The 114659-nt window shown below is 58.8% G+C and carries 108 protein-coding genes and 1 pseudogene (1 of these 109 running past the window's edge); 67 read left to right on the top strand and 42 right to left on the bottom strand.

What is annotated here, in order from left to right; genetic code table 11:
• From L53_RS13075 to L53_RS13090, 4 genes are all read left to right on the top strand, one after another.
• A partial coding sequence (locus L53_RS13075; protein ID WP_034816361.1) for a Na+/H+ antiporter NhaC family protein occupies positions 1-561 on the top strand: 561 nt, incomplete at its 5' end.
• A 324-nt stretch (positions 562-885) separates the two neighbouring features.
• Positions 886-1677 carry a hypothetical protein gene (locus L53_RS13080; protein ID WP_034816363.1) on the top strand — a complete coding sequence of 264 codons (792 nt, stop codon included), beginning with the start codon at positions 886-888 and terminating at the stop codon, positions 1675-1677.
• A 612-nt stretch (positions 1678-2289) separates the two neighbouring features.
• On the top strand, positions 2290-3462 hold the full coding sequence (locus L53_RS13085) for a DUF262 domain-containing protein (protein WP_198019817.1): 1173 nt from the start codon (positions 2290-2292) through the stop codon (positions 3460-3462).
• On the top strand, positions 3459-3974 hold the full coding sequence (locus tag L53_RS13090; RefSeq protein ID WP_034816366.1) for a HEPN domain-containing protein: 516 nt from the start codon (positions 3459-3461) through the stop codon (positions 3972-3974). Before L53_RS13085 ends, L53_RS13090 begins: the two co-directional genes overlap by 4 nt.
• Positions 3975-4012: 38 nt before the next feature.
• On the opposite strand, the gene uvrB is transcribed toward L53_RS13090, so the two are convergent.
• Positions 4013-6208 carry an excinuclease ABC subunit UvrB gene (uvrB, locus tag L53_RS13095; RefSeq protein WP_034816369.1) on the bottom strand — a complete coding sequence of 732 codons (2196 nt, stop codon included), beginning with the start codon at positions 6206-6208 and terminating at the stop codon, positions 4013-4015.
• Positions 6209-6382: 174 nt separating this feature from the next.
• On the opposite strand from uvrB, the gene L53_RS13100 reads away from it, so the two are divergent.
• The 4 genes from L53_RS13100 (at position 6383) to L53_RS13120 (ending at position 11499) form a co-directional block, all read left to right on the top strand.
• Positions 6383-8284 (top strand): hypothetical protein, encoded by a 1902-nt coding sequence (locus L53_RS13100; RefSeq protein WP_156947920.1) that lies wholly within the window; start codon positions 6383-6385, stop codon positions 8282-8284.
• Between the two features lie 27 nt (positions 8285-8311).
• Positions 8312-8749 (top strand): ester cyclase, encoded by a 438-nt coding sequence (locus tag L53_RS13105; RefSeq protein ID WP_034816373.1) that lies wholly within the window; start codon positions 8312-8314, stop codon positions 8747-8749.
• Positions 8750-8836: 87 nt separating this feature from the next.
• Complete coding sequence (locus L53_RS13110) at positions 8837-9193, top strand: PilZ domain-containing protein (protein WP_034816375.1); 357 nt, start codon at positions 8837-8839, stop codon at positions 9191-9193.
• Positions 9194-10041: 848 nt separating this feature from the next.
• Positions 10042-11499, top strand: a complete 1458-nt coding sequence (locus tag L53_RS13120) for a sigma-54 dependent transcriptional regulator (protein ID WP_034816379.1) — start codon at positions 10042-10044, stop codon at positions 11497-11499.
• Between the two features lie 67 nt (positions 11500-11566).
• On the opposite strand, the gene L53_RS13125 is transcribed toward L53_RS13120, so the two are convergent.
• Complete coding sequence (locus L53_RS13125; RefSeq protein WP_034816381.1) at positions 11567-12538, bottom strand: bifunctional helix-turn-helix transcriptional regulator/GNAT family N-acetyltransferase; 972 nt, start codon at positions 12536-12538, stop codon at positions 11567-11569.
• Positions 12539-12635: 97 nt separating this feature from the next.
• The gene (locus L53_RS13130; RefSeq protein WP_034816385.1) at positions 12636-13535 is read right to left on the bottom strand and encodes a hydrogen peroxide-inducible genes activator; all 900 of its coding nucleotides are present in this window, start codon (positions 13533-13535) and stop codon (positions 12636-12638) included.
• A 121-nt stretch (positions 13536-13656) separates the two neighbouring features.
• Between L53_RS13130 and L53_RS13135 the strand changes: the two genes are divergently transcribed.
• The 13 genes from L53_RS13135 (at position 13657) to murG (ending at position 26593) form a co-directional block, all read left to right on the top strand.
• A complete protein-coding gene (locus L53_RS13135) occupies positions 13657-14217 on the top strand; it encodes a peroxiredoxin (RefSeq protein WP_034816389.1) in 561 nt (186 codons plus the stop codon).
• A 223-nt stretch (positions 14218-14440) separates the two neighbouring features.
• Entirely contained in the window at positions 14441-14974 is a 534-nt protein-coding gene (locus L53_RS13140) for a carboxymuconolactone decarboxylase family protein (RefSeq protein WP_034816392.1), read from the top strand.
• 420 nt (positions 14975-15394) lie between these two features.
• Positions 15395-15907: a division/cell wall cluster transcriptional repressor MraZ gene (locus L53_RS13145; protein WP_051607955.1), complete on the top strand. Its 513-nt coding sequence runs from the start codon at positions 15395-15397 to the stop codon at positions 15905-15907.
• Positions 15907-16929: a 16S rRNA (cytosine(1402)-N(4))-methyltransferase RsmH gene (gene rsmH / locus L53_RS13150; RefSeq protein ID WP_034816395.1), complete on the top strand. Its 1023-nt coding sequence runs from the start codon at positions 15907-15909 to the stop codon at positions 16927-16929. Before L53_RS13145 ends, rsmH begins: the two co-directional genes overlap by 1 nt.
• Entirely contained in the window at positions 16926-17267 is a 342-nt protein-coding gene (locus L53_RS13155; protein ID WP_034816399.1) for a septum formation initiator family protein, read from the top strand. Before rsmH ends, L53_RS13155 begins: the two co-directional genes overlap by 4 nt.
• Positions 17264-18892, top strand: coding sequence for a penicillin-binding protein 2 (locus tag L53_RS13160; protein ID WP_034816402.1), 1629 nt, complete (start codon positions 17264-17266; stop codon positions 18890-18892). Before L53_RS13155 ends, L53_RS13160 begins: the two co-directional genes overlap by 4 nt.
• Complete coding sequence (locus L53_RS13165) at positions 18889-20328, top strand: UDP-N-acetylmuramoyl-L-alanyl-D-glutamate--2,6-diaminopimelate ligase (RefSeq protein ID WP_051607956.1); 1440 nt, start codon at positions 18889-18891, stop codon at positions 20326-20328. Before L53_RS13160 ends, L53_RS13165 begins: the two co-directional genes overlap by 4 nt.
• Positions 20325-21308: a UDP-N-acetylmuramoyl-tripeptide--D-alanyl-D-alanine ligase gene (gene murF / locus L53_RS13170; RefSeq protein ID WP_233347822.1), complete on the top strand. Its 984-nt coding sequence runs from the start codon at positions 20325-20327 to the stop codon at positions 21306-21308. The genes L53_RS13165 and murF overlap by 4 nt, the downstream gene beginning before the upstream one ends.
• A 32-nt stretch (positions 21309-21340) precedes the next feature.
• Positions 21341-21736 (top strand): hypothetical protein, encoded by a 396-nt coding sequence (locus tag L53_RS17395; RefSeq protein ID WP_233347824.1) that lies wholly within the window; start codon positions 21341-21343, stop codon positions 21734-21736.
• Positions 21736-22929 (top strand): phospho-N-acetylmuramoyl-pentapeptide-transferase, encoded by a 1194-nt coding sequence (mraY, locus tag L53_RS13175; protein WP_034816405.1) that lies wholly within the window; start codon positions 21736-21738, stop codon positions 22927-22929. The genes L53_RS17395 and mraY overlap by 1 nt, the downstream gene beginning before the upstream one ends.
• A gap of 10 nt (positions 22930-22939) precedes the next feature.
• The gene (gene murD / locus L53_RS13180; protein WP_034816407.1) at positions 22940-24355 is read left to right on the top strand and encodes a UDP-N-acetylmuramoyl-L-alanine--D-glutamate ligase; all 1416 of its coding nucleotides are present in this window, start codon (positions 22940-22942) and stop codon (positions 24353-24355) included.
• A 38-nt stretch (positions 24356-24393) separates the two neighbouring features.
• A complete protein-coding gene (locus tag L53_RS13185) occupies positions 24394-25503 on the top strand; it encodes a putative peptidoglycan glycosyltransferase FtsW (protein WP_034816715.1) in 1110 nt (369 codons plus the stop codon).
• Positions 25496-26593, top strand: a complete 1098-nt coding sequence (gene murG, locus L53_RS13190) for an undecaprenyldiphospho-muramoylpentapeptide beta-N-acetylglucosaminyltransferase (RefSeq protein ID WP_034816410.1) — start codon at positions 25496-25498, stop codon at positions 26591-26593. Before L53_RS13185 ends, murG begins: the two co-directional genes overlap by 8 nt.
• Here murG and L53_RS13195 read toward each other — a convergent pair.
• Positions 26590-27078: a DUF3291 domain-containing protein gene (locus tag L53_RS13195; RefSeq protein WP_034816414.1), complete on the bottom strand. Its 489-nt coding sequence runs from the start codon at positions 27076-27078 to the stop codon at positions 26590-26592. The genes murG and L53_RS13195 overlap by 4 nt on opposite strands.
• 189 nt (positions 27079-27267) lie before the next feature.
• Between L53_RS13195 and murC the strand changes: the two genes are divergently transcribed.
• Both murC and L53_RS13205 read left to right on the top strand, forming a co-directional pair.
• The gene (gene murC / locus L53_RS13200; protein ID WP_034816718.1) at positions 27268-28692 is read left to right on the top strand and encodes a UDP-N-acetylmuramate--L-alanine ligase; all 1425 of its coding nucleotides are present in this window, start codon (positions 27268-27270) and stop codon (positions 28690-28692) included.
• Positions 28693-28784: 92 nt separating this feature from the next.
• Positions 28785-30287 carry an MFS transporter gene (locus tag L53_RS13205; RefSeq protein WP_051607957.1) on the top strand — a complete coding sequence of 501 codons (1503 nt, stop codon included), beginning with the start codon at positions 28785-28787 and terminating at the stop codon, positions 30285-30287.
• A 13-nt stretch (positions 30288-30300) separates the two neighbouring features.
• Here L53_RS13205 and L53_RS13210 read toward each other — a convergent pair whose 3' ends face one another.
• The 3 genes from L53_RS13210 to L53_RS13220 form a co-directional block, all read right to left on the bottom strand.
• Entirely contained in the window at positions 30301-30906 is a 606-nt protein-coding gene (locus L53_RS13210) for a TadE/TadG family type IV pilus assembly protein (RefSeq protein WP_233347828.1), read from the bottom strand.
• A 5-nt stretch (positions 30907-30911) separates the two neighbouring features.
• Complete coding sequence (locus L53_RS13215; protein WP_034816417.1) at positions 30912-31469, bottom strand: TadE/TadG family type IV pilus assembly protein; 558 nt, start codon at positions 31467-31469, stop codon at positions 30912-30914.
• A 123-nt stretch (positions 31470-31592) separates the two neighbouring features.
• Entirely contained in the window at positions 31593-32036 is a 444-nt protein-coding gene (locus L53_RS13220) for a pilus assembly protein N-terminal domain-containing protein (RefSeq protein WP_051607959.1), read from the bottom strand.
• 306 nt (positions 32037-32342) lie between these two features.
• Here L53_RS13220 and L53_RS16860 point away from each other — a divergent pair, with 306 nt between their 5' ends.
• The 9 genes from L53_RS16860 (at position 32343) to L53_RS13260 (ending at position 41410) form a co-directional block, all read left to right on the top strand.
• A complete protein-coding gene (locus L53_RS16860; RefSeq protein WP_084333459.1) occupies positions 32343-32504 on the top strand; it encodes a Flp family type IVb pilin in 162 nt (53 codons plus the stop codon).
• 148 nt (positions 32505-32652) lie between these two features.
• Positions 32653-33168, top strand: a complete 516-nt coding sequence (locus L53_RS13225) for a prepilin peptidase (protein ID WP_034816420.1) — start codon at positions 32653-32655, stop codon at positions 33166-33168.
• A gap of 100 nt (positions 33169-33268) precedes the next feature.
• Positions 33269-34111, top strand: coding sequence for a Flp pilus assembly protein CpaB (gene cpaB, locus L53_RS13230; protein ID WP_051607960.1), 843 nt, complete (start codon positions 33269-33271; stop codon positions 34109-34111).
• A 2-nt stretch (positions 34112-34113) separates the two neighbouring features.
• On the top strand, positions 34114-35679 hold the full coding sequence (locus L53_RS13235) for a type II and III secretion system protein family protein (RefSeq protein WP_051607961.1): 1566 nt from the start codon (positions 34114-34116) through the stop codon (positions 35677-35679).
• 10 nt (positions 35680-35689) lie between these two features.
• Positions 35690-36400: a CpaD family pilus assembly lipoprotein gene (locus tag L53_RS16540; protein WP_051607962.1), complete on the top strand. Its 711-nt coding sequence runs from the start codon at positions 35690-35692 to the stop codon at positions 36398-36400.
• A gap of 26 nt (positions 36401-36426) precedes the next feature.
• On the top strand, positions 36427-37815 hold the full coding sequence (locus L53_RS13245; RefSeq protein WP_034816424.1) for an AAA family ATPase: 1389 nt from the start codon (positions 36427-36429) through the stop codon (positions 37813-37815).
• 19 nt (positions 37816-37834) lie between these two features.
• The gene (locus L53_RS13250) at positions 37835-39349 is read left to right on the top strand and encodes a CpaF family protein (RefSeq protein ID WP_034816427.1); all 1515 of its coding nucleotides are present in this window, start codon (positions 37835-37837) and stop codon (positions 39347-39349) included.
• 15 nt (positions 39350-39364) lie between these two features.
• Positions 39365-40381 carry a type II secretion system F family protein gene (locus tag L53_RS13255; protein WP_034816733.1) on the top strand — a complete coding sequence of 339 codons (1017 nt, stop codon included), beginning with the start codon at positions 39365-39367 and terminating at the stop codon, positions 40379-40381.
• A gap of 9 nt (positions 40382-40390) precedes the next feature.
• Positions 40391-41410, top strand: a complete 1020-nt coding sequence (locus L53_RS13260; RefSeq protein WP_034816430.1) for a type II secretion system F family protein — start codon at positions 40391-40393, stop codon at positions 41408-41410.
• A 75-nt stretch (positions 41411-41485) separates the two neighbouring features.
• On the opposite strand, the gene L53_RS13265 is transcribed toward L53_RS13260, so the two are convergent.
• Positions 41486-42457, bottom strand: coding sequence for a tetratricopeptide repeat protein (locus L53_RS13265; RefSeq protein ID WP_034816433.1), 972 nt, complete (start codon positions 42455-42457; stop codon positions 41486-41488).
• A 119-nt stretch (positions 42458-42576) separates the two neighbouring features.
• Here L53_RS13265 and L53_RS13270 point away from each other — a divergent pair, with 119 nt between their 5' ends.
• A complete protein-coding gene (locus tag L53_RS13270) occupies positions 42577-43938 on the top strand; it encodes a M17 family metallopeptidase (protein ID WP_034816436.1) in 1362 nt (453 codons plus the stop codon).
• Positions 43939-43963: 25 nt separating this feature from the next.
• Entirely contained in the window at positions 43964-44878 is a 915-nt protein-coding gene (locus L53_RS13275) for an alpha/beta hydrolase (RefSeq protein ID WP_051607963.1), read from the top strand.
• Positions 44879-44898: 20 nt separating this feature from the next.
• Here L53_RS13275 and L53_RS13280 read toward each other — a convergent pair whose 3' ends face one another.
• On the bottom strand, positions 44899-45576 hold the full coding sequence (locus tag L53_RS13280) for a hypothetical protein (protein ID WP_034816439.1): 678 nt from the start codon (positions 45574-45576) through the stop codon (positions 44899-44901).
• 61 nt (positions 45577-45637) lie between these two features.
• Here L53_RS13280 and L53_RS13285 point away from each other — a divergent pair, with 61 nt between their 5' ends.
• Positions 45638-46495, top strand: coding sequence for an SDR family oxidoreductase (locus L53_RS13285; protein WP_034816441.1), 858 nt, complete (start codon positions 45638-45640; stop codon positions 46493-46495).
• 108 nt (positions 46496-46603) lie between these two features.
• Positions 46604-48331, top strand: a complete 1728-nt coding sequence (locus L53_RS13290) for a lipopolysaccharide assembly protein LapB (protein WP_034816444.1) — start codon at positions 46604-46606, stop codon at positions 48329-48331.
• A gap of 66 nt (positions 48332-48397) precedes the next feature.
• Here the strand turns inward: L53_RS13290 and L53_RS13295 are convergent, their stop codons facing one another.
• The gene (locus tag L53_RS13295; RefSeq protein ID WP_034816447.1) at positions 48398-48976 is read right to left on the bottom strand and encodes a type 1 glutamine amidotransferase domain-containing protein; all 579 of its coding nucleotides are present in this window, start codon (positions 48974-48976) and stop codon (positions 48398-48400) included.
• A 135-nt stretch (positions 48977-49111) separates the two neighbouring features.
• Positions 49112-49870, bottom strand: coding sequence for an alpha/beta hydrolase (locus L53_RS13300; protein ID WP_034816449.1), 759 nt, complete (start codon positions 49868-49870; stop codon positions 49112-49114).
• A gap of 55 nt (positions 49871-49925) precedes the next feature.
• Here L53_RS13300 and L53_RS13305 point away from each other — a divergent pair, with 55 nt between their 5' ends.
• The 3 genes from L53_RS13305 (at position 49926) to infC (ending at position 52775) form a co-directional block, all read left to right on the top strand.
• Positions 49926-51086 (top strand): glycosyltransferase family 4 protein, encoded by a 1161-nt coding sequence (locus L53_RS13305; protein ID WP_034816452.1) that lies wholly within the window; start codon positions 49926-49928, stop codon positions 51084-51086.
• A gap of 17 nt (positions 51087-51103) precedes the next feature.
• On the top strand, positions 51104-52138 hold the full coding sequence (locus L53_RS13310) for a glycosyltransferase family 9 protein (RefSeq protein WP_051607964.1): 1035 nt from the start codon (positions 51104-51106) through the stop codon (positions 52136-52138).
• A 97-nt stretch (positions 52139-52235) separates the two neighbouring features.
• A complete protein-coding gene (gene infC / locus L53_RS13315) occupies positions 52236-52775 on the top strand; it encodes a translation initiation factor IF-3 (protein WP_084333463.1) in 540 nt (179 codons plus the stop codon).
• 302 nt (positions 52776-53077) lie between these two features.
• On the opposite strand, the gene L53_RS13320 is transcribed toward infC, so the two are convergent.
• Positions 53078-54589, bottom strand: a complete 1512-nt coding sequence (locus tag L53_RS13320) for a S10 family peptidase (protein WP_034816458.1) — start codon at positions 54587-54589, stop codon at positions 53078-53080.
• Positions 54590-54998: 409 nt separating this feature from the next.
• Here L53_RS13320 and rpmI point away from each other — a divergent pair, with 409 nt between their 5' ends.
• The 6 genes from rpmI to L53_RS13350 all read left to right on the top strand — a co-directional run bounded on the left by rpmI (position 54999) and on the right by L53_RS13350 (position 60689).
• Positions 54999-55202, top strand: a complete 204-nt coding sequence (rpmI, locus tag L53_RS13325; protein WP_034816462.1) for a 50S ribosomal protein L35 — start codon at positions 54999-55001, stop codon at positions 55200-55202.
• A 38-nt stretch (positions 55203-55240) separates the two neighbouring features.
• A complete protein-coding gene (gene rplT / locus L53_RS13330) occupies positions 55241-55603 on the top strand; it encodes a 50S ribosomal protein L20 (protein WP_034816464.1) in 363 nt (120 codons plus the stop codon).
• Between the two features lie 124 nt (positions 55604-55727).
• A complete protein-coding gene (gene pheS / locus L53_RS13335) occupies positions 55728-56804 on the top strand; it encodes a phenylalanine--tRNA ligase subunit alpha (RefSeq protein ID WP_034816740.1) in 1077 nt (358 codons plus the stop codon).
• Between the two features lie 12 nt (positions 56805-56816).
• Positions 56817-57437 (top strand): hypothetical protein, encoded by a 621-nt coding sequence (locus L53_RS16545; RefSeq protein ID WP_051607965.1) that lies wholly within the window; start codon positions 56817-56819, stop codon positions 57435-57437.
• A gap of 3 nt (positions 57438-57440) precedes the next feature.
• Positions 57441-59834 carry a phenylalanine--tRNA ligase subunit beta gene (pheT, locus tag L53_RS13345; protein ID WP_034816466.1) on the top strand — a complete coding sequence of 798 codons (2394 nt, stop codon included), beginning with the start codon at positions 57441-57443 and terminating at the stop codon, positions 59832-59834.
• 30 nt (positions 59835-59864) lie between these two features.
• A complete protein-coding gene (locus L53_RS13350) occupies positions 59865-60689 on the top strand; it encodes an ion transporter (protein ID WP_034816468.1) in 825 nt (274 codons plus the stop codon).
• Between the two features lie 5 nt (positions 60690-60694).
• Here the strand turns inward: L53_RS13350 and bfr are convergent, their stop codons facing one another.
• The 4 genes from bfr to L53_RS13370 form a co-directional block, all read right to left on the bottom strand.
• Positions 60695-61186, bottom strand: coding sequence for a bacterioferritin (gene bfr, locus L53_RS13355; RefSeq protein WP_034816470.1), 492 nt, complete (start codon positions 61184-61186; stop codon positions 60695-60697).
• Positions 61187-61378: 192 nt separating this feature from the next.
• The gene (locus L53_RS16865) at positions 61379-61588 is read right to left on the bottom strand and encodes a bacterioferritin-associated ferredoxin (RefSeq protein WP_369794176.1); all 210 of its coding nucleotides are present in this window, start codon (positions 61586-61588) and stop codon (positions 61379-61381) included.
• 77 nt (positions 61589-61665) lie between these two features.
• Complete coding sequence (locus tag L53_RS13365; protein WP_034816474.1) at positions 61666-61893, bottom strand: helix-turn-helix transcriptional regulator; 228 nt, start codon at positions 61891-61893, stop codon at positions 61666-61668.
• 3 nt (positions 61894-61896) lie between these two features.
• Positions 61897-62319, bottom strand: a complete 423-nt coding sequence (locus L53_RS13370; RefSeq protein WP_034816476.1) for a hypothetical protein — start codon at positions 62317-62319, stop codon at positions 61897-61899.
• A 162-nt stretch (positions 62320-62481) separates the two neighbouring features.
• Here L53_RS13370 and L53_RS13375 point away from each other — a divergent pair, with 162 nt between their 5' ends.
• Both L53_RS13375 and L53_RS13380 read left to right on the top strand, forming a co-directional pair.
• Positions 62482-64074 carry a lysine--tRNA ligase gene (locus tag L53_RS13375; RefSeq protein WP_156947922.1) on the top strand — a complete coding sequence of 531 codons (1593 nt, stop codon included), beginning with the start codon at positions 62482-62484 and terminating at the stop codon, positions 64072-64074.
• 71 nt (positions 64075-64145) lie between these two features.
• The gene (locus L53_RS13380) at positions 64146-64484 is read left to right on the top strand and encodes a hypothetical protein (protein ID WP_034816482.1); all 339 of its coding nucleotides are present in this window, start codon (positions 64146-64148) and stop codon (positions 64482-64484) included.
• Positions 64485-64488: 4 nt separating this feature from the next.
• On the opposite strand, the gene L53_RS13385 is transcribed toward L53_RS13380, so the two are convergent.
• Positions 64489-67950, bottom strand: coding sequence for an indolepyruvate ferredoxin oxidoreductase family protein (locus tag L53_RS13385; RefSeq protein ID WP_034816485.1), 3462 nt, complete (start codon positions 67948-67950; stop codon positions 64489-64491).
• 125 nt (positions 67951-68075) lie between these two features.
• On the opposite strand from L53_RS13385, the gene L53_RS13390 reads away from it, so the two are divergent.
• The gene (locus tag L53_RS13390; RefSeq protein WP_034816488.1) at positions 68076-68576 is read left to right on the top strand and encodes an Lrp/AsnC family transcriptional regulator; all 501 of its coding nucleotides are present in this window, start codon (positions 68076-68078) and stop codon (positions 68574-68576) included.
• Complete coding sequence (locus L53_RS13395; RefSeq protein ID WP_034816491.1) at positions 68573-69700, top strand: serine hydrolase; 1128 nt, start codon at positions 68573-68575, stop codon at positions 69698-69700. Before L53_RS13390 ends, L53_RS13395 begins: the two co-directional genes overlap by 4 nt.
• 2 nt (positions 69701-69702) lie before the next feature.
• Here L53_RS13395 and L53_RS13400 read toward each other — a convergent pair whose 3' ends face one another.
• Both L53_RS13400 and L53_RS13405 read right to left on the bottom strand, forming a co-directional pair.
• The gene (locus tag L53_RS13400) at positions 69703-70767 is read right to left on the bottom strand and encodes a DUF2332 domain-containing protein (RefSeq protein WP_034816494.1); all 1065 of its coding nucleotides are present in this window, start codon (positions 70765-70767) and stop codon (positions 69703-69705) included.
• A gap of 9 nt (positions 70768-70776) precedes the next feature.
• On the bottom strand, positions 70777-71958 hold the full coding sequence (locus tag L53_RS13405) for a thiolase family protein (RefSeq protein WP_034816497.1): 1182 nt from the start codon (positions 71956-71958) through the stop codon (positions 70777-70779).
• Positions 71959-72184: 226 nt separating this feature from the next.
• Here L53_RS13405 and L53_RS13410 point away from each other — a divergent pair, with 226 nt between their 5' ends.
• Positions 72185-72739, top strand: a complete 555-nt coding sequence (locus L53_RS13410) for a hypothetical protein (RefSeq protein ID WP_034816500.1) — start codon at positions 72185-72187, stop codon at positions 72737-72739.
• A gap of 20 nt (positions 72740-72759) precedes the next feature.
• On the opposite strand, the gene L53_RS13415 is transcribed toward L53_RS13410, so the two are convergent.
• From L53_RS13415 to L53_RS13450, 8 genes are all read right to left on the bottom strand, one after another.
• Positions 72760-73233, bottom strand: coding sequence for a glutathione peroxidase (locus L53_RS13415; protein WP_233347836.1), 474 nt, complete (start codon positions 73231-73233; stop codon positions 72760-72762).
• Between the two features lie 166 nt (positions 73234-73399).
• A complete protein-coding gene (locus tag L53_RS13420) occupies positions 73400-73762 on the bottom strand; it encodes a DUF1801 domain-containing protein (RefSeq protein WP_034816505.1) in 363 nt (120 codons plus the stop codon).
• Positions 73763-73771: 9 nt separating this feature from the next.
• Complete coding sequence (locus L53_RS13425) at positions 73772-74014, bottom strand: dodecin family protein (RefSeq protein ID WP_051607992.1); 243 nt, start codon at positions 74012-74014, stop codon at positions 73772-73774.
• Between the two features lie 86 nt (positions 74015-74100).
• Positions 74101-74436 (bottom strand): PilZ domain-containing protein, encoded by a 336-nt coding sequence (locus L53_RS13430; RefSeq protein WP_034816508.1) that lies wholly within the window; start codon positions 74434-74436, stop codon positions 74101-74103.
• A 151-nt stretch (positions 74437-74587) separates the two neighbouring features.
• A complete protein-coding gene (locus tag L53_RS13435; RefSeq protein ID WP_051607966.1) occupies positions 74588-76810 on the bottom strand; it encodes a M13 family metallopeptidase in 2223 nt (740 codons plus the stop codon).
• Positions 76811-76884: 74 nt separating this feature from the next.
• Positions 76885-80106: an efflux RND transporter permease subunit gene (locus L53_RS13440; RefSeq protein ID WP_034816511.1), complete on the bottom strand. Its 3222-nt coding sequence runs from the start codon at positions 80104-80106 to the stop codon at positions 76885-76887.
• Entirely contained in the window at positions 80103-81374 is a 1272-nt protein-coding gene (locus tag L53_RS13445) for an efflux RND transporter periplasmic adaptor subunit (RefSeq protein WP_034816513.1), read from the bottom strand. Before L53_RS13445 ends, L53_RS13440 begins: the two co-directional genes overlap by 4 nt.
• A 17-nt stretch (positions 81375-81391) precedes the next feature.
• Positions 81392-82846, bottom strand: coding sequence for an efflux transporter outer membrane subunit (locus tag L53_RS13450; RefSeq protein WP_051607967.1), 1455 nt, complete (start codon positions 82844-82846; stop codon positions 81392-81394).
• A gap of 209 nt (positions 82847-83055) precedes the next feature.
• Here L53_RS13450 and L53_RS13455 point away from each other — a divergent pair, with 209 nt between their 5' ends.
• Positions 83056-84441 (top strand): cell wall metabolism sensor histidine kinase WalK, encoded by a 1386-nt coding sequence (locus L53_RS13455; protein ID WP_051607968.1) that lies wholly within the window; start codon positions 83056-83058, stop codon positions 84439-84441.
• On the opposite strand, the gene L53_RS13460 is transcribed toward L53_RS13455, so the two are convergent.
• On the bottom strand, positions 84438-84737 hold the full coding sequence (locus L53_RS13460; RefSeq protein ID WP_034816515.1) for a hypothetical protein: 300 nt from the start codon (positions 84735-84737) through the stop codon (positions 84438-84440). The genes L53_RS13455 and L53_RS13460 overlap by 4 nt on opposite strands.
• 123 nt (positions 84738-84860) lie before the next feature.
• Between L53_RS13460 and murI the strand changes: the two genes are divergently transcribed.
• Complete coding sequence (murI, locus tag L53_RS13465) at positions 84861-85733, top strand: glutamate racemase (RefSeq protein WP_051607969.1); 873 nt, start codon at positions 84861-84863, stop codon at positions 85731-85733.
• A 111-nt stretch (positions 85734-85844) separates the two neighbouring features.
• Here murI and L53_RS13470 read toward each other — a convergent pair whose 3' ends face one another.
• A complete protein-coding gene (locus L53_RS13470; protein ID WP_051607970.1) occupies positions 85845-86846 on the bottom strand; it encodes a decarboxylase in 1002 nt (333 codons plus the stop codon).
• 266 nt (positions 86847-87112) lie between these two features.
• On the opposite strand from L53_RS13470, the gene L53_RS13475 reads away from it, so the two are divergent.
• Positions 87113-88213: a substrate-binding domain-containing protein gene (locus L53_RS13475; RefSeq protein ID WP_034816760.1), complete on the top strand. Its 1101-nt coding sequence runs from the start codon at positions 87113-87115 to the stop codon at positions 88211-88213.
• On the opposite strand, the gene L53_RS13480 is transcribed toward L53_RS13475, so the two are convergent.
• Positions 88214-89320 carry a glycosyltransferase family 1 protein gene (locus L53_RS13480; protein ID WP_034816518.1) on the bottom strand — a complete coding sequence of 369 codons (1107 nt, stop codon included), beginning with the start codon at positions 89318-89320 and terminating at the stop codon, positions 88214-88216.
• A gap of 227 nt (positions 89321-89547) precedes the next feature.
• On the opposite strand from L53_RS13480, the gene putA reads away from it, so the two are divergent.
• Together putA and L53_RS13490 are read left to right on the top strand one after the other, a co-directional pair.
• Complete coding sequence (gene putA / locus L53_RS13485) at positions 89548-92682, top strand: bifunctional proline dehydrogenase/L-glutamate gamma-semialdehyde dehydrogenase PutA (protein ID WP_034816522.1); 3135 nt, start codon at positions 89548-89550, stop codon at positions 92680-92682.
• Between the two features lie 11 nt (positions 92683-92693).
• Positions 92694-93563: a DUF3298 and DUF4163 domain-containing protein gene (locus L53_RS13490; RefSeq protein ID WP_198019818.1), complete on the top strand. Its 870-nt coding sequence runs from the start codon at positions 92694-92696 to the stop codon at positions 93561-93563.
• Positions 93564-93570: 7 nt separating this feature from the next.
• Here L53_RS13490 and L53_RS13495 read toward each other — a convergent pair whose 3' ends face one another.
• From L53_RS13495 to L53_RS13510, 4 genes are all read right to left on the bottom strand, one after another.
• Complete coding sequence (locus L53_RS13495; RefSeq protein ID WP_034816528.1) at positions 93571-95334, bottom strand: hypothetical protein; 1764 nt, start codon at positions 95332-95334, stop codon at positions 93571-93573.
• Between the two features lie 83 nt (positions 95335-95417).
• On the bottom strand, positions 95418-95858 hold the full coding sequence (locus tag L53_RS13500) for a DUF6265 family protein (protein ID WP_156947923.1): 441 nt from the start codon (positions 95856-95858) through the stop codon (positions 95418-95420).
• 26 nt (positions 95859-95884) lie between these two features.
• The gene (locus L53_RS13505) at positions 95885-96322 is read right to left on the bottom strand and encodes a PaaI family thioesterase (protein WP_233347844.1); all 438 of its coding nucleotides are present in this window, start codon (positions 96320-96322) and stop codon (positions 95885-95887) included.
• 2 nt (positions 96323-96324) lie between these two features.
• A complete protein-coding gene (locus L53_RS13510; RefSeq protein ID WP_051607972.1) occupies positions 96325-96804 on the bottom strand; it encodes a PaaI family thioesterase in 480 nt (159 codons plus the stop codon).
• A 90-nt stretch (positions 96805-96894) separates the two neighbouring features.
• Between L53_RS13510 and L53_RS13515 the strand changes: the two genes are divergently transcribed.
• From L53_RS13515 to L53_RS13555, 9 genes are all read left to right on the top strand, one after another.
• Complete coding sequence (locus L53_RS13515) at positions 96895-98226, top strand: NAD(P)/FAD-dependent oxidoreductase (protein ID WP_034816768.1); 1332 nt, start codon at positions 96895-96897, stop codon at positions 98224-98226.
• 32 nt (positions 98227-98258) lie between these two features.
• Positions 98259-98948 (top strand): M23 family metallopeptidase, encoded by a 690-nt coding sequence (locus tag L53_RS16550; protein ID WP_051607973.1) that lies wholly within the window; start codon positions 98259-98261, stop codon positions 98946-98948.
• A gap of 16 nt (positions 98949-98964) precedes the next feature.
• Positions 98965-99564 carry a hypothetical protein gene (locus L53_RS13525; RefSeq protein WP_156947924.1) on the top strand — a complete coding sequence of 200 codons (600 nt, stop codon included), beginning with the start codon at positions 98965-98967 and terminating at the stop codon, positions 99562-99564.
• On the top strand, positions 99561-100250 hold the full coding sequence (locus L53_RS13530) for a DUF6498-containing protein (RefSeq protein ID WP_051607974.1): 690 nt from the start codon (positions 99561-99563) through the stop codon (positions 100248-100250). Before L53_RS13525 ends, L53_RS13530 begins: the two co-directional genes overlap by 4 nt.
• 59 nt (positions 100251-100309) lie before the next feature.
• Entirely contained in the window at positions 100310-100936 is a 627-nt protein-coding gene (locus L53_RS13535) for a TetR/AcrR family transcriptional regulator (protein ID WP_034816532.1), read from the top strand.
• Between the two features lie 74 nt (positions 100937-101010).
• Positions 101011-102045, top strand: a complete 1035-nt coding sequence (locus L53_RS13540) for an alpha/beta hydrolase (protein WP_034816534.1) — start codon at positions 101011-101013, stop codon at positions 102043-102045.
• Entirely contained in the window at positions 102042-103016 is a 975-nt protein-coding gene (locus tag L53_RS13545; protein WP_034816535.1) for an NADPH:quinone oxidoreductase family protein, read from the top strand. The genes L53_RS13540 and L53_RS13545 overlap by 4 nt, the downstream gene beginning before the upstream one ends.
• 27 nt (positions 103017-103043) lie before the next feature.
• On the top strand, positions 103044-104177 hold the full coding sequence (locus tag L53_RS13550; protein WP_034816537.1) for a zinc-binding dehydrogenase: 1134 nt from the start codon (positions 103044-103046) through the stop codon (positions 104175-104177).
• Between the two features lie 70 nt (positions 104178-104247).
• Positions 104248-105021 carry a TlpA disulfide reductase family protein gene (locus L53_RS13555; protein WP_034816540.1) on the top strand — a complete coding sequence of 258 codons (774 nt, stop codon included), beginning with the start codon at positions 104248-104250 and terminating at the stop codon, positions 105019-105021.
• Here the strand turns inward: L53_RS13555 and L53_RS13560 are convergent.
• Together L53_RS13560 and L53_RS13565 are read right to left on the bottom strand one after the other, a co-directional pair.
• Positions 105018-105755, bottom strand: a complete 738-nt coding sequence (locus L53_RS13560) for a type I pantothenate kinase (protein ID WP_051607975.1) — start codon at positions 105753-105755, stop codon at positions 105018-105020. The two genes, L53_RS13555 and L53_RS13560, sit on opposite strands and share 4 nt — an antisense overlap.
• 76 nt (positions 105756-105831) lie before the next feature.
• Positions 105832-106734: an SDR family oxidoreductase gene (locus L53_RS13565; protein ID WP_034816543.1), complete on the bottom strand. Its 903-nt coding sequence runs from the start codon at positions 106732-106734 to the stop codon at positions 105832-105834.
• A 61-nt stretch (positions 106735-106795) separates the two neighbouring features.
• Between L53_RS13565 and L53_RS16555 the strand changes: the two genes are divergently transcribed.
• Positions 106796-107233: a DUF2147 domain-containing protein gene (locus L53_RS16555; RefSeq protein ID WP_051607976.1), complete on the top strand. Its 438-nt coding sequence runs from the start codon at positions 106796-106798 to the stop codon at positions 107231-107233.
• On the opposite strand, the gene L53_RS13575 is transcribed toward L53_RS16555, so the two are convergent.
• The 4 genes from L53_RS13575 to L53_RS13590 all read right to left on the bottom strand — a co-directional run bounded on the left by L53_RS13575 (position 107211) and on the right by L53_RS13590 (position 110433).
• A complete protein-coding gene (locus tag L53_RS13575) occupies positions 107211-107582 on the bottom strand; it encodes a DUF6460 domain-containing protein (RefSeq protein ID WP_051607977.1) in 372 nt (123 codons plus the stop codon). The two genes, L53_RS16555 and L53_RS13575, sit on opposite strands and share 23 nt — an antisense overlap.
• A 17-nt stretch (positions 107583-107599) precedes the next feature.
• Positions 107600-108436: a mechanosensitive ion channel family protein gene (locus L53_RS13580; protein ID WP_051607978.1), complete on the bottom strand. Its 837-nt coding sequence runs from the start codon at positions 108434-108436 to the stop codon at positions 107600-107602.
• Positions 108437-108465: 29 nt separating this feature from the next.
• Positions 108466-109608 (bottom strand): mechanosensitive ion channel family protein, encoded by a 1143-nt coding sequence (locus L53_RS16560; RefSeq protein ID WP_051607979.1) that lies wholly within the window; start codon positions 109606-109608, stop codon positions 108466-108468.
• Positions 109609-109674: 66 nt separating this feature from the next.
• The gene (locus L53_RS13590) at positions 109675-110433 is read right to left on the bottom strand and encodes a hypothetical protein (RefSeq protein ID WP_156947926.1); all 759 of its coding nucleotides are present in this window, start codon (positions 110431-110433) and stop codon (positions 109675-109677) included.
• 278 nt (positions 110434-110711) lie between these two features.
• On the opposite strand from L53_RS13590, the pseudogene L53_RS16870 reads away from it, so the two are divergent.
• Positions 110712-111017, top strand: a pseudogene (locus L53_RS16870) (HU family DNA-binding protein); the annotation flags it as partial.
• Positions 111018-111074: 57 nt separating this feature from the next.
• Here the strand turns inward: L53_RS16870 and L53_RS13600 are convergent.
• On the bottom strand, positions 111075-112688 hold the full coding sequence (locus L53_RS13600; RefSeq protein ID WP_034816548.1) for a cisplatin damage response ATP-dependent DNA ligase: 1614 nt from the start codon (positions 112686-112688) through the stop codon (positions 111075-111077).
• A 50-nt stretch (positions 112689-112738) separates the two neighbouring features.
• Between L53_RS13600 and L53_RS13605 the strand changes: the two genes are divergently transcribed.
• The gene (locus L53_RS13605) at positions 112739-113353 is read left to right on the top strand and encodes a glutathione S-transferase family protein (protein ID WP_034816550.1); all 615 of its coding nucleotides are present in this window, start codon (positions 112739-112741) and stop codon (positions 113351-113353) included.
• 1198 nt (positions 113354-114551) lie between these two features.
• Here L53_RS13605 and L53_RS13610 read toward each other — a convergent pair.
• Positions 114552-114659: the 3' end of a hypothetical protein gene (locus L53_RS13610; RefSeq protein ID WP_034816553.1), read on the bottom strand. 678 nt of this gene lie beyond the right edge of the window; the window shows 108 of its 786 coding nt (coding positions 679-786); its start codon lies off the right edge, out of view — the gene reads right to left on this strand; it ends in the stop codon at positions 114552-114554.

Consider the following 114659-nt stretch of genomic DNA (forward strand, 5'->3'; position numbering starts at 1 on the left):
AGCCAGTCGATCCTGTGGGCGATCTGCCTGGCCATGCTGGTCGCGGCCGTGCTGCTGGCGATGGGCAAGGCGTTTCCCAAGGGTGGACTACAGGAACGGGGCTTTGCCGGCATCGCCGAAATGGTGCCCGTGGTGACGATCCTGTTCCTGTCGATTGCGCTGGGCGACAGCCTCCGCGTGCTCGGCACGGGCGCGTTCCTGTCAGGCGTCGCGGCGCAGTTTGTCTCGCCCATCATCGTGCCGGCGGTGCTGTTCGTGGTGGCGGGCGTGACCGCTTTCATGACCGGCACGAGCTGGGGCACATATGGCATCATGATCCCCATCGCCATGCCGCTCGCCGCCGCGCTGGGCCTGCCGCCTTCGCTGGTGCTGGCGGCGGTGCTGGGCGGCGGCGTGTTTGGCGACCATTGCTCACCCATTTCCGACACGACGATCATCGCCTCCTTGGCGGCGGGCTGTGACCATATTGACCATGTCCGTACCCAGATGCCCTATGCGCTGGTGACGGGCGGGATTGCGGTAATCCTTTATCTGATAGCGGGCGCCGTAACCGGGGGATAAGGCGCGCCGTTCGGCCCTGAATCTGGCCCATAAAGAGCCCATAAACTGTCCATAACTGGTACCGAACCGGCCCAGAACCGGTCCAGAACTTTGGGCCATGTCCGGGCAATGGGGGAGGGGCGCGCCGCTATCCCCTGCCTTTGGGGGCGAGATCGCCCGGCGCGCCGGGCCTTGCCCCCGGCGCAATCCGATGGGGGCGCGCCCGTGGCAGTCTGCCCGGCATGAGTGATGCGCCGCCGACCCCCGCCAAACGCCAACGCCGCACCACGGCGAGCCTGACCGCCCTGCGCCATCTGGCCCGCGAGGCCGCCGAGGCGGGAGCCGATGCGGGAGATCGCCCGCCGGCTGGACCTGCCCTGGTCAACGCTGACCAAATGGGCGCGCGAAGATGGCTTTCGCCACAAGGACATTGCCGCCCGTCAGGCCGCCGCCGCCAAGGCGCAGGACGAGGCCGACCATATTCGCCAGCAGGCGGAACTGGCTGCGCGGCGCACGATCTTGCGCGATGAGGAAGACGAGGAAGAGGCTGATGAGCCGTTCACGCCGCGCAGCCAGACCGATGAGGAAATCACGCTGGCGCGCGCCCGCGTCGGCGCGCTGCTGGAGGCCGGATATATTCCGGAGGCGGAGCAGGACATGCGCGCGGCCCGCCGCCTGACAAGCCTGCAGAGCTTTGCCGCCCCGGTGCGCGCCGCGACCGAGGCCGCGACCCAGCAGATGCGGCAGGCGCAGATGAATGCCGCGCTCTACCGCGCCGCGCTACAGGTCTGCGCCTGTTGGGAGGAGGGAGACATGCCGCCGGACCATCTGCCCTGGGTCGTCTCGGCCACATTCCAGAAACGGCTGGCCATGGCGCGCGAAGTGGTCCTGGCGGTGGATCCGGACGATGAGGGCAGTGATCAGGAGCTGACGGAACTCCTCCTCCAGCTCGCGGCAATGGGCTGGTTCCGCAATTTCCACCCGCTGCTGCGCCAGGCAATCACCACGCTGACCCTGCAGGGCCATCACGCCCTCGCCGAAAAGGTCGGCGGCTTCCTCAAGGCAGAACAAGCCGCCCTCCCGACCCTCATCCAGTGGTGCCACGCGAACGGGTATGGGTATCACGGGGAGGTGTAGCGATCAGAAATCGCACCGCGATTTCCGCGTAGGCTGCCCAAGCGCAAGCGCCGGGCTTCTGCTTCCCGCACGCGATTACGTCGTCACCCCCGATGGCAAAGCCATCTGGGGGCCCATCTCCCGCAGGCGCCTCATGCGTATATCTTTCCATGATGCTCCCGCCACCCCGTTCAGAGATGGGTCCCCAGACGCTTCGCGTCGGGGATGACGCCAGGAGGGAAGCACGCACCTCTGTCCCCACACACCGTACCCCCGGCGGACGTCGTGGCCTCCGCGGGAACCACGTGGAGCCTGCGCCCGTGCTTCGACTTCGCTCAGCATGAGCGCGTCGCAGGGGCCGCAAGAGGCGGACTCATCCAGAGCGGGGCTGCCCCGATGAAAGCCGGGGTCGAAGGATGAATGAGTGGCAGGCGGGCGGCCCGGCTGGGTCCCGGATAAGCGCGGCGCGCTTTCCGGGATGACAAGAAGAGAAGGTAGGGCGCGTCATGACCCGCCAAGCGGCAAGTAAAAATTGCGAGCGTCTTTACCCCTAGTGAAGGAATATGTTCTGACAACCTCTAGAAAAAGAAAGAGGCAAGTGCTCTTATTGGTTGAATGGATTCGGTGGATATTATGACAGAGAATAGATTAGACGGTCCGATTGATTGGATGGAGCAAGGCGAGGATGACGAGGCTCTCTCCGTTACACAATTCGACATTACATCATCGCCCAATGACTTCAATCTGATGACTCTAATGAGTTTTATGGACACTGGAGCCATAGTGATTCCTCACTATCAGCGAAATTATACTTGGGATAAAAAAAGAGCGTCAAAACTGGTCGAATCTTTGATTATCGGTCTGCCGGTCCCTCAACTCTTTTTCTACGAGGAATCTAGAAACAAATTTGCCGTATTAGATGGCCAACAGCGCCTGATGTCGATCTACTTTTTTTGGAAAGGCAGATTTCCGAAAACTGACAAGCGAGGTGAACTCAGGGAAATATTCTCCGACAACAATTTTTTTCCGCCCGAAGTGTTGGCAGACAATCAATATTTTAGCGAATTTTCTTTGTACCTTCCTGCCTCTACTGAAGAGAGGCAGAGCCCTTTTCATCAGTTAAAGTACGAAACGCTTGATGAGCACAAGTCTACTTTAGAGCTTCGAACAATTCGGTCAGTAATCATCAAGCAGAATGATCCAAACCCAGAGGAAGATGGGCAGTCCGCTGTCTATGAAATTTTTGATCGATTGAATACGGGAGGCATGAACCTCAAACCGCAAGAAATAAGATCGAACATATATTTTTCTGATTTCTACAACTCAATAAATAAGCTGAATAAGAATGCAGAGTGGCGAAAACTAATAGGACGACCAAACATAGACACCAATCTGCGCGACGTTGAGCTCCTGTTGCGTCTATTTGCGATGCTTACATTTTCGGACAAGTATAGTCCATCTATGACAAGATTTTTAAATCGTTTTTCGGCCGTAGCGAAAAAACAATTCACTCAAGTCGAAATTGAGTTGTGTGAAGGCATCTTTGAAAAGTTTCTTGAGTATTGCTCAAAGGACTTTTCTGCCTTTTCTCCGGGTGGAAGATTCTCGATAGGCACAACTGAATCAGTATTTCGTGCCGCTGCGCGAGAAGCATGGGCCGTGAAGAATCCGTCGCTGGTAAAGAATTTTTCTCCGGCAGAAGTACGCGAGATTGCTGAGAAGATTAGAGATTGGTTGAGAGTGGGGAGTTCGAAGTCTGAGAATGTTCAACAGCGGTTGGATTCGGCCAAAGAGATTATCAAGTGACCTTTGTCGATAACGCGAGATACAACCTATCTCTGATTGTGAGCACACTTGGTGGTACAGATATGTCCGCTTTGAGCATGATCAACGAGGTAGGCGCGAAGTATCTCCTCGTGGCTGCGGCAGGCGATCTAGAGCAGCGAACCATAGGAGCGATTGAACATTTGTTCGAGCAGCAGCAAACACCGGAACACTTGAGAAATTTTGTAAAAAAAAAGGCTCTCGAACGACAGTTCCATACTATGTTCGATTGGAAATCTAAATCAGCGACATCGTTTTTTAGCCTCTTTGGGCCAGCGGTGAAAACTAAAATGGCCGCATTCTGCAAAGAAGATCCCCATAAAGAGGACCTCTCCGCGTTTCTGAGTATCGTCGCTGAGCGAAACACAATGGTTCATCAGGGGCTAGCTGAATACTCTCTCCACTATACACTGGATGAAGTATATGAGTTGTACCGCCGATCATTAGGATTCGTGAATCTTATAAAAATTGGATTGGTGAACCCGGACAACTAAGAGAAATACGGTTTGTTTCGAAGCCCGTACTATTAAAATCAAAGCCCCAATTCCTCTTCCCTCAGCCGCTTAACCTCGTCCCGCAACCGCGCAGCTTCTTCGAACTCCAGGTTCGCGGCGGCTTCGCGCATTTGTTTTTCCAGGTCCGCGAGGACGGCTTTGAAATTGTGCCCGGTTTCGCCGGCAAGTGGCAAGGCTTTTGTTTCGGTGACGCCGCGGGTCTTGCCCTTGTCCTTGCCGCGGCCGCGGGCTTTCGGGGCGCTGCCGGGCTTTTCGCCGAGTTCGCCGAGAATGTCGGCCACGGCGCGCTTGATCGTGGTCGGCGTGATGCCGTGTTCGGTATTATAGGCGACCTGTTTCTCGCGGCGGCGGCTGGTCTCTTCCATGGCGCGTTCCATCGAGCCGGTGATCCGGTCGGCATAGAGCACGACGCGGGCGTCGGCGTTGCGCGCGGCGCGGCCGATGGTCTGGACCAGACTCGTCTCTGAACGGAGGAAGCCCTCCTTGTCCGCATCAAGGATGCCAACAAAACCGCATTCGGGAATGTCGAGCCCCTCGCGGAGCAGGTTGATGCCGACCAGCACGTCGAACACGCCGAGGCGCAGGTCACGGATGATCTCGATCCGCTCGATCGTGTCGATGTCGGAATGCATGTAGCGCACGCGCACGCCGTTTTCGTTGAGGAAGTCGGTCAGGTCTTCCGCCATCTTCTTGGTCAGGGTGGTGATCAGGCTGCGATAGCCCTTGGCGGCGACGTCCTTGACCTCGGCCATGACATCATCAACCTGGTTGGCGCCATCTTTCGAGACGGGGCGGACCTCGACCGGCGGGTCGATCAGGCCGGTGGGGCGGATGACCTGTTCGGTGAACACACCGCCGGTGCGGTCCAGTTCCCACTTGCCGGGCGTGGCCGAGACGTGGACGGTTTGCGGGCGCATGGCGTCCCATTCCTCGAATTTGAGGGGGCGGTTGTCCATGCAGGAGGGGAGGCGGAAGCCGTATTCGGCCAGCGTGGTCTTGCGGCTGAAGTCGCCTTTGTACATGGCGCCGATCTGGGGCACGGTCTGGTGGCTTTCATCGGTGAAGACGAGGGCATTGTCGGGCAGGTATTCAAACATGGTCGGCGGCGGGTCGCCGGGCTTGCGGCCGGTGAGGTAGCGGGAATAATTCTCGATGCCGTTGCAGGAGCCGGTGGCGGCGAGCATTTCGAGATCGTACTGGGTGCGCTGCTGGATGCGCTGGGCCTCGAGCAGTTTCCCATTGGCCTCGAAATGGGCAATCGTGGTCTTCAGCTCCGCCTTGATCTTGCCGATGGCCTGGTTGAGCGTCGGGCGGGGCGTCACATAGTGGCTGTTCGCATAGATCTTGATCGCGGGCAGCTTCTGCATGGTGCGGCCGGTGAGCGGGTCGAACTCGGTGATGCTCTCCAACTCGTCGCCGAAGAAGGAGAGCTTCCAGGCGCGGTCTTCGAAGTGGGCCGGGAAGATGTCGACCACGTCGCCCTTCACACGGAACGTGCCGCGGGTGAAGGCCATGTCATTGCGGGTATACTGGTTGGCGACGAGCTGTTCGGCGACGCGGCGCGGGTCGATGCGCTGGCCCTCTTCGAGCTTGAACGTCATCGACGTGTAGGTCTCGACCGAGCCGATGCCGTAGATGCACGAGACTGACGCCACGATGATCACGTCATCGCGCTCGAGGATGGCGCGGGTGGCCGAGTGGCGCATCCGGTCAATGGCCTCATTGATGGAGGATTCCTTCTCGATATAGAGATCGGCGCGCGGCACATAGGCTTCGGGCTGGTAGTAATCGTAATAGGACACGAAATACTCCACCGAATTCTCGGGGAAGAAGGATTTGAACTCGCCATAGAGTTGTGCGGCGAGCGTCTTGTTGGGGGCGAGGATCAGGGCCGGGCGCTGGGTCGCCTCGATGATCTTGGCCATGGTGAAGGTCTTGCCGGTGCCGGTCGCGCCGAGCAGGACCTGGTCGCGCTCGCCCGCGCCGATGCCTTCGACGAGTTCGGGGATCGCGGTGCGCTGGTCGCCCGCAGGCTCATATTCGGAATGGACCTTGAACCGCTTGCCGCCCTCCAGCTTGACCCAGTCGCGGTCAGGCCGGTGGGGCGTCCAGTTGTCGGACGGCAGGGCGCCGGCGGCATCGCGCGCGAAGCCATCAAGCGAGAACACGCTGGGCGCTTCGGAAACGCCCTTGGAAGGAGGAGGAGGAGCCATGCCCCCGATATGGGGCGCGGGCAGGGAGGTGTCTAGGGTGTTCTTGTTGTGTTCGGTGTGGTGGCAGGCCACTCCATAAATCGCCAAACACTCCTATCCACCGAAGGTTGGGAATCTAGGTTGCCTTCAAAGTTAACTAATGGTTAGCATCTCATACTGGGGGGAGATGAGGCGATGAATTACACATTCTCGGAAAATGGAGTGGTTGTTGAGCAACTAACCGATCAGGGAATGCATCTGGAATTCGGCAACAGGGATTTAGAACGCTCTGTTGTTTGTTTATTGGGAATAGTTGGTACTTTAGGAGTAGTCCTGTTCCTGCAGTCGGCAATCACCGATCCAGGCGCTCGGCGATTTGCGATTGTATTGGCACTTGCTGTTGCGGTTCCTTGTCTGATTGCTTGTTTTGCTTGCTATCGATCATCTGCCATTCGAAACGCCCGAATGCCATCCAAGAGCAACGAACGGTTGCCTCATAACCATGTGGGCGGAGTGGGTGCTGCGGTTATATTCTTGTTGGCAGGCTTTGTCTTCGTTTCAGCCTATGCAGGGCAAAAGCTGAATGGGGCGATTGTGATTCCAGAGTGGATGGGAATTGCTGTTGTTGTTGCATTCGCGACTGTGTTTGCGTGGGTGTTTTTGTTTTCTCGAGTACTAGAGCTGGGCGGTGTCCGCGGCGTACGCAGACTGATGGAGCGGGCTGCTGCGCCTCTTGTGCCCTTCGGCTATTTTTTTAGCGCAATCGATAGCTGGTTAGTTTTCGTTGTGGCGCCTGCAGTTGGGGCGACGTTGAGAGGAGATATTGTACGGTACACAGTGTTTTTTACGCATATTGTAGTTGGCTGTATTTTTGCTTGGCATGCGACCGCTCCACTGGGTTTGATCGGGGCAATGTGGGCTTTCATTGCGGTAATATCCGTAGCCCGCCGCTGGTCTTGGATTGAAACGGACAGGAACCGCCTGATTCAAGATCCCGATATGAAGACCAATTTGCTTCGTATTGGACTTCATGATGACCTCCGCGATGAGGCTGTTTCGGGACTACTTTTGTTGGTGCTGATACTTCCTATAGCAATGCGCCAGTTCCAACTTTTTGATTTTGGGTATCCGGTTTTTCAAGTCGAGACGGGAGCTATAGACAGACTGGATGCTTGGGTAGGATTTTTTGGAGTCGAGTTGCTTAAAGCGCTACCGTTTCTTGATTGGGCCGACATTTATAGCGCAGAGGCGGAAACAAGAATCCACACGAGCGCCCCACTATCAATGCACGTGTTGCTGGTGGCGCGGGCAATTATTGATCTTGTGTTCATTGGTGCGATCCTGCAGGCGTTGGCAATCTCTGTTTCGCTTTCCAAGAATCGCCGCGATTTCTTGGAAAGGCGGGCAGGTGTGGATGCACTCGACCCAAGGATAGAGGCTCGTGAACTCGCTCGGCTGTCTTTTAGGAAAAATGGTGAATGGCGTTTTAGAGAAGAAATACAGCAGTACACTCACTACAGTCCTAGTCGCCTTATTCGCCTTAAGGTAAAAGCGAAAAAAGGGTCCCGACTTCAAGTCGCCGTTGCTGAAATTATAAGACGTTCAGGGCTCGACATAACTCCGCCTGCCGAGTTGCTGCCCCAAGTAACCGCGTCGAAAAGGATCGACCCAGCTGAAGTTCGTGCGGTTTTGGATGAAATAGATGAGTTGAGACAGTACGATCTAGACTACCTCGCCATCGCACGACGCCAACTGAATTGGAAAAGCGGTGTGGAGGCTGAGAGAAAAAGATTAGTCCAGATGATCGTTTCAAAAGTTGACGTCAGTCCTCAGCGGGAGAGAGAGCTTGCTGAAGTGTTGGTTGGAAAGGACGCTGATAGCCTCGCGAATATTCGCGTCCTCGTGGTGCAGTCTCTAGCGAGAAATGCTCAAGCAAATCCACAGAACTTGAGGCCGCTTTCTCACGCCTTCCATTACGATCGCGCCAAGGTCGTTCGAAATACTGTCGCAGCGCAAATGAGAGCGCGTAAACTAAGACCAGTGAGTGAGAACGAGCTCACCATGTTGGAAATTGGTCGTAGAGTGGCTTCCGTTTAAGTAGCTATTGAGAAAAAGAAGCTGACAATGACCGCACTCACCGAAGCCCGTATCGCGAATGTCCGTAACCATATGGCGTTGGAGGTGACGCATGATTGGGATGCGGTGATGGCGACGTTCGCGCATCCCCGGTATGAGATGCATGGCGGCGGGCAGGTGTTCGACGGGGAGGCCGCGGTGCGGCGCTATTTCGAACTGTCGCGCACGCCCTTTCCGGATCAGGACAATGAAATCATCTCGATTGCCGTTGATGAGGCAACCGACAAACTTCTGGTCGAGTTCTGGCTGACGGGCACGCATACCGGCCCGCTACAGGTCGGCAAGACCACGATTGAGCCCACCGGGCGCCGTTTCAAGGTGCGCATGGCGGCAACGTTTGAGTTCGCGCCGGGCAGTGACCGGATTATCTGCGAACGCCCCTATTATGATCAGGGCGCCGTGCTGCGCGCGCTGGACCTTGTCTGAGCGCGCCGGCCGAGGCGGGCGACAGCTGGACTCTATTCAGGGTAGGAAACAAATGGAACCAAATGGGGGCTGGGGCATAGTAGGTGCATGACCCAGCTCGTTTCCGTTCCGACCCAGACAGATTCCGCCCCCACTGAATTGCGGCGCAGCACGCGCGTTCGCCTGCAAACGTCCGGGCGAATTGTCCTGATGGATTACAGCGAGGCGCGCAGCATTCTCGTGGAGGATCTATCGGTTGATGGGGCCTGTCTGAAAGTCGGCGATTGGGCCGATCTGCCAAACCGCTTCCACTTACTGCTGCGCCGAAGCCCGTCCGAGCCGCATTTCCAGGTCGATTGCACGGTGCGCTGGCGCGCCGGCCCGGCGGTCGGGGTCGAGTTTGATCGCGCGATGGCCGGTTATATTCTGGCCGAACTGATCCGCCAGCCTGCGTTCCGTCACTGAACGCGGTGTCCGCGCCTAATCTTTGGTGTCTGAATCCTGGCTGCGTTCCTTTGAGCGCAGCTGTGCCATCAGGTCTTCAAGTCTCGCAGAGGGCGGCGCTTTCAGACTCTCCTCAAAGGATTTCCTGAGTGCGTCGCGCAATGGATCTGCGTTTGTGTCCTCATCCGTGTGTTGTGCACTAGAAATAGACTGTCTCTTTTCCTGCATATCTGCGTCCCCAAACCCGCGCAGCTACAATAATCCGGTTCGAGCTCGCAGGCTCGAACAAGGCACGGTCTCTAGGAAGTTTTCCCCCCCTTGTCGATGGCCGGATCGAGGCCGGAATCGCTCATATCTGGGCGGGCTCCGATTTTCCGATTCGCTGATCCGTCGCGCTTGCGAATATTGACATGCATGACAGGGGCGCAGGGCGTGTGGGACGCATCCGAGCATGGCTGGCGTGCCTTCCGCATCGTGTTGTGCCCGCTACAGAAGCAAGACTATGGCGCGGGGCGACGAATGTAGCCGACGCGGAAAAATTGCCGGGTTTGATCCAAATTATCCGGCGCCAGCCTTGTAACAATCTGAAATAAACCGTGTGGAGGACAGGCGGGATTTTCGCGAATGTCTCTCGCCTTATGGGGGCACTGCCGGGGCTTGATGGTGAAATCTCCCCTGCAAGAGCCTGCGCGCGCAACGCACACATCAGATTTGCGTCAAATTTCACCTTTCGATTCAACCAGACTTCCACCTCGCTGTGTCAGAACGGGGCGTAACGATACGGGACGGACGTGTTTCGCTTTGTATCAAACATCTGGTTTCGGGAACGGGCGATCCGTCGGTTCCTTGTAGAGAAGGTAGTAATCGCAATGGCCAAGACGGTGCTTGTAATTGATGACGATCCGACCCAGCGCCGCCTGCTTCAGGCTGCGGTCGAGAAGGCTGGATTTGCCTGTCGCACGGCGCCGGATGGCGAGGCGGGACTTGCGCTGGCCTCTGACCCGAAGGATGGCATTGATGTGGTCCTGCTGGACCTGACCATGCCGGGCCTGTCGGGCATGGATACGCTGGAACGCCTGTCGGCCAAGCGCGCTGACCTGCCGGTCATCATGCTGACCGCAACCAGCGGAATTGACACGATCGTTCAGGCCATGCGGCGCGGCGCGGTGGACTTCATCGTGAAGCCCGCCAATCCGGAGCGCGTCGTCGTTTCGATCCGCAACGCCCTGAAATTGCAATCCCTGTCAGGGGAAGTGAAGCGCCTCTCGCGCAAATCCGAAGGCGGCATGAGCTTTGACGACATGATCGCGACCGCGCCGCCGATGCGCCAGGTCGTGCGTCTGGCCGAACGCGCCGCGAGTTCTGATATTCCCGTCCTGATCCTGGGCGAAAGTGGTGTGGGTAAGGAAGTTGTTGCCCGCTGCATTCAGGGCGCATCTGACCGTGCCGGGAAACCATTCGTTACCGTAAACTGTGGTGCGATCCCGGAAAATCTGGTCGAGTCGATCCTGTTCGGTCATGAGAAAGGCGCCTTTACCGGTGCCGTCTCAAAAGCGCTCGGCAAGTTTGTCGAGGCCGATGGCGGCACGCTTTTCCTCGATGAGGTGGGTGAGTTGCCGCTGGATGCACAAGTGAAGCTGCTCCGTGCCCTGCAGGAAGGGGAGGTGGATGCCGTTGGCTCGCGCCGCCCGACCAAGGTGGATGTGCGGATCATTTCCGCAACCAACCGCGATCTGTCGCAACAGGTTTCCGAAGGCACATTCCGCGAAGACCTGTTCTATCGCCTCAATGTTTATCCGGTTGACATGCCGTCGCTGCGCGAACGCCGTGATGACATTCCGGCGCTGGTCGACCATTTCGTGAATCGCTTCAATGCCAGCGAAGGCGCGAAAGTGACCGGTGTGGCCGACGAGACGATGAAGATGCTGTACGCCTTTGACTGGCCGGGCAATGTCCGCCAGCTGGAGAATGCTGTCTTCCGCGCTGTGGTTCTGTGTGATGGCGATCAGTTGCGCCCGCAGGATTTCCCTCAGATTTCCGGACAGATGCCGGATGTGAGCAACCTGCCTTCATCGCCCTTCAACAAGGCCCCCGATATCGCCGAGCCCGTTCAGTCCGGCGAGAACGGCCCGGTAGCCATTCAGGACGAGGCAGGCGAGCTGCGCACACTGAGCGATATCGAGCGCGATATCCTTCAGTATGCCATCGACTTCTATGAAGGCCATATGAGCGAAGTGTCCCGCCGTCTCGGCATTGGCCGCTCGACGCTCTATCGCAAGGTCCGCGAATACGATCTCGATGTGCGCCAGGAGCGTGAAGCGAGCTAGGCCAAGGCCAAAGGGAGATGCCGGCACAGATCGGCGATAAGGCCCCGCCATGTCGGCGGGGCTTTTGCTATGCGCAGGTTGGCATCGCGTAGGACATGGTGACGTTACACCGCTCATAGCGGTGGCCATAGCGGCGCATGATGTCGTCATCATGCCGGAAGCCGTATTTTTCGTAGAGCAGGATGGCCGACGCGCATTTTGAATTGGTCAGCAGGAAGAGATCCTGGATTTCCATCTGGCGGGCGCGCTTCAGAATCTGCCGCATCAGGAAGTCTCCGGCCCTGCGGCCGCGCGCGGAGGCCAGAACGCCCATCTTGGTCAGTTCCACGCCGCCATCCGCCATCGGCAACAGCGCGCAGGTGCCAATGATGCCGAGTTCCGGATCTTCGACGAACAAGATGGTGCCGCCCTTGTCGATCACCTTGGCACGTGGGTTTTCGATCATGGCGATGTCTTCCGGCTCAAGGCGGAACATTTCCTCGACCCATTCGCGGGAGATGTGGTCGAAATGCGGGGCGAGTTCGTCTGAGAACTCCACGATCTTCAGGCCCGCAGGATTGGCCAGGGTCTCGATCCGCGCCGACAGGGGCTGCTCGGCGAGACGCGATTCCACGAGGCTGATTTCCACCAGCAAGTCATGGTCTGGGTAGAGACAGAGTTGCTCGGCGGCCTCCTGAACGGCGGGCCAGAAGCTGGCGCGCATTTCGGACACCAGCGCTTCCCCGGCTGGCGTGAGGAAGATTTCCTTCTGGCGATTGTCGCCTTCGATCGAGCGCGTGTCGGTCAGGCCCATCTTCTGCAGCGCATTATGGATGCGCGTGATGGCGGGCTGACTGACGCCAGTCGCCTCGACGGCGGCGCTTACACTGAGCGGACCGTTGGTCTCAAGCGCGGCGATCAGGGGAAAGTGCGTGGTCTGGATCGGATAGGCGCGATTGTCGAACACGCTGACAGCTTCTGCCTGCAGCCGGTCGGCAAGACGCTTCAGCCGACTGGCCAGGCCCAGATAGCCAACTTGTGCGAGAATATCTTGGCTCATCATGGGATTCCATAATCAGTTATATAACGCGTTATATGATTAGGCTTGGCCACGGGAACCGTCAAGATGAAATCCCGATTATCAGAGGGGAAGCGGTCTAGTGCCGGGTGGCGGCCTTGACGATTTCACCGATCTTGCGGGCATCGGCCTCGCGTGGGCTGCCGGTGCGCCAGGCAATCCCGATCTGGCGGCCGACCACGGGACTGACGAATTCGCGTACGGCGACGTCCGGTCCGATGTTCAGGCCGTTATCTGTGGCGAGTTTGGGCAGTAGCGAGACGCCGAGGCCCCCGGCGATCATGTTGACCAGTGTTCCGAGTGAAGTGGCGGCCACCTGGTCGGTGCCGTTGCCGGTCTTCATGCGACAGATGGAGAGTGCATGATCGCGCAAGCAGTGCCCGTCTTCGAGCAGGAGGAGGTTCTCGCCCGCCAGGTCTTCTGGCGAGAGGCCGTTCTTCTTGGCCAGCGGGTGTGAAGCGGGCGCGGCAAACAGGAATTCATCATCGAATAGCGGCAGCATCTCGATGCCCGGAACGTCCCAGGGCAGGGCAATCAGGGCGGCGTCCAGAGTGCGCGTGCGCAACTGGTCGATCAGGCGCGGTGTCTTCTCTTCGTGCAGGTAGAGTTTGAGCTGGGGATATTGCTCGCTGAGGGCACGGACTGCCGCTGGCAGGACGAAGGGGGCGATGGTCGGGATCGCGCCGAGATGAAAGGGGCCAGTGAGCAGAGCGCCGGCGCTCTGAACCGACTGGACCAGGGAATGGGCATCATTGATCAGCGCATTGGCGCGCGACACCGCCAGCTCTCCGGCATGAGTCAGCTTGGCGCCGCGCGGTTCGCGCTCGGCCAGTTTGACGCCCAGCAAATCCTCCAATTCCTTGATCCCGGCTGACAAGGTGGGCTGCGTCACATAGCACGCCTCGGCGGCCCGAGAGAACGAGCCGGTCTCTCCAAGAGCCACCAGATACTGCAGTTGGCGAAGGGTCGGTATAATCATAGAGACAATCTATACCGGGAATGGGAATTATCAATTTTCCTTTTTGCCGCAACTGCGAGAAAGCACAGCCACCGGGCCCACCGTTCCGGCAGCCTCAACATCTTATCCCAGGAGATCCAATATGCTTGGCATTGGCGAAAAGCTTCCCGAGTTCACAGTCACGGGCGTAAAGCCGAAATTCATGCAGCATGAGCAGAATGGCGAAAGCGCATTCGAGCCCATCACGCAGGATTCCTTCGAGGGTAAATGGAAAGTCATCTTCTTCTACCCGAAAGACTTCACCTTCGTTTGCCCAACCGAAATCGCTGAATTCGCCCGCCTGTCCGGCGACTTCGAAGACCGCGACGCGGTTGTGCTCGGCGGGTCCACCGACAACGAGTTCGTGAAACTGGCATGGCGCCGTGACCATGCAGACCTCGCAGAGCTGCCGATCTGGCAGTTTGCTGACACCCGCGGCGAGCTGGTTGATGGTCTTGGCGTGCGTGAGCCGTCTGAAGGCGTTGCCTATCGCGCGACATATGTTGTCGATCCACACAACGTGATTCAGCACGTTTATGTGACCAATCTGAACGTCGGCCGCAGCCCAGCAGACACGCTCCGCGTGCTGGACGCCCTGCAGACCGATGAGCTGTGCCCATGTAATCGCCCGGTTGGCGGAGATATTTTGGAACCAGCTGCCTAGGTTGCGCATAGATAGAGCGCAACGCTGAAACTTCCGGGAAGATGTCTCACTCCCTCCCCCACCCATGAGGCATCTTCCCTTCAGCGTCGCGAAAGGTCCGGCAGGCCTTCCGTCCACCCAGTTCCGGACGTTGGCACTCCCACCCCTCTAGCCTGCAAGGCTTGTCGGACCCATTCGCTCCCCAGCCCCATCAAAATAACGAATTCCGGAAGGATGAGGATTCATGTCTATCGAGTCCCTGAAATCTTCGCTGCCTGACTATGCGAAGGATCTGAAGCTCAATCTCGGTTCGCTGATGAACGAGACCCTGTTGAGCGACCAACAGAAATATGGCTGTTTCCTTGCCTGTGCCCATGCTGTGGGTGAACCCCAGACGCTGAAGGCGCTGGAAGCGGAAGCAGACGGAAAGCTGAGCCCCGAAGCGATCAAGGCCGCGAAAGCTGCCAGCGCGATCATGGGCATGAACAATGTCTATTACCGGTCGATCCACCTGATCAGCAATTCGACATACCAGACTTTGCCAGCCAAGCTGCGCATGAACGTGATCGGTGCGCCGGGGATCGAGAAAGCCGATTTCGAGCTTTATTCCCTTGGTGTGTCTGCCGTGAATGGCTGCGGCATGTGCCTCGACGCGCATGAGGCCGAACTGCGCAAGCACGGCTTGTCGACCGAGCAGATCCAGGCGGGCATCCGCATTGGCGCTGTGGTGAATGCTGTCGCCCGCGTCCTGGCTGCTGAGGCGGTCACGGCCGACTAATTCCGCAGTCAATGTTCCAAGACCCATGGAAAGGCCCCGAAGCATTGCTTTGGGGCTTTTTTTGCGACTCGAAGCATTCACGAAGTGATCCGGAGGCGAAACGAACAGATACTGGGCACCGCCGAAACGAGCTGTGGAAATCAGCAGAAAAAGACATGTTCCGTCCCCCGTGCCTTTCACGTCACAGCAGGGGAGGGCAGCGGCCTGATTCAGAAAGGAAAATTACCGGCCGCCCATTTCGGCCCATTCCGCTGTTCCAGTATGTTCCCGTAATATTTTATCTTTGTTCCGGTGGTTTACGGATGTGGATATTTCGATTCATCCACAGCGCCCATTGAGGCCCATACTGTCCCATGATACTCCACGTTAAGACATGGTTTACCCATGCGGGGTTTAGGCAGACAAAGTCAGGGTTGGCGGGTGTTCGTTTCCACCTATGAAAGCGCTATTGATGCAAAAGGTCGGGTTTCCATACCCGCTTCCTTTCGCGCTGCGCTGGGCGGTGGAAACCGGATTTTCCTCTGGTCGGCGCTCGACGGATCCGGTTGTCTGGAAGGCGGCGGTGAGGCCCTGATGGCAATGTATCGGGCGACGCTGACCCGGCTCGCCCCGCACTCCCCCGCCCGCAAGGCCCTGGTCACACGCATCATCGCAGGCTCTGCCGACCTGAAGATGGACGATACCGGCCGCATCAAACTGTCTGACGAGTTGATGAAGGCGGCAAACCTGACCGATCGCGTCAAATTCGCGGGCAATATGGACAGTTTCCAGATATGGAACCCGGATCGCCATGCCGAGCATTTCGACGCCATGGCGACCGAGGCCGCGAAAGAAGACACGCTGGAAGCGCTCGGGCATGCCTATTCCGAAGTGCTGCACCAGCAGGCCTCGGGGAATGCCGCCCTGAAGCTCGTGGATGGGGGCGACAGCTGATGACACAGGACGCGCCCCTCGCTCCCGACCCTGGCCACAAGCCGGTCATGCTGGATGAAGTACTCGAATGGCTGGCGCCCAAGCATGGCGAGGTCATTGTGGATGGCACATTTGGCGGCGGCGGTTATAGCCGCGCCATACTTGGGTCTTCCAAATGCACCCTGATTGGCATTGATCGCGATGTGGATGCCATTGAGCGCGCCCGGAAGATGGCGGAAAAGACGGAACGCCTCGTACCCTTGCTCGGTCGCTTCGGCGAAATGGACGACATCGTCCGCGCGGCGGGATATGAACATGTTGACGGCGTTGTGCTCGACATCGGTGTTTCCAGTTTCCAGATTGACCAGGCCGAGCGCGGCTTTTCCTTCATGAAGCATGGTCCACTGGACATGCGCATGGGCGATACAGGCCCAACGGCGGCGGATGTGGTCAATATGATGAGTGAGCGCGACCTCGCGAACATCATCTTCCGTCTTGGCGAAGAGCGCCAGGCACGCCGGATTGCCCGGGCGATTGTGCTGCACCGTGATGACACGCCGTTCGAGACAACCACCGAACTGGCCGATGCGGTTGAAAAGGCCGTGGGCGGGCGCAAGGGCGCGCGTATTCACCCGGCGACGCTGACGTTTCAGGCTATCCGCATGTATGTGAATGATGAGCTGGGAGAGTTGGCCCGTGCGCTGCACGCTGCCGAACGCCTGCTGCGTCCGGGCGGCCGTCTCGTGATCGTGGCCTTCCACTCGCTGGAAGACCGTATGGTGAAACAGTGGTTGAAGAACCGTGCCGGCAAGATGGGCGGCGGGTCGCGTCATTTGCCGGTTGCGCAAAAAGGCCCCGACTCCACGTTCGAGCTGGCTGTTTCCAAGGCGGTTCTGCCGTCTGATAACGAAGTTGAAGGCAATCCGCGCGCACGCTCCGCCAAGTTGCGGGCCGCGATCCGGACCAGTGCGCCTGCCATTGAGGAAGAGGCCAGCGACGGCATGAATCTGCCGCCCCTGTCAGACCTGGAGGATGCCCTATGAGCCGCCGCGCATTTCTGTTTGGATTGGTCGTTGTCGGCCTGCTGATTGTCAGCCTCTATCGTGCCAAATATGGCGCCAAGGACACCGCGGCTGAGCTGATGGCGGTTGAGGCGCAGATCGAGGAGGCGCGCCAGGAAAAGGCGCTGCTGGAAACCGAGCTGTCGCATATGAGCCGCCGCGAATGGATTGAGGAATATGCCCGCACCGAATTGGGCATGGCGCCGCCCAAGCCAGAGCAGATGGCCTCCGAGGGGGATCTGGATGCACTGGTTGGCAAGCCCAACAGCCTGAGCGTCAACGCGCCCGTATCCACCGAGAACGGGGAGGCGCCCGAGTGAGCGAAGCCTCCCGGAACCGGACACGGCTCGCTGGCCTCGCGGTCAGTGCGCTGTTTGTCGTTCTGGCTGGCAAGGCCGGCTACCTGTCCCTTGCGGGCGGGACGGCACCTGCGCATGCGGCAGGTCAGAAGGCCGAGCGTATCGTGCGGGCCGATATTGTTGATCGCAATGGCGAACTGCTCGCCACATCCGTCTCCGCCTACTCGCTTGTCGCCAATCCGAAACTGATCTGGGATGGCGGCGAAGTGTCCGAAGCGCTCGCGACGGTCCTGCCGGATCTCGACGTGGCGGAGATGACCCGGCGCCTGTCAGATCAGACCCGTGAGTTTGTCTGGGTAGAGCGCGGCCTGACCCCACGCCAGCGCAAAGCCGTGTTTGACCTGGGCCTTGAAGGGTTACGTTTCGAGGAAGAGAGCCGCCGGGCCTATCCACGCGGTACCTTGGCCGGACATTTGCTGGGCTACACGAATGTGGACGGCCTCGGCGCAGGCGGCATTGAGTATAGCCAGAATGAACGTCTGGCCGCCGGTGGAGAGCCGGTCCGCCTGACTATCGATAATGGCGTGCAGGCAGCGGTCGAGGCTGAGCTGTCAATCGCCGCTGCCGAGCATGAAGCTGAAGGCGGCGCCGCGATCCTGCTGGATGCGCAAACCGGCGAAGTGCGCGCCATGGCCAGCTGGCCACCATTTGACCCGAACCGGTCAGTTGATATTCCGATGTCGGATCCGTCCCGCCTCAATCGTGCGACCGGGGCGGTCTACGAACTCGGATCCATCTTCAAGCCCTTCACGGTCGCCGCTGCGCTCGAAGCCGGCGTGGTGCATCCGACCGAATTGTTTGATGTGCGCCGCCCGCTGGAAATTCGCGGTTTCCGGATTGAAGATGATCACCCATTCCATGGTGATGCCGACATCACGCACATCATCTCCCAGAGCTCCAATATCGGCACGGTCCGGATCAATGAGAAACTGGGGCCGCGGCGCCAGCAGGACTTCCTGATCCGCGCCGGTCTGATGGAGCGGGTGAAGATCGAACTGGCGGGCAGCTCAGCGCCAATCCTGCCCGAGCGGTTTGACGATCTCTATTCTGCAACCGTGTCCTATGGGCACGGCATTGCTGTATCGCCCATGTCTTTCCTGGCTGCCTTTTCGACCTTTGCGAATGGGGGTGAGCGGGTTCAGCCGACCCTGATCATGAACAATCGGGATCGCCCCGCGCCTGTGAGAGTGATGTCTGCTCTGACGGCTGAAATGGTGAACGTCATGATGCGCGAAGCGGTCGTCACCGGCACCGGCAAGAATGCCGAAGTTGCCGGGTATCGCGTTGCGGGAAAAACCGGCACGGCGGAGAAGCCGATCCTTGGCGGCTACGATGATGACCACAATGTCACGAGCTTTGCGGCTGTCTTTCCCTATGATCGCCCCCAATATGCCCTGATCGTGACCCTCGATGATCCGAAGGCCGGATCAGGGGCTGGCGCCACGGCGGCCTACAATGCGGCTCCGGCGGCGGGACGAATGATAGAACGTGTCGCGCCGCTTCTGGGTCTTGCGCCACGGTTCGAGGATATTCGCCCGGCGGGCGCAGCCCTCCGCTCCGGCCAGGAGAAGAGGAGTTCCTTGTGACCAAACTGAAAGACCTGTTCCCGCTCGTCGAGCAGGGAGACATCGAAATCAAAGGCATGACGGCTGACAGCCGCCGGGTAGCGCCGGGCTATCTGTTCGCGGCGCTGAAAGGCACCGTATCGGATGGTCGGGACTATATTCCGCAGGCAATCGAAAAAGGCGCTGCGGCGATCCTGTCCGAAGGCGGCGTTGCGGTAGATGGTGCTGCGCATGTGATCGCGGATGAGCCGCGCCGCGCGCTGGCCCTCGCCGCGAAGCGCTTCCATGTCGCGCAGCCGAAAACGATCGCTGCCGTGACAGGTACGAATGGCAAATCCTCGACGGTGGATTTCTGTCGCCAGATCTGGGCGAATGCAAACCTGTCGGCTGCCTCGATGGGCACGCTTGGTGCCATTGGCCCGAAGGGCAAGATTGATGTCGGTCATACGACACCTGATCCGGTTACCATTCACGAGACCCTCCACGAACTGGCCGGGCAAGGGGTCACACATTGTGCGATGGAGGCGTCCAGCCACGGCCTGGAGCAACATCGCCTTGATGGTGTGGACTTGTCGGCTGTTGCTTTCCTGAACTTTACCCAGGACCATCTCGACTATCACGCCACGATGGAAGAATACCTCGACGCCAAACTGCGCCTGTTCCGCGACTTTGGCGGACAGGGCATGCCAGCGATCGTGAACGCCGACAGCGACCATCGTGAGGTCTTCGAGAAGGCAGCAACCGATCATGGCCTGCAGGTCGTGTCCTTCGGCTGGCGCGGCGAGGATCTCTGGATCGACGAAATCATGCCACGCGCGACCGGACAGGTGCTCAACCTGTTCTGGCGCGATGTCGAGTTGAAGCCTTTCGAGCTACCCCTGATCGGCGAGTTCCAGGCGTTGAATGCGCTGGCGGCGGCGGCGATCTGCTTGTCGCTGGGCATGGACGTCGACGCGGTCATGGACGGCCTGTCCAAGCTGAAGCCCGTTAAGGGACGACTCGAACTGGTCGGCAAGACCGAAGCTGGCGCCGGCGTATTTGTCGACTATGCCCATACACCGGACGGGCTCGACGTTCTGCTCCGCGCCGTTCGTCCGCACACAGCTGGGCGTCTGAAAGTCATCTTCGGATGCGGCGGTGACCGCGATGCCAAGAAGCGACCCCTGATGGGGGAGATCGCGACGCGTCAGGCCGACGATGTGATCGTCACCGACGACAACCCGCGTTCTGAAGACCCGGACATGATCCGACATGCCATTCTTGAAATGGCGCCGAATGCGCGCGAGATTGGTGATCGCGGAGAGGCCATCCGGACGATTATCGCCGAACTGAAAAAAGGCGACACGCTGGTGATCGCTGGCAAGGGCCACGAGACCGGCCAGATCATTGGCGTGGATGTCATCCCGTTCTCAGATCAGGACACGGCGCTGGATGCGCTGAAAGGCGGCGCCGGATGAACGCGCCGCTCTGGATCTCTTCCGATATCGCGCTCATTACGGGTGGCAGGGCGACGGATCCGTTCTCTGTGACGGGGTCAGTGTCGATCGACACACGCAGCCTGAAGCCGGGCGACCTGTTCGTGGCGCTGACGGACCAGCGCGATGGGCATGATTTCGTCGAGGCGGCCTTTGCTGCGGGCGCGGCGGGCGCACTCGTGTCGCGTCAGGTCGGGCAGGGACCTCAACTCGTTGTGGATGATGTGCAGGAAGCGCTGGAGCAGATGGGTGTGGCCGCGCGGGTCCGCTGTGGCGCGCATCGCACGGCCGTGACCGGTTCAGCCGGCAAGACCAGCGTCAAGGAAATGCTGGCACAAATCTATCGCGCCTTCGGCCCGGCGCACTGGAATGTGAAGAGTTTCAACAATCATTGGGGGGTGCCGCTGACTCTGGCGCGCATGCCGGAAGACACCACGCGCGCCGTTTTCGAGATTGGCATGTCAACTCTTGGCGAGATCGCGCCGCGCAGCCAGATGGTTCGTCCGCATACCGGCATAGTGACCTGTATTGCGGGGGCGCATCTTGAGGGGCTTGGCTCTCTCAGCGCCGTTGCGCATGAGAAGGCAGATATCTTTACCGGCATGGAGGCCGGTGGGACCTTTATCCTGCCTGCGGATGACGAATTCTTTGACTATCTTGCCGGACGCGCGCGGCGTTTCTGCCCGACTGGAAATCTCGAGAGTTTTGGCCGGAGCGCCAATGCGACGGCGCGTATCGTCGGGTATGAGACAGACGGCAATGAGAGCCGGATCCAGCTCGACATTGTCGGCAAGCCGGTGCTTGTTACCATCAATGCCGTTGGTGAGCATTGGGCCATGAATGCGGCAGCGGCGGTTCTGGCGTCGAGGAATGCGCCGAGGCACTTTCCGGCTACACGCCACCTCCCGGTCGGGGGACAGCCGAACAGCTCACCCTGCCGCAGGGCGGACACATTACGCTGATCGATGATGCCTACAATGCAAACCCGGCGAGCATGAAGGCCTCTTTGGCTGCCCTATCCCGTCGCGGCAGTGGACGACGCCTGATCGTGCTCGGCGAAATGCTCGAAATTGGCGAAACGTCGGATGCTGAACATGCCGCGCTTGCGGGTCCGGTGGCGGATACTGGACCAGCTGCCATTTTCCTGGCGGGCGACAAAATGACTCATCTTTCCGACGCACTTCCGCCTCAGTTGGAGCAGACGTGGACTCGCAATTGGGAAGAGCTGTGGAATCCTCTGCAAAATGCACTCCGAGATGGAGATGTGCTCTTGATCAAGGGGTCGAATGCGTCCGGGATGGCGAAACTAGCTGACCGAATTCGCCAATGGAGCGACTCGGCAATGGGTAAGATGGAACGCGGGGCAGAAGGCGCCGCAGAGGTTGGGTGATGCTATACGAATGGCTGGCCGCAGACAGCGGTATATTTAACGTTCTGAACTATATCACATTCCGGTCCGGCGCGGCCGTGGTGACGGCGTTCCTTGTGACCGTCCTGTTCGGAGACGCAATCATCAACTTCCTCCGTGCCCGGCAGGGCAAGGGCCAGCCGATCCGCGACTTGTCGCTGGAGGCGCAGCTGTCGAAGCAGGGCACGCCGACGATGGGCGGTTTCCTGATCTGGCTGGGCCTGGTGGTCGGCGTCTTGCTCTGGGGCAACCTAACGAACCCATACATCTGGGTCACACTGTTCGTGACACTGTCTTACGCCGTTCTTGGCTTCCTGGATGATCTCGCCAAAGTTTCCAAGCAGAGCGCGGATGGCGTTCCGGCGAGCGTGCGCCTGCTCGCCGGCTTTGGCATAGCGGCGATCGCCTGTGCGTTCATCATGGGTCTGCACGGCGCGCATACGCCAGCGGGTCATGCTGAATGGGGGCCGCTGAACGGATTGGCTGAGACCATCGCCAGCCTGGCACCCGAAACAAGCGTTGAGCCTGCTGACCCGGCCTTTTCCGGCGGCGTAGCTGTGCCCTTCGTAAATGATTATTTCTTCCCGCTTGGCGGCTTCTTCATCCTGTTTGGCATGATCGTGGTTGTCGGCAGCGCGAATGCGGTGAACTTCACCGATGGGCTGGATGGCCTGGCCATTGTGCCGATGAGTTTCGCGGCTGCCTCCTATGCCCTGATTGCCTACCTGACAGGTAACTTCGTCTTCGCCGACTATCTCGGCATCCAGTTCACGCCGGGCACCGGAGAGCTGACCGTGTTGCTCGCCTCCATGATCGGCGCGGGCATGGGCTTTCTCTGGTACAATGCCTATCCGGCCAAGGTGTTCATGGGTGACACCGGCTCGCTTGGACTTGGGGGAATGCTGGGTGTCGTTGCGGTGGCGGCCAAGCACGAATTTGCGCTGGTTATCATCGGCGGCCTGTTCGTGATGGAAGCGGTGTCCGTGATGATGCAGGTTGGCTGGTTCAAGGTCACCCGCAAGCTGACGGGGGAGGGCAAGCGCATCTTCCTCATGGCGCCGCTGCACCACCACTTCCAGAAGAAAAACTGGCCAGAAACGCGCGTTGTCGCGCGCTTCTGGATCCTGTCCGTCCTGTTCGCCCTCGCGGGCCTCGCAACGCTGAAGCTGAGGTAAGCCGAGACCCATGATTCCGATTACTGAATATGCTGGAAGAGATGTTGCAGTGTTCGGCCTTGGCCGGACAGGCCTCTCGGCTGCCAAGGCCCTCAAGGCTGGCGGCGCGCGTGTTCATGCGTGGGATGACAATGAAGAGACCCGTGCCAAGGCAGAGGCCGCTGGCCTGACCCTGTCAGACATCAACAAGCGCGACTGGCAGACCTTTGCCGCGCTCGTCCTTTCCCCCGGCGTGCCATACAAATTCCCTCAGCCGCATCGCATTGTGCGGATGGCGGAAATGACCAATGTGCCGGTCGTCGGCGACATGGAATTGTTCGCGCGCGCTGTGCAGGCCCTGCCAGAGCGTGGCCGTCCGAAGATCGTGGCCATCACCGGCACGAACGGGAAGTCGACCACAACCGCGTTGATCGGACATATCCTGAAACATGCAGGCCGCGATGCGCGCATCGGGGGCAATATCGGCACGGGCGTGCTGGACCTTGCCCCGCTGCACGCTAACGCAACCTATGTGTTGGAGCTCTCTTCCTACCAGCTGGATCTGGTGAAGAGCCTGCATTGCGACGTCGCCGTGCTGCTGAACATCACGCCGGATCATCTGGACCGTCATGGCGGCATGGACGGGTACCAGGCTGCGAAAATGCGCATCTTCCAGAACCAGACCGAGAAAGATGTTGCAATCATTGGCTTTGACGATGTGATCACCCAGTCCATCGCGATCGGATTGTCCGCAAATGGTCCGGCCCGTGTGGTGCAGGCCTCATCCACCTATGCGCTTGGTCGGGGCGTCAGCGCCGTAGACGGACGACTTTATGACAGCAATAGCGGTCAGGCCCAGTTCATCGGAAACCTGAGCGATTGCCTGGCGCTGCCAGGGCGCCACAATCATCAGAACGCCGCAGCCGCCTATGCCGCCTGTCGGGCGTTGGGGTTGGACCCGCAAACGATCATGGATGGTATTCGCACCTTCCCTGGCCTTGCTCACCGGCTTGAAATGGTCGGAGAGGTCGATGGCGTGAGATTTGTAAACGACTCCAAGGCGACCAATGCCGAAGCCGCCGAACAGGCGTTGAAGGCCTACAAGAAAGCATACTGGATTGCAGGCGGTGTTTCGAAGGCTGAGGGCATCCAGCCATTGGCACCGCTGTTCCCGAACATCACCAAGGCCTATCTGATCGGTGACTCCGAAGAAACCTTCGCCGCAACGCTGAAGGGCAAGGTGGCCTTGCAAACATGCGGCACGCTCGAAAATGCAGTTCAGGCTGCATTTCGTGATGCAAAAGTGGTCGGAGACGAAAATCCGGTCATTCTTCTTTCACCTGCCTGTGCAAGTTTCGACCAGTTCCGCGACTTTGAACATCGCGGAGATGTTTTCCGGAGCATCGTCCAGTCAATGATGCCGCAGGAGTTGAAGGAGTTGGCTTGACCTACGTAGCATCCGCCCCATTGCTCGCACGCTCGGACATGTCCTGGCTGACCGAGTGGCGGCGGACGCTCGATTGGGGGCTCTTCGGCGGTGCGTTTTTCCTGATTGCCATTGGCTTGCTCATGTCGCTTGCGGCGGGGCCGACTGCGGCGGCGCGGATTGGCTATTCGGATGAATACTTCTTTGTGTTCCGTCAGGTCTGCTTTGCCGGTTTGGGCGCGACCATCATGGTGGTGGTCAGCATGCTGGACCGGACCTGGGCGCGGCGATTTGCAACGCTGGTCTTTATCGTCAGCCTTGCCCTGATGTTCTTCATTCTCGTTTGGGGACACGAAGCCAAGGGCGCGCAGCGCTGGTTGCGGTTTGCCGGGTTTTCCCTGCAGCCGAGCGAGATGGTGAAGCCTGCCTTGATTGTCCTGAGCGGTTGGTTGCTGGCGCAGCGGGAGATGTATCCGACCGGACCTTGGGCGATCATTGCCTTCCTGTTCTATGCGGTCACGCTCGGCCTGTTATTGTTGCAACCGGATGTCGGACAGTCGGTGTTGCTGAGTGCGGCCTTCGTCGTGACCTTCTATGTCAGTGGCCTGCCGTGGAGATGGGCGGCAGGGTTCGCGGTTGGCGGGGTCAGCTTGTCGGCGTCGCTTTATGCCTTGCTGCCGCATGTCCGCTACCGAGTGAACAGCTTCATCAATCCAGACTCTGCCGATACGTACCAGATTGACCGTGCCGCCGAAGCCATCGGCCGGGGGGGATTGTTCGGTGTCGGCCCCGGGGAGGGGCAAGTGAAGATCCATCTGCCGGACGCGCACACTGATTTCATCTATGCGGTCATGGTCGAGGAGTTTGGCTTGATCGCGGCGCTGATGCTGATGGCGGTTTTCGTATTGCTGATCCTGCGGGGCTTCCGTGCCAGTTCACGTGTGGAAGATGGCTATGCGCGCGCTGCGGCTGCCGGACTCTTCACGCTATTCGGCCTTCAGGCTGCCATAAACATTGCCGTAAATCTGGCCCTTATCCCGCCAAAGGGCATGACACTGCCATTTGTGTCCTATGGTGGCTCGTCCATGATCGGGACGGGATTGACACTGGGCCTTGCGCTGGCACTTGTGCGCGGACAAGGTACGCGCACAAGGGGCCGGTATGGCTGAAGACAGAGACAAGCTTGTCGTCATCGCAGCAGGTGGCACAGGGGGGCACATGTTCCCCGCCAGAGCCTTTGCAGACGAGATGATTGCAAGAGGCTGGAAGGTTGGCCTGATCTCTGACAAGCGCGGCGCAAAATATGCCAAGGACTTTCCGGCCGACTGGCTGGAACAGATCCAGGCGTCTTCCCCCAATCTCCGTAAGCCGTGGACCCTGCCGGCGACGGCCATGAAGATCAATGCGGGCATATCCCGTGCGAAAACCCTGATCCGGGAAACCCGGCCCAGCCTGATCGCGGGCTTTGGTGGTTATCCGGCCTTTCCGGCGCTGGCTGCGGCGCGCCGCATGAAGGTGCCGATCATTATTCATGAGCAGAATGCGGTGCTCGGTCGGGTGAACCGGCGCTTTGCCCGGCAGGCCAAATTGGTGGCCAGCGGGTTTGAACGGCTCGACAGGCTGCCCTCCTGGAGCGCGCATCTGGCCGTGGGCAATCCGGTGCGTGAGGCTATCCTGGCGCGGCGGGAGGATCCCTATCCCTCCACGGACGATTTGCTGACCATCCTGATTACGGGCGGAAGTCAGGGGTCCAAGATCATCGGTGAAACGATCCCGACGGCGATTGTCGATTTCGTGCCGCCGCCGCTGCAGGCGCGGCTTCGCGTTATCCAGCAGGTGCGTCAGGAACAGTATGCCTTTGTCGATAACATGTATCGGCGTGTGAAGATTGAAGCCGAGTTGTCGCCGTTCTTCTCTGACATGCCGCAGAAGCTGTCACAGGCGCACCTCGTCATCGCGCGGTCTGGCGCCGGCACAGTATCGGAAATTGCCGCGGTTGGCCGCCCGTCCATTCTTATTCCGCTGGCAATTGCCATGGATGATCATCAGGCGGCCAATGCCGAGGCCCTGACGGAGATTGGCGCCGCCGACATGGTGCTGGAGAGCAATCTCTATCCGCAATTGCTCGGCGCGCTGATCACGGCCCGCCTGCAGGATGCCGACGATCTGCGCGCACGGGCGGCCGCAGCCAAGGCGTCTGCCAAGGTCAACGCCGCCAAAGAGCTGGCAGACATGGCCGAACGAGTCGCTGAGCTTTAGGCTACACGGGGCGCGCAGGCGTGCGTCTTGTGCAATTCGGCTTCACGCAGCCATTCCCATCCGAAGGCTTCATCCGTGTCGCCATCTTGCTGGCGGCGGGTCAGTCGTTCCAGTGCTTCGTCCAGTGTCGGCTCGTGGCCCTCTGGCACCCACCACATGACGAAATGCATCTCGCGCATCATCTCGAACCATTCAGCGCGGCGTTCGTAGAATTTCCGGTGGATCGTGCCCCAGACAAAGGTTTCGAGGCTTTGTACGTCTTCCCAGACGGTCAGATTGGCAACGAATTGCGGATCGCCATCGATCTTGGCTTCCGTATTGCCCTGGCCGGGCTCACCCGATCCTTCCATCATCCAGACGAAGCCGGGCATGGATTTGCCGATCCCGTTGATGAGATCGAGATTGTCCATGAAATCCTTCACGCGCGGATCATCGGTCGGCGCGACGAGATGGCCGACATTGAGCTGGGCCAGATGCATGTTCATGAGTGCGGTTCCCCTCGCTACGAAGCACCCGAATTGTGCCTCATTACAGTCATTTTGGGATCGCACGATGCCCATTCAAGAAAAACGCCTCGGATTTCATGAATGCGTCATGCGCAAGCAGTCCTTGCTTCGCGCTCCCGCGTCACGGTATCGCTAGGCGTTCCCGTTTCCTCATTTGGACGATCCTGCATGACTTCTCCCACTCCGTTTGATCTTGGTCCCGCGCATATTGTCGGCATTGGCGGCATCGGCATGTCTGGCATCGCCGATGTCATGATCACGATGGGCTACCAGGTGCAGGGCTCTGACATACGCGAGTCCGACAATATCCAGCGCCTGCGCGAGCGGGGCGCGAAGATCTTCATCGGGCACGCCGCCGAGAATGTGGAAGGAGCCGGTACGGTCATTATCTCCACCGCGATCAAGTCTGGCAATCCAGAGGTTGATGCGGCCCGCGCCACAGGCATTCCGGTCGTGCGTCGGGCCAACATGCTGGCCGAGATCACGCGCCTGAAATACACAGTCTGCATCGCGGGCACGCATGGCAAGACGACGACGACGTCGATGGTCGCGGCGCTGCTGGACGGCGCGAATATCGACCCGACGGTCATCAATGGCGGGATCATCCATGCCTATGGGTCAAACTACAAGGCAGGCGAGAGCGACTGGATGGTGGTGGAAAGCGATGAAAGCGACGGCACCTTTGCCAAGCTGCACCCAACCTGCGCCGTGGTAACCAATATCGACGCCGAACACATGGACCATTACGGCTCCATGGAGAAATTGCGCGAGGCGTTTGATACTTTTGTCGAGAATTTGCCTTTCTATGGCTTTGCCGTCCTGTGCACGGACCATCCTGAAGTGCAGGGACTTGCGGCCCGCGTGACGGACCGGCGCCGCATCACCTATGGCTTCAACCGCCAGGCCGATGTCCGCGCCATCAATCTGAAAACCGACCTGTCCGGCGCGCATTTCGATGTCGCGTTGCGCCGTCCGGGCTCTGCTCAGCCGCGGATGATCACGGACCTGACCCTGCCGATGGCGGGCGAGCACAATGTCCAGAATGCGCTGGCCGCCGTTGCCGTCGCGCTGGAGCTAGGCGCCACAGACGATCAGATCCGGACCTCGATGGGGCAATTTGGCGGGGTGAAGCGCCGCTTCACACAGGTCGGGGAATGGGTGCCGGTCGAAGGCAAGCCGCCCGTCCGCATTATTGATGATTATGGTCATCACCCGGTAGAGATTTCGGCCGTATTGAAGGCTGCCCGCGCCATGCAGGGGCAAGGCCAGCTGATCGCGGTTTGCCAACCGCATCGCTATACACGTCTGCGCGACCTGTTCGAGGATTTCTCCCGCTGTTTCGACCAGGCTGACCATGTGTTGGTCGCGCCGGTCTATGAAGCGGGCGAGAGCCCGATTGACGGGTTCAACCATGAGACCCTCGTCGCCAGCATAGTCCGCAATGGCCATCGCGGTGCTGCAACGATCCCGTCCATGGAGGCATTGCCAGAGACATTGAAAGCCTTGGCTGAGCCCGGCGCGATGGTGGTTTGTCTCGGCGCGGGGGACATCACCAAGTACGCGGCCGAATTGGCGGAAAAGCTGTCGGCCTGACGTTGCGACAGCGGCAAAACCGCTTTCACTTTCTTTCCGAATGTGCACGCTAGTCGACAGATGCCGGCAAGCGGCACTTGGGAGGATACCGCATGACCGAGACATCCATTTCGCCCGGCCAGGACGAAGAAGCTGCAATCGTAGCTGCGCAAGGCGCGCACACGGCCGGGGAGGGCGGAGCGCTCGGCAAAACGGGCTTTGCGTGGGCCTGGTTCGAATGGGCGCGCAATCCCTATTACATCCTCATCATCATCTATGTGTTTGCGCCCTATTTCGCCCGCGACATCATTGGCGCGGACATATTGGCCAGCGGAGAGCTGGAGGGGATGGACCCGGAAACCGCTCGGCAGGTTGCTGGTGCGAAAGGACAGGCCGTGGTGGCGTCCCTGTCGAAATGGGCGGGCGCGATTGCGGCGCTGACGGCCCCCTTCCTTGGTGCGGCATTCGACCGGGGCCTGAGGCGCAAGCCGCTCCTGATCCTGTTCCTCGGTGTCCTGTCTGTGCTCAGCTTCCTGCTCTGGTGGGCCGTGCCTGGCGAATCCGGATTTTCCACCGGCACAATCATCGCCATCCTCATCGCAGCCTATGTCACCTACACATTCAGTGAGGTGACGCATAACTCCATGCTTCCCGACGCCGCCCGGCCAAGCGCCCTCCCGGCCGTGTCGGGCTTTGGTTTGGCACTCGGCAATGCGGCGGCGACGCTGTTGTTCGTGGCAATCGTCTTCATGTTTGCCCTGCCGGATATGCTGAACTGGCCATTCGCGGAGCCTCTGTTCGGTATTGATACCGCACGGTACCAGCATTTCCGCATTGCCGGACCGATCTGCGCGGTATGGCTGGCCGTGATGATCGTTCCGTTTTTCCTTTACGCCAAAGATACGGGTGTGAAGGGGACCCCGTTTTTCCCATCGGTCAAAGAAGGGGCTGCGGGGGTTATCCGCACAGTGCGCAAGGCAGCTGAATATCGGGAAGCGTTCAAATTCCTGATTGCGCGTACCATTTATGCCGATGGCATGTTCGCCCTGCTGGCACTGGCGGCCGTCTATGTCAGCCTGTTCCTCGGCTGGGGCATTGTCGAGCTGACCGTCTACGCAATCTGGGCCTCGATCTGGGCGGCGATTGGCGGTGTGGCGGGCGGCTGGTTCGACTCAAAGCTCGGCCCGAAGAATGCGCTCCTGATGGAGCTGATGGCAATCGTCATCATCTTGTTCTTTGGCTTGTCCGTGACGCGGGATTCCATCCTGTTCGGCCTGATCGAGAACCGCGAACTGTGGCAGGCACCCGTTTTCTCCAGCCTGTCTGACGTCACCTACCTGCTGAACGGGGCGCTGATCGGCGTGTTCGCCACGGCGAACATTTCGTCGAGCCGGTCGATGCTGGTCCACATTGCACCAACGCATATGCGGGGGGAGTTCTTCGGGCTTTATGCGATTGCGGGCACCGTCACTGTCTGGATCGGGCCCTTGCTGATCGAATTGTTCACGACATGGTCGAACAGCCAGCGAGTCGGCATGTCTGCCATCGCGCTTCTGTTCTTTTGCGGCTTTGCGGTACTGACAACCGTGAAAGTGTCCAAGACCCCTGCTGAATAGAGGGCAGGGGACCCTAGCTGGTCGGGCCGAAAGAATCGCCTGTTCCGAGGGTCACGCGGGCAATTGCGTCGACACGGCGAGGACGGAGATAGAATTCATCGTCGATCGTCATCGTTGTGTTGAGGAAGCCACCAATCTTGCTGTCATACTCATAGACGACTTCGGACAAGATGATCGATCCTGGCGACGAGATGATCCCGCTTGGGACCGTGACCGTCGCGCCTTTGGAATAGGCGGTCATCTTGTAGGCGTCTGACCATGCGACAACGGCCTTGCCGTCTCCACTGTCGACGATGCTGGTGATCCGCATGGTGGCGCTCTGTGCCTCATATGGCTGCATCATGACTTCTGCGGCGGCAAACATTTCTTCCATGTCTTCGTCGGTCACCGTTGCGAGACGTGCGGTCAGGTCGCCAAGGCTCGCCGTGGTTGATGTGACGCGGCGATCCACCCGCATCAGCAGGCTCAGCTCGACCGCGCCCAGATAGATGAAAATCAGGATCGGTGCGATCAACGCAAATTCGACCGCAGAGACACCTTCCTCATTATAGCGAATGCCGCGCACACCGCGCCATTTGAGACGGGGATTGAGTCGAGAGAGCAGGGATTTCTTGGTCATGGTCATCAATCTCCGAAAGGCTCGTTGCGGAACACCGCATTGGCCTGAAGCAGGTGGCGATTGTTTGGAAGGTTGGACAAAGGGGTCGATACCCACGGGGTCATGAGGGACCACTCATAATAGACACGCACAGCCACAATATCATTGGCCGAGCCGGGATCATATTTGAAGTCGGTATCATCAATTTCACCGTCACCGGCCAACGGCGTGGTCAGGTCGGCGAGGCTGAACTTGTCGAGCGAGCGCACGTCAATATAGAGGCGATCATCGCAATTGAGCAGATTGTAGAACTTTGAGCAGACTTCGTTCCGGAACTCGACTTTTGTGAAGCTGTTGTCCTGGGCCTGTCCGGTACGGATCTTTCTGGAGGCTTCCGCCAACGCATGTTCGAGTACTGTGGACATGATGAATATCAGGCAGATTTCCAGCAGGCCGAAGATCAGGAAGAAGAAAGGGACGGATACGAGCGCAAACTCGACGGCGGTCGCACCGCGCCGGTTTTCACACCATGCCTTGAACTTGCTGCGCAGTCGTGGCGCAAGAATGCCAAGTTGTAATGTCATTGTCGTCACCCACACAGACCCATTTGATCAGGTGAGGTGTCTATCAGATGTGGGTGATCAGCCAGTTTCGCGAATCTGTCGAATTTTATGTATTCGGGTCAGAGAAACGGTACGAACCGTCAATCAATTGCTGTCGGACAGTGCCTTCACGCCCGTTTGCTGATCGATATACTGTTCGAAGTGCTCCGGAGCATCGCCAACGCTGAGGGTTGAGCGGCAGGTAGGTGCACAGTCATATGTATAGTTGGATCCTGACCGGTTGATCGTCACCACATTCGCTTCATTCGCGACAACAAGGATGTCCGTGGAATAGATCTGGCGGCCAGATTTGTCGAAAATCAGCAAATTGGTGGTGCCAAACGTCTTGCCTGTAATGAAGATGAGCTTCTCATCATGGACCGCAACGTCTGCGATTGTCTGATTGCCCAGGACGACGCTGGCAGCTGCACTGCGCAAGTGAACCGGTATGGTTTTGTTCACCTCTACCGACAGAGGGCCCGCGACTGCGATTTGGGATACAAGCGCAGCGGCAACCGGCAGTGTGCAGATTTTCGCGAACAGATTCATCTTGCTGTCTCCAGACTTAATTCAGCCCGCGCACATTCTTCCAATAAGGTTGCACGTTTCCTAATAGCGTACCCACGACGACCAGATTTCGCTGTTCTAGTCATTATATGGGACTGGACCGAAAATTTCCGAATCACCAAAAGCCCAATATTTGCGGGCACTAAGAAGGTAAACGAAACCCTGTTTTGCCTTCACGGATTTTCTGTTTTCTTTCACGCGATATTGAGAATGAACCGGTAGTGTCAGTCATGTTCCGGGTAGAGGATTATTGCCGGGGCAATAACAATTGCATGATGGGAGTTTCCAATGTTTGCACGTTTTCTGAAAGACGAGTCCGGCGCTACGGCTATTGAATACGGTCTGATCGCTGCGCTTATCGCTGTTGCTATCATCGGCGGTGCTACCGCCCTCGGTAATTCTGTGAACGAAAAGTTCCAGGGCGTTGCCGACGACATGAACGCAGCCTAAGACCAAGACTTATTTAGTCTTGCTATACAAATGGAGCCGCCGGGGGAAACCTGGCGGCTTCTTTTTTGCGTTCATGCGGCGAGGCATAAAAACTTCCTTCAAACTTTTGGGTCAGCATGCTCCGCAACAGACTTGAAGGAAGCCCTCAATGATCCTGGCCATGATTGCCGGCCTGTTCCTGGCCTTGTGCGTTTTTGCAGCGCTTCACGATGTGAATCGCCTGACGATTCCGAACTGGTTGAACGTGACGCTCGCAGTGTTGTTCGTGCCAGCAGCGTTCGTTTCAGGCGTTCCGATGGAAATCATCGGGGGACACCTTATTGCTGCCTTGTGTGCCTTCCTGATCGCGTTCGGCTTGTTCGCGTTCAATATCGTTGGGGGAGGGGACGCCAAGATGATCCCTGCCGTGATGCTTTGGGTCGGGCCGAGTGCCAGCATCACATTCCTGTTCGTGATGGCTGTAGCGGGTGGAGCATGCGCCATCCTCATCATTCTGGTTCGCAAGACCATGCCGGCTGAAGTGGTTCCGGGAGCTGTCCGCGCCCCTTTCGAGGAAAAGGCGGGCGTTCCCTACGGAGTCGCGATTGCTGCGGGTGTTTTTGCCGCCGGTCCCCAGTCGCCATTTCTTACCGATGTATTAAGCCGGATCAGTCTTTTCAGTTAACGATGCTTTAGTGGCCTTGTGAAAAGGTCGCCTTTGACCGGACCACTCTGAATCGTTCAGGGCCGTCCGCGGAGTCTTGTTTCCAGAGGAGTGGGGCCTCATGTCGCCAATTCGTCTAATCATCCTGATCGGCGCTGCGGTTGCCGCAATTGCGGCGGCTTTCCTTGTCCGCAATCTCGCGCAGGCACCTGCGCCGACGATCCAGACTGAGCAGCAGACCGTGGTCGAAACGCGCGAAGTGTCCGAGACGAAAGTGCTTGTTGCACGCCGTGACCTGGACATCGGCGACCTCGTGACCGTGGATGATCTGGAATGGGCGGACTGGCCGGAAAAGAGTATCGTTGCTGGCTATCGCACGGAGACCGATTCACCGGAGGCGATAGAGGAGCTGGCCGGCAGTGTCGTGCGGGTGCCCATATTCGAGAATGAGCCGATCCTGCCTCGCAAGCTGGTGAAGAAGGGTGATACGGGCACGATGGCGGCGCTGATTGAACCCGGCATGCGCGCCATGTCCGTCGAAATATCTACAGAATCGGCATCCGGCGGCTTTATTTTGCCGAATGATCGGGTGGATGTGATCCTGACATATCAAGCCACGATGCAGATGAATGGCGAAATGGTGCCGCAGACTGCCACCGAAACCATTATTCAGAACGTGCGTGTACTGGCGATCGATCAGGTCTACCTGACATATGATGAAGGCGGCGCCTCTCAAGTGGGCAATACGGCCACGTTGGAAGTGGATAGCAAGGAAGCCGAACTGATTGCGCTTTCGCAGCGCAAAGGCGCGCTTTCGCTGTCCCTGCGTCCCTGGTCGGATGTTGGGGATAGCTATGACCGGGCAGCGCGGATCGACATGCTTGAGAATGGCGGCAACAGCAATGGTGGCATTCTGATTTATCGGAACGGCAAAGCATCAAATGCCGGCCCGGGGGGAAGCTGAGTATGAAATTGTCCAGGATTTTACCGGGTTTTGCAGCGTTGGCATCAGCCATTGCGCTCGTTCCGGTGGCGCAAGCCCAATCAGATAGTTTCGGGACACGGATCACGCATCCGGGTCAATCGGAATACAGCCAACAGGTCACACTCGGCCTGAACAAGTCGATGATTGTCGAACTCGACACTCCGGCCGCCGATGTCGTCATCACCAATCCAGACATTGCCGACGCGGTCGTGCAGACAGCGAAACGTATCATCTTCCGGGGCGTGAGCTTTGGACAGACCAATGCGTTCGTATTCGACAGTGCCGGCAACCAGATCCTCAATCTCGAAATCGGGGTCGAGATGGACATGGCATCGCTGGAGCAGCTCGTGGCACGCCATGTGCCCGGCGCCCGTGTGCGCATTGAGGGCATGAATGGTAGCGTTGTTCTGACTGGTTCGGCGGACAGTTTGAGCGCATCCAATGCTGTTGAGCGTCTCGTCTCTGCCTATGTGCAGGCTGGCGAAAACACGCAAGTCATCAACATGATCAGCATTGCTGCGAAAGACCAGGTACTTCTGGAAGTGCGCATCGTCGAGATGCAGCGCAACGCCGTCAAGCAGTTGGGCATCAATTTGACCGGATCGCCGGGTTTCGGAGATCTGGCTGCGTTGGTGGAGCGGCAGCTGTTTGTGGATAATGGAAGCGGTGTGCCGGTGGATTCCGGGACCACCGCGCTTGCGCCGGGCCTGCCATATTCTTTCAATGGCGATATCGGCAGCTCACTGAGCTATCCGGTTCAGGGACAGAGCCTTGGGGGCTTCGGTGGCACAATTGGTTACCAAAACTATGTCGGTACGGATTTGCAATCCAGTATCGGGGCCGAAATCAATGCATTGGAGCGGATTGGCGTCGTGCGCACGCTGGCCGAACCGAATATTGTCGCCATGTCTGGCGAAGCTGCGAAATTCCTTGCCGGGGGTGAATTCCCGGTTCCTGTCGGCCAGGACAATAACGGACGCATTACCGTCGAGTTCAAACCCTATGGTGTTGGCCTTGGCTTCACGCCGGTCGTGCTGTCAGAAGGGCGCATTTCGCTGAAAGTGTCGACTGAAGTATCAGAGCTCTCGTCAGAAGGTGCCTTTCAGGGAACCAGCACAACGACGATTGATGATTCCGGCAATGTTGTGACAGTGGAGGGCGTGACGCTACCAGCCTTGTCAGTGCGGCGCGCTGAATCGACGATTGAACTTCCGTCCGGCGGCTCCATGATGATGGCAGGTCTCATCCAGACACGGTCACGTCAGAGCCTTGACCAAGTTCCAGGCCTGAAGAAGTTGCCGATCCTTGGGGCTTTGTTCCAATCACGTGACTTCATTCAGGAAGAGACCGAACTGGTCGTGATCGTCACTCCGTATCTGGTGGATCCAACGTCCAAGGATCAGTTGCGGACACCGGCAGATGGCTTCGCAAATGCGTCGGACGCCAAGACCATCTTCTTCGGAAAGATCAATGAGCAATATGGCAAGAACGGCGCAAAGGTAGATGCTTCCGACTATCGTGCACCCGTTGGATTTATTGAGGAGTAGGGGACCCAGGATGACCAGGCTATTGACTTCACCTCTTGCTCTGGCCGCGGCGCTCGGCGCCCTGACCGTGACGGGCTGTTCCAGCGCGGCACCGACTGCCGTGCCGGCATCATATCTTCAGGGTACGCCGCTTGATCGCAATCCAATTACTGTTGCAAAACGCACTGAATTTCTTGAGATCGACATTCACCCAGAGGCCAGCCAGCTGAGCCTGAGTGACAAAGCTCGCATCCAGAACTTTGTGGCCAGTTACCGATCGGTTGGCCACGGCCCGCTGATCATGTCGCTGCCGGAATCGTCATCCAATCCCCAGCTCGCGGTATCCGCCGTTGCTGAAGCCCGCGAAATCGCGTGGGAAAATGGCGTGGAGTACGAAGAGATCTCGGGCAGCAGCCATGGTGCAGAATCGACTGTGTCGGAACCGATGATCCTTGCTTATCAGGCCTATGATGCGATTGCGCCGGATTGCCCGTCGCTCGCCTCCCTGAACATGGCAGACATTTCATCCAACAATGAGTTGCCTACTCTTGGCTGCTCAATCCGAACCAATCTTGCGGCAATGATATCGGATCCCGGCGACTTGCTGGGCCAGCGCGCTTTGGATGAGGGCGATCCCGTACGCCGAAGCACAATCCTTGGAAAGTTCCGCGAGGGCGAGTCAACCGGCGCCGAGCGGAGCGATGCCGAGTCAGGTTCTGTGTCGACTGCGGTCGGCAACTAGTGGGGACGAGAAGGACTTAGTAGATAATGTCAAACGAAAACGCATTGTTCGACGACGATTTCGAGGACGTCTTTTCCGAAGATTCGATGTCCGACCACACACCGTCTGATATCGACCTCGATGAGGTTGACGACAGCGTGGACCAGGCTGTGGCCGAAGGCGCGCCCATGGGCCTGATTGCAGACAATGATACGCATGGCCTGGGGCATTCAGAGCCAAGCGGTGGCGACGTCATGTTGCCAGCCATATCCATCAAACTGTTCTATGAACGTGAAGAGACACGCGGCCTGCTGGAAGTCAGCGCGCAAGATCGGCGTATGGGGCGGGCTACGGTCGAATGCATCCCCGGCGGCATTCCCGCCGCAATCGCGTATATGAGTGAGAATCCGACTCCCAATCTGCTGATGATTGAATCGTCGGAATCGGCTGGTCAGGTTGTTCGTGAAATCGATGCGCTTGCTGAGCATTGTGACGAGACTGTCAAAGTCATGGTGATCGGCGCCGTCAACGATATCATGCTGTATCGACAGCTGATTGCCCGCGGCGTCAGTGAGTATCTGGTGCCGCCGTTCCAGCCCTTGCAGATCATCCGTTCAATCGGTGAGTTGTTCGTCAACCCTGACTCGCCATTCGTCGGGAAGCAGATCTCTGTTGTGGGTGCAAAGGGCGGAGTAGGGGCCTCGACAATCGCGCACAATTTGTCTTGGGCGCTTGCTGAAAACGTCAAGGTCAATACCACGCTCGTGGACCTGGACCTTTCCTTCGGAACGACGGCTCTGGACTTCAATCAGGAAACGCCTCAGACAGTGGCTGATGCGCTGCTCGCACCGGAGCGCGCCGACGAATCCGTTATTGAACGTTTGCTGGCCAAGCCGACAGACCGACTGTCCTTGTTTACAGCGCCCGCCACGATCAACCAGATCATGGATATTCCGGACGAAGCCTACACGACTGTGATCGAGGGTGTACGGCGCAATGTGCCCTATCTGGTGCTTGACTTGCCACACATGTGGTCAAGCTGGATGCTCAGCACATTGATTGGATCCGATGAAGTAATTGTAGTCTGTCAGCCAGATCTTGCATCGCTTCGGAATGGCAAAAACATGATTGACCAGCTCAAGGCGAAGCGGCCGAACGACCACCCACCGCGCCTCGTCCTGAATATGAGCGGAGTGCCAAAGCGACCGGAAATCCCGGTCAAGGATTTTGCGGCCGCTATTGGTGTAGAGCCAGATGTTATCCTGCCTTTCGATCCTGAACTTTTCGGTACGGCAGCGAATAACGGTCAGATGATCTCTGAAACGGATCCGGCGTCCAAGTCGGCGCAGGCCATCGACCATCTGGCGTCTACGCTGACAGGACGGGCGGTGGTGCTCCAAGAGAAGTCGTTCCTTAAGAAATTGCTGGGAAAGTGACCCCTAGGGGGAATTTCATATGGCCTTTGGAAAACGACCTGCCTCAAGCGCGCAACTGACAGCACCAGCGCCAGCCCCAAAGCCGGCCCCGATCGCTGAAGCGAAGCCGAAGCCGGCGCCGACGCCAAAAAAGCCACCTGTGCCCGACCCGGTGCCCGTAAAGGGTGCGCCGAAATCTCCATCGGCGGGTGGTTCCAAGCCCGTACGCGTGCAGACGCCGGAAGCCAAGCCGGAACCTGTTCGCAAGGTGAACCAGCAGTCTGACCAGTATTATGCGACGAAGATGACCATCTTCAACGCGCTGATCGACACGATTGACTTGTCGCAACTCGCTCAGCTGGATGCCGAAAGCGCGCGCGAAGAGATTCGCGATATCGTCGTGGAAATTATCAGCATCAAGAATGTTGTGATGTCAATTTCCGAGCAGGAACAATTGCTCGACGACATTTGTAATGATGTTCTGGGATACGGCCCGTTGGAGCCATTGCTGGCCCGCGATGATATCGCCGATATCATGGTGAACGGTGCCGATACGACCTATATCGAGGTCAACGGCAAGATTGAGCGGACCAATATCCGGTTTCGTGACAATGCTCAGCTGATGAATATCTGCCAGCGCATTGTGAGCCAGGTCGGCCGCCGCGTAGATGACTCGTCCCCGATCTGTGACGCCCGCCTTCTGGACGGCTCGCGTGTGAACGTGATTGCCCCGCCATTGGCGATTGATGGACCAACGCTCACAATTCGTAAGTTCAAAAAGGATAAGTTGCGCCTGCAGGACCTTGTGAACTTCGGGTCTATTTCAGAGCCAGGCGCAGAACTTCTGCGTATCATCGGACATTCGCGCTGTAACATCCTGATCTCGGGCGGTACCGGTTCCGGGAAGACAACGCTGTTGAACTGTCTGACCGGTTTCATCGATCCGACCGAGCGCGTGATTACATGCGAAGACTCGGCGGAACTTCAGTTGCAGCAGCCGCATGTGGTACGCCTCGAGACCCGTCCGCCCAATATTGAAGGCTCCGGCGAGATCACGATGCGCGAACTGGTCAAGAACTGTCTGCGTATGCGTCCTGAGCGGATCATTGTGGGCGAGGTGCGTGGACCCGAAGCCTTCGATCTGTTGCAGGCCATGAACACCGGCCATGACGGCTCGATGGGTACGCTGCACGCGAACAGCCCGCGCGAAGCCCTCAGCCGTGTTGAATCCATGATTACGATGGGTGGCTTTTCGCTGCCAGCCAAAACAATCCGTGAAATGATTGTTGGTTCAATCGACGTGGTCGTTCAGGCATCTCGCCTGCGGGACGGCTCACGTCGTATCATGAACATTACCGAAGTCATGGGTCTGGAAGGTGAGACGATCGTACTTCAGGATGTCCTGAAATACGAGATCGATGGCGAAGACGCAGACGGTAAGGTGCTCGGCACGCATAGAGGCACAGGCGTTGGCCGCCCGCGCTTCTGGGAGCGTGCGTCCTATTACAATATGGAGCGTGACCTCGCCACAGCGCTCGATGCATTGGGGTCCTGACGCATGGACGCAAACATGTTGATCTACGTCATCGGCGGGCTCGCTTTTCTGACAATTGCTGGTCTTGGCATCGCCTTGACCGGTGACAAATCCGACGCCGCGCGCAAGCGGGCCAAGGCGATTGGCACGGGTGGGTCCGGCGCGAGCAAGCGCGACAAGGCAATGGACGAAAATGCGAAGCGTCGTCAGAAAACCCAGGAAATGCTGGATACGATGCGCAAGCAGGACAAGGAGCGTCGCAAGTCCATTCGTCCACAGAATCTCAGCTCTCGCCTGACGCAGGCAGGGCTGGATGTGCCTGTCTCCGCCTTCTGGATTTTCTCACTTGTGCTCGGCATGGCGCTCGGCGGCACAGTCTATATTCTCGGCTTCGACGGGCTCGTGATCAGTGGCATCTCGTTCAAGAGTCGGCCAGCGCTGGTCGGAGGCGCCTTCTTCTTCGGGGCCGTCGGCTTGCCACGGATCCTGCTCGGTATGGCTACCAATGGGCGCAACAAGAAGATGATCAACCAGTTTGCCGATGCGCTGGACATCATTGTGCGGGGTGTGAAATCCGGTCTGCCGCTGAACGAGTGCGTTCGGATCATTTCCAAGGAGTCACCTGAGCCGCTGCGATCGGAGTTCGCCATATTGACTGACAACCTGTCCATGGGGGCAGGGCTGGAGCGGTCATTGAACAATTTCTACAAGCGCGTGCCGCTTCAGGAAGTAAACTTTTTCATGATCGTCCTGATGATCCAGTCAAAGGCCGGGGGCAACCTGTCGGAGGCCCTGGGCAACCTGTCGAGCGTCATTCGTGCTCGCAAGATGATGCGCGAGAAGGTCAAGGCCATGTCGTCTGAAGCCAAGGCGTCAGCGATGATCATTGGGGCCTTGCCTTTTGTCGTGGGCTCTCTCGTCTACATGACGACACCCGCGTACATCATGCAATTGTTCACGACGGATACGGGTCATCTGTTTCTAACCATCGGTGTGGTGATGATGTCCATGGGCATTCTGGTCATGCGCAAGATGATCAATTTCGATTTGTAAGGGACAGATATGACGGACATTCTTGTATCACTGGCCAAGCCTGACGCGATCGCAGCCCTGCTGATCGCGCTCGCTGTCTTTGGTACGGTCATATCCGTTTTGCTCCCCTACCTGCAAACCGACAAGCTTGAGACGCGCCTGAAGGCGGTTACTGATCAACGGGAAAAACTGCGCAAGCAGAGCCGCGCAGCTCTGGACAATCCCAAAGGTCTTCGTCGAAAGGACGATTCTGTTGTCGGAAACATTTCGTCGAAACTGAACCTTGCGACGGCGCTGGAAGATCCCAACATCGTCAACAATCTTGCCAAAGCGGGCCTTCGCGGCCCTGGGCCATTGTCGGCATTCTACTTTGCACGGATGACCATGCCGTTTGTCGGCGCGCTGCTGATGTTCTTCTACATCTTTTTCGTGAACGATCATGGCTTTGCGCCAGTTCTGAAATATGGCTCATTGCTGTTTGGCGCAGCGGCCGGTTTCTACGCGCCCAACATCTATATTTCCAATGTCGCTCAGAAGCGTCAGCAATCCATCATGCGGGCATTTCCGGATGCGCTCGATATGCTGTTGATCTGCGTTGAAGCGGGCATGTCCATCGAACTCGGATTTTCCAAGGTCAGTCAGGAAGTCGGCTCAGCCTCTTCTGAACTTGCTGAGGAGTTTGGCCTGACGGTTGCGGAGCTATCCTATCTGCCGGAACGTCGCCAAGCCTATGAAAATCTTGCCAAGCGAACCGGCAATGAAGGGATCAAGGCTGTCTGTATGGCGTTGGGGCAGGCCGAACGCTACGGTACGCCGCTCGGCGATGCGCTCCGTGTGATGGCGAAGGAAAATCGGGACATGCGCATGGCGCAGGCGGAAAAGAAGGCAGCAGCCCTTCCCGCTCAGCTGACCGTGCCAATGATCCTGTTCTTCCTGCCCGTGCTTTTCCTCGTAGTGCTTGGCCCGGCCTATATCGGCTTCAAGGCATCGCAAGCCAGCGACGAGGCGTCCGTGCCATCGATCGAGCAGGCGGATACGAACTGGGGCTGAGTCCGGGTGACTTCAGTGAAGCGCGCTCGCTGGCTTGTCCGGCGAGCGCGTTTCGTTTCTGAAGGAATGGTTTCGTCAGCCAGGCGTCCTGCGCAACCGCAGACCGGTTGCGGCCGGAGCAGGGGCACTGTCGTCACTCTCTGCTTCGGACGATGGGCCTGCCAAGGCGAGGGTCTCTGATTTGACGGGTTTGGTGACGCTGGCCTTTGGTTGGGTCGTCTTTGCAGGAGCAGGAGGCTCCACGGCCTCGGGCTCGTCTTGCAGGGCATCCCATGACCGGACGGGCTGAACCATTTCCTGTAGCAGGGCGGTATTCTTCTTTACGATGCTCTCGGGCGCATAGCGGCTGCTGACCTCAGCCATTTCCTCGTACCGGCCTTGCAGGCCCAGTACCAGGGCGAGGTTTTCGGTCACGCGCAAATCAGCATCGGGCTGGTCGGCGGCCAGTCTCAGTTTCGCCTCGGCGCCCGGCAAGTCTCCGGCGAGTGCCAGAGACAGGCCGTAGTTCGCGAGTGTCACAGTGCGAGTCGGTTCCAATGCCAGCGCCTTGTCATAGGCGGCCTGCGCCATGCCGTGGCGTTCCATCTTGTCCAGCGTGATGCCGAAGGCTGACCATGTGTCGGGGCGTTGAGGTGCTACAATGGCGGCTTTTTCAAAGGCACGCGCGGCGCCGTTCAGGTTGCCCTCGGCGGAAAATACCTTGCCGAGTGCCATCAGCAGATCCGGATTTTCCGGATGCATGACCAGGGTCTGAGAAAGGACTTCGATCGCGCGCTCATTCGAGCCGATGCCGCGTAGCGCAGAGACGAACGTCATCGCGACGTCCAGATTCTTGGGATCCTTGGTGTGCTCATTGGCCCAGAAATTGGCCTTGGTCAGCGGATCTGAATTGTTTGCCGCTTCAATCTCTTCCGGGGTGGCGGGTTTCATCGCATCTTCAATTGCGCGGGCCATCTCTGCCTGGGCCTCTGCTTCAGGGTCTGGGGCAGATGCGCAGGCACCCAGCGCGAGGATCAGCGCAGTCAGTGACGTTTTGGCTCTGGACATGAGCAGGCTCCGGGTTTGTATCTGAGACACTGCCAGCGAGTCTGGACTGAATGGCGTCAAGGATCAGTTAACGCCTCAGCAGATTCCATTAACTCTTCCCCGTGAAAGGGCTGAATTCCATGCACAAGAGCTTCACCGCCGACCCGAGGGGCGCCGTTGACGTCTTCCTTTACACTTCCAAAGCCTTCAAATCATTGGAGAACGATCCGTTCCCGTCCGCGCGAGCCATCGCTGAAGGGCAGGCTTTTACAGGCGCAACAGGACAAATCGTACTGGTGCCGGGGGAGGCAGGCGGTCTTGCCCGGGTGTTGTATGGATTGGGCAAGGGCAAGGATGCGCTGGCCGTGGCTGGCCTATCGGCGAAACTGCCCAAAGGATCGTACCGCATTGTTGAAGCGGGCGGCATGGCCTTCAGATCGGTTGCGGCAGGTTGGGCAGACGGTGCGTACCGTTTCGACCGTTACCTCAAAGACAAGGCGACGCCGCCTCAGCTGGTGATTCCGGCAGACGAAGATGCCGACGCGCTGAGCCGCGAGGCGGATGCCTGCGCGCTCCTGCGCGATCTCGTCAACACGCCTGCCGCCGATATGGGCCCGCAGGACATTCAGGCCACGATTTCAAACCTTGCAGAACGTTTCGGCGCGAAACTCACCACAATTGTCGGGGATGCACTTCTGGAGGCGAACTATCCAATGGTGCATGCGGTTGGCCGGGCCGCGACGTTCGAGCCACGCTTCATGGAGCTGGAATGGGGCGACCCGTCCCATCCAGGCCTTGCCCTTGTGGGGAAGGGGGTGACATTCGACTCCGGTGGGCTGGATCTAAAGCCGGGTTCGGGCATGCGGATCATGAAGAAGGATATGGGTGGCTCGGCGCACGTGATTGCGCTGTCGCAACTGATCATGAGCGCGAATTTGCCGGTTCATTTGAAGCTCTACGTGCCTTCGGTCGAAAATGCCGTGGCAGGCAATTCGTTCCGACCGGGCGATGTGCTGTCCAGTCGCAAGGGCCTGACGGTTGAGATCGACAATACAGATGCCGAGGGGCGTTTGATCCTTGCGGACGCACTTGCGCGAGCCTGTGAGGAAGAGCCTGACCTGCTGATCGATTTCGCAACATTGACGGGCGCCGCGCGCGTGGCGCTGGGGCCGGATCTTGCACCTTTCTACACCGATGACGAGGACATGGCGGACGCAATGGAAGCGGGTGCCAAGGCATCCGGCGACCCGGTTTGGCGCATGCCGCTCTGGGACCCTTATCTCGCGGATCTGAAGAGCCCGATTGCCGACCTCGTCAATTCGGGCGGGCGATTTGCCGGGTCCATTACGGCGGGCCTGTTCCTGAAGGAGTTTGTCGACGCCAAAAGCTGGATGCACTTCGATGTCTGGGCCTGGCGGCTCAGCAAGTATGGTCGTCCAGAAGGGGGCGCGCCTTGCGGCCTGCGGGCGGTTTGGCAGATGCTCCAGACGCGGTACAGTTAGGCTTCGCATTTCGAGGAATGAAATCATGTTGCGAACATATTGGCTGGCCCTGACGGCTTTCCTGCTGCCGGTAAGTGCCTTTGCTCAGAGTTCGGACATGGTTCGTGTACCTGCGCAAGTTGATGAAGCTGCTATCCCGCTTCAAGGCGCATACGCGCCAGACGTGGACGGTGGGGAAATCTGGACAGATGTCGGGACCGAAAGATGGGTGCGGAATGTCACTCAGCCGACACTCTTGCCGGTCCTGCCAGATAAAGAAGTCGCGACAGGCGCGGCGGTCATCGTGGTGCCGGGCGGTGGGTTCCAGTTCGTGTCCATCGACAATGAAGGCTATCCGATTGCGCAATGGTTGGCAGACCGGGGTATTGCGGCGTTTGTGTTGAAATACCGGGTTATGGAAACGCCGGCGCCGGAAGATGAATTCTCCGTACATATGGACCGTATGTTTGCCCCAACTCCTGATACGGTGCCAATCGACATTCGCGAAGGACTATCCGTGGCGGTGGTCGATGCACAGGCCGCGTTGGAACTCGTCGAAGCTCGTAGCGAGGCGTGGGGGATCGACGCCTCGCGGATCGGTATGCTCGGCTTTTCAGCCGGGGCCATGACAACACTCGGTATCACGTTGAAAGACGGCGACGCGCCGCGTCCGGATTTTATCGGCTATATTTATGGGCCCATGACGCCGGTCGATATTTCAGGCGAAGTCCCGCCCATGTTCGCGGCGTTGGCGGCCGATGATTCCCTGTTTGGAGATCAGGGTTTTGGTCTTGTTGAATCCTGGCAGGATAGTGGGGCTCCCGTTGAGCTGCACTATTATGAAAGCGGCGGGCATGGGTTCGGATCGTACAAGCGCGGCGAGACGGCCGACGATTGGTTTGATCAGTTCATCAGCTGGATGAAAGCGCAGGGCCTGCTGGACATTCCAGTCGAGGAGTAATCCGCACGCTCGCGCTCTTGTCACTCGATAATTTCAGGGCTCAGCACGCGTACTTTCGACAGGCGAATGGCTTCGCGGACGCGGCCCCGCAGGACGAGCGTATCGATATTTTCCGGGTCGGCGGCCATTGCGGCGTCGATATCTGCCATGGCGAGATTCAACTGGTCGAGGTTGAGGTGGGCCTCGGCACGCAGCTGGCGAGCGATTCCCATGTTCGGCGCGAGCGTGATGGCGCGGTCAAGGTCTTCCTTGGCTTCGGCCCAGTCTTCCAGCATCAGATGGGCGCTTGCCCGATCCACGAGCAGATCAGGGATGCCGGGTTTCAGTTTCAGCGCATTGGTGAAGGTCACGATGGCTGCCTCCGGCGCGCCAGCCTGAAGCCAGGCGTTGCCGGACTGGGTGAGATATTCGGCGCGCTGCTCGACCGACCCGCCATCGACCGAATTGGCGAGCTGTTCCAAGCGCGCCGCACCTTCATCCGGACGGCCGAGCGCGATCAGCGCCATGGCCGTACACTGGCGCGCGCCGGGCCGGTTGCCCTGATAGACCCAGGCAAGCCCATCCTCATAGGCTTCCTCGGCATCCACTTCGATCTTGGCGACGCAGGCTTCGAGCCGGTCGGCTTCGCGCGCCTCAATAGTGGCGCTTGAGGACTGCGTCATCGCCAGTGTCGCGATGGCCAGGGCAAGGATGGACATGGATCAAGCGCTCCGGAAACTGTAACACGGGTCTTAGACCCGACAGGAGCGACCAGCGCAAATGACAGATACGACATCTCTGCTTTTTGTTTTTGGGCTTGGTTATAGTGCCCTGCACTTGGCCAGACGCCTGAAAGCCAAGGGAATACAGGTCTCTGGCACTGTGCGGAGCGAAGACAAGGCGGCGACCCTGCGGGCCGAGGGCATTGCCGCGCAGGTCTGGTCCGGGCAGGGGCTGCCGGATATTCCAGACGGCGCCCATTGGCTGGTGACCTTGCCGCCGGATGAGGGCGGATGCCCGGCGGCGCGGGTAGCGACCTATTCTGAACCGGGCGCCGCGAGCATGACCTATCTGTCTACTACTGGGGTCTATGGTGATCTGGGCGGTGGTTGGGCGATGGAGTGGAGCCCGGTTAATCCGGGGTCCGACCGGGCCAAGGCGCGTGTGCTGGCAGAGCGGCAGTGGATGGACGCGACCGATGGCGCGGCGCGGATTGTGCGCCTGCCGGGCATTTACGGGCCCGGTCGCTCGCCCTTTCAGAAGCTGAGAGATGGGAGGGCACATCGGGCGGTCAAACCGGGGCAGGTCTTCTCCCGTGTGCATGTAGACGACATTGCCAGCGGATTGGAGGCGTTGGTCCAGCGACCGCACTTGCATGGAATTTTCCATTTGTGTGATGATCAGCCCGCGCCACCGCAGGACGTGACGGCGTTTGCGGCGACCCTCCTCGGCATTGCGCCGCCGCCGGAAGTCCCGTTCGACGAGGCAGACCTCAGCCCGATGGCCCGCAGCTTCTATGCCGAATGCAAGCGGGTCTCCAATGCGCGCGCGAAAGCAGCGCTTGGATGGCGGCCGGTGTACGCGACATATCGTGAAGGGTTGCCTGCAGTATTGACTGCAGAGGCTGGAACGGATTGAAAAATTTTTTGGTCTTTCCCTCCACTTTCGCGGGATTGTGGTAAACTCCCTTTCAGGGTGTGGCCGTGACGAATGTTCGTCAGCTTCTGGCCATAAGAGGGACAAAAAATGAATTCACGACATTTGCTGCTCGCGGCAAGCCTGATAGCGTTATCGGGCTGCGCGTATACTGACAAGTTTGGAAGCGCGGAGGAGCCGGTAGCGGCTGAAACCGCATCTGCGGCTGACGCCGAGATGACCTTGGCCGAGATCACAGAGAAAGCTGGCGCGCCATTGTTCGACGGCATGGGGGATTTTCATCGCCCCATCACCACGTCGAATCCGTATGCGCAGAAATATTTCGATCAGGGCATGGTGCTGGCATTTGGCTTCAACCACGCCGAAAGCATCCGCTCTTTCCGGGCGGCTCAGACGCTCGACCCGACCTGCGCCATGTGCTTCTGGGGCGAGGCGATGGCCACCGGCCCCAACATCAATGTGACCAGCAAGGGCAAGGCCGTGATGTCGGACGCAGACCGGCAGTCGGCTTTCGCGGCAATTGTCAGGGCTCAGGAATTGTCAGGTGGTGCGACGGAGCAGGAGAAGGCGCTGATCGTGGCCATGGCTGCGCGCTACAATGGCGATCCGTCCACGTCGCGTGAGCCGCTGGATGTCGCCTATGCAGAAGCGATGGGCGACTATGTGGCCTCAAATCCGGAGGATGATGATGCCGCGGCAATGTATGCCGAAGCCTGGATGAACACGATGCCGTGGGATTACTGGTCGGCGGATGGCGCGCCGAAGCCGGACACGGTGAAGGTGATTGAATCTCTGGAAGGCATTATTGAGCGGTCGCCGGAGCATCCGCTTGCCCTGCATCTTTATATTCATGCGGTGGAAGCCTCGGAAAACCCGGGGCGGGCCGAGGATGAGGCCGACCGCCTCGCCAATCTTGTCCCCGGATCGGGCCACCTCGTGCACATGCCGGCGCATATATACTGGCGCGTTGGACGCTACGATGATGCGGCCAAGGCAAACATCACGGCGGCTTCCGTGGATGAAGATTATATTGCCCAATGCAATGCGCAGGGTTTCTATCCGGCGCTCTATTATCCTCACAATATCCATTTCCTCTGGGCGGCTGCCAGCATGTCGGGCCAGCAGGACATGGCCATTGAGGCCGGGCAGAAAGTGGCCGACAATGTGCATATGGAGCAGATCGAGCAATTCCCGACGGTGGAATTCTTCAAGACGATCCCGCTCCTGTCTCTGGTACAGTTCGGTCAGTGGGGGGATATCCTCGCCGCAGAGCAGCCGCCGGAGTCGCTCGATTACTCCAATGCCATCTGGCATTATGCGCGCGGCGTAGCTGCAGCCCGCACCGGCGCTACGGACATGGCCATTCAGGAACGCGGCGGGCTTGCCGCGCTGAAGGACAGTGTCCAGATCAATTTCCTAGATACGGCGGACTATCCGGCCAGCGTGTTGCTCGGCATTGCCGATGCGCTCCTGCAGGGGGAAATCGCCATGGCAGAGGGAAACCCGGAGCAGGCGATCCCGCATTTTGCGGCGGCCGTCACCGCGCAGGATTCGTTGCCCTATATGGAACCGCCCTTCTGGTATTACCCGACCCGGCAGTCGCTTGGAGAGGCCTACATTGCCGCGGGCAAGTTCGCCGAGGCCGAAAGCGTGTATCGCAAAGACCTTGAAGAGTATCCGAGAAATGGGTGGTCCATGTCGGGTCTCGTCAAGGCGTTGGAAAGCCAGGGCAAGACCGAAGCAGCCGAAGAGGTCGAGAAGACATTCGCGATTGTCTGGCGCCATTCCGATATCGAACTGGACGGCTCCCGGCTCTAGCCTCATGCACGAAAAAGCCCCCTCCAGGAGGAGGGGGCAGTTGCAGGGGATATTTTCTTCTCTTGACTATGCCGTTACGGAATCGCGCTGGCGCTCGTGTTTGCCTTCGCAAATCTCTTCAACGATCTTGGCGTTGAAGTCGCCAAGGTCATCCGGGGAGCGGGAAGTCACGAGGCCGCCATCGACGACGACGGACTGGTCCTTCACAATGCCGCCGGCATTTTTCAGGTCCTGCTGGATCGCCGGGAAGCCGGTGACTTCGCGGCCATTCACGAGATTGGCCGAGATAAGAACCTGTGGGCCGTGGCAGATTGAAAAGACCGGTTTCTTCTGGGCGAAGAAGTCCGAGACAAAAGACTTCGCCTTGTCATTGGTGCGCAGCGCATCCGGGCTGAACAGGCCGCCGGGAATGAGCAGCGCGTCGAAATCCTCTGCCTTCGCCTCGTCGAGGGACAGATCGACCTGATACTTGTCGCCATGTTCGCGGTGCTGATTGGCGTGGATGAAACCCTTCTCTGTCGAAACGATCATTGTTTCGCCTCCAGCTGCCTCGATAGCTTCCTTCGGGCTGGTGAGTTCGATTTCCTCGAATCCGTCTGCAGCGAGAATGGCCATTTTCCGACCTTGGGCGCGTTGATTTGACATATAACATGTCTCCTTGATCTTGTGTGGTCACCGCGCTGCGACCTTTGGTGGGGGAGCGCGGGCGGACGGAACATCCCGTCCTGCACAAGATCAATGACTGGCCGGGGCCATCGTTCCGATTAACTCGCGGAAAGGTCAGGGACGCGTTGCAGTGGCGATTTCGGCGCAGGTCGTCTTCAGTCGCGCGATGTCCTGTTCGCGGGACAGGCGATGATCGCCATCCTTGATCAGGGTAAAGACGAGATCCTCGCTCGTGATCGTGTCGACGAGTCGTTCCGCATGCTTCCACGGCACGTCGGCGTCCTGCATGCCCTGCAGGATGCGGACGGGGATGTCGAGCTCGATGGGCGCGTCAAGGATCTGCCAGGTTCGGCCATCCTCGATCAGGGCGCCGGTGATGGTGTAGGGCTCATCATAGTCCGAGGGCCGCTGTGTGAAGCCCTGTTCCATGATCTCTGACTGCGCTTCGGCGGAGAATTCCGGCCACATCAGCTTTTCGGTAAAGTCCGGCGCGGGAGCGATCAGGACAAGACCCGCCACGCGGGCAGGGCGGGCGAGGGCGGCGAGCAGGGCCATCCAGCCGCCCATGCTGGACCCGACCAGCACGATTGGCCCGGCGCTGTGTGCGTCGATGGCGGCGAGCGCGTCCGCCCGCCAAGCCGAGATCGTGCCGTCCTCGAAGGCGCCATCGGACAGGCCATGCCCAGAATAGTCAAAGGCGAGGAAGCCATGCCCGGCCTCGTTGGCCCAGGCTTCGAGTTCAGTCACTTTGGTGCCGCTCATGTCGGATTTGAATCCCGACAGCCAGACAAACGTGAGGGGCGAATGGGTCGGGGCCGAGGCGCGATAAGCGAGGCGGCGACCCTCGGGAGAGGTGAAATAGGTCGTTGTCATTCCTCTCCCGTTCCGTCATCTGTCTCGCCTGTCAAGCGAGTGGAGGGATTACGACTTGCCCGATTTTCCGGATTTGACTGGCAAGACCATTCTCCAGGTGGCCCCTGAATTGTCGGCTGGTGGGGTGGAGCGTACCGTGCTCGAAGTCACCGAAGCCATCATACAGGCTGGCGGAAGGGCTCTGCTGGCCAGCAGGGGCGGTCGCCAGGAAGCTGCCTTCGAGGCCCTGGGCGGTGAGTTGTTCCGGATGGACGCCAAATCCAAGAATCCGATCACGCTGAAACGGAATGAAGGCAAACTGAAACGCTTGATCGCGCGCGAAGGGGTAGACTTGGTCCATGCCCGGTCGCGCGCGCCTGCTTGGAGCGCCTATTGGGCCGCCAAAGCGATGGATGTGCCGTTTGTGACCACCTATCACGGGGCCTATTCGGGCAAGACCAAACTCAAAAAGCGCTACAATTCGGTCATGGCGCAGGGCGACATCGTGATCGCCAACTCCAACTGGATCGCCGAGCATGTGAAAACGGAGCATGGTGTGCCATTCGAACGCGTGGTGACCATTCCGCGGGGTGTCGATCTGGAGGCATTTGATCCGACCAATGTGCCGGTCACGCGTGTGAAAGCCATTCGGGAGGCGCTCGGACTTGCGGATGATCCGCGGAAGATATTGCTATTGCCGGGACGCCTGACCGAATGGAAAGGGCAACTCGTTGCCATTGAGGCGCTGGCCATGTTGGTGTCGGATGAGCGCGATAAGCTGGTGCTCGTGCTGGCGGGCGACGCGCAGGGGCGCAATACATATGTTACGCGGCTGGAGCACGCAGTGGTGGCACACGGGCTGGACCGGGGCGTGATCATGTCTGAACATATTACCGATATGCCGGCGGCCTATCTGGCAAGCGATATCGTACTGGCGCCATCGGTGCGACCCGAAGCGTTCGGGCGTGTGGCCGCCGAAGCCTCGGCCATGGCGCGTCCGGTGATCGTGGCTGACCATGGCGGCGGGCGGGAAACCGTGATCGAAGGCGAGACGGGCGCACGGGTGGAGCCGGGCAATGCGCAGGCGCTTGCAGGCGCTATTCGGGCCCTGTTGTCGGTCGGTCCACTGGCGCGCGATGGCATGGGCCGGGCGGGACAGGCACATGTTCGACAGCATTTCTCAAAGCAGGGGCTTCAGGCGGCGACACTGGGAGTCTATAAGACCTTGCTGGAGTAGGGGAAATCGAGGCTCGCATGGCAAAACCGGTCAAACCGGCAAGTCCCGTCAATCCGGGCGCAAAGGCCCTCAATGTGCTGGTAATCAAGCTCAGCGCACTGGGCGACTTTGTGCTGGCATTGGGCGCGATGAAAGCGGTGCGCGAGATGCACCCGAAGGCGCGTATCACGCTGCTGACCACGCCGTTCTTCAAGGAATTTGCCGAGCTTTGCCCTTATGTGGACGCGGTGGAGACCGACGGGCGGCCGGATAGCATGAAGGCCACGGCCGCGCTGATTACCCGTATCCGCAAAGCCAAATACGATATCATCTATGATTTCCAGACCAGCGGACGCACGAAGAATTATTTCACCGCGCTGAGCAAGACCGGCAAAGCGCCGCTCTGGTCGGGCCATCATGAGAAGGCGGCGTTCTTCCATGACAATGGCGAGCGCGCCACCATGCATTCGATTGACCGACTGGCAGAACAGCTCGAAGTGGCTGGGGTGGCACCGGGCGGCCGCTGGCTGGGCAATTCAGCCCCAAAGCCAGACCTTTCCTGGGTACGGCCAAAACTGCGCGACGCACCGCGATTGCAGCCAGCCTATTTCAGCCTTGAAGAGCCTTACATGCTGTTGATCCCGGGCGCTTCGGCCCACCGGGAGGCCAAGCGATGGCCCGTTGAAAACTATGCGGAATTGGCAAAACGGGTGGCCGATGCAGGCATTACGCCGGTTATTATTGGTGGCAAGGATGAGGGGCCGCTGGCGCATGACATCGTGCGTAAGGAGCCGCGCACCAAGAGCCTGACCACGCGCACCGATCTGTTCCAGATCGTGACGCTGGCGGAAAAGGCCTTGTTTGTGGTCGGGAATGACACCGGCCCGATGCATATGGCGGCGATTGCCGGCGCGCCGGGCGTTGCCCTGTTCGCGCTGACCGAAAGCAATCCTGACCATGCGGCCCCGCGCGGCGACACGACCATCATCATCAATTCAGCGCCGACGCTGGCCGAGTTGAGTGTCGACGATGTCTGGCAATCGGTTCGGGCTTTGGGTGTGCTGCCATCTTGACGGGATCGCGGAAGTATAGAATGCCCGTCCGCCTTGAAGATGCCTGCATTTACAGGCATATTGAAGCTTACCGAAATAGCGACAAAGGAGATTCGCCATAGCTCGCAGACCAGACACCGGTGGACCACAGAAATCCGCTGGCCCACGTATCAATGACGACATTCGCGCCGCCAAGGTTCTCTTGATTGATGAGAATGGTGAAAAGCAGGGCGTGATGCCCATTATGGCTGCCATGGACGCCGCCCGCGAAGCAGGCATGGACCTGGTGGAGGTTTCACCAAACCAGGAAGTCCCCGTCGTCAAGATTCTAGACTATGGCAAGCTCCGCTTCGAAGAACGCAAGAAGAAGGCGGCTGCGAAGAAGAAGCAGAAGTCTTCCGAACTCAAAGAAATCAAGATGCGCCCCAATATCGACACCCATGACTATGGTGTGAAGACGAAGGCGATGACGCGCTTTTTCGAGGGTGGCGACAAGGTGAAAGTGACCCTGCGCTTTCGTGGTCGCGAAATGGCTCACCAGCATCTCGGCATGGAATTGCTGAAACGCGTCCGTGACGATTTCGATGAAATGGCAAAGGTTGAACTCGAGCCGAAGCTCGAAGGCCGTCAGATGACGATGGTGCTCGCACCGCGCTAAAGCCAGTGCCGCTGACTCCAGCACAATAAGCCGGACGGGCCCTGCGCCCTCCGGTTTTTTTGTGTGTGGCGTGCGGAGAGACAAGACCGCAAGGAAGGGGCATTCAGGAGCAGAGCAGGTCGCGACCCTGTCTCTTCCGCCTGCCGGGACTCGTCAGGTCCCCATCCCGGAGAGTTTGCGCCCCGGGATGACCTTCACAGAATATTGCCTGTGGGTCCCTGTCGAGTTCACGGCGCCAGTTCTGCAGCAGCGACCGTCAAAAGGCGGGGGAAAGCTTGGTCAGCATCCCCGCCGCCAAGCACTTACTGACCTGCCTCGATGAAGGCGCGTACATCGTCAGACAGTTTCTTTCCGTCGCTTTCGGCCAGGTACATCATGTGGCCGGAATCGTAATAATCGAACTGGACCCGGTCGAGCACCACACCGTTCTTGTGCAGGGACATTTCCGCGCCGAAGAAGGGAGTTGCCAGATCGTACCATCCCGAGGCGAGCAGTACGCGCAGATCGGGATTTTCGCGCATGCCTTTGCCGAGCCATGGCGTGACATTCACATAAGATGGCCAGCCGCGCTGGTTTACATCCCAGTTCCACTGCGAGCCGGGCTCTCCCGTCAGCACCTTGTACGGTCGGGTGAAGTCCACGTTCAGCTCGCGGGTCAGATAGTCATTGATCGCGGCGACATAGGCGACATCCATGCCATAGCCGGACGGGTCGTTTTCCGGCGTGTCGGCCGTACCTTCGCTGTCGACGCCTCGATACCGGCTATCAAAACGGCCTACCGTGTAACCTTCGCGGCGCAGGAGTTCCTTGCGGAAGCGGGTTGGATCAACGCGGAGATTGGCGAGGCGAATCCATTCCGGCGACAGGCCGATGAAGTCACTCATTTCCTGCGCGATACGGATCTCGTCGGCGTCACTCAGCGTTGAGCCACGGATCAGGGCAGGGGCCAGCGTATCGGTGGTATAGGTGCGGGCGTCATTGATGAAGGCATCGAAATCATTGTTCCACTTTGCCTTGTTGGCTTTGCCATGATGCCAGGCGGTGGCGGCCTCGGTCGGGAAGAAAGCGAGGTGAGCCGTGTCATTGCCAGGCGCAAAGCGCGCAGTCTGGAAATCGAGGATGGCCGAGATCAGGATCACGCCATTGAGACCGATGCCGTTCCAGCCGCCTTGCAGCTTTTCGGTCAGCGCGGCGGCGCGGGTCGTACCATAGCTTTCGCCAGCCAGGTATTTCGGGCTGTTCCAGCGGCCATTCTCGGTCAGCCAGATGCGGATGAATTCGGCGATGCTCTCGGCGTCTTCATTGACGCCATAGAATTCCTTGCCTTCGGTCTCGCCGAGCGGGCGTGAATAGCCGGTGCCGACCGGATCAATGAAGACGAGGTCGGTTACATCGAGCAGGGAGTTCTGGTTGTCGCGAATCGTATAGGGCGGCGCACCGACATCAGACGCATCTGATGGGGTGATCACCTGTTTCGGACCAAACGCGCCCATATGTAGCCAGAGCGAAGCTGATCCCGGCCCGCCATTGAAGACGAAGGTGACAGGACGTTGGGCGGCGCTGGTCGTGTTGGTGTCGATATAGGACACTGAGAAAACTGAGGCGGTCGGCTCATCCTTGTCGTCGCGCAGATAGGTCTCGCTCGCGACGGTCTTGTACTTCACCGTCTTGCTGCCGAGGCGGAGCGTATGATTGGAGGCGAAGACCCGCGCCTCCGGCACCTCAGGCGCATCTTTCGGCTCGTTCCCGGCGTCTTCAGCTATACTTGGCATGACAAAGATCGCCATGCAGGCGGCGAGGAGTAGCGTGCGCATGAAAACAGCCCCTGAAACTTTATAACAATTTGCGACTTTATTCAGGCGGGGGCGCAAGAGCAATAGCCGCACGGCCTTGGATCCGTTTGAGTATTCCGCATTTCGGAGTTACGCTTTCAAGCAGGGGAGAGCCTATGGATATCGTCTTGCTTTTAGGTCTGCTTGCTTTGCCTTTCCTTGTCTGGCGGGCTTGGGTAGGCCTCAAAATGCCAAAGCGGCGAGCCGAGCGCGAAGCGCGCCGCCGGGCGGTACGAAATCGCCTGCAGTAACAGCATATTGGCCTCTTGATTCTCTGCCCCTGATCCGTCATAAGCCGCCTCTTCCGAGCGGTTTGGGCGAACGGCATGCCCTCCAGCTCATGAACCCTGGGCCGCCTATATGGTGTGAGCTCGACGACAGGAGAGATGAAATGCCGAAGATGAAGACCAAAAAGGCCGCTGCAAAGCGGTTCAAGATCACGGCAACCGGAAAGCTCAAGCACGGCGTCGCTGGTAAGCGTCACCGCCTGATGAGCCACAATTCGAAGTACATTCGTCAGAACCGCGGCACGAAAGTCGCTTCTCACGCTGATGTTGCTCGCGTTGTGAAGAAATTCCTGCCTTACGGCCTCTAGGCCCGTATCCTTCAAGATCTTGATTTAGGAGGCCTAAGATGCCCCGTTCACGTAACAAAGTTCCCGCCCACGCCCGCCACAAGAAGATTCTGAAGCAGGCAAAGGGTTTCCGTAACCGCCGCAAGAATACGTTCCGCATCGCGCACCAGTCCGTCTGGGAAGCCGGTCAGTACGCTTATGTCGGTCGTAAGGTCAAAAAGCGGAAGTTTCGCTCGCTCTGGATCCAGCGCATCAACGCCGCTGTCCGCATCCACGACGACGAGATGAACTATTCCCAGTTCATCAACGGCCTGACCAAAGCCGGTATCGAAGTTGACCGCAAGGTCATGTCCGACATCGCCATCCGCGAGCCGGAAGCATTTGGCGCCCTGGTCAAACAGGCCAAGGCTGCCCTCGCTTAACCTGCCCGCAAGGCACAAGTGACAAAGCCCGGCCCTCAAAGCCGGGCTTTTTCTTTAAGGGCGTTTGCATGCGGGCGCGAAGCGCCTAAAAAGTCCGCTGGAACAGCAAAGGGAAGCGACCCCCGTGTCCGATATCAGTACGATTGAAAAAGAGGCCCTTGCGGCGATTGAAGCGGCAGGCGACCTGGCGTCGCTGGACGATGTACGCGTGGCCGAACTGGGCAAGAAGGGCCGCGTGTCTGGCCTGATGAGTTCGCTGGGCAAGATGAGCCCGGAGGAGCGCAAGGAAAATGGCCCGAAGCTGAATGCGCTGAAAAATCGCGTCGATGCAGCTGTTCGCGCCCGCAAGGAGGCGCTGGAAGCGGCGGCGCTGGAGGCCCAGCTGGCAAGCGAAACGGTTGACCTGTCCCTGCCAGCGGCCCCGGGCCCGAAGGCCGGCGCGTTGCATCCGGTCATGCAAGTTTTCGAAGAAGTCGCCGCCGTCTTCGGCGACATGGGCTTCACCGTGGCCGAGGGCCCGGACATTGAAGACGACTGGCACAATTTTACTGCGCTGAACTTCCCCGAAGGCCATCCGGCACGCGAGACGCACGACACCTTCTTTATGCATGCGCTGGAAGGCGATGCGCCGAAAGTGCTGCGCACGCATACATCTCCCGTGCAGATCCGCACCATGATGAGCCAGAAGCCGCCGATCCGCATTCTCGTGCCGGGCCGAGTCTACCGGAATGACTGGGACGCGACGCATACGCCGATGTTTCACCAGGTCGAAGGCCTTGTCATCGAGAAGAACATTCACATGGGCCACCTCAAAGGTTGCCTGATCGATTTCGTGAAGGCGTTCTTCGAAGTGGATGATGTCGAGGCGCGCTTCCGTCCGCACTTCTTTCCCTTCACCGAGCCGTCGGCAGAAATGGACGTCAAATATACCCGCAAGGGCGAGACGATCGAAATTGGCGCAGGCGACAGCTGGATGGAGATTCTCGGCAGCGGCATGGTGCATCCGAATGTGCTGCGCAATTGCGGGATTGATCCGAACGAATATCAGGGCTTTGCCTTCGGCATGGGCGTCGATCGCCTCGCCATGCTCAAATATGGCATGCCTGACTTACGCCCTTACTTCGAGGCGGATCCGCAATGGACACGCCACTATGGATTTGCGCCTTGGTCGACACCGAGCGTTAGTGGCGGCTTGAGCTAGGGAGCAGGGGGCATGGGTACCGGCAATAAAGTGGAAATGCTGATTGCGATCTGCGCGGTGCTGACCAGTGCAATTGCCGTCTTCATCGCCTGGGATCAGGGCCGCGTGATGCGGGCCCAGCAGCATGGTGCCGTCTATCCGGTCGTTCAGATCGAGGGCTTTGTGTCGTCGACTGCCGAAACGGCGTCCATGGGGCTTCGCGTCTCAAACAGCGGAGTCGGGCCAGCCTTGATCGAGCGGGTTGAGATGTTGAAAGATGGCGAGCCCGTCGAAAGCCTCGAGCCATATGTCGACCAGTTTCCACCCGGCTATCAGCAATCCTGGGCAAGCTTGATTGGCCGGGCCATTGCACCGGGCGATGAGATTATCCCGCTGAGGGTCGACTGGCCCCTTGATGCCGTTTCAATCATGCAACGCGACGCGGCCGCTTTGGCCTGGAGCGAGATGGATGTGGAGATCTGCTATTGCTCAGTCTTCGATAAATGCTGGACCGCGATAGGTCGAGAGATGGGACTGAGCATCGCGCGCGCCGAACGTGTGAAGCGCTGCGAACGTAGCGAAACAGATGTATTCGAGGCCCTCGCGAACTATGCGCACACGCCCGAAACCAATACGACCGCTGAACTGGAATAGACGATGAAATTCACCCTGTCCTGGCTGAACGACCACCTCGCCACCAAGGCGACGCTGGACGATATTCTGGCCCTCATGCTGCAGGCCGGCCTCGAGGTGGAGGAGGTTGTGGACCCGCGCGAGAAGCTGGCGACGTTTACGGTCTGCAAGGTCAAGGCGGCGGAGCCTCATCCGGATGCTGACAAGCTGCGCGTGTGCACGGTGGAAACGGTGGATGGTGAGAAGCAGATTGTCTGTGGTGCGCCAAATGCGCGGGCTGGCATGACCGCGATCTATGCACCGCTGGGCACGTTCATTCCGGGGCTCGACTTCGCGCTCGACAAGAAGCCACGCAAGATCCGCGGCATCGAAAGCTATGGCATGATGTGCTCCACCAAGGAGATCGAAGCGGGAGAGGACCATGACGGCATCGCTGATCTGGATGATTCCATTCCGCTTGGGACACCGGCTGCCGATGCGCTCGGTCTGAATGACCCGGTGATCGACTTCGAAGTGACCCCAAATCGGCCGGACTGGCTGGGCGTGCAGGGCATCGCACGTGACCTGGCCGCGGCCGGGGCAGGGCGCTTCCTGCATGCGGACGTCAAGAAGGTTATTGGCAGCAAGGAATGTCCGGTCGAAATCCGATTGGAGGCACCTGAGGCTTGTCCAGTCTTCGCCGGAGCTGTGATCGTGGGCGTCAAGAACGGTCCGTCGCCAGACTGGATGCAGCAGCGCTTGAAGGCCGTGGGCATCCAGCCGAAATCCTTGCTGGTTGATGTCACGAATTATATCTCGCTTGATCGGGCTCGTCCGTTGCATGCCTATGATGCGTCCAAACTGTCCGGGCCGGTCGTGGCGCGTCTTGGCCGCAAGGGCGAGGTGCTGGAGGCGCTGGACGGCAAGACCTACAAGCTCGGCGAAGAGATGTGTGTCATTGCGGATGATAGCGGCGCGATTGGTCTGGGCGGGGTCATGGGTGGCCAGTCCACGGCGGTTTCTGACGATACTGTGGATGTATTCCTCGAAAGCGCCTGGTTCGATCCGTTGCGGACGGCGCGTACAGGCCGCGCGACCGGCATCCACTCTGATGCGCGCTATCGCTTCGAGCGCGGTGTCGATCCGCATAGCTGCCTCGACGGGCTCAATCTCGCCATTTCCCTGATCGTGGAATATGGCGGCGGCGTTGTTTCCAAACCCAAATTGTCAGGCGAGGCGCCAGTCAATCCGAACAAGGTGACCTTTTATCCGGCTGATGTGGAGCGCCTGACGGGGCTTACCGTGAAGCCAGCCGACATGCGCCGCATGCTGAAAGACCTTGAGTTCAATATCGAGGATGCTGGCGATGCCTGGTATCTGCGCCCGCCGACCTTCCGCTTTGACATGGAACAGTCGGCCGACATCGTGGAAGAAGTTGCGCGCCTGGTCGGGTTTGACCAGCTCCCAACCGCGTCCCTGCCAGCGCCCCAAGGCGGCGTGAAAGCGATTACCACCCCGATGCAGGCCCGCGTGCGCGCGGCCCGCCGGGTGATGGCCTCCCGTGGGTTCCTGGAAACCGTCAGCTGGAGCTTCATGGCGAAAGCTGACGCGGCGCTGTTCGGCAAGATCAATGATGCGCTGACGGTTGCCAATCCGGTGGCAAGCGAACTGGACTATATGCGCCCATCCGTGCTCGGAAATCTGGCCAAGGCTGCCCAGCGCGCTGCCAATCATGGCGAGCGCGGCGTTCGCCTGTTCGAGGCTGGGCCAATTTATCTGGGCGATGGCCCGAAAGACCAGCGTAGCGTCGTGGCAGCGCTCGTGCGGCCGTTCAATGAGCGGCATTGGCAGGGGGCGCCTGAACCATATGATTCCTTCGACGCGAAAGCCGACCTGTTTGCTGTGCTTGATGCGCTCGGCCAGCCGGGTGAGCGCTTTCAGGTGGCGGCACCCGCTCAACCGCACTGGCATCCGGGGCAGGCGGCCAGCCTGAAGCTTGGCCCGAAAGTGACGGTGGCGCATTTCGGCCAGCTGCATCCGGGCGTGCTGAAACAGCTGGGTGTGGACGGGCCGATGTTCGGGTTCGAACTGAACCTCAATGCGCTGCCGCAGATGAAGGCAAAGAACACCAAGACCAAGCCGGTTTTCGAACGCGCCGAGCTGACGCCGATCCGTCGCGACCTAGCTTTCGTCGTTGATCAGTCCGTTCCGGCCGCCGATCTTGTGCGCCATGCACAGGGCGCGGACAAGAAACTGATCTCGAAAGTGGATGTTTTCGATGTGTATGAGGGTACCGGTGTACCGGAAGGGCAGAAATCGGTTGCCTTTGAAATGACGGTCCAGCCACAGGAAAAGATGAAGGATGAAGACATCCAGGCTCTCATGGACAAGGTGGTGGCCTCTGTCGCCAAGGGCACAGGCGGCGTGCTAAGAGGCTAGGCAACAAGAACCGTTCTCTGGGGGACTCGCATGGGGCTGTATCGCTGGTTGCATAATGAGCTGGTGCCCGAAGCCCGCAAGTCCGGTATCTCGGTCACCAACTGGATCATTATCAGCCTTGTGCTGGCGAGTTTCTTGTTCCTGGCGCTTGAAACCGAGCCAACCCTGTTGGCCGTTCCGGAATGGCGGATGGTGTTCGACTGGTTCAATGTCGCGGTCGTCATCATCTTTGCCATTGAATACGTGCTGCGCGTTGCTGTGGCAGGCCTTCGGCCAGAATATGCGGGCTTTGTCGGACGCATCCGGTACATCACGCGCTTTTACTCCATTGCAGACCTGCTGGCCTTCCTGCCGGAACTGCTCGTGATGGTGGTTGGTGGCGGCATTCCCTTGATTGCATTGCGCGTCTTCCGCCTGTTCCGCCTGATCAAGATTGCGCGCTTCGTGCCGGCTTTTGACGTGCTGGGCGCGGCTATGAGGCGGGCGGGAACGCAGCTCCTCACCACGCTCGCCATGGCGCTGGCGCTGGTCTATGTGGCGGCGGTGCTGCTCTATTTCATCGAAGGTGTGGGGCAGGGGCGTCAGGAGTTTGGCTCCATCCCGCGCGCCATCTGGTGGTCCATCGCGACGCTGACCACGGTTGGCTATGGCGACATCTATCCGGTCACCACGCTGGGGCGGATTGCGGCGTCTGTAATTGCGATTGCGGGGATCGGCGTGGTCGCACTGCCGGCAGGCGTGTTCGCCAGTGCCTTTTCGGACGAGCTGCGCGAGCGTCAGTTGCAGAAGCTTCAGGACCGCGTCGAGGCGGCCGAAGCGCAAGCCGGCGCTGCCCCCGAAGAGAGCAGCGCCTGAGCCGTTTAGTCCTGGGCCTTTGAGCCGTTCGCTTCGGACTGGAGCATTGTATACCGCTCGATTCCGATGCGTTCGATCAGGTCGAACTGCGTTTCAAGATAATCCACATGCTCTTCCTCATTGTTGAGGATCTTTCCGAACAGGTCGCGGCTGCCATAGTCGCGGACGCTCTCAGCATATTCCATCGCGTCCTTGAGCAACGGAATGGCGTCGTTTTCCAGTTTCAGGTCGCATTCGAGGATTTCGAAGACTGATTCGCCGATACGCAGCTTTCCGAGGTCCTGGAGATTCGGCAGGCCGCCGAGGAACAGGATGCGCTCGATCAGCCAGTCGGCATGCTCCATCTCTTCGATGGATTCCTTGTATTCATAATCGCCCAGCTTGCTGACGCCCCAATCGTGCAGCATGCGCGAATGCAGGAAATACTGGTTGATCGCGGTCAGCTCGTTCTTGAGACACTTGTTCAGAAATTCGATGACCTTTGGGTCGCCTTTCATGGGGAGCTCCTGCTTTGTGGATTTCGTATGGGCCAGCACCTAGGGTGATTGTGTCATGAGATCAATAAAAAATCCAATAAAAACAATTGCATATGATAGTGCGACACAGTTGCAGCAGCACCTGAGAACGGTTTGAATCGGGTGTGCGTGGCGGTTGACCGCGCAAAGGCCTGCAATTTCAGGGGCTGCTGCCTATTCGGCGGCGATGAGCGCTGGCGCGACCGGACGCTGGTCCATTTCTTCGGAGATGATCTCACCGATGGAGCAGCTGCATTTTCCGCACTGGAACTTGCATCCGTGATGCGCCTGCACGGCTTTGGGGCTGCGCGCCCCGGCGTCGACGGCGGTGCGGACGCTCTTGCAGTTGATACGGTTGCAGACACAGATGATCATGAGAACCATTTGCACGACTATGCGAATGATTGTCAATCCGGTTTTTGCGCTTTGTTGCACATGCGGAATGGCCGCCGGGCCTGATCTCAGGCCTCGGCGGTGTCATCCCATTGGAACACGTCTTCAAGACCGACCTGGAAGACCCGCGCGATGCGGAAGGCGCTTTCGAGGGAGGGGGAGTAGCGGCCCTGTTCGATGGCGATCACGGTTTGCCGCGTCACGCCGATCTCCTTGGCCAGGGCCGCCTGGCTCATCCCGTCATGGGCCTCGCGCAATGCCTTCACGCGGTTCAGGATAGGGGGGCGTTTGGCCATGGCTCACACGCCCCGGCGATAGAACAGGATGGTGAGGGCATATTCGGCCACCTGCGACGCGATCAGGCTCGCCACCGCGATGTGGAACAGCATGTTGCCATCGGCCAGGAAGTAATAGTGCCAGAGGCCCGCAAAGATGCCGAAGCCCAGCACATAGCCGGAGATATTGCCCGCGCGGCGCAGCACCTGCTTGTCGCGCTCATCCTCGGCATCATTGGCCTCTTCCGGGCTGCTGGCCGCGATGATGATGTGGCTGATGATGGCGCCGAAGACCAGCATGCCGGTCGCCACGGCGATCAGCACGATGTTCGGGCCAATGGTCTCGCCCAGCGCCTCTGACCGGCTCCAGACCTGAGAGATGTACCAGAAGCCGGTAAGCGAAAGCAGCACGCCCATGATCCAGGCCGATTTTTCGTGAAAGGACATTCCAATGTCTCCATGTCAAAAATTTCTTACACGACCCATATGGTCAAAGATTTTTTACATGTCAAATATTTTATACAAGAAAGTTCGCGTCGCTTGACCGGAACCCCTGTGGCCTCTAGGTCCGGCGGACCTGTTTTCACTCAAGCATGACTGACATTCCCGATGACCGATCTCTCCACGCTCGCCCATTCCGCAAAGGCCTGGCCGTTCGAGCTTGCCCGCAAGCTGGAACAGCGCGTGGAGCAGCAGATCAAGGCCGGCCAACGCACGGCAGATGACCCGGTCACGTTCGAGACCGGCTATGGCCCGTCGGGCCTGCCGCATATCGGCACGTTCGGCGAAGTCGTGCGCACGACGATGGTGCGCCACGCCTTTGAAGTGCTGACCGGCGGCAAGTACACAACGCGCCTGATCTGTGTGTCCGATGACATGGACGGGATGCGCAAAGTGCCGCCGACCGTGCCGAACCCGGAAAAGCTGGAGCCGTACCTGCAACAGCCGCTGACGGCTGTGCCGGACCCGTTCGGCACCCATGCCTCCTATGGCGCGCACATGAATGCGCGGCTCTGTGCCTTCCTCGACCAGTTCGGGTTCGAGTATGAATTCCTGTCGGCGACGGAATGTTACAAGTCCGGCCGGTTCGACGCCATGCTGCTGGAGGCTGCGCGGAGATATCAGGACATCATGGATGTGATGCTGCCCACGCTGGGCGAAGAACGCCAGGCGACCTACAGCCCGTTCCTGCCAATCCATCCGGACACGGGCGAAGTGCTCTATGTGCCGATGAAGGCCGTGGACGGAGAGAAGGGGACCATCACGTTCGAGGATGCGTCCGGCAAGGAATTCACGCTGCCGGTGACCGGCGGCCATGTAAAGATGCAGTGGAAGCCCGATTTCGGCATGCGCTGGGCCGCGCTCGGCGTGGACTTCGAAATGTTCGGCAAGGACCATCAGGCGAATGCGCCGATCTATTCCAAGATCACCCGCATCCTGGGCGTGCGGCCGCCGGAGCAATATGTCTATGAGATGTTCCTGGACGAGAAGGGCGAGAAAATCTCCAAGACCAAGGGCAATGGCATCTCGGTCGAGGACTGGTTGAAATATGCGCCGGACGAAAGCCTCAGCCTGTTCCAGTTCCAGAAGCCGCGCGTGGCGAAGAAGCTTTATTTCGACGTCATTCCGAAAGCTGTGGACGAATACCTGACCTTCCTTGAGAAGTATCCGGACGAGGAGCCTGCACGCCAATTGGAAAACCCGGTCTGGCACATCCATTCCGGCAATCCGCCAGCCGAGACCACACCGGTCAGTTTTGCGCTGCTGCTGAACCTCGTCGCCGTGGCAAACCCGGAAGACAAGAGCCAGCTCTGGGGCTTCATCTCGCAATATGCGCCAGAGGCCTCACCGGAGAAGAACCGTCTGCTCGACGAGCTCGCCGGCTATGCGATGAGTTATTATCAGGACTTCGTCCTGCCGCAGAAGACGTATCGTGCGCCCACGGCCAAGGAACGCGCAGCAATGGAAGACCTGTCAGCGCGTCTCAAGGCGTTCGATGGCGAGCCGACCTCGGAGAACCTGCAGACGCTAACCTTCTCGGTCGGCAAGGAGCATGAATTCGAGAATCTCCGCGAATGGTTCCAGGCGCTGTATGAAGTGCTGCTCGGCCAGAGCCAGGGCCCACGCTTCGGCAGCTTCGCGGCGCTATACGGCGTCGCCAATACGGCCCGCCTGATGGATGAGGCGCTGGCGCGGGACTAGTCTGCACGTTTCGTAACATGGCTTAAACATTCATCTGCTCTAGTCTGGCCAGAGCCAGAGGAGCCTTTGCCATGCCTGCCATTCGCCTAGTCCTGATCGCCGGCATGCTTGCCACGCTGCCCGCCTGTCTAGCCACCAAGATCGTGACTGTTCCCGTCAGCGTGGCGGGCGACGTGGTCGAGGGCACGGCGAAGGGCGCCTATGCGGTCGGTTCAGGTGTGGTGCACGTGACCGGGGATGCGCTCGACGGCCCTGAGGAAGACGTGAAGCTGAAGGTAAAGGTCAAGAAATTCGGCGGTGGCACCAAGACCTATACGCGCACCGTCGAGTCCGACGATATCGAGAAGACGCTCGAAAAAATCGGCAAGAAGGGCACCATTATCGACGTGCAGGTCGAGGCAGCAGAGTAGGGGCCTACTCCGCCGCCGCGATCAGCGTGGTCTTTGCCTTGGGCAGCTTGCCTTCCGGCCAGCCAGCCCAGAGCTCTGCCTCTTTCGCCTTGGCGACTTCGGCGGCGGCTTCCTTTACGTGGCCGTATCCCCGGATCTCGTCCGGTATTTCGGCGAGCGCGATCGCGAGACCATGGTTCTTCGCCTTCAGTTCCTGCGCAATGCGGGCGAGGCCGGCGAGATAGTCATCGCGTAGCTTGCGCTCCATGCGGCGCTCTTCGGTATAGCCGAACAAGTCGAGCTTCGTGCCGCGCAGGCCCTTGAACTTCGCCATCAGCTTGAAGACCTGGAACATCCACGGGCCGAAATGCTTCTTCTTGGCGTGCCCGTTTACATCCGTCTTTGACAGGATGGGCGGGGCCAGCATCAGGCGGAGTTTGCCGCCCTTGAACTGGCTGGCAATGTATTCGGCGAATTTCCCATCCGTGTAGAGACGGGCGACTTCGTATTCGTCCTTGTAGGCCATGACCTTGTAGGCATAGGTGGCGGCTGCGCGAGTCAGCTTCTCGCCGAGGCCAGCGCCGTGTTCTGCGGCGCGCACCTGAGCGACGATGTTGCGATAGGTCTCCGCATAGTCGGCATCCTGATAGGCAGTGAGACGCGCTGCCCGGTCATCTATCAGCTCGTCCAGCGTCTTCTCTTCGATGTGACCGCGTGGATCATGCTGGGGCAGGAGGCGCTCGGGACTTGCGGCCGCAATCCGACCGATATTGAAGGCGGACATGTTGTCTTCCACCTTGGTGCCGTTCAGGCGGATCGCACGGTACAGCGCGCGCAGGCTGATCGGGACCTGGCCCTTCTGCCAGGCAAAACCGACCATGATCATGTTCGTATAGATCGCATCATGCAGATAACCGACCGCAAGGGCCTCGGCATCGAAGGCAGCGAAGTCGCGGGCCTGCCGTTTCACGCGCGCGGCGAGGAGATCGCTTTCAAACCGTTTTGACCGGTCCCGGATGAATTCACTGGTCGGCGTCACGTCGGAGTTGGCGTAAGCGGCCGTGCGGCCGACATCCATCAGGTTAAGCGCGTCGCCCCCAGCCGCCACGACGAGGTCGCAGGCGATGATGAGGTCAGCGCTGGCAGGCGGAACCTTGCCGGTCGAGATCAGTTCCGGCTCTCGCGCGAACCGGATATGGCTGAGCACCGGGCCACCCTTCTGGGCAAGGCCGGTCATGTCGAGGCTGGAGGCCGCATGGCCGTCCACATGTGCAGCCATCGCCAGTACGGCGGCGACCGTGGTGACGCCTGTCCCGCCAACGCCGGTGAACAATACGTTCCACGGCTCAGAGAGGCTGGGGGTTTCCGGCATTGGCAGGCCAGCATCGTCGAATTCCGGACGCGGCTGGTCTTCCCATGCGGGTTCACCATCCTGGATGGTCACGAAGCTCGGGCAGAAGCCGCGCAGACAGGAGAGATCGGTATTGCAGGTTGACTGGTTGATGCGCCGCTTGCGGCCGAGTTCGGTTTCGACAGGCTCCACTGACAGGCAGTTGGATTTGATTGAGCAGTCACCGCAGCCTTCACAGACTTCGGTGTTGATCACGACGCGCGTACGGTCCGGGGCGCGCAGGCCGCGCTTGGATCGGCGGCGCTTTTCGGTTGCGCAGATCTGATCGTAGATCATAACAGAGACGCCCGGCGTTGCGCGCAGCATCACCTGGACCTCGTCCAGTTCTTCGCGATCAAAGATCTTCACGCGGCGCGGCAGGTCTTTCACATTGGCATAGCGGGTCGGGTCTTCGGTGACGATCACGATCGTCTCGACGCCTTCGGCTTCGACCTGCTGCGCGATCTGGGCAGGGGTCTGGCCAGACTCGACCGTCTGGCCGCCGGTCATGGCGACGGCGTCATTATACAGGATCTTGTAGGTCATGTTCGCGTCGGAAGTCACCGCCGCGCGGATGGCGAGGCTGCCCGAGTGGGAATAGGTGCCGTCGCCAAGATTGACGAAGACGTGGCCTTCGTCAGTGGCCCAGTGCTGACCGACCCAGGCAATACCTTCGCCGCCCATCTGGCTGGTCATGTCGGTTTTGCGGTCCGGCATGAAGTTCGCCATATAGTGACAGCCGATCCCGGCCAGCGCGCGCGAGCCTTCCGGCACAACGGTGGAGGAATTGTGCGGGCAGCCGGAGCAATAATGCGGGGTGCGAATGGTTTCGGAGGCATTGATGCGCGCCGCTTCGCCAGTCCGGCCAATCCGATCAAAATAGGCGTTGGCGCGGCTGGTATCCCAACCTTCAGGAAGGATCTTCATCAGCGCGGTTGCCATTTCCGGAATGGAGATGGACGCGATGTCGGAAAGCAGGGGACGGCCGTCGCGATCGCGCTTGCCTTCTACAGTCGGGCGCTGGCCATCTGGCAGGTCGTAGAGCACCGAGCGCAGCTGGTCCTCGATTAGGGGGCGTTTGTGCTCGATCACGACCACGCGTTCCAGACCTTTGCAGAACGCCCGGATCCCTTCGGGTTCAAGCGGCCACGGCATGGCCACTTTGTACACGGAGAGACCCAGGCGTCCTGCATCCTGCGGTGACAGGCCGAGCGCCGCGAGCGCCTCGAACACGTCGCGGGCAGCCTGGCCCGTCACGACAACACCGACACGGGGTTTCGGCGAAGGCAGGATGACATTATCCAGCTTGTTGGCGCGCACATAGGCCTGTGCAGCCGGCAGCTTCACCTGACGCAGGCGCCGCTCCTTATCGAGCGGGCTGTCGCCACGGCGCATATGAACGCCGTCTTCAGGCAGCTGGAAATCAGGAGAGACAAAACTGAACCGGTCAAGATCGACGCTTACCACAGCGCCGGAATCCATTGTGTCTGCGAGAGCGACCAGTCCGGCCCATGCTCCGGAGAAGCGGCTCATGGCCCAGCCATGGATGCCGTAGTCCAGCACGTCCTGGATGGAGGCGGGGTTCAGTACCGGGATCTCCGCATCGGCCATCGCGAACTCTGATTGCGAGGGCAGGGTGGAGGACTTGCAATTATGGTCGTCGCCGATGATGGCGAGTACGCCGCCATGGTCGGAGGCGCCAGCGGCGTTGGCGTGTTTGAACACATCGCCCGTCCGGTCTACGCCAGGGGCCTTGCCGTACCACACGCCGAACAGGCCATCATATTTCGCGCCGGGGAACAGGCCGAGCTGCTGGCTGCCCCACACAGCGGTGGCGCCGAGGTCTTCATTCAGACCTTCCCAGAATTTGATGTCATGGGAATCCAGCCATTTTTGAGCGGCGCGAAGCTGTTGATCGTAACCGCCCAGCGGCGATCCGCGGTATCCAGAGATGAAGCCGGCTGTGTTGAGGCCCATGCCCAGATCAAGGCGTTTTCGATCAAGTGGCAGGCGAACAAGCGCCTGAATCCCTGTCATGAAGGCTTTTCCCTCGACAAGCTCGTATTTGTCGTCCAGCGTAACTTCGCGGTGTTGCATAGCATGCCTATCTGATGGGTTTAGGCAGATTATTGGTCAAATCGCGTGAAATTGCTTGCCTATCTTGCGCAAATTTTGCTATTCCGGGGTAAAATTTACCGGATAAACTGAGAGAGCGAGCAAAATTGGCCCAAGAATTAGATGCTGTAGATGCGCGAATACTGGACATCATCCAGCATGATGCCGGCTTGTCAGTCGCCGAAATTGCCGACCGGGTCGGCTTGTCCTCATCGCCTTGTTGGCGGCGCATCAAGCGCATGGAAGAGGCCGGCTTCATTACAGGCCGGGTGACCCTGCTGGACAATAACTCACTCGGGCTGAATTTCGAAGTCATGGCGAGCGTCAAACTGGCGCTTCCGAGCCGGGAAAATCTCGATGCTTTCGAACAGATGGTTCAGGCTTGGCCGGAAGTCATCGAATGCATGACGGTCACAGGTGCGGTCGACTACATGATCCACATCATCACGACCGACATGCACGCTTATGACAATTTCCTGCGGGACAATCTGCTAGGCTCAGCCCTCGTGTCGGATGTGCAATCACGTATCGTGATCCGGGTCGCAAAGCGTACGACTGCCCTGCCGCTTGATCTGGTTGAAGATATCAAGAAGCCTGCCTCTGCTTGACCGATGACGCTAGCGCCTGGACTATGGATGCCATGATCCGCGCCGCGATATCCCTCTCACTTCTTGCCGTACTGGTGCTGCCATCATCGGCCGCACCGCTATCGCCAGAGGAGTTACAACAGAAGGTCGAAACGGTTCGGGAAGATGCCGGGCTGGTGGCTCTTGGGGCTGTCATCGCAGACGCAGATGGGGACATTGTTGGTCTCGCGGTCGATGGAGAACGCGTGAAGGGCAGCCGGGATGCTGTCGAGCAGGGCGACGCCTGGCATATCGGCTCCAACACGAAGATGCTGACAGCGCTGCTTTATGGTCGGCTCGTGGAGCAGGGTGAAGCGAGCTGGGGTGCGACCCTGCCAGAGTTGTTGCCAGATCTTGCCGACGAGATGGATCCGGCCTGGGGCGATGTGACGATTGAGCATCTGCTTTCTCACACGAGCGGACTTGCTGCCAATCCTGGTATGATGTGGTTCCTGACCAGCCGCGGCTCCAATGATCCTGTCGACACTCAGCGCACTGTCCTGGCGCGAGATTTTTTGTCAAAGCCGCCTGCCGGCGAAACGGGAACATTTGTCTATTCCAATCTTGGTTACATGATTGCGGGGGCGGCACTGGACCGGATAGCCTTGTGGCTGGGGCATGAGAGTTACGAGGCATTGTTCCTGTCCACGCTTGTACCCCAGAATGAAGGTTGGGGGTTCGGACCACCGCCGACGGGGATTGAAGGCCACGCCAAAGGCCTGTTTGGGAGGGTGAAAGGCCAGGGCACAGGCAGCGGAGCTGATAACCCGGCCGCGCTGGCACCCGCTGGCACGTTACATGTGCCATTGGCCGCGCATGCGCGCTTTGTCAGCGGCTTTCTGGACGCAGATGAGACTGAGCGGAAACTGCTTACGCCATATCCAACCGCAGGATCCGACTATGCGTTGGGGTGGGGCGTTTCAGGGCCGGTGCCACATGGACGCCTCTTCGCCCATAATGGATCGAACACGATGTGGTTGTCGTCGGTTTACCTACTACCAGACGCGGGGCTCGTCGTGATTGTGAATACGAACAGTTTCAGTGATGAGGGCGTTGCGGCGGTCAATAAGCTCGCTCAGGAATTGGCAGACGCATTTGCCGAATAGTCCTACGGCATGTCCACATAGGTGACGTGTCCATCAGACTCATTCAGTATGCGGGGTTCGCCACCCGGCCAGACTTGCAGTCGGGTCTGCATGCGCGGAGATGCGCGGTCTCCTCCAAACAGGGACTCCGGTTCAAAGCAAAGCCAGGCGAGGGGGGCAGTCTCGGTGGCAGCTGCGCCAGCTTCTTCGATCAGTCGCTTCATGCGTGCAATATCTTCCTTTGACGGATAAACAAGGAAGACTGAGTGATAAATGACAGTCAGGCCTTCTGACGGGCGTTTGGTCAATTTCTGGGCGAGCCAGTCAACCGCATCCGCCTGTTCCACGCGAACGCCCATATGTCGGGCCAATTCTGCCGCTGCATCCAGACGGGCCAGTCGTCCGGCTTGGTCTGGCCAGGTGTAGGACTTCAGCCTCAGGAAGGCGGCCTCATTTGTCAGATCAATCGGGTTCAGGTCGCAGGCGGCGCGTGAAGCGATGACTGGAGCGGCGTCGAGATGTGCGGGCTCGGGCCCTTTCCAGATTGTGGAGATCGTGACGTCGCTCGCGCCCGGGCGTTGCCAGGTTCCGCCATCATATGTGAACCGATCCCAATTCTGGTTAAGGCCCGCGCTGGCGCCGAGCTCAAGCAGGTGCATGGGCATACGGTAGGTCGCGGCAAGTTCGAGAAAACCTGGCAGGAGCGCAATCGACCGGCGGGTCTCATTGGTCTGCGGGGCGCTCATGATGAAGCTGCGGACGTCGGGGATGTGAGCCGCAAGCCAGGGCTGGGCCTCGGCCCAGACAGCCTCCATCTTCCACTCCGCCACATAGCCGGGATAGGTCGCGGCAAGAGCAGGGGCTGCGCCGGTCAGGACGGCATGGTGCAGGACACCGGCCAGTCTGAGGCCAAGGGCATCCTTGCGGGGATTGCCGGTCCAGTCGCTACAGATGTCTGCGACCGGGCCACCGGCCGTGAAATCATCCGCAAACTGCCGGAGCAGGGCGGCTGTGAAGGGAGAGCCAAGATCCTCGCACCATCCCGCCTGTTCGGCGAAATGGTCGAGGATCCGGGTTTCATCCAGCATGCCGGACCCCTAGTAGCGTTCGAGCGCCATCGCGATGCCTTCGCCGCCACCAATACAGAGACTGGCCATGCCCTTCTTGAGACCGCGGTCTTCCATGGCCGCGAGCAGGGTAACGATCAGACGGGCGCCGGAAGCGCCGATTGGGTGACCCATGGCGCAGGCGCCACCATTCACGTTCAGCTTGTCGTGCGAGATGCCCATTTCCTTCATGGCGATCATTGGAACGACCGCGAAGGCTTCGTTGACTTCCCAAAGCTCGACATCGTCGACGCTCCAGCCAGCCTTTTCCAAGGCTTTCTTCATGGCAGGCACTGGCGCGGTCGTGAAGTATTCAGGCTCGTGCGCGTGGCTGGACGAAGACACGATCTTGGCCAGCGGATTGAGACCGCGCTTCTTGGCTTCAGATTCGCGCATCAGGACGAGCGCAGCTGCGCCATCTGAAATAGCTGAGGCATTGGCTGCGGTAACGGTGCCGTCCTTGGAGAAGGCGGGGCGCAGCGACGGGATTTTTTCCGGCATCGCAGTGCGAGGCAGTTCATCAGTGTCGACGACCGTTTCGCCCTTGCGGGTCTTGATGGTGACCGGGGCAATCTCGCGCTTGAACTTGCCTTCTTTCGTTGCGTTCTGTGCGCGCGACAGCGTTTCCAGCGCGTAGGCATCCTGTTGCTCGCGTGTGAACTGGTACTCACCCGCGATCATGTCGGCGAATTCGCCCATAGGGCCGCCCTTGTAGGCGTCGGACAAGCCGTCGAGCGCCATATGGTCCTGAGCGTTCATGGTGCCGTATTTATGGCCCTTGCGGACGTTCAGCAGGTGCGGTGCGTTGGTCATGGATTCCATGCCGCCAGCGATCACGATATTGGCGTCGCCTGCCAGAATGGCGTTGCGGCCCATGACGGCAGCTTGCATGCCGGAGCCGCACATCTTGTTGATCGTTGTGGCTTCAAGGCCCTTGTCCTGACCGGATTTGAAACCTGCCTGACGGGCAGGAGCTTGGCCCTGTCCAGCGGGAAGGCAGTTGCCCATGATGATTTCATTCGCCTCGCCGGGGGCCAGCTTTGCTTCGCTGACAGCTTTCTCGATGGCAATGGCGCCCAGCTCGCTGGCAGTCAGGCTGGCAAGGTCGCCGAGCAGGCCACCCATGGGCGTGCGGCCCATACCGACGATGACGACGGGATCTTGTTCAGACATGGAGTTTCCTTCCGCTATGGATTTTTTTTGCAGGTGCGAACACAAAGCGCGTCCGGGCCTCACTCGTCAAGAGTTCACGAAACGGGATCGGCGGCGAATTCTTCATCGAGCGGGGCGCGCAATCGAGAAGTTGTCGCCGTTCTATTGTAATGCCAGTGCATTTTCGGCTTCAATGAAAGCCACAAGAACAATCTGGTGAAAATGTCGCTGGGGATGGGTACCTTAAATGGCAAGTTCGACTTATGCCTTGGCGCGCAGAATGCTTCCATCTCGGGTGTTCTATGCTGGCCGGCAATTGTCCCGGCGTCTCCGCAGGTTCCGTCTCCACGAACGTTATACTGCGAAATTTCCGAGCCGACGCGATCTGAAAGTATTCTCGATATCACCAGAGGCAGAGCTGCATGTGTTCTGGAAAGTCCTGCCCATTGGGCGCGGGCCCGCGTTTTCGCTTTTCATCCATGAAGACGAAGCCCTCCGCTTCGATTGTTTCGGCGAGGATGAGGGCCATTATCACGCGCATTTCGAGCGGGGCTGGAGCGCGGCCCAAACTCGAATGTATTTCTTTGAAGCAAGCGAAAGCGAACAGATAGACCGAGTTGAATTCGAGCTCTTGAACAATCTCGACTACTATCTCCAACGACACCCGTGGGCACGTATTCGCGCAGTGCGCCTGGATAGAGGGCAGCTTGAAACAGCGTGTACTGCAGCCGGTGAGCAGGCGCGGGCCTTTCTGCAAACCATTCCCGAACTTGCCGTACCGGCAGGATCACTCCGGTCGTGACGTGGCGCGCCTGATAGGCGTCATCCGCCGAGGGCCGCCTCGATATCTGCCACGAGTTCCGGATCCGATGGGGTAGTGGCAGAGGGGTAGGCCTTGAGCGGTGTGCCGTCGCCATCGACGAGAATTTTATGGAAATTCCATTTCGGTTGCGCGGCCTCGCCAAGCATGTCCACGGCATTCAAATAGAATGGGTGCTCATCAGCGCCCGTCACAGCGTATTTCTTTGTTAGCGGGAATGTCACGCCGAAATTCAGCTGGCAGAACGTCTGGACCTCTTCCTCGGTCCCGGGTTCCTGCCCGCCGAAATCATTTGAAGGGATGCCGAGAATGACGAGCCCTTCCGCTCGCTTCGCTTCATACAGTGCCTGAAGGCCCTCATACTGTTTGGTGTAGCCGCATTTGGAGGCTGTATTCACGACGAGGATCGCCTTTGCATCAAGTGCTTCAAGGTCGACTGGCTTTCCATCAATGCTCGTAAATTGCGTTGCCGTCATTGAAGGGGTTTCCGAATTGCTAGGGGATTGTGCCTGGCTTCCTGTCGAGACTGCCAGGACCAGGCAAACGACGGCGAGGGCTGGGACAAGGAATTGGCGCATGGGGGCAGGTTCCTGTGCATCTGACGTCAGATGATAGGGCAAACCACGCAGCTGTCACGTCTTCCTATCGAACAGGCCGTGGATCGATTGCATCCAGCCGGATGGCCGCCTCAATGATTTGATCCAGTTGGGCGTCGACCTGATTGACTGAATGGACTTTTACATGGCGCAGAGCCTTGCCGGTGCCTTCGATCCGGCTCGGAAAGGATGGCGCAAGTTCGGCGCCATAGAAGATCTGGAGATTGCAGCGGTCCTTGAGAGCCGCAATCGAGAATATCCGCTCAGTCCCACTCCAACACGGAAAGCCCCAAGCGAGCTTGCAGGTCAGGCCGGGGCCTGCCTGCTCAATGCGCGCACGAAGGCTTTCCGCAATCTCGTATTGGGCCGGATCGAGTTCCGAAAACCAGGTTTCCGTCGTCTTGGCCACGAATGGGCTCTACTTCTTCTTCGTGCGCTTGGCTTTGTCGTCTGCCTTGGGCGGCATCACTTCAAACGTCATCTGGAGGTTTACGCGATACTTCTCGATCTTGCCGTTCTTGATTGTGGTGTACATCTCGTTGACGTAGGCCGATGCGAGACCTTTGACGGTGGCGTCAAAGCGTGTGACCGCTGTCTGAATCGCATCCTCGAAGGATTTGGTCGATTCCGACATGATCTGTTCTGATTTCATGATGGCCATGGTGCGTCCCTTTCGCGTTGAAAGGGCCATTCAAGACCTTTTAGGCTCAAAAGCCAAATGAACATTGGGAAGGGACGGGTGCGACCCTAGATGGTCGTGAGTTGAAAACCCGCTTCAGAACCTTTTTGCCAGACAACGCGTGCGGGGCCCTGCAGGCCCACTCCCTTGGCATGAAGGGTCACGAATTCAGGCATGCCCTCATTGGTCGGAAACCGGAGGCGAACGCCTGTGTCAGAATAGTCCAGAACGATACCGCGACGCTTGTAGCCGGATTCGTAAACGACATTTGCTTCCCGATAGACCGATGCACGGACGGGACGTGGCCGTTCTTTTACGGGCGTCACCATCTGTTCTACGCGCGCAGAGGCGGGAGCCTCGGAATCGGAACTTGATGTCTTGAACAGGCGGTTTAGCAATTTCATTTTGGGCGGAATCCTTATCCGAAGATTTTCTTGCAACCGCCATGCCAAATCAGGCTGCTCGGTCAGAATATACCCAAACTTCTTCAAGACAAGTAAAGAAGCAGCACTCTAAAGCGCTGCTTCTGTAGTGTATGCTACGGTTTATAACCGTTTACCAAATCCGGATGCGCTGCTCAGGCGGCAGGTACATCTCATCATCTTCCGTTACGTCAAAGGCTTCGTACCATTCTGCCATGTTCTGAACGACGCCGTTCACCCGGTAAACGGGTGGGGAATGTGGGTCTGTCAGCAGCTGGCGACGGGTTGCCTCTTCGCGGTACTTGGACCGCCAGACCTGGGCCCAGGCCAGGAAGAAGCGCTGATCACCGCTCAGTCCGTCCAGCACAGGCGCTTCCTCATCCGGGCTGATCGTGCCGTTGCCATCTGTGTCGAGGCTGAGCTTGTAGGCCTTGTACGCCATCGAAAGACCGCCGAGATCGCCGATATTCTCGCCGAGTGTCAGCGCGCCATTCACACAGGTTTCCCCGTCATCCAGCGGACAGAAAGCATTGTATTGCTCCACCAACGCGCCCGTCTTGGCCTTGAAATTGGTTTCGTCTTCAGCGGTCCACCAGTTCCGGAGCGTGCCATCGCCGTCGGATTTGGCGCCCTGATCATCGAAGCCGTGACCCATTTCGTGGCCAATAACGCCGCCGATGGCGCCATAATTGACGGCTGGATCTGCCGTCAGATTGAAGAAAGGCGGCTGCAGGATGGCGGCGGGAAACACGATTTCGTTCCGGTTGGGTGAATAATAGGCGTTCACCGTCTGGGGCAGCATGAACCATTCGGTCTTGTCGATTGGCTGGCCGAGTTGGGAGATCATGTCCTTCCAGGCCCAATCATTCACAGCCATGGAATTTGCGAAGGCGTCAGGGCCCACATTCAGGTCCGCATAGGTCTCGAAGTTTTCCGGATACCCGATTTTGGGGGTGAATTTGGCGAGCTTGTCATGCGCTTCGGTCTTCGTGTCGCCGCCCATCCAGTCGATTTCATCGAGATTGCTGGCCATGGCCGTTCGTAAATTCTCTACAAGATCGTCCATGGCCGCCTTGTTCTCGCTTGGGAAGAAGCGCTCGGCATAGACTTTGCCGACAGCTTCTCCAACGGAGCCTTCGACGGTTGAGACTGCGCGCTTCCAGCGCTCGCGCTGTTCTTCGGCACCACCCAATGTCTTGCCATAAAATTCGAAGGACGCCTCGTCCAGGCGGCGAGGCAGGACATCGGCGTGATCGATCAGGAAGTGGGCCGCTAGATAAGCCTTCCAGTCATCAAGGGAGGCGGTTTGCATGATCTCGAACAGGCCGCCGATGCCGCCGCCCGAGACTTTTTCGATTTGTTCCGGGGTGAGCCCGTTTTCTGCGATCTCTTCAGCTGTCGGAGTGACTTGGCGCACGACAAAGGATTCTTCACCGTTCAGGCCGAGGTCCATAAGCATGGTCGCCACCGGGAAGTCTCCGGCGAGCTGCTCCAGCTCTGCGCGGCTCATCTTGTTGTAGGTGAGGTTGCGATTCCGGCCTGCTGCGCGGTCCCAATGGGCGCGAGCGATGCGGGTTTCCAGCGCGATCACGCGGTCTGCAGCCGCCTCGGCATCCTCATAGCCTGCCTCTGTCAGCAGGGTGGTCAGCATGCCCTTGTAGGCAGCGCGGATTTCAAGGTTTTTCTCTGTATCATCGAGATAATAGTCACGGTCGCCAATGCCGAGCCCGGCCTGGGTCACATAGAAGATGTACTGGTCGGTCTGCTTGGAATCGACATCGACCCAGCCCGCGATAGGGGAGGCATAGCCTGTTGCCGCAAACAGCTTGGCGAGGTCTTCCCGGCTGTCGATGTTCTTGATCTTGCTGAGATAGGGCGTGGCGGGAGCGAGGCCGGCGGTATCGATGCCTGCTGTGTCCATATAGGCGTTGTAGACAGAGGCGACCTTGCCTTCGAGTGTGGCTGGATCAGGTTCGGCTTCGGCAAGCTCCTGAATGATATTGAGTACGCGCTGCTCTGACTTTTCAGCCAGCAGAGTGAAGGCGCCATAACGTGTGCGATCACTCGGGATAACGAAACTGTCGAGCCATTTACCATTGGCATAAGCATAAAAATTGTCGCCGGGAGCGACGGAGTCGTCGCGCAATGTAAGGTCAACACCCCAGTCGCCCCAATAGTCAGCAGCAGACAGCTCCAAGCCTTCTGCGGTGACATATTTGCCTGCTTCGTTCGGCGTGTTCGAGGATGTTGATGTTACTGTCGCAGCCTCTGCTGACTGACCAGTGTCTTCCGTGGATGCCGGCGAACAGGCGGTGAGAAGGGCAATGGTCGCTGCCCCGAGCATGAGGTGTTTCATTTAAGGTCTCTCCAGTAATATGGATAAAGGCCCGACGCCTGATCTGGGCGGGCCTTTACCGTGTTGCGTACATTTTATTCGGCGGGAGCCATTGGACCAAGTCCGCCATCTTTGCTCGTGCCAATCAATTCATCCTCGTCGATTGTCACTTCTCCGCTATAGGTCTCACCGATCTGGCGGAAAGGCTTGCCGCCCCAGGTCCAGCGGAAGATCCGGCCAATCTCGACACCGACTGCATAAAGGGCAGGGACCATCAACAATGAGACAAAAAGCGCGAATGCAACAGCTGCGCCCAATGACACAACCATCGGTTTGAGGAATTGTGCCTGAACGGATTTTTCTGCAATCAGTGGCAGGATGCCGACAAAGGTGGTGACGGAAGTCAACAGGATGGGCCGGAAGCGGGATACGCCCCCATCGACCAGCGCCTGAACGGCACCTGCGCCTTCATCCCGCCGTCGATTCACATAATCGATCAGGACGAGATTGTCGTTGATCACGACCCCTGCGGCTGCAGCAATGCCGAAGAACGAGAACATGGCCATCGGTGTATCAAATATCCAGAGCCCGAAGACTGCTCCGCAATAAGCAAAGGGCAGGGCCATCATCAGCAGCAGTGGCTGAGCGTAGGACCGGAAAGCCACTGCCAACAAGATGTACATCGCGCCGATGGCAATCAGGATCAATCGACCAACTTCTTCCATGAACTTCTGTTCTTCTTCGATGCCGCCCGCCACGCCGCGCTCGACATCCGGGAAGGTCTTCTCGAAGTCTGGCCAGAAATTTTCGTCCATTGAGGCCATGATCTGGTTTCGCCCACCGTCGCCCAGCACTTCAGAATACACTGAGACTGACCGGGTGCGATTGCGACGAACGATGCGGTTGATCCCTGGTGCGTAATCGAAGTTTGCGACCTGGGTAACCGGAATTTCGCGACCATCGGAAGTGCGAACACGAAGAGAATTCAGGCTGTCCAGATTTTCCCGGGCCGATTCCGGCAAGCGGACCATGACGCGGACATCCTCGCCATCTCTCGGCAGGCGTTGGGCTTCTTCGCCATAATATGCCTGCCGGACCTGGTCGGTGACGCTGGCCAGCGTGATGCCGAGCGTTTCCGCGCCCGGTTTCAGCGAGATACGAATCTCTTCAGCGGCTGAGGAGAGGTTGTCTCCAATATCGTAGGCGTTGGCATAAGTTGCCAGGTGCTCTTTAACTGCGGCAGCCGCTTCACGCAGACGGTCCAGGTCTTGATGGTTGAGGGCAAAGCGCACGCCGCTCTGTTCATCATTGAAGGTGAAATCGAAATTGATTTCTTCAGCATCCTGAATATCACCGACATTCAGGCGTAATTGTTCGGCTATATCCTTGGACCGCAATCCGACAGGCCGGTCTTCGGGTGGCAAGACCCCAATCCAGGCATTGACGCGCGTCCCGGACGCAACGACAGCGGCATCCTTGATCAGGCCACCCTCTATGTTCGGATATTGTTTGATCGATTCCGCCATCGTAACGTCGATACCGGCTTGCAGCTGGTCGCGGATCTGTTCGAGGCGGGTGTATGGCGTACCGTCTGGCATATCGATTTCGACCCGAACAAGGTCTGCTTCGATTTCCGGCATGAATTTGAAGGGTACGATGCCCATACCTGTGATCCGTGTCGCCAGGAAAAACAGGCAGAAGAAGAACATGACGGTGGCATAGCGGTAGCGGATCGCCAGTTCGAGGAAGGGTTTGTAGAGGTTGTTGGCAAACCAGAGCAGGCTGTCTGCAATCGAGTGCTGCAGCTTCAGCAATTTGCCAGACGGGCCGTCGAAGGACTGGCGCTTCATATGTGACAGATGGCTCGGCAGGATCAGCATGCACTCGATGATCGAGAAGATCAGGGCCGCGACCACGACGAATGTGATTTGCTGGGTAAACATCCGGGTCGGGCCGCTAATGAATGCCCACGGCAGGAAGGCGATGATCGTGGTCAGAACGCCGAACACGACCGGTTTGAGCACGAGTTGCGTGCCGACAATGGCAGCGTCCAGGCCTTCGCGCCGTCCGCTTTCGATCTCGCGGTGAATATTCTCGCCGACTATGATGGCGTCATCCACGATCACCCCGATCACCAGCAAGACAGCGAACGTGGAAAGGATGTTCCAGGAAACCCCGAAATAGGGGAGGAGCAAAATCCCGCCCGCAAAAGCGGTGATAATTCCGATCGTGACCCATAGGGCCACAGTTGGACGCAGGAACAGCAGCAGGACCAGCATGACGAGAACGGCCCCGGTCAATGCAGATTGCTGGATCAAATCCATACGGGCATTGAAAGCCACGGAATCGTCAAACAGAATGTCGATCTTCACGGCTTCCGGGAGGATGCCGTTGGAAGGGTCATTGGCGCGGTCCACATATGCCTTGATGTCGTCAGTATATTCGACAATGTGCATCGTGTTCGGCTGGGGAACCTGCACGAAGACGGTTGGCTCGTTATTGTATGTGGCCTTGAACTTGTCTGTTGCGAAGCCGTCATCGATCGTGGCGACGTCGGCCACGCGGATAGTGCCCTGTTCGGTCGATTGGCGGATGATGATGTTACCAAATTGATCCGCTGTGTCGGCCAATTGCCGAGCCGTGATGGCAACGTCGCCGGTTGAAGATTCAATTCGGCCGCCTGACGAGTTCAGCGAGGATTGGCGAATAGCGCTGGCCACATCACTGAAGCTCAGCCCGTATCGGCGCAATTGCTCTTCCGATACTTCGATGTTGACTTGTTCGTCGATAACGCCGCCCAGCTGCGCCAGCTCACCCCCGTTAATGTTGGCAATGTCATCACGAACCCGGTCGCCGACGCGCCGCAGCGTGCGCGCGTCCACATTGCCGTGGACGGACAGGCCAATATAGTTGTTGCGCTGTTCCCAACGTGTCACCTGCGGCTGGAACGCCGCTTGGGGCATATTATTGATCTGATCGACGCGAATTTTCACATCATCCAGAAACTTGTCCATGTCGACATCGTCGCGACCCTTGATGTTGACGACACCAAGGCCTTCATTCGCGATCGAGGTGATCCGGTCGAGGCCGTCAATGTCCGCGACAGCCTCTTCAATACGTGTAACGATCTGGTCTTCGACATCCTGTGGCGAAGCGCCATTCCAGGTAACCGCTACCGAGGCACCCGTGATGTTCACCACAGGGAACATCTCCTGTTCCATCTTGGTGTAGCCGAAGACACCGCCCGTGAAGGCGACAATCATCAGAAGGTTCGCGGCAACGGCGTTACGGGCGAACCAGGCGACAATCCCGCTCATTGGGCTGCTCCATCACCTGTGGTCGACGCGATTGCTGCAGGCTCGCCGGTGCTGGATGATTCCTCGGTCCGCTTGGGCTCGTAAACCTTGATGGAACCATCTTCCATCCGTTGCATGACGGTGATGCTCATACCTTCGAAAGGGGCCTGGATCGGGCTGGTAATGGCCAGTTCACCGGGCTCGACGCCCGAGGCAAGATAGGCTCCATCAGGATCGGAGTAGATCAGCTTCACCTGGCGGATCGCCAGCTTGCCTTCGTCCGGCAGGCCGACAAACAGGCGATCATCTCCGCGCAGAGCGCCGCGTGGTGCGATCAGCACGTTTTCGACTGTTTCCCCCTGAATGATGGCGGTAACGAAAAGGCCGGGTGCCATGGGTGCGTCGCCATCGGCGCCAGCGCCGTAAGGATCCTGAAGCTCGGCTATGACATTGATCTGGCGGGTTTGCGAATTCACAGCAGCGGCTGTCCGGACGACCTGTCCCTGCCATTCGCGCTCAACGCCGCCAACCGTGGCGCGGAAGGTCACATCCGGACCTGGCTGCGCCTCGCTGGAACTGAAGGCGAGGGGAAGACCCAGACGTCCCATTTCGGCGTCCTTGAGCGGTAGGGCGACTTCAACAACATCATTGGCAAAGATCTGGCCAAGTGATTGGCCGACAGAGACGACTTGACCAATATCGACATTGCGTTCGCGCACGCGGCCGGCAAAAGGTGCGTAGACGGCCGTTCGGTCAAGCGCCAATTGGGCGTCTTTCAGTTGGGCTCTGGCGGATTCCAGCGCTGCCCGGGCGCCCGCCAGCTGAGGTTCGCGGCGGGCGAGGGGAGAGGCATCGGAAATACCGAGGTCCTCGATGTCCTGCCGCGCCAGATCGGCTTCGGCCTCTTCGAGGGCAAGGGCCTGCTGGGCGCTGGCCACGGTAGACTGGGCGCGTACAACTGCCAGTTCATAGTCAGCCGCCTCGACACGGACGAGCAGCTGACCCTTATTGATGAAGCCGCCATCGATGAAGTCAGGAGACACGTAGGAAATCCGGCCGGAAATTTGCGGAGCCACGATGATCTCGCGCCGCGGTTTTACCTCGCCTTGCGATTCCACGACGAGCGTCAGGTCGCCCTGACGAACGGGTTCTGCAAATACATTCAGGCCGGCGCGGGCTTCCTCGGCCTTTTCAGGTTTGGGTTTGATCGCAGACAGAGCGACCACGCCGCCGATACCAACCACGGCGAGGATCCCGATCGGAATCAAAACTGAAATGAGGCGTCCCATGACTTATTCTCCTGCCGCTATTCTGCGGCGCTTTCTTGCGGGGCTTGAACGGTGGTCGAGGCAGTCTGTACGGGCAGGCCACCCCCAAGGGCTAGATGGTAGGAAATCCGGTTCGAAGCGCGCGATGCACGCGCGGAAACCAACTGGCTCTCAGAAGTGAGACGCCGGGTCTGGGCATCGATCAGATTGAACACGGTGATCGTACCACTTGTGTACTGGCGCTCGGCCAATTCTTCGGCAAGGCGAGCTTCTTCCAAGGCGCGCAATTGCGCATCTTCTTGCAGGGCGAGATACGTGTCGGCTGCGATAGCGTCCTCGACTTCTCCCCACGCCGTCAGAGCGATGCCAGCATAGCTCGCAATCGCTGATTCTGCTTGCGCGACGGCGGCATCACGCTGGGCGTCCAGGCGTCCACCCGTGAACAGCGGCTGGATCAAGCTTGCCACAAGTCGGGCGGCGATCCGCTCTGGATCGACCATGTCGGCAAATTCGGACTCGCTGGTAGAGATAGAGCCGGTGAGGCGCAGAGCGGGCAGCATGGCGAGGCGCGCTTGTTCCGCGCGCAGGCCTGCGGCTACGATACTCGCTTCGGCGCTGGCCACATCCGGGCGACGCGATAGCAGCAGCATTGGATTGCCTTCTACGACCAGCGTTTCCAGCACCGGCAATTCAGCCGTGGCTTCGATTTCGGTTGCCGGATAGCGGCCTAGCAGGATTTCCAGTCGACGTGCAGCCTCACCTGATTGCTGACGGCGTTGCGCAATACTGGCTTCTGCGCCAGCAAGTGCGCTGCGTGCGGTGCGCACATCCAATGCTTGGGCCAGTCCGCGCTGGAATCGGCGCTCTGTCAGAATGCGAACCCGGTCGCGTGCTTCGTAAGTCAGTACCGCCACGCGCTCCTGCGCCAGGGCGGCGTTCAGATTGATCCAGGCGATGGCAGTTTGAGCGGCAACAGACAGCTCGGCGGCGGCAAAGTCGGCTTCGCTTGCGGCTAGGTCTGCTTCTGCTGCGGCGACACCGCGTCCGAGCCGGTTCCAAAGGTCGGCTTCCCAACTCGCATCGAGGCCCAAACCGTAAATGCCGTCCGTCGCGCGATCAAGATCACCGCCGACTTCAAAGGAATTGGATGTGACGCCGGTGCTGATGGTGCCGTCAACATTGACGGAACGTTGTGAACGGGCAGTGCGGATTGAAGCAGCAGCTGCCCGGACAAGTGCGGCGCGTGATTCAAGCGTGGGGCTATTGGCCAAAGCCTCCCGCACCAGACTTTCCATGACCGGATCGCTGAACTGGCTTAGCCAGTCGCCGGTGGTCGCCTGACCAGCAACTCCCGAAGCCGCCCAATCCACCGGAGCATCAGGCGCGATTGCAAAAATTTCCTCGCGATTTCCATCAATGCCGGGAAAATTTGCCTGCGATGTTGCGCAGGCCGCAAGAATTGCCGGGGCTAGTAGTAGAATTGATCGTGTCATGCCGTCGGCAACGCTCCCTTTTCCAGACGTCGGATACGCCCGCTCTAGTCGACTGTCAATGATAAATTATCGTTTTTCAATAATTACATTTAGTTGCACAAATGCCGCTTGTGGTAGTGATACGTCGTGAAGGGCTTGGCAGATGTCTGGTTGCGTATTAGCGGCTTCGAGACCTGAAGTCTTTGAGTAGTTAGTTAACAGGAGCATGAATGAGCGAAGGCATGTCAGCCGACGCAAAACAGTCCGCTCGTAGCGCCCTTTCGCGGCGCGCGAGAGACTTTATCACGCTTGTGTGCTGCTTCGGTTCTATCCTGCTTTTGATGTGGATTACAGGCGCAATTGGCCTGATTGAGGCGATTGCCGCCCTGCTGGTGGCCATGTCCGTCGCCACAGCCATCTTCGTCGGAACCGCCACTATCCTTCCCATCAGTCCGCGGCTCTCGGTTGAACCAGCGCTCGTTCAGCCGAATATTCAGGAATCGGCCATTCTTCTGGATGCTCTTCCGTTGCCAGCTTTCGAGATTGATGACGAGCAACGAATTGTCACGATGAACGAAGAGGCGGAGTTCATTCTGCGGCTCGATGGGCGTGTAAACCCTCGCGCCAGTACTGTCATCCGGTCGCCGGGGCTGCTTTCCGCGATCGAGAATGCGATCCATACTGGCACGGTCGAGCCGATGGCTGTGGAGGTTGAGAGCGGGCCGGACGAGACGTGGCGGGCCCACGTATCACGGCCCGGTCGGGCGCGGCGGACACTCGTCGTTCTGGAAGATCTCACTCCTGTGCGCCGCGCCGCGCGGGCGCGATCGGACTTTCTGGCCAATGCGAGTCATGAATTGCGCACACCGCTGACCGCGTTGTCAGGCTTTATCGAGACGATGCGGGGCCCTGCCAAGGATGACAAGGATTCCTGGGACCGATTTCTGGCCATCATGGCCGGTGAGACCGAGCGCATGTCGCGATTGATCGCGGATTTGCTCTCCCTGTCGCGGATTGAGTCTTCTGAGCATGTATCGCCGCGCGAACGCGAGGAATTTCGGGACATTGTCTCCGATGCCACACATGCTTTCAGTGCTATTGCAGCGGAGAAGGGGGTACGGCTGGTGGTTCAGTCGGATGATGGGCCCATGCCGGTGATCGCCCACCGCGACGAAATGATTCAGGTCGCGGAGAATCTCGTTTCAAACGCCCTGAAATATTCAAAGGAAGGCGGACAGGTAACCCTGAGCTTTGGTATGGCGTCCGGTATGGCCGAAGCACGCTTGAAAGCGGGGCAGACCTGGGCCAGCAGCGAGCGCATGACCTTGTTGCCCGCGTCAAGCCGGCCAGGCACGCAGGAGCGCGCCATCTGGATGCGCGTAGAAGATCAGGGACCGGGGATCGAGCGTGAACACTTGCCGCGTTTGGGCGAACGCTTTTACCGCGCCGATCAGAGCCGGGGGGGCAAGATCACCGGCACAGGGCTCGGCCTGGCCATTGTGAAGCATATCATGGCCCATCATCGCGGCGGATTCTCGGTAGAGACGCGCATTGGCGAGGGGACGGCTTTCGGAGTCTGGTTGCCTGCTGCGCGCGAGGATGGTTTGTCCGACTAGTCGCGTGCGCGGCGCGCCGCATCAAACCAGTCGGTCACCATATTGCCTGGCAAGGCGTGCAGATCATGCAACCAGTTTGGCAGATTCTGCAGGGCGCCTGCAGTGTCTTCCCAGCGACGCAAATTTACGTCAGCGGCAATCTGAAATGCATCGCGCAATTTGTCTTCGGTCATCGGAGTCGCCATGCCTTTGGGCGCCATGACCGACATGCTTTTCTGAGTGGCAATCAGGGTTTCGAGCGTCGCAGCTGTCATGGACAGGCCCGCGCGCCACGGAGTTAGCCAGAGTTCAAGCATTGCAATACCTCACATTCTTACAACAGACATAGGGCTTAATGCTGCGCTGCACAACAAATCCCGTGCCATTGCGTAATTCATGCCCTGTTTCCGCCACAGCGGAATGCGACTAGGATTTGCATAATGCCTGCCGATACGCTCCCGCCGAATTTCGTGCCATCCCCCGCCCGGGGCAGGGTGTTGGTATTCGATTCGGGCATGGGCGGTCTGACCGTTGTGGAAGAAATACGCGCCTTGGGACCGGCGCTTGGCATCCATTACGCTGCAGACTCTGCCTTTTTCCCCTATGGTGAGAAGTCCGATGAAGCCTTGCAGGCGCGTTTGCCGGCCGTTGCCAAGGCGCTGTGCGATAAAGTCAAGCCGGATGTCTTTGTGATTGCCTGCAACACAGCGTCGACTCTGGCTCTGCAGGACGTGCGGGCTGCTCTGGATGTTCCGGTTGTTGGAACAGTACCGGCTATCAAGCCAGCGGCTCAATTGACCCAGACCGGCACTATCGGTTTGCTGGCAACGCCCGGAACGGTCCGGCGTGCCTATACGGCTGAACTCATTTCCAATTTTGCGCGAGATGTCGACGTTGTGATGCATGGCAGTATCGAGCTGGTGAAACTCGCAGAGGCGCATGCGCGCGGCGAGGATCTGCCGATCGAAGCCTTCGAGGCAGCCCAGAAGCCTCTGTTCGACGCTCCGGGTGGGGACCGGATCGATACGGTCGTATTGGCGTGCACGCATTTCCCGCTCGTGCGGGCGCAATTGGTGGCCAGTGCCCCGCGGCCTGTCAGCTATATTGACTCAGGAGCGGCGATCGCGCGCCAGACCATCCGTGTGCTTCCGCCAGAGACTGAAGCGCAGGGAATTGGGGGCCATGCGTGGCTGACCTCGTTGCCTGAAGACGTGCCAGATCTGGCGCTTGTCCTCAGGCGGTACGGGTTTCCTAACGTTCAGCGTGTGCCGGACGCACCTATAGAGATCACTTCTGCGCCGACCGCATTGTAGAGGCTTGGCCAAGGCGCGTCGTGAACGCGGGCGACCAGAGTTTCCCCGAAGCCATTGAAGCGACTGGACATGGCCCGGCCATAGGCTCCCAGATTTCCGAACTCCAGATAGTCACCTTCCGCGAGACCGGCGGGCGGTGGAATCGCAAGTCGGGCCGTACACGGTGTACTCAACCAGGCGGCCGAGCGCGCGCCCGTTGCTTGGCAGCGCCCGCATCGGGAACGACCAGCGCTCGTGAACCGCATCATAGAGGGCACCATAGGAGCCGTCATTGATATAGATCGCGTCATCCTTCACCAGCTCAATTCGGGCGAGCAGGCTTTCCGATTCGGCAACCAGCGCGCGGCCGGGCTCACACCACAACTCAGCGTTTTCAAGAACGAACATGTTCTCGAAGGCCTGCTCCACCATCGCCGCATAGTCTTCCAGCGATGGCGGAGGATTGTCCGCATAGATCGAAGGGAAGCCACCACCGACATCCACGATATCAACCGTGACCGAAGCCGCGATGATGATGCGGGACACATCGGCCATAGCTGTCCACCAGGCGGTGGGCTTCATCGCCTGACTGCCGACATGGAAGGATACACCCAGCTCATCCGCATAGCGGCGGGCTTCGCGCAGGATCTCGGTCGCGTCTTCTGCACTGGCGCCGAATTTACCTGCCAGCGGCAGAGCGGCGCCGTCACAGGATACAGCGATCCGTACGATGATCGTGAGGTCCTTGGCGTAGCCGGTTTCCTCGAGGATCTTGTGCAGCTCCTGCATCGTGTCGGTGACGAAGATTCGTACACCAAACTCATGATAGGCGCGCTGGATGGCGCGGCGGTTTTTCACAGGGTGCAGGAAGGCCATGCGGGCGCCCGGGAATTTGCGATGGATCAGTTCGATCTCTGGCAGCGATGCCGTATCGAAACTGCGTACGCCAGCTTCCCAGAGGGCTTCGAGCACATGCTCGCCGGGGTTTGCCTTTACGGCATAGAATGGCTCGCCAGGAAACTTTTCCTTGAACCATTTTGCGGCTGCAGTGACCCGCTCAGGGCGGAAACACCATACCGGCAGATCGGGCTGCACATCGGCAACAATATTATAGGGGGTAGCATAGGAGTGCATGACACCTAACCTCCAAAGGGCTTTTAACCAGCTTTGGGCGTTAGTACAGGGGGCCCCCAGTTTAAGGGTTGGCCCAGATGTCCGCCACATCGATTTCGAGGGGCGATGTAGGGGACTCTTTTCGGGCATGCAAGCAAAAATTTCGGGCAGTCTGATATTTTTGTCACCCACACATCACATTGAACGGGTAGGGACCTTGCTTTATGGGCATCAGGCCGGGTGCCAACGCCCCACAGCCAGATGTCGTTCGCCGGAGCCATGATCGCATGACAGCCAGAATTGGCAGTATTCTTTTCACCCTCGTGCTTGTGTTCTCGGCTGGGTGCGGTCGGACTGACCTGTCTGATCTGGACACGGGGGACACCATCCCGCCGCCGCCTGTCAGTGCAGATGGCACGCACAAAATTCGCATTGTCGGTTCCTCCACGGTCGCGCCGTTTGCAACAACCGTTGCGGAACGTTTCGGAGCGACCACGCGCTATCCGACGCCCATAGTGGAAACCACAGGGACGGGCGGGGGCTTCAAGACATTCTGTCAGAAAATCGGACCGGATCGTCCGTCGATCTCGGACGCCTCACGCATCATCACTGAAAGCGAACAGGCGCTGTGTGCCGAGAATGGCATAACCGAAATAACGGCCTTGTCGGTCGGGTTCGATGGGATCGTACTGGCCAATGCTCGTCAGGCTCCGACGCTCGACCTGACGAAGGAGGGAGTGTTCCTCGCGCTTGCGGCTCACATTCCGGATGGGCAGGGCGGTTTCCGGCCCAATCCCTACAAGAACTGGTCCGAAATCAGCCCTGACTTGCCTGACGAGCCAATCATGGTGCTCGGCCCGCCGCCTACATCTGGTACGCGGGACGCCTTCACTGAGCTCGGCATGGAACAGGGCGCGCTCGCCTTGCCGGAATTGGTGGCGTTGAAGCAGGCTGACCCGGCAGCCTTCCGGCTGCGCACGCATACGATCCGTACCGATGGTGCTTGGATTGACCTTGGTGAAAACGATACGGCGATCATCCAGTCGCTGATCAAGACACCTACTGCTGTGGGCGTGTTGGGTTATTCTTTTCTTGAGCAGAATGGTGATCGCGTGAAGGCGGCACATCTGGATGGCGTACCGGTGACCTTCGAGGCCATTGCGTCCGGCGAGTATGGCTTATCGCGCAGCATGTACATCTATGTGAAGAACCAGAATATCCCGCTCGTACCGGGCCTGACCGAATTTGTTCAGGAATTCGTATCAGACCGCGCAATGGGACCGGATGGCTATCTGCTCGAAAAGGGCCTGATCCCGTTGCCGGATGATTTGCGCATTGCCGAGCAAGAGGTGGCCCGACAGCTCGCGACAAGGGTTGTCCGCGATTAGCTATAGGCTGGGCAAGGTCGGCTTCTTCCGGCGGCGCAGCCTGATCTTTTGCCAGAAGCGCTTGCGGGCAGGGGCTGGCAGCGGCTGCAAATTCTCGATGAAGGCTTCGGCGCAGGCGCGCCAGCTGTATGTCTCGGCATAAGCGCGGCACGTGTCGCGGCTGAGCGATAGGCAGGCGACAGCACCTTCGGCAAGATTGCCGCCAGCAGGTGTAATCGTCCCGGCATCGGAACCCGGGATAACATCGCGCGGACCGGTCGCATCATAAGCCGCAACTGGTGTACCAGACGCCATCGCTTCCAGCACGACAAGTCCGAATGTGTCTGTCATGCTCGGAAAGACAAAGACATCTGCGCCAGCATAGCAGGTCGCGAGTTCTTCATTGAACTTTGCGCCCAAGAAGACGACGTCTTTATAGCGTTTCTGCAATTCCTCGCGCTGCGGGCCATCGCCAATGATCACTTTCGTGCCCGGCACGTCCAGCTCGGCGAAGGCTTCGATGTTCTTCTCCACGGCGACGCGGCCAACATTCAGGAAAATCGGGCGCGGCAGGCCTTCAAAAGGGTCGCCCGGCTGACCTTCCTCGATGCGGCGCTCCGGGTTGAACAAGTTTGTGTCCACGCCCCGGGTCCATGCGACGAGATTGATAAAGCGCTGGGCCTCCAACTCCTTCACCATGGAGGGGGTCGGCACCATGACCTTGCCGGAATACTTGTGAAACCAGCGCACGAAGGAGTATCCAGCCCGGGCCGGGACCGGCAGTCGCGCCGATACATATTCCGGAAATCGCGTGTGATAGGCGGTCGAAAAGGGGTGTTTGACCATGAGGCACATGGCGCGGCCGGCCATGCCGAGTGTGCCTTCGGTCGCGATATGGATGGCATCCGGTTCGAATTCGTGGAACCGGTCCTCGATCCGGCGCCGGGCGAACAGGGCCAGTTTGATCTCCGGATAGGTTGGCAGTGGCATTGTCCGGAAACCCTGGCCGGGATGAACGATCTCCCAGACATGGCCCATAGCCTCGGTTTCTTCGATCACGCGCTTCATTGTGCGCACGACGCCATTAACCTGAGGATCCCAGGCGTCCGTAACGAGCATGATGCGCATGTGCGCTCCTTCAACAGCCTCAGCCAGTCCCGCGCCAATGTGGCCGTGTTGGTGCACTGCGTAAAGAGGCCGGGATGCGTTGAACTTCTCTCGCATCGGGTCATGTGAAAAGATATAGATAATTCGGAATTGGTGCAGATCGGGGCAGGACTAACCCGTTTTCACCACATTCAGGCTGATAATTGCTCCTACGCCTACAGGCTCACACTTACCGGACCAGTACCCATATGGCTGACACGCTCGCGCTTGAAAAAATTGACTGGCATGCACTCGACCAGATTAAGTTTGCGGATGAGGAGGCCTTGCTGGAGGATCTGCTCAAACAGACTCCTCTATCCGATGATTTGCGCCAGGCAACCATGCGTCGAGCGCTGGAACTGGTCGAGACCGCCCGTGCGCGTGGCCGCGATAAGGGCATGATGGAAAGCTTCCTTGAGGAGTTTGGCCTGTCGAATGCCGAAGGTCTGGCCTTGATGTGTCTGGCCGAGGCGCTGCTGAGGGTGCCCGACGCCGAAACGCGTGATGAGTTGATTGCAGAGAAAATCCGCTCCGGCGACTGGAGCGCGCATCAGGGGCAGTCTGAATCCTGGCTGGTAAATGCCTCCACCTGGGGGTTGATGCTGACCGGGCAAGTAATTGGTGTGCCCGCAAGTCTGAAGAAAGGACCTGCGAAGTTTATTCAGGGCCTGATCCGCGAAAGCGGTGAACCGGTCATCCGCGCTGCCATGATGCAGGCCATGCGTATCATGGGTGAGCAGTTTGTTCTCGGACGGACCGTCAAGGACGCTCAAAAACGCGGACGCAGAATGGTCAAAGCAGGGGATGCAGCGCATTTCAGCTTCGACATGCTCGGGGAAGGTGCCCGCACTGCCGAGGATGCCGCGCGCTACCTGAAAGCTTACCAGCACGCGATTGACGGTGTTGCCGCCGAAAAGGATAAATCCACCGCGCCGGAACAAGGTAATGGCGTGTCGGTGAAAATGTCAGCGCTTCACCCGCGCTACGAAGCGGTAAACCGGGCGCGTATTATGGATGAAATGTATCCGTCCGTACTGGAGCTATGTGAACGCGCAGCGAAAGCCAATATCAATCTCTGTCTTGATGCGGAGGAAGCTGACCGGCTGGTGCTCAGCTTGCAGATTCTTGATCGGCTTGCGCGGGAACCTTCGCTCAGGAACTGGAACGGGCTGGGGCTGGCTGTTCAAGCTTACCAGAAGCGCGCAGGTGACGTGATCGAGCGGCTGAAAGATCTCGCCGAGCAGACAGGACATCGTTTCATGGTGCGGCTCGTCAAGGGCGCATACTGGGACAGCGAAATCAAGCATGCCCACGTCGAGGGCTATCCGAACTTCCCGGTCTTCACCACAAAGGCCGGGACGGACTTCAACTATCTGGCCTGCGCGCGCAAGATGCTGGAAGCGAAGGATGCCATCTACCCGCAATTTGCTACGCACAATGCGCACTCGGTCGCCGCAATCGAGATGCTTGCGGAAGAAATCGGAAACTCGTCATTCGAGTTCCAGCGCTTGCATGGTATGGGAGAGGCGCTCTATGGGGCTGCCGGTCTAGGCCGCCGCGTACGGGTCTATGCACCTGTCGGTGCGCACAAAGACTTGCTTCCATATCTGGTGCGACGCCTGCTGGAGAATGGCGCGAATACAAGCTTTGTACACTCCTTCCTTGATCCGGACGTGCCACCTGAACAAGTTGTGGCGGACCCCATTGTCAAGGTTGAAGTCGGCCCCCGACGGCACCCGCGCATCCCGACGCCGCCACGCTTGTATGGCGCTGAACGCCGCAACTCCAGCGGTCTCGATCTCAGCCAGCGCAGCGTGCGCGATGAGATGGCTGCCGCGATCAAGAGCTTCCGGGATAGCCCTGCTATTGCGGCTGGACCTATCGTGTCTGGCAAAGCGGTCGCAGGTGGTGGAGAGATGATCCGTGTGCCGTTTGATACCGAAACTGTCCTTGGAAGCTGCCGGGACGCGCAGGATGACGATATCGACAAGGCTCTGACGGCGGCGACCCGGTTCCAGCCCGGCTGGGATGAACTCGGAGGCGCGGAGCGGGCCAAACATCTGCGTGCCATGGGCGACGCCCTGGAAGAAAATGCCGAACGGCTGATCGCGCTGATGGCCCGCGAAGCCGGCAAGACGTTGGCGGATGGTATCGCGGAGGTCCGTGAAGCGGTCGATTTCTGTCGCTACTACGCCATGCAGGCAGAAGCGGAATTCACGACACTGCAGAAATTACCCGGGCCGACTGGCGAAACCAATCACATCTCCCTGCACGGCCGCGGTGTATTTTGTTGCATCAGTCCATGGAACTTCCCGCTGGCTATTTTCACGGGTCAAATCTCTGCCGCCTTGGCTGCGGGCAACACGGTGGTGGCCAAGCCGGCAGAGCAGACGCCCCTGATCGCGTTCGAGGCGGTGAAATTATTCCAGAAGGTCGGATTGCCGGGTGACGCCTTGCATCTGTTGCCGGGCGGGGGAGAATCTGTTGGCGCCAAGCTGATCGGCGATCTTCGCGTATCCGGCGTGTGCTTCACGGGTGGCACGATGACGGCCCGGATCATCAACAAGACACTGGCGGACCGCGACGGCCCCATCACACCGCTGATCGCCGAAACAGGCGGTTTGAATAGTATGTTCGTCGATACAACGGCGCTTAGAGAGCAAGTCATTGACGATGTTATCGACTCTGCCTTTGGCTCAGCGGGCCAGCGTTGTTCCGCGCTTCGGATCGTGTTCCTGCCGAACGAAACCGCAGACCATCTGATCGGAGGCTTGATCGGTGCGATGGACGAGCTCAAGATCGGTGACCCCGGCCAGCCAGACACCGATATGGGCCCCGTGATCGATGCAGAGTCCCGCGCCTCTCTTCAGGCCTATGTCCAGATGATGAAGGAAGAGGCGAAGGTGTTGCACCAGTTGTCGCCCGGGCGGATCGGCGAAACGGGCTATGGGTTTGGTCCGGCGCTGATCGAGCTGAGTTCCATCGACCAGATAACGGAGGAGAAGTTCGGCCCGATCCTTCACGTATTACGCTACGATCCGGATGACATTGCAGAAGTTGGCGCAATGATGAGAGGCAAGGGCTACGGCCTGACACTGGGTGTTCATTCGCGGCTCGAAAGCTTTCAGCGAGAGGTGCGTGACGCCTATCCTGTCGGCAATACGTATGTGAACCGGTCAATGACGGGGGCTGTTGTGGGTGTACAGCCCTTTGGGGGAGACGGCTTGTCTGGTACCGGCCCGAAGGCCGGTGGTCCGCACTACTTGCATCGTTTTGCGACTGAGCGCACCCTGACGGTGAACATTACGGCACAGGGCGGGGACGCTGAGTTGCTCAGCCTATAATGGAGTTTTGCATGAAGAGACTTGCCTTGGTTGCGTTGGCGGGGGCGCTATTGCTGACGGTTGGCTGCCAGAAACAGGTTCGGGATTTGTCGGACGTGAGTGAAACGTCAGGTGAGGTTGACGAGGCAGGTGGAGAAGACACCTCGATTGATGTTGCGACTATTGCTTCGGTAGACGAACTTCCCCGCGAAATCATCGTCGATGATGAGTTTCTCAAGGCTGAGGTCACAATTGATGAGGCCGTGTTCTCCGAGGCGCCGGCCATTGGCATGGATCTGGTAGAGAATGCTCAAATCCGGATCGAGGCAATGTCGGAAGATGCCCAAGCCTACAAAGCGGCTGATCCGGAATACTTCCGAGCCTATGGTCTGCGGATCAATTGGGGCATCGTGGCGGAGAGTGGAAATGTGGTGAGTCTTGAAGGCTTCCATTATACATTTACTGGCGGTGCACATGGAAATTACTTCACCGCTGGACGAATCTACAACGGGGCGACTGGCGAACCGATGCGGCTCAGTAGTTTTCTGCGTGAACCGCAGGCTGCCATAAAGACGCACATGAATGAGGTGTGGACAGAAATAGCCAGGCAGAAAGTCAAGAAAAGTGGAAATGTATCTGACTTTGAGCGTTTCAAAAGTGAGGCGATGGAGCTGGTCAGCGCTGACATGGTTCTGGCGGGGGATGTGAACTTCGTGCCATCGACTTTGCCGGGTAGGTTCGGTGGGTATACGGTCCATTTTGCCCCCTATGACATTGGCTCATATGCGGAAGGAGCCTATCATGTCACAATTCCTCAATCAGTGTTCCGTGAGTCCGTGAAGCAGCAATATGTATCTTTGTTCGATGGAGAACCTGCCGCCGTTGAACGATTGGGCGAATAGCGCGATATTATTCGACCGTATCGTGATCAATCTCGAAAAGTCTCAGACGTGCCCCGGCTTTTGGTGAGACTTCTACAAGACCCGGCCAGTCGTGGCTGGAACTCAGGGTCGCAAAGAGAAGCGCCGTGCTCGGATCAGCGCTCGTCTCAGGCAGGGTGCAAATCGCCACATAGCTATAAGGTGCAAGCGCTTGCTTGCGCAGCTCCGGGTTTGTCGACGCAAAGGTTTGGAAGACGCGTTCGATGCCTGGGGAGGCTCTGTGAAACGGCATCGCGGCAATCTTGTGTGCGGAGCCTGTGTCGGAGATATATTCCGCCAGCGTGAGAGACAGGCCGAGCGGTGCCATGATCCTAGAGGCCGGTAACGTCTCCAGGCTGGAGAGATCGGCATCCCGGCATGCATCGCCCTCCATGTAATCGATCAAGGTGAGCGTCCGGCCTGTTGGTTTGACGAGCAGGGCGAAGCTGGCCAGCAGGAGCACGGGCGGCAACAAGACCGCGATGGCTCTTCGTGCGCCCCCATCCTCCCTTACCCTCTCGATGAACAGGGGGACGAAGAGGGGCAGGAGCACGGCGGGAAATTTGAAGTTTCGCATTTGCCAGGCTGTGAGCAGTGTGCCCAGCGTAGCTATCAGCAGTAGGATCAGAACGGGAGACCGGTAAGTCTTGGGGTTCATCCATGCGCCGAGTGTGAGCGCCAGTAGAGCCATGAAGATGAGCACGAGTAGGTTCTCGCCACGTGCGAAGGCACCTGCAGGTCCCTTTTCCTGGATGACATTCGAGATCCAGTAAGTATGGGCAGTCTCATTGATCATGGTGTAGGGGCCCGCATGGCATTCGGGAAACGCCGTCCACAGAACGCCCAGAACAACAAGCGCACCTGCCACGAGCACTCCTAGTCGCGCGGTCGGGCTGTGCAGGCCAAGACGTTTCCAGATGATAGGCGCGCCCGCAGCTACGACTCCAGCCGCTATCAAGGCGCTGGCCCAAGGGGCTGAGAGGGCATCGCACTGCGTCTGGAAAAGTGTCCCGCCGGTCAGGAGCAGCCCGGCGGGCAGGGTGAATGCCAACAATGACCATCCAGTGAGGCTCAACCTCGCTACCATGGTCGAATTTGGTGCGAGGGCCGCGTGGATAGCTACTCCTGCAAGGGCGAGAGCAATGTAGGGTGCGCACTCGAGGCCGACAGCGATGGAGAGGACGCTTGCGACGCCGACGAGAATGCCTGCAAACCGATGTTTCGACACGATCCCGAGGCAGAGCGCGAGCAGCAGGACGATCTGGACATTGTGATGGTCGACCCGGTTTGGCATGAACTCGATTACGGCAAACAGGGAGGCGACCGCCGCAGCGCCAATCTGCGGCAGGCTTGGCTGCTCCCCAAGGATCTCCCGGATCAGCCGCACGGCCAGCCACGCATATGCGATGAGCCAGAGCAGTGGAACGACAAAACGAGCTATCTCGAACGCCGCATCCTGTCCAAGAGCGGGCTGGAATAGCCAAGTGACCAGCACATAGGGTAGATCAACCAGACGCGACCAAGGTGAGACGTACGGCTCCGGCATGGCCAGAAAGGGCCACGTCAAATCATGCCACTCACCATCGCGCAGCAGGTCGGCGATTTGCAGCCGCCGGGCGATGTCGTCAATATCCTGAACCGTGCTGCCATTAACGGCGTCGCCAGCCAGCAGACCGATGGCAATGAGCAGAAAAGTCCCTATCGGCAGCAGTGACGAGAGCCGAGAGCGTAGCGATGTATTTTCAGGTTGCACCGCGTGCTGACTCCCCATCGTCCAGGAGTGCACACTAGGCTGAAAACATGAAGAAAAGCCCAAACAGGCGCTGAGGGCCGGTGTCAGTCGTTGCAGGCCTGATAGGAAAAGTCTCGCCGGTTGGACCCGTCTTCCAGCGCAATATGCGCTTTCAGAGTGTCGCCCTCGCGTTGGTAGTGAATTAGCTGCGGATAGTCGTGTGCACTGTTGATGAAAGTAACCGACTGGTCCCCCTGCAGGCTTTCCACGAATTTCGACGGGCCAACGCCCGCCGGATAGACATTGAGCACGTAGAGCGGGCCGGGTTTGATGCGCATCTGCTCAAAAAAGCTCACGCCGCCATCACCCAGTGTCACCGCATAGCCGAAAAGGTAGCCCGCTTCCGGCATTGACCAGACTTCCTTTGATGTTCCGCTTTCGCTGATCCAACAGCCTGTAATCCACGCCAAAGGGTGCGCGGGCGGTTCTGGTTCGACTGATGCGCACCCTGCCAGCGCAAGGAGTCCAAGCAAACTTCGTTTCATGTGATCACCTGCATCCAGTCAGGGCTCTAGTCCCCTGATACCATGAAATGCGCCATCAGAGTCGTAACGGGCTTGGCGCGTTCGTCCTGCCACGCCTCTGCGCGGACCGAACACATGCGCCGCCCCATCTTGGTAATTTCTGCGCGGGCGTAGAGGTCTTTGGCGTGGCCCTGGCGGAGATAGTCGATCGTCAGATTGATAGGTCGCGGCGGTCGTTCAAGATGCTCGGTTACAAGGAAGACCTGTGCTTGGGAAGTCAGCTCCAGAAAGGCGGCGATGGCGCCGCCGTGAATGGCCTTGATCATGAAATTGCCGATCAGCTTTTCCTGATACGGCATGATCATCGTCATCTCGTCGCCCATGACTTCGCATCTCAAGCCCATTTCCTGAGCGAGGGGGGTGCGAGCAATGAAGGCGCGGACTTCATCGGCGCGCGTCTGTTTAGTAGTATCAATGTCATTCACCACTACATCGTCCTCATGCTGTCAACCGAGCGCGGTTTGTTGATGGCAAATGCACCTGCGGCGGTGGCAATCACCTTGTCGCGGCTCTCATGATAGGCCCAGGCGCGGGTGAAGCAGATGTTTCGCGTCACGTGATAGCATTCGGCTTCGCCAATGATGTCGCGTCCCTTGTCGGCCGGGCGCATATAGTCGAGACGCAAGTCCAGCGTCGCCACGAAACGCGGCTTGGGCAGGGCAGAGCTGGCGGCTGTACCACACAAATTGTCAAGGAATGCGGTCAGGACGCCGCCATGAATGACGCCGGTGTCCGGATCACCCACCAGGCGTTCTTTCCAGGGCTGCAGGCCCCAGACATGGCCCTTCTCAATGCGGGTAAAACGGAACGCCATGCGGCGGCCCCACGGGATACCCCCACTGATCATGTCTATGTTTTCGTTCATGACCTCCCACGGTGCGGGAGATGACGCGGCGTCATCACTCATAATGGTCCTCATTCGTTTGACGAGTCGTTCTGCCCGGATAACATCATTGGCGATAGAGCAAAACAAAGAGCTCATGTGGAGGAAGATGAGATGGCATTTGACGGCGCGACGAAGCCCAAGGTTTGTATCATTGGGGCAGGGTGCTCCGGCTTCACGATGGCCAAGCGTCTTAAGGATTATGACATCCCGTATGATTGTTTCGAGATGTCGGACAATATCGGCGGCAATTGGTATTATAAAAACCCGAACGGCGCCTCGTCTTGCTACCAGTCTCTCCATATAGATACGTCCAAGTGGCGCTTAGCCTTTGAGGATTATCCGGTTCCTGAGGATTGGCCGGATTTCCCCCACCATGCTCAACTGCTTCAATATTTCCACGACTATGTCGATCATTTTGGCCTGCGTGATACCATCACGTTCAACACGGCGGTGACCGATGTCGCAGACCTGCCGGGCAATCGATGGAAAGTGACACTATCAACCGGCGAAAGCCGCGAATATGACGCCGTTATCGTGGCGAACGGACATCACTGGGATCCGCGCATGCCGGAATATCCGGGGTCGTTTGATGGCTATCAGGTACATTCGCACAATTATACGGATCCGTTCGAGCCATATGACTTTCGGGACAAGCGCGCCATGGTTGTAGGCGGCGGGAATTCGGCCATGGACATTTCGTCGGAGCTTTCCCAGCGTCCCCTGACCGAACGCCTGTTTATATCCATGCGTCGAGGCGTCTGGGTCTTGCCGAAATACATGGATGGACAGCCGGCCGACAAGGCCGTGTTGCCGGGATGGTTGCCATCGGGGATTGGGCGTGCGTTGGCGCGTAAGAAGATCAAGAAGACTATCGGCATGATGGAGGATTATGGCCTGCCAAAGCCAGACCATGAGCCCCTCGATGGACACCCCTCCGTATCCGGTGAATTCCTGACGCGCGTTGGCTGTGGGGACATATGCCCCAAGCCGGGTATCGAACGTCTTGATGGGGATGGCGTGGTCTTCACGGATGGGACAAGGGAAAAGATCGACGCGATTGTCTGGGCGACCGGCTACAATGTGACGTTCCCTTTCCTGAAACAGGACGATCTGACTCCAAAGGAAAACGTGTTCCCGCTTTACAAGCGTATGGTGAAACCGGGACGTGAAACCATCTTTTTCCTCGGCCTGGCGCAGCCTTTGCCCACGCTCGTGAACTTCGCCGAGCAACAATCCAAACTGGTCGGCGCTGCGCTGAATGGCGATTATGCGTTTCCTGAAATCCAGGAGATGGAGCGGATTACAAAAGAAGATGAACAGCAACATCTTGGTCATTTCTATGACAGTCCGCGTCATCGGATGCAGGTCGATTTCAATCTTTATTGCAAAGACCTGAAGAAAGAGATTGAACAGGGGGCGAAGCGCGCGCGCGTGGTTGCCTGATGTTAACCGGTCGTGGGGTATAAACAGGACCCATGACCCGATTGCCTTTCTTGTCTGCCGCCTTGTTGCTGGCTGCTTGTGCGTCGCCAGCGCCGGTGAAGATACACTATCCGCCGGCAGAAACCCCTGATGCGTCTGTCGGTGCGGCGCCCGTGGGCGCTGTGGCAGAGCAGGGACCCTTCGCTCCGAACGCCTATTTGCGAGCTTGTTACGGGATCCGGGTCTCCAATTCGCCGATCGTGGACAAGGATGGCTGGGTCGTGAACTACAAGCCGATTGTGGTGGTGAACGGCATACCGCTTGCCGCCGCGCCGGCAAATGATGTCTGTCTCACGTCAGGCTTTGGCCAGCGCTTTGGCAGGCGACACGATGGTATCGACCTGCAGTCGCGCCCGGCGGGGACGATTTACGCCAGTGCACCGGGCAAAATCATCGAGTCCCGTGTCTCGACAGGGTATGGCAACATGGTGCTGATCGATCACGGCAAGGGAGTGTACACGCGCTACGCTCACCTCGCCTATATCCAGCCGGGCGTTACCAAGGGCGCAACAATTGGTTTCGGCCAGCCCGTTGGCTTCATGGGGGCCAGCGGCAATGCGACCGCCATTCATATCCACTTTGAAATCCTGACAGGTGACTACAGGAACCCGCGCGGTTCCAAGGGCCTCATGCCGCGTGACCCTTTTTCATTTCCCCCTTATGAGTATGCGCAAGCCTATTAGGGACTGGGAGGACGATATGAGGGGGTTTTGGATCGCGGGCATAGTATCGACGGTCATGCTCGCGGCATGTGCGACAGGGCCTATGCCAGACGCCGAGCCGGTTTCGACCAGCGTACCAATCAGTGAGGAAAGCGCTTTCGCGGCGGATTTCGGTATGCTGGCAGATCTGGTGGGTACGCGCTGGTACGGTGAACCAAGCCAGGCAGACGCAGAGCACGGCCAGCCGGCTGATTACTCCGAATGGAACTGGGACCTGGGCGGGTCGGTTCTGGTCAATCGACACGTGCTGGCGGATGGCTCTTATGGCGGTTTGACATATGTCCAGAAGAACCAGAATTCGGGGACGCTCGACTATGTCTACATTACCAGTGCCGGCTTCAGGACATCGGGCAGCTTCACACTCAATGAAGATAACAGCTGGACCGCGTATGAAGAGGTGACTGGCCTGAGCGATATCATTGGCGTGCGCTCGACCGGTCACATGACTGAAGATGGCGCGCTGGTGTCGGAATCAGAGTTCGAGACTCGTGATGGCTGGGTACCCGGTCACACCTTTCGCTACGAGCCAACCAGTAAGCCCATGCCGAAACTGGTACCCAGTCTGGAGATCGAGTGAAGTCTTTCCTTGATCCTGACCTGATTGCGCGAACCTATCGCGACCCCATTGCGGTGGCCGTTCTTCTGGTGGACTTGTTGCCGATCGTTGCGGTGCTCGTTTTTGGTTGGGGCGCAACGCCGCTTGTGGCGCTCTACTGGCTGGAAAACCTTGTCATTGGCATGTTCACCGTGTTGCGTATGGTTGCAACGCTCGCCGGGAACATTGTGAACCTATTTACCGTGCTCTTCATCGTGCCATTCTTTACACTCCATTATGGCATGTTCTGTTTTGGTCACGGCGTTTTCATCCAGGCACTCGCGACGAACGGGTCGACCGTTGGCGGCTCCGGTATGCCGGGATTGGTGAATTGGGCGTTGAGTTCGGGGGAGGGGATGATCTGGTTTGTTGCTGCGATCATTGCGATCAATCTGGTGATCTACTTCACAGACTTTCTCATGAAAGGCGAGTTCCGGGAAACCCAGCCGATCGTTGAAATGTTCGCACCCTATGGCCGGATTGTGACCCTGCACGTTGCCATCATCCTTGGGGCCGTATTCGCGATTGCGACGAGCGAGCCGCTCCTGGGCGTTGTCTTCTTGATCTTTCTGCGCGTCGTGTTCGGCGTGATCGTGTCGGCCATGCGCCAACGCAAGTTGGATGGAACAAGCCAAGCGCCTGCGAAAGAATTCCCGTCAACAGCGTAAAAAGTTGACGGGTGATGACGCCTTGGTCATGATGCGGGGTTCCCCAAGGAAATGCCTGTATGAGTTCCATCGTCAAGACACTGTCCGGGTCAACCGGCAAGCGTGCCAAATCAAAGGCCGCGAACCGAAGAGCAATCCTGGAGGCTGGCCGCAGGGTGTTTGCGCGGATTGGCTTTGAGGCGACGACGGTAAGAGATATCATTCGGGAAACCGAACTCGCAGCGGGAACATTCTACAACTACTTCAAGTCCAAGGAGGAAGTGTTCGAAGCGATTGCCGAAGATTCCACGCATCGCTTCCGTTCGCGCCTGCAGGATGTTCGCGCCTATGCCACGGACTTCGAAACCTATGTCCACGATGCCTATCGGGCCTATTTCGGTTTCATCGCGACCGAGAATGAAGAACCGATCCGCAATGGTGCACCGCATCTGGCACTGATCGGTGTGCGAGTAGATACGCCGGAAATGCTGGCCGTGGCCGAGGAAATACGCGCAGACCTGGAACATGTCCTGTCTGGCGATGAAGGCCCCAAGATCGACACAGCCTATCTGACGGCGGCGGCCATCGGGATTGCCCGTGAAATGGGGGAGCATATGTTGCTCCGCAGGCCGGTAGACGTTGATGGTGCCACCGAATTTGCTACCAACCTGTTACTGGCCGGCGTGCGCGAGATTGCCGCGAAGTAAGGATAAACGCCCCTTGGCGTTGATGCGCTTGCAGGGCTAAGCTTTCCGCCAACAAGAGAGGATGGGAGGCGACCATGAGCCTGCAGCAACTGATCACGAAATTCATCTTCAAGCTGCCGGACGGTTTGTTGGTACGCATGGCGGGCGGCAAGCCGGTTGAAGCGCGGGGACGCGTCCTGGAGCCCCAGTTGCAACTGGTTGCCTGGAACGGCCGCAACGCGCCGCCGATGTCTTCCCTGGAACCGGACCTCGTGCAGGCGGCTGTGAAAGAGCAACTTGCCATGCTGGAAGCTCCGCTAGAGCCGGGCGTTACCACAGAAGACTTCACCATCCCCGGTCCGGACCGCAATAATATCCCTGTCCGCCTCTACACGCCGACCGGACAGGATTCCTCCGTACCGCTATTGGTCTATTACCATATGGGTGGCGGCGTGGTCGGTGACCTCGAGACCTGCAACGCCTGGTGCTCAATCCTCGCTTCCATCACCAAGGGCCCGGTCTTGTCGGTCGATTATCGGCTGGCTCCGCAGAACAAGTTCCCGGCTGGTATCGATGACTGTATTGCCGCGTATGAATGGGGCGTACGCAACGCTGGCAAGTATGGTGCGCCCGAGGGTATGGCGGCCGTGGGCGGGGATAGTATGGGCGGTAATTTTTCCGCCATTATCTCACAGGAGATGCAGCGCGAGCACAAGCCGCTGCCGGTCTATCAACTGCTGATCTACCCAGCTGTGGACATGGTAGAGGAATTTCCTTCACGGACGGAATTTGGGGAGACCTTTTCGCTTAGCACGGACACGATGAACTGGTTCATGGAACAGTACCTGCCGGCTGACTTCAACATGGCCGATCCGTTGCTGTCGCCGGGGCAGACCGCTGAGCTGGACAGTTTACCACCTGCCATCGTCATTACAGCCGGACATGACCCGTTATGTGATGAGGGAGATGACTATGCCAAGCGCCTGGACAAGGCTGGCGTGAAAACCATCCACAAGCGGTATGACACGCTTCCCCACGCCTTCACGGCCTTCACGGGCTTCTCGCCTGGGTCTCGCAAGGCGTGTCTCGAGATCGCCAATATGGTGAAAGACCTCGTTTCAAAACTATGAGAGCGCTGGTCTGTGATACGTTAACGGACGACTTTTCGGGATTGTCGGTACGCGACATTCCGGTGCCCGATCTGGGGAAGGGGGAGGTGCTGCTGCGCGTCGAGGCCGCCAGCGTGAATTTCCCCGATCTTCTGATGAGCCAGGGCACGTACCAGATGAAGCCCGAATTACCCTTTACCCAGGGCATGGAATGCGCGGGAACCGTTGCTGCGATAGGCGTGGGTGTTGTTGGGTTTGCTCCCGGCGACCGTGTTGTTGGTGGGAACAAGACCGGGGCTTTTGCCGAATATGCGGCTCTGCCCGCGTCCGGCCTCACCCGCATTCCAGAGAACATGGGCTTTGCCGAGGCAGCTGCCTATCCGGCCGCTTACCTGACGGCTTATGTGGCGCTGGTGCGGCGCGCCAATCTCCAGCCCGGTGAAACATTGCTCGTGCATGGTGCAAGTGGCGGTGTGGGCATGGCGGCCGTCGATGTCGGCAAGCTATTGGGGGCGACAGTGATCGCCACGTCTGCATCAGACTCAAAACTGGATGTCGTCATTGCCCACGGCGCGGACTATGCCATCAACGTGACGCAAGGCTTCCGCGACAAGGTAAAGACGCTAACAGGCGGGCGTGGAGCCGATGTCATTTTCGACCCGGTTGGCGGCGATGTGTTTGACGAAGGCGTTCGCTGCATCGCATTTGACGGACGCTTGCTCGTGGTCGGGTTCACGTCGGGGCGCATCCCGGAAGTCAAAGCGAACATGCCCTTGATAAAGGGCTTTTCTGTCGTCGGTGTGCGCGCCGGAGAATATGGTCGTCGTTTTCCGGAGCGCGGCAAGGAGAATATGGAAGCAATCTGGAAATGGGCAGCAGAGGGTAAGACCCGGCCGCGTATCCATGCTGAGCTTCCATTGGAAAACTGGCGAGAAGCCTACCGCTTGCTCACTGATCGTGAGGTTGTGGGCAAAGTGGTCATCAAGCCCTGAATAGAAAATAGAAGAGGAAACGAAGATATGTCGACACTCCCTGAAAAAGGCCTGCAACTACGCTCGCTAATCAAGCCAGAAGGCGAACTTGAACTGTCCCTGGTTGAGGTAGACCTTCCTACGCCGGGGCCGGGCGATGTGATCATCAAGGTCGAGGCAACGCCGATCAATCCGTCCGATCTCGGCTTGCTGATTGGTGCAGGAGACATTCGCACGGCCGTGCAGACTGGCACGGCGGATCGTCCGGTCATCACGGCAAAAGTGCCCGAGGCTGGCCTGCGCGCGATGCAGGCCCGCATTGGTCAGTCACTGGGTGTCGGAAATGAAGGTGCCGGTACGGTTGTCGCCGCAGGCGAGTCCGAAGCGGCACAAGCCTTGCTCGGCAAGCGCGTTACGGGCCTTGGTGGTGAATTCTATTCCGAATACCGTATGCTGAATGTCGGTCAGGTTATGGAGTTGCCGGAAGGTGCCACGGCAGAGCAGGGTGCGTCCTGCTATGTGAATCCGCTTACGGCACTGTCTTTCGTCGAGACCATGCGCGAAATGGGTCATGAGTCCCTCGTGCATACGGCCGCTGCATCCAACCTCGGCCAGATGTTGAACAAGATCTGTATCAAGGATGGCGTGCCGCTGGTGAACATCGTCCGCAAGGAAGAGCAGGCCGAAATCCTGCGTGGTATCGGCGCCAAACATATCGTCAATTCTACGTCGCCAACCTTTATGGAAGACCTGATCGCGGCGCTGATGGAAACAGGTGCAACGCTCGGCTTTGATGCGATTGGCGGCGGACCGCTTGCCGGACAATTGCTCATTGCGATGGAGGCGGCCGCCAGCCGCAAGATGAAAGAATACTCGCGTTATGGCTCCGGCCAGCAAACGCAGGTCTTTATCTATGGCCGGCTCGACATGTCACCGACCCAAGTGCCTCCGGGCGTAGGGTTTGCGTGGAACCTTAGCGGATATCTGCTGACGCCATTCCTGCAAAAGGCCGGCAAGGAAGTCCGCGCCCGCATGTACAAGCGTGTGATGGATGAGCTGACGACCACGTTCGCCAGCCATTACACCAAGCGCATCTCGCTCGCTGAGGCGCTTAACCTTGAAACGCTGAAAGCCTATGACGCCAAGGCGACTGGCGAGAAATACCTGATCACGCCGAACTGATAATATCCCAATGGTTGTATAACTCATCCCCCTTTGGTAGTTTGTAATAGTATTACCAAAGGGGGGTAGCATGGGTCAAAGAGTCTGGGTAACTGTTGCGGTCGCACTGACAGTAGGATTTGGAACGGGTTTATATGCCGGGCCATACTTTGTCTCGTCATCTGAGACTGACGGCAATTCATTCGATCTGTCCTCCTTGCCTGACGAACTCCGGCAGAAGCATCGCGATCCAGACTATTTGCTATCCGAGATCAAGAATTACGAGCTCATGAAGGAAGCTTTGGCTCGTCTGGAGGCTGAGCAGTCGAGTCAGGAAAGTCTTGTTCTACCAGAAGGGATGACATCGGTTCCACTTGGGCAGCTCTACCTGCCCGACGACGAGGTTCATTGGCCGGAAGACGTCAGCGGAGACGTGGGCGCAGCACTGGACGCTGCCAAAAATGGGTGGGTCATCCTGAACTATTGGGCGAGTTGGTGCGCGCCCTGTGTACATGAGTTACCGGAAATGGGAGAGGCAGCGCCCTTGTATGCTGAGAGGGGCGTCACTCTGATTGCTGTGAATACTGACCCGACTCTGACAGATTCAAGGGAATCTATCCGCGCCCTCTTTAGTGACCGCAATGTCTATAATCTTGAGCCGCTGATTGCAGAGGGTGAGGGTCTGGAGTCACTTCTGGCTGCGAGCGGCCAATCGAAATCGAAGCTTGGTCTGCCTACAAATATTGTGTTCGCGCCGGGCGGAATTCCCTACGCCATGTTTCAGGGCGGAGATACGAAAGCAACCGAAGTCTGGACAGCACCGGAAACTTTGGAATTCTTGGAGATTATAGTCAGGGCAGACTAGCCGATCCTGTCATGCGTGATGCGTATGGCATGATCGGCATCTTTCAGGACGACAATGTCGGCTGTTTGCTTCAGCGGTGCGATATGGTCGCGCAAATTGGGCAGATTGATGCGGTCCCAGACGGATTTTGCAAAGTCGAGAAGCTCCGGTTCCGTCATGTGAAGAAAGTTTGCATAAAAAGAACTCGGGTCAGTCTCTGCCGCGCGCCAGAGGCGATGGAAGCGTTCCGTATACCAAGTCAGCAAGTCGTCTTCTGATGCATCAAGGTACACAAGGTAGTCCGGCTCCCGCGCAGGACGCGGAGGCGGCGACAATGGCTGGAAGCCAAGGCCTTCGAGGATCAGTATATCGGGCTGTGCAATGGTTCGCGTCATGCCCGGGTCGACGTCGTAGGTGACATGGCTATAGCCGGGAAAGTCGGCTGTGCCGGTTGAGAGGGCGGCGATTGCGTCACCCAATGCCTCGGCATTGTAAGTTTCTGGAAAGCCCTTGCGGAGTGTCAGGCCGCGTTTTTCCAGGATTGTGTTCGGATAGAGAAACCCGTCCGTCGACACGGTTTCCACCGTATGTGCCCTGGCCAGGACTGCAGCAACCTGGTTGGCCAGAGTCGTCTTGCCCGAGGCAACCGAGCCAGTCAGGCCAATGACGACGCCCTCATGGCGACCCGAAACTCCGGACAGGCGTTCCCCCAATGCGGTAATGCCGAGGGCATGTTCTTTAGATTGGGTCGTCATGAGGCGTGAGGCTCCGGGCGGCGATTGCGTGCCCGAAGCCTAGTGGTGCTTGCGCGACTGTCCAGCCTGAAAGGCGTCAAACGGTGCGCTTGGCCTTGTCTTGTGCATTGGTGGCTTCAATCGCGTCTCGGGCGGCTTGCCATTCGGCGTCGCCCCATGCGGTCAGCTGAGCGAAGTTTCCGCCGGATGCATTGTACATCGCTCCGTCGATCGCGATGGTTTGTCCATTCACATACTCCGCGCCAGACGCCATCAGGAACACGGCCAAATTCACCAGTTCATGCATCTCGCCGACGCGGCCCATCGGATTGGCGGCGCCGGAATCCATGCGCTTGGCGCCTTCGGCATCCGGAGCCAGCCGCTTCGACATACCTTCTGTTGGGAAGGGGCCCGGCGCAATGGCGTTGAAGCGGAGGCCGTAGCGCCCCCATTCCACGGCGAGGCTCTGCGTCATCGTGTTGACGGCTGCCTTTGACATGGCCGACGGCACCACGAACGGACCGCCATTCCAGACCCAAGTCGTCAGGATCGAACAGACACTGCCCTTTTGACCCTCTTTGATCCAGCGTCTGCCGATGTCATGAGTCATGTAGAAGGTGCCGCGGAACACGATATTGGAAATCGCATCGAAGCCCCGGATTGAGAGATCTTCGGTCCGGCTGATGAAATTGCCAGCGGCATTGTTGATGAGGCCGGTCAGCGCGCCGTGCTTGGCCCAGATATGATCATTCATGTCGGTGATGGCTTCCGCCACGCGGATGTCGCAGGCATGCGGCACGACCTTGCCGCCATGCTTGTCCATCAGCTCACCTGCGGTGTCTTCGCAGACCTGTCCACGCCGTCCGCAGATATGCACTTCTGCGCCAAGCTTCAGGAAGCCTTCGGCCATTTCCTTGCCGAGTCCCGTGCCGCCGCCTGTTACCAGAATGCGTTCCCCGGCCATCAGGCCGTCGCGAAACATAAGTTTTGTCATGTCCATTGAATTCCTCCCGGTTTGTTTTTCTGATATGAGTATAAGTCGGTTGAGCGGGGAGGCACCCATGAATCGTGCATTGGCTATCGTTGCCGTCGCGGCATTTGCTGCGGGTACAGCCCAGGCGGGGCCGCTCGACGTTTTCGGCACCTTTGTGACGCAGGAAGAAAATTCCCACATCCGGATTTCCGATTGCGGGGACGGAACGCCTTGTGGCGTCATCGTCTGGATCGATCCGGCAAGCGTGTCTGGCGACGCGACCCCTGAAACGGCTACCGACGCCAAGGGCGCAAAAATCCTTGGCCTGACTATGCTTGAAGGGTTCAAGCAAAAAGCCAAGGGCTGGACAGGCGGCACGATATACAATCCGAAGGAAGGCAAGACCTACGGGTCCAAGATCAAATTGCTGGCCGATGGTGTGCTGGAAGTGAAGGGCTGCATCGGCCCGATCTGCCAGACGCAGCATTGGGCGCCGGTTGAATCTACTTCCGGAATGGCAGACTGACGAGTCGCCACAGGACCCAAATAGGGATCACCACCGCTGCACCCGCCAGGGCTGGTTTCCAGAAATTGCGCACCGCCCAGCCAAGCGCGGCCATGGTCGTGCTCGCAACATTTGCGATGGCCGCGCCCATGTCGACATCCGGATTGGAAGGATTGAACTGGGACGCCAGCACAAAGAAGCCGACCAGAATGCAAAGACCGAGCAGCTTCAGCGATCCCCATACCGAGATGCCGAATAATCTCGCGAGCAAGGAGCGCGGGGGCGCTTTGGTCGGCGCGCGGGGCGGCAGAGGCTCCGGCACCGGCTCAACTTTCACTTCCGGTAGTTCTGAGTTGGGATCTGTCGACATTGTGTATGGTGGGCCTGTCAGTCGTTGGCCGCCTGCTTCTGGATTTCAACCTGGTGCGGATAGGGTATCGAGATGCCTTCCCGGTCAAAGGCTTCCTTCACTGCCTTCATGAGGTGGAATTTGACGTCCCACACATCGGCTGCTTTCACCCAGCTGCGTGTGGCGATGTCAACCGAACTGTCTCCAAGATTGACGACCTTCACGAAAGGTTCCGGATCCCGGAAGATACGGTCATCTGCTTCAATCACCTGTTTGATGACGGCGATGGCCTTGTCCATGTCGTCATCATAGTCGATGCCAAAGGTCACATCGGCGCGGCGGGTGTCGTATCCGGAATAGTTCTCGATGACGCCATCAATGGCCTGACTGTTTGGCACGAGGACTTTCACATTGTCGACTGTGGCCAGCACGGTCTGGAACAGATTGATGTCTTTGACGGTGCCGGCAATGCCAGCGGCCTCGATATAGTCGCCGAGCTTGTAGGGGCGAAACAACATGATCATGACGCCCGACGCAATATTGCCGAGGGCGCCCTGCATGGACAGGCCAATGGCAAGGGTCAGCGCGCCGAGTACGGCGACGAAGCTGGTGGCCTGTACCCCGAAGACCTGCAGCACGGCAATCAGCACAGCAGCCGTGATGGCCCACCGGACAAGAGAGGCAAAGAAATTGCCGAGCGTATCGTCAATGCCTTCGCGCTTCAGCGCTGCGCTACGAACGAGGCCCGCCAACCAGCCGGCGATGCGCAGACCGATAATCAGGACCAGCAAAGCGCCAAGTACTTTCACGCCGAATGAAATGATGAAGGGGCTGTATTCGCTCCAGAGCGCGGCTGCAGTCAGCTCTTCAGGCATGGAGGTCTCCTTTTTATTGTCAGGGCAGTCTAGTCTTCAGTCTCTGTAATGTCTGATTGTGACGCGTGTTCCGGTCTCGACTCAGCAGGTGGCCGGTAAGCCATGTTGACCTGATGCGGGAAGGGGATGGTGATCCCTTCGCGATCAAAGGCTTCCTTGACGGCCTTTGTGATGTCGGCGCGGACCTGAACGAACTCGGGCGTCGCCACAAAAGCGCGCAGGCGCAGCCGCACGCTCCAGTCGGCAAGCGTATGCACGCCGACCCAGGTTTCATCCTTGGCCAGAATACGCGGATGCCCATTCGTCGTGTCCAGCAGGGTTTTGAGCGCATGATCCATATTGTCGTCATAGGAAATGTCAAAGTAGAGATCGAAGCGACGACGTGTCTGGCGTGTGTGATTGACCAGCGGATCGCCCCAAACCTTGTCATTGGTGACCGAGACGATCTTGTTGTCGATTTGCTTGAACGTCGTTCGGAAGGGCGTGATGTCTGTGATTTCGCCGTCCATGCCCGCCAGGGTGACGAAGTCACCAATTCGGAACGGCCTGAAAATGGCCAACATGACTCCGGCCGCAACCGCCTTCAGCGTGTCCTGAAGCGCGAGGCCAATGGCCAACGCTGCGCCGCCCAGCAGCGCCGCCAGCGATGCCGTCGGGAAGCCGAGTTGGGTCAGCGCCAATACGATCGCAACTGCGAAGATCAGATATTTCAGGAGCGAAGCGGAGAAGGCAAACAGCGTATCATCGGCCCCGTGACGCATATGAGCCTGATTGCCCATTTTCCGCATTGATCGGGCAACCCAGTTCGCGAAGGTCACCGCAATGATCAGGATCGCGACCGCAGCGAAGGCGCCTGGTCCGCGCTTGTCTATGATCGCTTCCCAATCATAGCCCGCGAGCCCAAGAGGCAGGGGAGACATGAAAATCAACGCGAAAACGCGAGAGACTGAACTGGCAATATCCCAACTCGATCCCTCGAATGATTTGTCCTTCGCGGTCACACGCTTCCCAAAGGCGGTAACGATGCGTTTGACCATGCCCGAAAGAAACCAGATCAGGATACAGGCCAGGACAACCGAGCCCCACTTCTCCATGAACGGCCAAGAACTTGCCAGCCAGACAGGCCAGTCTGTGGTATCGATATCGGGCAGGGCGATTGTGGTGAAATCCATAAAGTGGCCGGGCTTGTTGCTTCTATGGGCAAAAGAGCGTCAGTTTGCGCCGCTTGTCCAGTTTGCTCAGGCGGGTATGACTGATCCGTCGGCACCCCGAAAGAGGCGCAAGCAGAGAATGAGGGTAAGCACCCCTGCGCTGATAATGGCGAGCCAGTTCATCTCCGTCACATACCAATTGTTCAGGACGATCCCGATCATGCCCCAGCCCAGAGCAATGAAGTACCACCAACTGCGGCTGATATAGCGGGCGAACATCCACGCCGGAAGGCTGGCGGTCACCAGCGTGATCCAGAGCATTTGCCACGGAAAATCGGTCGCCCCGAGGCTCGAAAAGCTGCGCAGGGTCAGCGGAACCGAGATCGCGATGGCGACGGTAATCCAGCCAGACAGCATGGCGGCGGTAAGATCTGCGAGAGCTTTCTTGGGGCTCCAGCCAGTTTCACGCAAACGGTCCATGCGAAATGCTGCCGTCCATGCGGCAATGGCGATTGGAAAAAGGAGCAGGAAATCCAGGGGTTGAGACGCGATCAACTGCGCACTGATCATCCAGACGATGTTGAACACACCAGCCCAGGCAAGGGGTGCCGCGATTCGCTCCATCCAGGGCTCGTGGGCACGCCAGTAGGAAATGCCGAACAGAAAATAGGCGAGGAAAATCACGCTCCAGATTGAAAAGAACGCCGGCAAGGGCTGTTCCGGAAGCGTCATGTCACGAGTGGCGTTTCCAATCGGTGTGCCAATGCCCAGTGCAGGCGCGAGCGCGCCGGACAGGGGCTGAAGCACGCCGAGAAGAATCACGATCAGGGGCAAATATGTTTTCATGTTTTCCATATGAGCTGAATTTCAAATGGGGCAAATCCGCGGCGTGTGAAAAAAGTGGGATGCAGGCTGGCGTTTTCACGTTATACGCCCCGATCTCTGCGGAGACTCACAAGAGGAATTTGCTTATGGCAAGGACACCTGCGGCCAAGAAGGCCCCTGCAAAACCGGCCGCCAAGAAGGCGACCACCACGGCCAAGACGGCCGCCAAGAAGCCTGCTGCTGCCAAGACGGCTGCTGCGAAGAAGCCAGTTGCCCGAAAGGCAGCTGCGCCGAAAGCCGCCCCAAAGGCGACGGCTGCAAAGACACCAACCACGGTGACGATGCGCCAGCTGTCGGCTGAAATGGCTGAGGCTCATGGTCTGACCAAGAAGCAGTCGGAAGAAATCTTCTCCGACCTGGCTGATCGGATCACCAAGCGCCTGAAGAAAGGCGAACGTTTCCGTCTGAACGGTCTCGGCACGCTGGAAGTGCGCAAGCGTCCGGCCCGCATGGGCCGCAACCCGGCAACGGGTGAATCCATCAAGATCAAGGCGTCGAAGAAAGTTGCTTTCCGCGTCTCCAAGGAACTGAAAGAGTCCGTTTAAGGACTTCCGGTTTCAAAATGTTTCGAAAGGGCCGGATGCATGTCATCCGGCCTTTTTTCATTCTTGCAGCATTGCCTCTAGAGTCTCCAAACGGTCCGCCTCGTTCGCGGGCTTGTCCCAGCGGATGCGGTTGATACGCGGAAAGCGCATGGCGATGCCGGATTTGTGACGGGCCGAGCGCTGCAGGCCTTCAAAGGCAACTTCCAGCACAAGTGATGGCGTCACGGAGCGCACAGGTCCGAAACGCTCGACCGTGTTGTCACGGACGAATTTGTCGAGCTGTTTCAGCTCCTCGTCGGTAAAGCCGAAATAGGCCTTGCCAACGGGCGTCAGCCGATCCTCGCCGTCTTCATCGCGCCAGACGGCGAAGGTGAAATCGGAATAGAAACTGGAGCGGCGGCCGTGGCCGCGTTGCGCATACAGCAAGACCGCATCGACGAGCCAGGGGTCTCGCTTCCATTTATACCAATGCCCCTTGACGCGGCCGGGCACATAGGGGCTGTCCCAGCGTTTCAGCATCAGGCCTTCGATCTCCGGGGCAGGGGGCTCCATGCGGTGCGCGTCCAGCGCCGTCAGGTCGGTGACGGGCACGAGCGGGGACAGGTCAAAACGCGGGCTCGCCGTTTTCGCGATGAAGTCTTCCAGCCGCTCCCGGCGCTCGCGAAAGCTCAGCGGGCGGATATCCTCGCTTCCGGCCTGCAATAGGTCATAAGCGCGGATGAAGGCGGGATGGGTGTCCATCTGCTTTTTCGAGACGGTCTTGCGGTTCAGCCTCTGTTGCAGCGCGTTGAACGGCGCAACGCTTTGGCCATCCTCCCCGCGCACGAGCAATTCGCCATCCAGCGTGCCTTCAAAACTCATCGCGGCCAGCACGTCCGGGAAAGTGTGGGAGATGTCGTCCCCCGTCCGCGTATAGATGCGCCGCACGCCGCCTTCGCTGCTGGCCTGCACACGGATGCCGTCATATTTCCATTCGGCGGCAAAGGCGTCGGCTGTGATCAGGGCCGGGTCCACCGCATCGGGATTATCGCGCTCGGCTTTCGGTACCAGCGGGTGGGCCAGCATGACCGGCCGGAAAGGGGCCTTGATGTCCGGCTCGGGGCGGCCGGTCTTGCCTTCGAGCCAGGCGAACAGGCTCTCATAGGGCGGGGCGAGGCCGTGCCAGATCTCTTCGATCTCGGTCACGTCCACGCCGCCAAAATCCGCGAGCGCCAGTTTGGCAAGCCGCGCGGAGACGCCGATGCGCAGGCCGCCCGTGATCAGTTTGAGCAGCGCCCAGCGGCCGGTCGGGTCCAGCCCGTCGAGCCAGTTGGCGACCAGTCTCTGCGCCTCGGGCCGTGTCACGCCGTCCAGCGCTTCGACAATCTCGGCCAGCGGCGGTGGGCGGTTCGCGCGCCGCTCGCCCGGCCAGACGAGGCTGACGGTTTCGGCCATGTCGCCGACATAGTCATAGGACAGGCGGAACAGTTCGGGGTCCATCCGGTCGGTGACCAGTTCGCGGATCGCGGCGGGCTTGATGCTCTTCAGGTCGAGATCGCCGGTCAGCGCGCCGAGGGCATAGCCGCGGTCGGGGTCTGGGGCGCTGCGAAAATAGGATACGATCAGGCGTAGCTTGCCGTTACGCGAAGGCGTTAGGACTAGTCGGTCAAGAAGCTCTGCGAAGGCCTGCATGCGCCTAAGATAGAGCCGCCGCGCCAAGAATCCATCTAGGGGAGTCCTCCATGAGCCTGAAACTGCACCACCTCAACGCCTCGCGCTCGCAGCGCATTGTCTGGCTGCTGCTCGAACTCGGCGTGCCGCACGAGATTGTCCACCATAGCCGCGACCCGGAAACCCGGCTGGCCCCGGCGGCGCTGCTCGCCATTCACCCGATGGGCAAGTCGCCCCTGCTGGAAGATGGCGATACGGTGATCGCAGAGACCGGCGCGATTGCCGAATACCTGCTGGCGAAACACGACCCGGACCATGCCCTTCACCCGCGCGCGGACTCGGCTGATTTCCCGCGCTACCTGGAATGGGTCCATGCCGCTGAGGGGGCGATCTTCCTGCCGGGCCTGTTTCGCTTCTACCTGATGAATGCGGGCCTGCTGGACACGCCGCTGGCCGCCTCCATGGAGGCCGAACAGGCCAAGGCGATGAAGACGATCGAGGGGCACCTGGCCAAACATGCCTATTTCGCGGGCGAGGCCTTCACGGCCGCCGATTGCCTGATGGCGTTCCAGGTCCAGTCCGCCGCGGCCATGGGCGCGCTGGAGGCATTGCCCGCGACCAGGGCCTGGCTGGAAAAAGTGCAGGCGCGCCCGGCCTACAAGGCGATGCTGGACGTGGGGGTCTAGGGACCCACGGCCGACATGTCCGCCGCTCCGGTGGAGGCTGGGGGTTCTTGCCGTTAGACCGCGGAGCCCCGCGCCTGTGCTTCGACTTCGCTCAGCATGAGCGCGTCAGGATTTCCGCACAAAGCCAACTCATCCTGAGCGAAGTCGAAGGATGATGGGGGCGGGGGCAGCAGTCAAAGCCGGACTGGCCTGCGCCATCCGGGTATCTCGTGTTCCAGCTCCATCTGGCGAAGCCGTCGGCGCGGCAGGCGCCGTGGCGCTCCGCCTGATGATTTGGAATGGCTACGGAATGGAGCGTTACCGCCCGCCGCGCCGGACAGGAATTTCAGCGAGCACCCTCATGGGGGCCCATGGTCCCGGGTCTTCGTTACCGGCGCCGCGCGAACGGATCCATCGTGCTTTCCCACGCATGGCTCATCCGGGAGCATAATGCTCCGTGCGACCGGACGAGGCGGTTTCCCAACTTGCCTTCGCAAGCTCACCCTGGCCTGACCTGCCTAGGCGCGCATCGGACCGTATCTCCGACCCGCACCATCCTGACCCTGCCCCCCACAACCAGAACGGTACCTGATCCGGCTCCTGTGAGAGCAGATGCTTAGTATGGGGCGGGGAGTTCTCAGACGGATTGAGAGCGCAAATCCCCAACTCCGAAGATATCTGCGAAAGCAGGTATCCATCTTCCGCTATCGCCTGAAGCGCTTGAGGATACAGCCAGAGATGGGCCCCTGCCTTCGCAGGGGCCTGCGGGAGGAGAGGGCAGACCTTTATCCTCCCGAACGGTTGTCACCCCCCGATGGCCAAAGGCCATCCGGGGGCCCATCTCTGAACGGTGCGGCAGAGGACAAAGGGACGGTGGAAAATCAATCCCATGAACCGCGCAGGACGCCTTGGCAGCTCTGTTCCGCGGTATTATGGAGCAAACTCACCATATGTGGTGATTTTAATCACCCTATGTGTCGTTTTTTGATTCCGCATCCATGGCGTTGAGGACCAACTGCGCTAATTCGTGGTCGGCCTCATTCCACTCTTCATAGGGAATTTCCCACGGGTCCGGTTTGGGCTTCGGAGGTTTGGGTTTTTCTGTCATCCGAACAGAAGATACAGGATCAGAGGCGAAAAGAGAAACCCTGCAATCCCGGCCCTTATCAACAGGGCGGGTTGGGCGGGGTGTAGTTTGGGTCGCGGTCCCAGCCGGACATTAGTCATGATATGCGGCACGAGCCGGATCGAAAGTCGATGGTGGCTGGATATTGCCCCATGCTTCAGCTGCGGTCTCACCACAGGCAACTACATCAGCGAGCTTAGT

The sequence above is a fragment of the Hyphomonas sp. L-53-1-40 genome (assembly GCF_000682775.1).
GTDB lineage: Bacteria > Pseudomonadota > Alphaproteobacteria > Caulobacterales > Hyphomonadaceae > Hyphomonas.

Bases quoted from the DNA above. Each gene is read 5' to 3' on its own strand.
- L53_RS13080 (WP_034816363.1), top strand. From the start codon at position 886: ATGCGGGAGATCGCCCGCCGGCTGGACCTGCCCTGGTCAACGCTGACC.
- L53_RS13085 (WP_198019817.1), top strand. From the start codon at position 2,290: ATGACAGAGAATAGATTAGACGGTCCGATTGATTGGATGGAGCAAGGC.
- uvrB (WP_034816369.1), bottom strand. From the start codon at position 6,208: ATGGCTCCTCCTCCTCCTTCCAAGGGCGTTTCCGAAGCGCCCAGCGTG.
- L53_RS13100 (WP_156947920.1), top strand. From the start codon at position 6,383: ATGAATTACACATTCTCGGAAAATGGAGTGGTTGTTGAGCAACTAACC.
- L53_RS13105 (WP_034816373.1), top strand. From the start codon at position 8,312: ATGACCGCACTCACCGAAGCCCGTATCGCGAATGTCCGTAACCATATG.
- L53_RS13110 (WP_034816375.1), top strand. From the start codon at position 8,837: ATGACCCAGCTCGTTTCCGTTCCGACCCAGACAGATTCCGCCCCCACT.
- L53_RS13120 (WP_034816379.1), top strand. From the start codon at position 10,042: ATGGCCAAGACGGTGCTTGTAATTGATGACGATCCGACCCAGCGCCGC.
- L53_RS13125 (WP_034816381.1), bottom strand. From the start codon at position 12,538: ATGAGCCAAGATATTCTCGCACAAGTTGGCTATCTGGGCCTGGCCAGT.
- L53_RS13130 (WP_034816385.1), bottom strand. From the start codon at position 13,535: ATGATTATACCGACCCTTCGCCAACTGCAGTATCTGGTGGCTCTTGGA.
- L53_RS13135 (WP_034816389.1), top strand. From the start codon at position 13,657: ATGCTTGGCATTGGCGAAAAGCTTCCCGAGTTCACAGTCACGGGCGTA.
- L53_RS13140 (WP_034816392.1), top strand. From the start codon at position 14,441: ATGTCTATCGAGTCCCTGAAATCTTCGCTGCCTGACTATGCGAAGGAT.
- rsmH (WP_034816395.1), top strand. From the start codon at position 15,907: ATGACACAGGACGCGCCCCTCGCTCCCGACCCTGGCCACAAGCCGGTC.
- L53_RS13155 (WP_034816399.1), top strand. From the start codon at position 16,926: ATGAGCCGCCGCGCATTTCTGTTTGGATTGGTCGTTGTCGGCCTGCTG.
- murF (WP_233347822.1), top strand. From the start codon at position 20,325: ATGAACGCGCCGCTCTGGATCTCTTCCGATATCGCGCTCATTACGGGT.
- L53_RS17395 (WP_233347824.1), top strand. From the start codon at position 21,341: ATGAAGGCCTCTTTGGCTGCCCTATCCCGTCGCGGCAGTGGACGACGC.
- mraY (WP_034816405.1), top strand. From the start codon at position 21,736: ATGCTATACGAATGGCTGGCCGCAGACAGCGGTATATTTAACGTTCTG.
- murD (WP_034816407.1), top strand. From the start codon at position 22,940: ATGATTCCGATTACTGAATATGCTGGAAGAGATGTTGCAGTGTTCGGC.
- L53_RS13185 (WP_034816715.1), top strand. From the start codon at position 24,394: ATGTCCTGGCTGACCGAGTGGCGGCGGACGCTCGATTGGGGGCTCTTC.
- murG (WP_034816410.1), top strand. From the start codon at position 25,496: ATGGCTGAAGACAGAGACAAGCTTGTCGTCATCGCAGCAGGTGGCACA.
- L53_RS13195 (WP_034816414.1), bottom strand. From the start codon at position 27,078: ATGAACATGCATCTGGCCCAGCTCAATGTCGGCCATCTCGTCGCGCCG.
- murC (WP_034816718.1), top strand. From the start codon at position 27,268: ATGACTTCTCCCACTCCGTTTGATCTTGGTCCCGCGCATATTGTCGGC.
- L53_RS13205 (WP_051607957.1), top strand. From the start codon at position 28,785: ATGACCGAGACATCCATTTCGCCCGGCCAGGACGAAGAAGCTGCAATC.
- L53_RS13210 (WP_233347828.1), bottom strand. From the start codon at position 30,906: ATGACCAAGAAATCCCTGCTCTCTCGACTCAATCCCCGTCTCAAATGG.
- L53_RS13215 (WP_034816417.1), bottom strand. From the start codon at position 31,469: ATGACATTACAACTTGGCATTCTTGCGCCACGACTGCGCAGCAAGTTC.
- L53_RS13220 (WP_051607959.1), bottom strand. From the start codon at position 32,036: ATGAATCTGTTCGCGAAAATCTGCACACTGCCGGTTGCCGCTGCGCTT.
- L53_RS16860 (WP_084333459.1), top strand. From the start codon at position 32,343: ATGTTTGCACGTTTTCTGAAAGACGAGTCCGGCGCTACGGCTATTGAA.
- L53_RS13225 (WP_034816420.1), top strand. From the start codon at position 32,653: ATGATCCTGGCCATGATTGCCGGCCTGTTCCTGGCCTTGTGCGTTTTT.
- cpaB (WP_051607960.1), top strand. From the start codon at position 33,269: ATGTCGCCAATTCGTCTAATCATCCTGATCGGCGCTGCGGTTGCCGCA.
- L53_RS13235 (WP_051607961.1), top strand. From the start codon at position 34,114: ATGAAATTGTCCAGGATTTTACCGGGTTTTGCAGCGTTGGCATCAGCC.
- L53_RS16540 (WP_051607962.1), top strand. From the start codon at position 35,690: ATGACCAGGCTATTGACTTCACCTCTTGCTCTGGCCGCGGCGCTCGGC.
- L53_RS13245 (WP_034816424.1), top strand. From the start codon at position 36,427: ATGTCAAACGAAAACGCATTGTTCGACGACGATTTCGAGGACGTCTTT.
- L53_RS13250 (WP_034816427.1), top strand. From the start codon at position 37,835: ATGGCCTTTGGAAAACGACCTGCCTCAAGCGCGCAACTGACAGCACCA.
- L53_RS13255 (WP_034816733.1), top strand. From the start codon at position 39,365: ATGTTGATCTACGTCATCGGCGGGCTCGCTTTTCTGACAATTGCTGGT.
- L53_RS13260 (WP_034816430.1), top strand. From the start codon at position 40,391: ATGACGGACATTCTTGTATCACTGGCCAAGCCTGACGCGATCGCAGCC.
- L53_RS13265 (WP_034816433.1), bottom strand. From the start codon at position 42,457: ATGTCCAGAGCCAAAACGTCACTGACTGCGCTGATCCTCGCGCTGGGT.
- L53_RS13270 (WP_034816436.1), top strand. From the start codon at position 42,577: ATGCACAAGAGCTTCACCGCCGACCCGAGGGGCGCCGTTGACGTCTTC.
- L53_RS13275 (WP_051607963.1), top strand. From the start codon at position 43,964: ATGTTGCGAACATATTGGCTGGCCCTGACGGCTTTCCTGCTGCCGGTA.
- L53_RS13280 (WP_034816439.1), bottom strand. From the start codon at position 45,576: ATGTCCATCCTTGCCCTGGCCATCGCGACACTGGCGATGACGCAGTCC.
- L53_RS13285 (WP_034816441.1), top strand. From the start codon at position 45,638: ATGACAGATACGACATCTCTGCTTTTTGTTTTTGGGCTTGGTTATAGT.
- L53_RS13290 (WP_034816444.1), top strand. From the start codon at position 46,604: ATGAATTCACGACATTTGCTGCTCGCGGCAAGCCTGATAGCGTTATCG.
- L53_RS13295 (WP_034816447.1), bottom strand. From the start codon at position 48,976: ATGTCAAATCAACGCGCCCAAGGTCGGAAAATGGCCATTCTCGCTGCA.
- L53_RS13300 (WP_034816449.1), bottom strand. From the start codon at position 49,870: ATGACAACGACCTATTTCACCTCTCCCGAGGGTCGCCGCCTCGCTTAT.
- L53_RS13310 (WP_051607964.1), top strand. From the start codon at position 51,104: ATGGCAAAACCGGTCAAACCGGCAAGTCCCGTCAATCCGGGCGCAAAG.
- L53_RS13320 (WP_034816458.1), bottom strand. From the start codon at position 54,589: ATGCGCACGCTACTCCTCGCCGCCTGCATGGCGATCTTTGTCATGCCA.
- rpmI (WP_034816462.1), top strand. From the start codon at position 54,999: ATGCCGAAGATGAAGACCAAAAAGGCCGCTGCAAAGCGGTTCAAGATC.
- rplT (WP_034816464.1), top strand. From the start codon at position 55,241: ATGCCCCGTTCACGTAACAAAGTTCCCGCCCACGCCCGCCACAAGAAG.
- L53_RS16545 (WP_051607965.1), top strand. From the start codon at position 56,817: ATGGGTACCGGCAATAAAGTGGAAATGCTGATTGCGATCTGCGCGGTG.
- pheT (WP_034816466.1), top strand. From the start codon at position 57,441: ATGAAATTCACCCTGTCCTGGCTGAACGACCACCTCGCCACCAAGGCG.
- L53_RS13350 (WP_034816468.1), top strand. From the start codon at position 59,865: ATGGGGCTGTATCGCTGGTTGCATAATGAGCTGGTGCCCGAAGCCCGC.
- bfr (WP_034816470.1), bottom strand. From the start codon at position 61,186: ATGAAAGGCGACCCAAAGGTCATCGAATTTCTGAACAAGTGTCTCAAG.
- L53_RS16865 (WP_369794176.1), bottom strand. From the start codon at position 61,588: ATGGTTCTCATGATCATCTGTGTCTGCAACCGTATCAACTGCAAGAGC.
- L53_RS13365 (WP_034816474.1), bottom strand. From the start codon at position 61,893: ATGGCCAAACGCCCCCCTATCCTGAACCGCGTGAAGGCATTGCGCGAG.
- L53_RS13370 (WP_034816476.1), bottom strand. From the start codon at position 62,319: ATGTCCTTTCACGAAAAATCGGCCTGGATCATGGGCGTGCTGCTTTCG.
- L53_RS13375 (WP_156947922.1), top strand. From the start codon at position 62,482: ATGACCGATCTCTCCACGCTCGCCCATTCCGCAAAGGCCTGGCCGTTC.
- L53_RS13380 (WP_034816482.1), top strand. From the start codon at position 64,146: ATGCCTGCCATTCGCCTAGTCCTGATCGCCGGCATGCTTGCCACGCTG.
- L53_RS13385 (WP_034816485.1), bottom strand. From the start codon at position 67,950: ATGCAACACCGCGAAGTTACGCTGGACGACAAATACGAGCTTGTCGAG.
- L53_RS13400 (WP_034816494.1), bottom strand. From the start codon at position 70,767: ATGCTGGATGAAACCCGGATCCTCGACCATTTCGCCGAACAGGCGGGA.
- L53_RS13405 (WP_034816497.1), bottom strand. From the start codon at position 71,958: ATGTCTGAACAAGATCCCGTCGTCATCGTCGGTATGGGCCGCACGCCC.
- L53_RS13410 (WP_034816500.1), top strand. From the start codon at position 72,185: ATGGCAAGTTCGACTTATGCCTTGGCGCGCAGAATGCTTCCATCTCGG.
- L53_RS13415 (WP_233347836.1), bottom strand. From the start codon at position 73,233: ATGACGGCAACGCAATTTACGAGCATTGATGGAAAGCCAGTCGACCTT.
- L53_RS13425 (WP_051607992.1), bottom strand. From the start codon at position 74,014: ATGGCCATCATGAAATCAGAACAGATCATGTCGGAATCGACCAAATCC.
- L53_RS13430 (WP_034816508.1), bottom strand. From the start codon at position 74,436: ATGAAATTGCTAAACCGCCTGTTCAAGACATCAAGTTCCGATTCCGAG.
- L53_RS13435 (WP_051607966.1), bottom strand. From the start codon at position 76,810: ATGAAACACCTCATGCTCGGGGCAGCGACCATTGCCCTTCTCACCGCC.
- L53_RS13440 (WP_034816511.1), bottom strand. From the start codon at position 80,106: ATGAGCGGGATTGTCGCCTGGTTCGCCCGTAACGCCGTTGCCGCGAAC.
- L53_RS13445 (WP_034816513.1), bottom strand. From the start codon at position 81,374: ATGGGACGCCTCATTTCAGTTTTGATTCCGATCGGGATCCTCGCCGTG.
- L53_RS13450 (WP_051607967.1), bottom strand. From the start codon at position 82,846: ATGACACGATCAATTCTACTACTAGCCCCGGCAATTCTTGCGGCCTGC.
- L53_RS13455 (WP_051607968.1), top strand. From the start codon at position 83,056: ATGAGCGAAGGCATGTCAGCCGACGCAAAACAGTCCGCTCGTAGCGCC.
- L53_RS13460 (WP_034816515.1), bottom strand. From the start codon at position 84,737: ATGCTTGAACTCTGGCTAACTCCGTGGCGCGCGGGCCTGTCCATGACA.
- murI (WP_051607969.1), top strand. From the start codon at position 84,861: ATGCCTGCCGATACGCTCCCGCCGAATTTCGTGCCATCCCCCGCCCGG.
- L53_RS13470 (WP_051607970.1), bottom strand. From the start codon at position 86,846: ATGCACTCCTATGCTACCCCCTATAATATTGTTGCCGATGTGCAGCCC.
- L53_RS13475 (WP_034816760.1), top strand. From the start codon at position 87,113: ATGACAGCCAGAATTGGCAGTATTCTTTTCACCCTCGTGCTTGTGTTC.
- L53_RS13480 (WP_034816518.1), bottom strand. From the start codon at position 89,320: ATGCGCATCATGCTCGTTACGGACGCCTGGGATCCTCAGGTTAATGGC.
- putA (WP_034816522.1), top strand. From the start codon at position 89,548: ATGGCTGACACGCTCGCGCTTGAAAAAATTGACTGGCATGCACTCGAC.
- L53_RS13490 (WP_198019818.1), top strand. From the start codon at position 92,694: ATGAAGAGACTTGCCTTGGTTGCGTTGGCGGGGGCGCTATTGCTGACG.
- L53_RS13500 (WP_156947923.1), bottom strand. From the start codon at position 95,858: ATGAAACGAAGTTTGCTTGGACTCCTTGCGCTGGCAGGGTGCGCATCA.
- L53_RS13510 (WP_051607972.1), bottom strand. From the start codon at position 96,804: ATGAGTGATGACGCCGCGTCATCTCCCGCACCGTGGGAGGTCATGAAC.
- L53_RS13515 (WP_034816768.1), top strand. From the start codon at position 96,895: ATGGCATTTGACGGCGCGACGAAGCCCAAGGTTTGTATCATTGGGGCA.
- L53_RS16550 (WP_051607973.1), top strand. From the start codon at position 98,259: ATGACCCGATTGCCTTTCTTGTCTGCCGCCTTGTTGCTGGCTGCTTGT.
- L53_RS13525 (WP_156947924.1), top strand. From the start codon at position 98,965: ATGAGGGGGTTTTGGATCGCGGGCATAGTATCGACGGTCATGCTCGCG.
- L53_RS13535 (WP_034816532.1), top strand. From the start codon at position 100,310: ATGAGTTCCATCGTCAAGACACTGTCCGGGTCAACCGGCAAGCGTGCC.
- L53_RS13540 (WP_034816534.1), top strand. From the start codon at position 101,011: ATGAGCCTGCAGCAACTGATCACGAAATTCATCTTCAAGCTGCCGGAC.
- L53_RS13545 (WP_034816535.1), top strand. From the start codon at position 102,042: ATGAGAGCGCTGGTCTGTGATACGTTAACGGACGACTTTTCGGGATTG.
- L53_RS13550 (WP_034816537.1), top strand. From the start codon at position 103,044: ATGTCGACACTCCCTGAAAAAGGCCTGCAACTACGCTCGCTAATCAAG.
- L53_RS13555 (WP_034816540.1), top strand. From the start codon at position 104,248: ATGGGTCAAAGAGTCTGGGTAACTGTTGCGGTCGCACTGACAGTAGGA.
- L53_RS13560 (WP_051607975.1), bottom strand. From the start codon at position 105,755: ATGACGACCCAATCTAAAGAACATGCCCTCGGCATTACCGCATTGGGG.
- L53_RS13565 (WP_034816543.1), bottom strand. From the start codon at position 106,734: ATGGACATGACAAAACTTATGTTTCGCGACGGCCTGATGGCCGGGGAA.
- L53_RS16555 (WP_051607976.1), top strand. From the start codon at position 106,796: ATGAATCGTGCATTGGCTATCGTTGCCGTCGCGGCATTTGCTGCGGGT.
- L53_RS13575 (WP_051607977.1), bottom strand. From the start codon at position 107,582: ATGTCGACAGATCCCAACTCAGAACTACCGGAAGTGAAAGTTGAGCCG.
- L53_RS13580 (WP_051607978.1), bottom strand. From the start codon at position 108,436: ATGCCTGAAGAGCTGACTGCAGCCGCGCTCTGGAGCGAATACAGCCCC.
- L53_RS16560 (WP_051607979.1), bottom strand. From the start codon at position 109,608: ATGGATTTCACCACAATCGCCCTGCCCGATATCGATACCACAGACTGG.
- L53_RS13590 (WP_156947926.1), bottom strand. From the start codon at position 110,433: ATGAAAACATATTTGCCCCTGATCGTGATTCTTCTCGGCGTGCTTCAG.
- L53_RS13600 (WP_034816548.1), bottom strand. From the start codon at position 112,688: ATGCAGGCCTTCGCAGAGCTTCTTGACCGACTAGTCCTAACGCCTTCG.
- L53_RS13605 (WP_034816550.1), top strand. From the start codon at position 112,739: ATGAGCCTGAAACTGCACCACCTCAACGCCTCGCGCTCGCAGCGCATT.